The following is a 112,434-nucleotide window of genomic DNA, read 5'->3' as shown; positions in this document are numbered from 1 at the left end:
GTGCGCCGGTCGAGCCCGAGCGAGCGGAAGGCGTCCGCCTCCGCCAGGCGCATGATGACCTGCCGGCCAAGCCCGGTCCTCAGCCAGAGATCGCGAACCGAATCGTAACCCTGCCCGCGCAGGGCGATGATCGCGCCGACATCCTCTTCCCTCAGGCCCTTCACCATGCGCAGGCCGAGCCGCACGGCCTTGGTCGACCAGACCACGTCCTTCATCTCGCCATGCCTGCGGTGGAGATGACGGGCCGCCTCCATGCCCGGTTCCAGCATCGCGTTCCAGCCGGACAGGTTGACGTCGGCCTCGCGCACTTCCACCCCGTGCTCGCGGGCGTCGCGCACCAGCTGGGCCGGGGCGTAAAAACCCATGGGCTGGGAATTCAGCAGCGCGGCACAGAAGACATCCGGATAATGCGCCTTGATCCAGGCCGACGCATAGACGAGCAGGGCGAAACTGGCCGCATGGCTTTCCGGAAAGCCGTATTCGCCGAAGCCCTCGATCTGGCGGAAGCAGCGCTCGGCGAACTCCCGCTCATAGCCGTTTTGAACCATGCCCTCGATCATCTTGGTCTGGAAGGTGCCGATGGTGCCGACCCGGCGGAAGGTCGCCATCGCCCGGCGCAGACGGTCCGCCTCGCCGGGGGTGAAGCCCGCCGCGACGATGGCGATCTTCATCGCCTGCTCCTGGAAGAGCGGCACGCCCATGGTCTTGCCGAGCACCTCTTCCAGGGCCTTCGACGGATAGCTGACCTGCTCCAGCCCCTGCCGGCGGCGCAGATAGGGATGCACCATGTCCCCCTGGATCGGCCCGGGACGCACGATCGCCACTTCGATGACGAGATCGTAGAAGGAGCGCGGGCGAAGCCGCGGCAGCATGGTCATCTGTGCCCGGCTTTCCACCTGGAAGACGCCGATGGAATCGGCCCGGCACAGCATGTCGTAGACCTCCGGTTCCTCCGCCGGAATGCGGGCAATGGAGTAATCGACACCATACTCCGCGCGCAGCATCTCCAGCGCCTTGCGGATCGCCGACAGCATGCCGAGCGCCAGGATGTCGATCTTCAGGATGCCGAGGGAATCCAGATCGTCCTTGTCCCATTCGATCACCGTGCGGTCTTCCATGGCCGCATTCTGGATCGGCACCACCTCGTCGAGCCGGCCGCGGGTGATGACGAAGCCGCCCACATGCTGGGAGAGGTGCCGCGGAAACCCGATCAGGATCCTGGCGCAGGCAAGCATTTGCGTCAGCAGCGGGTCGGCCGGGTCCATGCCGGCCTCGCGCACCTGGGTGTCCTCCGTGCCCGCGGACGAGCGGCCCCAGACGGTGCCGGACAGCGCACCGATGGCATCCTCCGACAGACCGAAGACCTTGCCGACCTCCCTCAGGGCCGAGCGGGAACGATAGGTGATCACGGTGGCCGCAAGCCCGGCCCGTTCGCGACCGTATTTCTCATAGATGTACTGGATCACCTCCTCGCGCCGCTCATGCTCGAAATCGACGTCGATATCCGGCGGCTCGCGCCGTTCCGGCGAGATGAACCGCTCGAACAGGAGATCGGCCCGTTCCGGATCCACTTCCGTGATGCCGATGCAGAAACAGACGGCGGAATTCGCCGCCGAGCCGCGCCCCTGGCAGAGGATGCCTTGCGAGCGGGCAAAGCGGACGATGTCGTAGACGGTCAGGAAGTAGGGCGCATACTGCAGCTGTTCGACCAGGGCCAGTTCATGGGCGACGGCCTTTTTGACCTTCTCCGGCGCTCCGGCCGGGTAGCGCCGGCGCATGCCCTCCTCCGCCAGCCGCTCCAGCTCCGCCTGGGGCGTGGCGCTCTCGCCCGCGGGTTCTTCCGGGTATTCATAGGCAAGATCGTCGAGGGAGAAGGACACCTCGTCCAGGATCTTCAGGCTTTCGCGCAAAGCGCCGGGGACGGCCTCGAACAGGCGCGCCATCTCCTCGGCATCCTTCAGATGGCGTTCCGCATTGACCTGCAGCTTCCGCCCCGCCGTCTCCAGCCGTTCGTGCAGGCGGATGCAGGTGACCACATCCTGCAAGGGGCGCCGCCCCGGCGCATGATAGAGCACGTCGTTGGTCGTCAGGAGCGGCACGCCGCACGCCTCGGCAAGCTCGGCGGCAAGCTGCAGCCGCCGCCGGTCGGAGGGGCCGCGCGGCAGGGCACAGGCCAGCCGCACGGATGGGCCGAAGTCTTGCCTGAGCCGCGTGAGAACACGTGTCACGTCATCGGCCTCCGGCAGACCGGCCGGCAGGACCAGCGCCATGGGAAAGCCCTCTTCCAGAACCGCCAGGTCGTCCGCAACCAGATGGCACTCCCCCTTGGGCGCGCGCCGGTTTCCGGTGGTGAGCAGCCGGGTCAGGCGGCCATAGGCCTCCCGGTCCCGGGGCCAGACGATCAGGTCCGGCGTTCCGTCCAGGAAGGCGAGCCGGCAGCCCGGGACAAAGCGCAGGCCCACTTCCTTGGCCGCCATATGCGCCCGGACCACGCCGGCCATGGAATTGCGGTCGCACACGGCCAGCCCGGACAGTCCGAGCGCGCCGGCGGTCATGGCCAGTTCTTCGGGATGGGACGCGCCGCGCAGGAAGGAAAAATTGCTTGCCGTACACAGTTCGGCAAAGGCGGGAGTAGAATCTCCGATCATGCGAACACCCCGTGCAGATACCAGCGCGGGGTCGCCGTTTCGCGGGCGTAAAGCCCCTCCCGGTAAAGCCAGAACCGCCGGCCGGCGTCATCCTCGATGCGAAAATAATCCCGGGTCACGCCCTCTCTGGTCAACGGTGGCGCGTCCGGCGCCCCCACCCACCAGGGCGGGGCGATCCGCTCCGGACCTTCCGAGCGGACCACCCGGTAAAGCGTACGCCGCCAGCGAAACCGGAGCGGCGGACCTTCCGGCACCATGGCGATGGCGTCCACCTGTTCCGCCGGATCGAGCAGCCGCAAGGGACGTTCAAGAGGCATCTCGGAGCTCTGCCGGGCCTGCAGGAGCCCCACCTCGCCCGAAGCCCCGAGACCGAGATCGTCGCAGCCCAGAACCACGGAGGAAAACCCGGTCCAGGCGAGCGCGTCTTCGCGCACGGCGGCAGCCGGCACCAGCGCTGTCTGGGATTCCGGCAAATGCCGGTCCACAGGCAGAAGCCGGGTGACCCGGTCAAGCCCGAGCCGCGCGCCGAGCCGGTCGATCAGGCCTGCCAGATCGGCTTCGGCCTCCGCCACGCCCTGCCCGCCGAGATCGAGCTGGGCCGGGTCCTCGTCCTGCGCTTCCAGCACCGCAAGACGCACGAGATCGTAGCCATACCCGGCATCGAGCACGCTTTCGTCCGCTTTCAGTTTTTCGGCGAAGAGCGCCAGGATCCGTTTCGGCACCCGCAACGGCCGGCTGGTGCCGACGGCAAGCTTCTGAACCGCGCCGTCGACCCGAAACAGCGCCAGTTCGAAGGCCCGACCGCCCTGGCACCGCCGTTCCAGCGCGTCCGAGAGCTGGCCGGCCAGCGACAGGGCGACCGCGCTGACGTCCTCCAGACGGCCGATCGGTTCGAAAAACCGGCGTTCGGCCATGATCAGGGGGGCTGCGAACCGGGGCGAGATCGGTTCGCCCTCCCGGCCGAACGCCTGGTCCAGGCGCCGCACCGGCGCGGGCCCGAACCGGTTGGCCAGTGGCGCGCGCGGCCGCGTTGCGATATCGCCGATCCGGCTCAGCCCGACCCGCTCCAGCCCTTCGACCGCTTCCGCGTCGAGCCGCAGGGCGGCAAGCGGCAGGGACGCCAGCGCCTGTTCCTGCTGTCCGGAGGCAATCGACCCGCCGTCGCCATAGCGGGCGACCGCCCAGGCAGCTCCGGGCGTATCGGCAATGGCACCGCGCACGGCAAAGCCCTGCCGTTCCAGTCGGTCAAGCGCATCGGCCAGCATCGCCTCTTCGCCGCCGAAAAGATGGGCACAGCCGGTGATATCGAGGAACAGCCCGTCGTCCCCGTCAATCGCCACCAGCGGCGTGTAGCGGTCGCACCAGTCAGCCACAAAGCCGAGCAGGAGGGCATCTTCCCGGGGAGCGGCCTCTTCCGCCAGCAGCGACGGCACCCGGGCCCGGGCATCCGCCAGAGCCTCGCCGGAGCGCAGGCCCAGCGCGCGCGCCGACGCCGTCAGACAGGTGATCCGCTGTGCATTGCGGATTTTCGCGACCACCGCCAGCGGCGGCACGGCCTCAACCGGCCGCGGGGAAGTCGATCCGCTGTCCGGTGCTCTCCGGACCCGCCACGACGGTCCCATCGTCCGGCGCAGAATCCGGTCGCAGGCCAGTTCCGGAAACCAGAGCGACAGAACGCGCTGGCGCGGCAAAACGCCTTTCTGCATGTCTCCACTCCAGGTCAAGACGGCCGGACCGGCCGTCGCGGTTTCGGGTCAGGTCCACGATCCAGGCGGCCTCGCCGATCGCCTCATGCGGTCCGGCGCGCAAAAGCGCCGGAGCCTGCGAACGTCCGGGGGTGACGCACCACCGGGTCAGAGCCGCCGTCGGCTCGAACGCGGCCCCGTGGCGCACCAGGAACACCGGCACGCCGCTTGCCTGGGCCCGCAGCAGAAGCCGGCGGGTCGCCGTCAGGTCGAGCGCCTTCTGCGCGCCCTGCACCTCGCCGACCACAGCCGCCAGGACGGACGAACGCGCGCCTTCCTCCATCGCCCATAAAAGCTCTTCGGTGCGGCGCGGCCGAACGGCGATCAGGCGGGCCGGATCGACGCCGAAACGAGAGAGGCCCGGCCCGTGCAGCAGCCCGGCTTCCCGGCCGGCAAGCGGGTCCAGAACCCAGAGTACGGCCCCGGAACGGGCCGTCATTACCCGGGCAAGCAGCGCAAGGGCAAAGCCCGACAAGGCCCCCGCATCCCGGCTTTCGCCGCTCACCACCTCATGCAGGGTGCCGCAGGCAAGTCCGCCCGCGGCAAACAGCCCGTCCAGCGCGTCGAGACCGAAGGACAGGCGGACCGGTTCCGGCCCCTGCTTTACGGCGGCAAAAGCAGGGGCCGGACCAAGCTGCCCGTTGAAGGGGAGGCCTCCCTCAAGGGCCGCGATGCGGCGGCGCAGCTCGGCAAGATCAGTCCGGTTTTCCGGCCGGATTTCTGTTTTGTTCTCAGGCCGGCTTTCTCGCCGGTTTTCTGGCGATCTGGGCACAGTCCATCCAATCACTTTGGATTTTGTTCTCTCTTTGTTCTTATAGATTCCGAATCCCGGACGCAGAGTCAAGAGCCTTTGCGAAACGGACCGAAGCAATGTGCAATACCGCAAGGGAATCCTCCCGAAACCTCTCACGGAGGTTTGATCGCCCGAAGAGCGTTTCAAAGCCACGGAATCTTAAGTCCCTCGTGTCATAACAGCGCCGGATAACGATCGGGGACTCCTCTTTGCGCCAATTCGCCACGACCTGGACACAGCGACTGCAGCACATGCCGGCCCTGCGGCCGGCCGCAGACATGCTGACCCAGATCCTCGATGCCCTTCGCGACCCGGCAGACGGCAGCGGCGGTGCGAGCCGCATGGCCCTGTCCACCTTTGCGATCCGCGTCGGCGGCGCGGCCCTTGCCTATGTCTCCCAGATCATCCTCGCCCGCCTGATGGGCGCCCATGACTACGGCATCTTTTCCGTGGCCTGGACCTGGATTGTGGTTCTCGGCGTCATGGCCTGCAGCGGATTTTCCTCCTCCTCCACCCGCTTCGTGCCGGAATACAGCGAAACCGGAGACATGGACCGCCTGCGCGGCTTTCTGCTCGCCAGCCGCACCATCGCATTCCTGGGCGCAAGCCTCGTCGCAGGCGCCGCGATCGCCGTGGTCTTCCTGCTCCACTCGAGGATCGATTCCCAGTATACGCTGCCGATGGTCATCGTCCTCCTGGCCCTGCCCATGTTCGCCTTCGGCGGCGTTCTGGACGGTATTGCCCGCTCCTACGACTGGCCGTCGCTGGCCATGCTGCCGACCTATATCTGGCGGCCCGGCGCGATTCTCGCCTTCCTGCTTGTCTTCATCCTGATCGGCCAGCCCGCCACCGCCCTGACCGCGGCCTTTGCCGCCGTTGCCGCCACATGGGCCATCGCGATCTATCAGCAGATCAGGCTGGCCGGACGGCTCACCACCCGGATCCCGAAAGGCCCCCGCCGCCTGGAACTCGGTACCTGGTTCGCCATTTCCCTGCCCATGCTCATGGTGGAAGGTTTCTTCCAGCTGATCACCAGCGCGGACGTGATCATGGTCAGTTTCTGGCGCGATCCGGACGAAGTGGCGGTCTATTTCGCCGCCTCCAAGACGCTGGCGCTGGTGCATTTCGTCTATTTCGCCGTCCGCGCCGCCTCCGCGCACCGGTTCTCCCGCTTCGTCACCACGGATGACCGCGAAGGCCTTGCCGCCTATGTGCACAAGGCGACCACTTGGACCTTCTGGCCGTCGCTAGCCACCGGTCTTGCCGTCCTGATCGCGGCCCCCGTGCTGCTCAGCCTGTTCGGCAAGGACTTTACCGCAGGCCTCCCCCTGATTGCGGTCCTGCTGGTGGGCATTCTGGCGCGCGCCTCCGTCGGACCGGTCGATGCCCTTCTCAACATGAGCGGCAACCAGAAGAGCTGCGCCCTCATCTATGCCGCCACCTTTGCGGTCAACGTGGGTTTGAACTTCGCCCTCATCCCGCATCTCGGCCTGATGGGTGCAGCCCTTGGAACCAGTCTCGCGATCATCTTCGAGGCAACCTGCCTGACCGTTTCCGCCCGCAGGAACCTGGGCGTCCAGACCTTCATCCTGCCGCTCATCCTGAACCGGAAGGGAACGGAGGCTTGAGCGCACCCGATCTTCCGGCAGTTGGCAATCTCGAACCGATTGTCATCGACCCGGTGCATCCCGGCGACCGGCTCAGCGCCTGGCAGGCCCTGGCCGAAAGCGCCGCCGACCCCAATCCGTTCTTCGGCCCCGACTTCCTCATGCCCTTTCTGGAAGACATGGGACCGGCAAATGTCCGCCTGTGCGCGGTCACGGACAAACGGACCGGCCGCTGGATGATGGCCGCTCCCTTCGGTCCCCGCCGCCTCGGTCTCGGCATCCCGGCGGCAACGGCCTGGGCTACGGAATACGGCCCCCTGGGCACGCCCCTTCTGGACCGGACCGCACCCGCGGAAACCGGCGAGATCTTTCTGAAACTGGCGACACAGGCGGTCGGGCTTCCCCTGGTGGCCATCCCCTATCTGCCGCTCGATTGCGCCGCCGCTCCGCTCCTGAAGACCGCCGCCTGGCACCCGAGGGACGCCCATCCGGAAGCGCGCGCCGGCCATGACGGCGGAGCGGAAGGCGAACGGCAATTCACCAAGGCCTTCAGCGGCAAGAGGCGCAAGGAGCTGCCCCGTCTGGTCCGCCGCCTGTCCGAACAGGGCGAGGTCCGCCTGGAAAGCGTCCGAGGCGAGGACGCCGTCCGCATGTTCGAAACCTTCATGGAGCTGGAAGCCTCGGGCTGGAAGGGAAAGAAAGGTACGGCCCTCCTGAACGACCCGGCCTCAACCCAATTCGCCCGCAGGATGATTGCCGCGCGCGCCAGATCGGACGGGGTGCGGATCGACGTCTTTTCGGTCTCCGGCAAGGCGATCGCCATGCTGGTCATCCTGCTTGAGGGCAATCACGCCTTTTCCTGGAAGATCGCCTTCGACGAGGATTATGCGCATTTTTCACCCGGCAGCCAGGTGACCCTTTATGCGCTGGAGAAAAACCTGCAGGACAAACAGCTGAAGGGCGCCGATTCGCTCGCCGTTCCGGGACACCGGATGATCGAGCCCCTCTGGCGCGGCCGGGTCCGCTACGCCACCCTGCTGTGCGCCGCCTCCCCCGCCGGACGCCTCCTGCAGCTGGCCGGACACCTGGATCTTTCGCTGGAACGCGACCTGCGCCGCCTCGCCCGCAGGCTTCTCAGGCACCAGGGATAAGTCGCCCTCACCCCTCGGTACGCGCCCTTTCCCGGAGGATCCGGCGGATGACCTTGCCGGTCGTTGTCATCGGCAGGTCGGGAACGAATTCGATCTCGCGGGGATATTCATGGGCGGACAGCCGCTTTCTCACGAAGGTCCGGATCTCGTCCTCCAGGGCCTTGTCGGCCGCCACACCGTCCTTGAGCACCACATAGGCCTTGACGATTTCGGTCCGCAGCGGATCGGGCTTGCCGATGGCGGCCGACAGCTGCACCGCCGGATGCATCAGCAGGCAGTCCTCGATTTCACCGGGGCCGATCCGGTAGCTGGCCGACGTGATCACATCGTCGTCGCGGCCGACGAAATGGACGTAGCCGTCCTCGTCCTGCAGCCCCTGGTCGCCGGTGATCATCCAGTCGCCGATGAATTTCTCTTCCGTCGCCTCGGGCTTGTTCCAGTATTCCAGGAACATCACCGGATCGGGCCGCCTGACCGCGATCTGGCCGAGCGTTTCCGGCGGCAGGACGTTGCCATCGTCATCGATGATCGCCACCTCGTGGCCCGGGATCGCCTTGCCGATCGCGCCCGACCGGGACACCCCACATGCCGCGCAGGAGCCGAGCACTGCGTTGCATTCCGTCTGGCCGTAGAACTCGTTGACCTGGAACCCGAACTCCCCGGCAAACCAGTCGTAGGTCTCCCGGCCAAGAGCCTCGCCGGCAGAGCCGACGCTGCGCAGTTTCAAATCGAAGCGGCTTGCCGGACGTTCGACCGCCCTGAGCATCTTCAGCGCCGTCGGCGGGATAAAGGCATTGCGCACCCCTTCATCCGCCATCAGCCGGAAGGCGCGCTCGGGATCGAACTTGCGGAAGGCGAAGGAGACGACCGGCACGCCGAAATGCAGCGCCGGGAACAGCGCGTTCAAGAGCCCCCCGGCCCACGCCCAGTCCGCCGGCGTCCAGAACAGATCGCCCGCCTGGGGCATGAAATCCTGCGACATCTGGATGCCCGGCAGGTGACCCGGCAACACCAGGTGACCGTGCAGCACCCCCTTCGGCTGGCCGGTGGTGCCGGAGGTGTAGATCATCATCGCCGGATCGTCCGGGGTCGTTTGCAAAGTTTCGAACCGGTCGGAGGCGGCCTCTGCCAGGGCGTCGAAGCTCTCGACGCCGCTTTCCGGCCCGTCGATGGAAACCACCAGACCCAGGCCGGGAATGTCGCCCCGGATCTCCGCCAGTTTTTCCAGACCTGCCGTATCGGTCACCAGGGCCCGGGCACCGGAATCGTTCAGCCGGTATTTCAGCGCCTCCAGGCCGAACAGCGCCGCCAGCGGCACGGCGATGGCGCCGATCTTGTAGATCGCCAGATGGGCGATCGCCGTCTGCGGCGCCTGCGGCAGCAGCAGCGCGACCCGGTCGCCCCGGGCAATCCCCTTTGCGGCAAGGGAATTGGCGAAGCGGTTGGCCGCGCGCGCAAGCTCCAGATAGCTCCAGGCCTCTGCGCGTCCGTCTTCACGGAGATGGCGAATGGCGAGGCGGTCGGGATCTTCCGCGGCCCACCGGTCGCAGACGCTGGTCGCGATGTTGTAAGTCCCGGGTATCTGCCAGCGGAAATTGGCGAGGAGAGTATCGTAGTCTCCGGCCTGCTTGAACATTCCGTAGTCCGTTGCTGATTTATTGTGCAGCGGAGCCTACTCCTGCCGGTGCTGCAGTGCAATAGAGGCGGTGCGAGAGGGTAAATCCGACCGATCAGACGATATTCCGGCAAGCACGCCGTCCGCCCCCGGCCCGGTTTTTCTTTCCCTTTTCGGCCAGTCTTGTTAGAAGCCTGCCATCGCCTTCGGGCGATGACCGGTCGCAGCCTACCCGGTCCCAGCGAAAACAAGGGTCAAACATCTTGAAAACACTCGTCATCTGCTCCGGCGGACTGGATTCCGTCACGCTCGCCCATAAGGTCGCGCGCGAAAACGAGCTCGTCGGCCTCGTCTCCTTCGACTACGGCCAGCGGCATAAAAAGGAACTGGCCTTCGCCAGGGCCTGCGCCGAGGAACTCGGCACCGAACACACCCTGATCGACATCGCCAATGTCGGCCGCCAGCTCACCGGCTCGGCCCTGACCGACGACGTCGATGTGCCCGACGGCCATTACGCCGAAGACAGCATGAAGATCACGGTGGTTCCGAACCGCAACGCCATCATGATGGCGATCGCTTTCGGCATTGCCGCCTCGCGCGGCGCCGATGCGGTGGCCGCTGCTGTTCACGGCGGCGACCACTTCATCTACCCCGACTGCCGCCCCGGTTTCGTCGAGGCGTTCGAAACCATGCAGCGCCATGCGCTGGAAGGCCTGGGCGAGATCCGCTTCTATGCACCGTTCGTGCACCGGACCAAGGCCGACATTGCCGCCGAGGGCCTGAGGCTTGGCGTCGATTTCACCAAGACCTGGTCCTGCTACAAGGGCGGCGAGCACCATTGCGGGCGTTGCGGCACCTGCGTCGAACGGCGCGAGGCGTTCCATCTCGCCGGCGGCGAGGATCCGACCGTCTACGAGGATCCGGAGTTCTGGAAAGCCGCCTGCCATGTTTAGGATCCACAAGGAATTCCATTTCTCCGCCTCTCACCGGCTGGTCGGCCTGGCGGAGGACCACCCCTGCGCGCGCTTTCATGGCCACAACTATGTGGTCGAGGTCGAACTGCAGTCGGAAACCCTCGACAGCACCGGCTTCGTCCGCGACTACCGGGATCTCGGTGCTTTCAAGAGCTACATCGACGACACCCTCGACCACCGGCACCTGAACGACGTGCTCGGCGACGATCAGGTTACCGCCGAACGGATGGCAAAACACTTCTATGACTGGTGCAGGGCGCGCTGGCCGGAAGTGAGTGCGGTTCGGGTCAAGGAAACGCCGAAAACCTGTGCGGAGTACCGGCCATGACAACGCCCGAGACGATCCGCATCAGCGAGATCTTCGGCCCGACGATCCAGGGCGAAGGCGCGCTGATCGGCAAGCCCACGGTCTTCGTGCGCACCGGCGGCTGCGACTACCGCTGTTCCTGGTGTGACACGTTGCATGCCGTCAGCAGCCGATACCGCAGCGAATGGAAACCCATGACCGCGGCCGAGGTTTTCAGCCGTGTGGAGGCGCTTTCCGGCGGCTCGCCGCTGACCGTATCCCTGTCCGGCGGCAATCCGGCGATCCAGCCGCTTGGGCAACTGATCGACCTCGGCCGCGCCAAAGGCTATCATTTTGCCCTGGAAACCCAGGGAAGCGTGGCCAAAGACTGGTTCGCAAGGCTCGATGTCCTGATGCTCAGTCCCAAACCGCCGTCGAGCGGCATGGAACCCGACTGGCAGATGCTTGCGGACTGTATCGAAACGGCGGGCGACATTGAGGTCGCACTGAAAATCGTCGTCTTCGACGATGAAGACTACGCCTTTGCCCGAACCGTGGCCGAACGACTTCCCGGACTGCCCGTTTACCTGCAGCCCGGCAATCACACCCCGCCGATGATCTGGGAGGACGACACCCCTCTCGACCTGGACGGCATCATGGACCGCATGCGCTGGCTGGTCGACACGGTCACCCGGGACCGCTGGTTCGACGCCACCGTCCTGCCGCAACTTCACACACTCATCTGGGGCAACCTTCGCGGAGTATGAAATGACCGACAAAAGCATCTACGAAAACCTGACCCAGCTCGGCGGCCAGACCGAACAGCCCCAGTCCCCGGAAGAGGCGGTTCTGGAAAAGGTGCCCAATCCGCAGGAAGGCACGGACTACATGGTCCGCTTTACGGCGCCGGAATTCACCTCGCTCTGTCCGATCACCGGCCAGCCGGACTTCGCCCACCTGATGATAGACTACGTGCCGGACAAATGGCTGGTGGAGAGCAAATCGCTGAAGCTTTTCCTGGTCTCGTTCCGCAACCACGGCGCCTTCCACGAGGACTGCACAGTCTCCATCGCCAAGCGCCTGGTCGACCTCTTGGAGCCCAAGTGGCTCCGGATCGGCGGCTACTGGTATCCGCGCGGCGGCATCCCGATCGATGTCTTCTACCAGACCGGTCCGGTCCCCGATGGGGTGTGGATCCCCGAACAGGGCGTCGCGCCTTACCGCGGACGTGGGTGAGGCCTGTCCGGCGCAGCAGCCGCCACAGTTGCCGTAAAACAACACCCGGCTCCGAACCTCCCCAAACAGCCGCAGCGGCTCTTGAGGGAGACCGGCGCCGGGTGTAAAGGACGGCCTCCTTTTTGAACCATTTTGAAACGGGGTACCGGACATGCCGATCATGAGCCGCTCGCCCAAAGGGGCAGCAAACCCGCGCTAACCCGCGACGACGGGACGGCCGGTGTCAACGGGACAGGGACCAGCCTGTACCCGCACGACCCCTATTCAAAATGGAAATCTCCCATGGGCAATTCCATCCCGGATGCCGGGCCGGCCGACGCCGCGCCTGCGTCCATTCATATGTTTTATTCAGAAGCCTCCTGGATCGAAGGCGCGGCGGTCGATCAACTTCGCCACGTTGCCGGGCTGGACGGCGTCAGGGCCGTTGCCGCCTTTCCGGATCTGCATCCCGGAAAATATGGCCCGGTCGGCAGCGCCATCCTGTCGGAGCGTATCTATCCGCCGCTGATCGGCAACGACATCGGTTGCGGCATGTCGCTGTTCGCCTTAGGAATTCCCGCCCGCAAGCTGCGGCTCGACAAGGCTGCGGTCAAATTGCGCGCGCTCGAAGGTCCCTGGGACGGCGATGCATCCCAACGCCTCGTTGAGGCGGGCCTTGCGTCCGACCTTCACCCGCAAGCCCTCGGCACCATTGGCGGCGGCAACCACTTCTGCGAGTTGCAGGTCGTCGACCGTGTTTGCGACGGCACTGCGCTGGCAGACGCAGGCCTTGCCGAAGGTCAACTCGTGATGCTGGTGCATTCCGGCTCCCGCTCGCTCGGCATGGCGGTCTTCAACGATGTCGATCAGGCCCATGAAGGTCTGGCGGCAGGTTCGAGCGAAGCGGCAAACTACCTGAACCGCCATAACGACGCGGTCGCCTGGGCCGGGCTCAACCGTCAGATCATCGCCGAGCGGGCGGCAAGCGCCCTGCGTGCCGACCTGACGCTGGTCGCCGATGCGCCGCACAACCTGATCGAGGTCTTCGACGGCCTCTATCTCCACCGCAAGGGCGCGGCGAAGGCGGATGGCGGTCTGGTGCCGCTGGCCGGCTCCCGCGATGCGCTGAGCTATCTGGTCAGGCCGACCGGCACCAAACCGGAAGCGCTTGCCTCTCTCGCCCACGGATCCGGCCGCAAATACGACCGCGCCTCCATGGCCGGCCGGGCCGGTGCGACGAAGTCGGACCGCAAGCAGCTGGAGCGCACCTCCTTCGGCGGCTACGTGGTCTGCGAGGACCGCCAGCTTCTGATCGAGGAGGCTCCGGTCGCCTACAAGCCCTCCGGCCAGGTGCTGGCGGATCTGGAAGCCGCCGGCCTCGCAACCGCCGTCGCCTCGCTCAAGCCCCTGCTGACCTTCAAGAAGGCAAAGGCGGAGCGGGACACCGGCGACAAGGAAACCTGGAAACGCGTACGGAAACGGAGGGAGAAATCATGACCTCCGATAAGGACCTGCGCCTTCTGGTGACCAGCGGCGACGGTCCGCGCGAATGCCGGCGGGCCGTCCACCTGATCCTCGGCCAGATGCGGAAAGAGGCCGCCCGGCGGACCCTGACCTTTGACGAGACCCTGTCCGACCCGGATGCCCAGGATCCGCCATCGGCCATCGTCCGCCTGTCCGGCGAGGCTGCGGAGGTCTTTGCGAAACGGTGGGTCGGAACGGTGCAATGGATCGCCCAGAGCCCGTTCCGGCCCCATCACAAGCGGCGCAACTGGTTCGTCGGCGTCTTCCGGGTTTCAGCGGAAGATGCGGTTTCGACCGAACTCGATCCGAAGGAGCTGAAGTTCGAGACCTTCCGCGCCGGCGGACCGGGCGGCCAGCACCAGAACACCACGGACAGCGCCGTGCGCCTCACCCACCTGCCGAGCGGCATCGCCGTCATCTCACGGGATGAACGCTCCCAGCACCGCAACAAACAGGCGGCCCTGCGCCGCCTCGCCGACCGGCTCTACCTGCAAAAGGAGATCGCCGATGCCCGGTCAAAGGCATCGGAAAACATCCTGCACAAGCGCCTGGAACGCGGCAACGCGGTGCTCTGCTTCAAGGGGGAGAAGTTCGTGGAGAGCTGATCCGGCCGTCTCTGCTCCCCGCTGGTGGCCGGATGCCTCACCGCCGCTCAAATGGTATCCAGAACGGTATCAAGCACGACGCGCAACCGACGCAGGCGGCGGAGGTCGCTGTGATAGCCGACCCAGACATCCCGGGCAGGCGGCGGCGGTTGCGTGTCGAAGCGGACCAGTCCGGTCATGTGTTGAGCCAGCCGGTCCGGCAGCACGGCAATGCCCGCGCCGGACTGGACGGCCTTCGCCTGAACCTCGCGGTTGTTGCTGCGAAAGGCGACGATCGCCTGCGGAAAGGTGTCCCGCAGCCAGGCCGCATCGGGAAAAGTCTCGAAGGCATGATCCATCGTCACCAGCTTGGCCCCCGCACCCGATCCGGTTTCCGGCGGTTCGGTATCCGACCTGCCGTATAGCCCGTAGTCGATCCGGGTCAGCTTGCGCTGGATCACGCCGCTCTCCTTGAACGGCGTGATCCGGAAGGCGAGGTCCGCCTCGCGCCGGGCAAGGCTATAGATCCTGGCATCGGTCAGGAGTTCGATCGTCAGTTGCGGATGCTCTGCGACGAGCTGCGACAGGACCGGCGTCAGCACATAGGTGCCAAACCAGTCGGAGCTTGCGATCCGCAGCGTGCCCTCCAGCTGCCCGCCCTGGCCGTCCAGCTCGCGTTCGAAGGACAGGGCCTCTTCTTCCATCCGCTCCGCGTGGGGCAAGACGGCCGAGCCCTCGTCGGTCAGGACGAAGCCTTCGGTCGTGCGCTGGAACAGGGCGTGACCGACCGAGGCTTCCAGGGCCTTTAGCCGGCGGCCCATGGTCGGCTGGCTTTGTCCGAGCGCCCGGGCAGCCGCGCCAAGGGTTCCGTTGCGCGCTATGGCCAGGAAGATCCTGACGTCGCTCCAGTCCATTTGATGTCCCATTCAATTATGAATGAATGTAAATCAAAAACGTAAATTTCAAACAGTAGCATCTGTTCCCATCTTGGTTTCGTCAACACCTCAAACGGAGAGACCGGGATGTCACAGACCCAGGAAACCATGCGGGCGGCCCTGCTCGAAACCAACGGCGGACCTTTCCGCATCACTGATATTGCCCGGCCGCAGCCCGGACCCGGTGAAGTCCTCGTCTGCATCAAGGCCAGCGGCGTCAATCCGCTGGACACGAAGATCCGTGCCGGCATCGCCGGACATGCAAAACATCCGCTTCCCGCCATTCTCGGGATCGATCTGGCCGGCGTCGTGGAAGCGGTCGGGCCCGACGTGACCGCCTTTAGCCGCGGTGACGAGGTCTTCGGCATGACCGGCGGTGTCGGCGGCAATCAGGGCTCTCTGGCAACGTTCGCCGCCGTGGATGCCCGTCTCCTGGCCCGCAAGCCCGCCAACCTGACCATGCGCGAGGCCGCGGCCCTGCCGCTCGTCTTCATCACCGCCTGGGAAGGTCTTGTGGACCGGGCGCATGTCAGCGCCGGCCAGAAAGTCCTGATCCAGGGCGGAGCGGGCGGCGTCGGCCATGTAGCGATCCAGATTGCCCGTGCCTTCGGTGCGGAGGTCTACGCTACCGACGGCGCGGAAAAGAAGGACATGATCGCGGCGCTCGGCGCGACCCCGATCGATTATCGCACCCGAACGGTCGAGGACTACGTCGCCGAATACACCGGCGGCAACGGCTTCGACATTGTCTATGATACCGGCGGCGGTGCGATCCTCGACAGGTCGTTCCAGGCGATCCGCCGCTTCGGCCACGTGGTCAGCAGTCTCGGCTGGGGCAATCATGCGCTGGCGCCGCTGTCCTTCAAGGGCGGCACCTATTCCGGCGTTTTCACGCTTCTGCCGCTCCTGACCGGCATCGGCCGCGAACACCACGGCGAGATCATGAGTGAGGCGACCCGTCTGGCCGAGGATGGCAAGCTTGTGCCAGTCCTCGATCCCCGCCAGTTTTCGCTGGAGCAGGTGGCCGAGGCGCATGCGGCGATCGAGGATCGCAGTGCGCGGGGCAAGATCGTGGTGGATGTGACCGCATAAAAAGGCGGCCTTGCCCCTTTCCGTCCGCTGACACGGGATCTCCCCCTCAACGAGAAAGAGAGGAGCAAGGGACCAGGCTGTCACCGAAATCGCCTGGTTTAAACCCGCTGACCCCATCACTCCGGCGTCGGCAGCTTCAGGTCCGGTGCCTTTTCAATCGCCTGGGTAATCGCCATCTCGAAGTTCGGCGCCTTGGTGTCATAGGTCGCCTTGACGATGAAACCGTCATCCGGCCGGACCCAGTATTTGTAGTGGTTCTCCGTCACCATGCCCTGGGAGACGGTGAGATCCGCCTCCAGCGTGTCGTGCGCAACACCGCCGATCTCCTCCGTGCCGCAGGCGGCGTTGCGGATGGTCTTCGCGTTTTCCGCCTTTGCGGCGATGGCGCCTTCCGCATTCTGGCTCGCGTCGAGATCGCGCACTTTCGCCCAGCTCTTGCCCTCGTCCGACGACTGGTACATGACGTTCTGATAGGTCAGCACCCAGGCCTGCGGCGGGTTGATCGGCACGCTCATGTGATGATCGTGGTTGAGGTACAGGAAATCGTTGCTCATGGGCGGCGCGCCCTTGAACTCGGTCGTGACGAAGGTCTTCGTCGGCACGCCCTGATCGAGCTGCATGTAGAGCTCGACGAACCGGTCGTGGCACGGATCGGCGAGGCCGGCCTGAATGGTGCCGAGCAGAAGGCCCGCGGCCGCAACGGCTGGTTTCATCGGCTGACCCCTTTTTGAAAAGCGCTTAATTCAAATCCATCAAACCGGAGAATACCGAATTCTCACCGGCAAACATCACACAAATGTCGTATGCGCAGGCCGCAAACCGGACGGTTTCACCCCAGCACGACAACCTTGGTGCCGACATGCACCCGGTCGTACAGGTCGATCACGTCCTGCTGCCACATGCGGATGCAGCCGCTGGACGCATTGGTGCCGATGCTGCTCGGTACATTGGTGCCGTGGATGCGGTAGAGCGTGTCCTTGTTGCCCTGCCAGAGATAAAGGCCGCGGGCGCCGATCGGATTGCTCGGACCGCCCGGCTGGCCGTCCCGGAATTTCGCCAGCTTGGGATCCCGGTCGATCATTTCGTCCGGCGGGAACCACTTCGGCCATTCCCGCTTGAAACCGACCTCCGCCTCGCCGTTCCAGGCAAACCCCGCCCGTCCGACACCGATCCCGTAGCGGATCGCCCGCCCGCCGGGCTGGACCAGATAGAGGAACTTCTTGCGCGGATCGACAACGATCGTCCCCGCCGGATAGCGCGACGAATAGGAAACGGTCTGGCGCAGGTAGATCGGATCGAAGTTCTGGTACTGGATGGCGGGAAGCGAGAACCCGCCGTCCCGGATTGGCGCATAGGCCGCGGCATAATCGGGGCTCCCGTCGGCACTCAGATCAAGCCCCGCCTGACGTATACCGCTTTCCTTGCTCTGGCACGCGGCCATAAAGCAGGACAATCCCACAACGAAACTCCGGCGGCTCACCTTCAACGCCATGATCGCTTTCCTCGTTCCCGGCCCGACCGGCCGCGTCAGATCCATGATCCGACAGATGCACCGCTTTGCATTGAGAGCAACATGATTATGGTAAATGGATGGTGAATATTTGACCCAGCGTCAGCTTATTCAAAGAACGGCGCCCGGAAAATGACCCGGCCATCAACACATAACAAAAAGGGCCACCCTGACGGCACGGGCGAACGCGATGGCGAAGACCCGCCCGGCCAGACGGGCCATGCCGCGGCTGGCAGAGCTACAAGGTGAACTGCAAGTCGATGACGGCGCGCTTGCCGATGGAATTCGGCGGCCAGGCTTCGGATATCGGTTTCTTGCCCGCATCGACCGCCTCAACCTTGACCTCGTAGGGGCCGCCGACGGGAACGGCGTAGCCGCCGCTTTGCGGAAACCGGGCCTTGTTGCGGAGGAACAGGGACAGGAACCAGTTCATGCTGCCGCCGCCGGGGATCGTTCCGATGACGGCCAGCTTCCCCGGCTCGCCGAAAAGCACGTTGACGGGGCCGACGGCCTTATCACGGGTAAGCGTGACCGAAATCCAGGCCTGGTCTTCCTGTTTGGGCCCCACGATTTCCGCCGGCGGCTCGATCGGCCGGAAACCGAAGGTCCGCAGGAGCCGGTTCACCCCGGCACTGCCGCCGGCAATGATCAAGGCCGTCAGAATATATCCCGGGATGGTATTTTTCACTTGATCCACGGGCTGCGTATAGATGTTGAACAGGTTGGTGACCACATCGAGGTGAAACAGCCTGACCAGAATCAGCGAGAAGGCAAAGGCGATCAGGGCGTTCGCGGAAGCCGTATCGAATATCCGCAAATACGGCCGCCACCGGAAGATGAGCTGCAGGCCGCTCTCCACAAGCACAGCCAGAATGAACAGGATGAAGACCGCCTTGAACGATTCATTATAGATATCTTCGCTGCCGAAGGCCCCAAATTCGTCGCGGACCTCGACGGTCGCGGAGACGGATTCGTTCGGTTTGCTGCTCAGTTTGTAGGTCACGGTATCGGTGAACTGCCCGCCTTCCTTGGGCGCGAAATACATGAGCACGTTGTTTTCGCCGTCCGCCTTTTGAATGACCTTGACGGTCCCGTATTTGGCTTTCTGCTCCGTTATCTCGTCCGGCGACTTCTCGACCTCCAGCGACCCCGCCGGCTTGACCTGATACACAGCCTGCGCGACTGCGGCCGGACCGCCGAGCAACAGCAGCGGCAGCATCAATGCCAGAACCGACCCCAGGCGTCTGCCGAAATTCATGCCTTCAAAGAACAGCCTGCCCATGTTTCCCCCCACATAAAATACCGGTACCCAATTCCACGTTCTGCCCCGGAAATTTCCTTGAGATAGGGATCGGAATAATCCGTCTCGTTTCTCGTTAACACGACCAAATCACAGCTTAATCAGTTGAATAACCTTAAAATATACAACTTATTGTTGCAGCCCGAAAGCGATAAGGGAAGCGAATATTTTGCGCGTTCGGTCGCGATCGCGGCGCCTCCCCGGAAACCAAGCGGACCGTGAGGCACGCACGATTTAATGACAAACCACCGGATCGCCATCGGCCCATCCTGGCCGGATCCAGTGGACAATACCCTGCACCGCCACCTCCGGCACTGACCCGATAACGATGGGTTCGAACAAAAACGGGCCCCGAAGGGCCCGTTTCCAATTCAATACCAAGCTCCTGCGTGAAGCTTAGCTGTTGACCAGGTTCCTGAGCACGTAGTGCAGGATGCCGCCGGCCTTGATGTAGTCCAGCTCGTCCAGCGTATCGACGCGGCACAGGCACTCGATGGTCTTGGTGGTACCGTCCTCGTAGGTCACTTCCACGTCCATCATCTGGCGCGGCTGGATGTCGGCGATGCCCTTGATGGTCACGCGTTCCTTGCCGGTGATGCCGTGGCTCTGCCAGCTTTCGCCTTCCTTGAAGGTGAGCGGGATGACGCCCATGCCGACCAGGTTGGAGCGGTGGATACGCTCGAACGACTGGGCGATCACGGCGCGCACGCCGAGCAGCTTGGTGCCCTTCGCGGCCCAGTCGCGGGACGAGCCGGTGCCGTATTCCTTGCCGGCGAAGATGACCAGCGGGGTACCTTCGGCCTGGTATTCCATGCAGGCGTCGTAGATCCACTCCTGCTTGCCGTCCTTCATGGTGACGCCGCCTTCGACGCCCGGAACCATCTGGTTCTTGATGCGGATGTTGGCGAAGGTGCCGCGCATCATGACCTGGTGGTTGCCGCGGCGCGCGCCGTAGGAGTTGAAGTCCTTCGGAGCGACCTGGTGCTCGGAGAGATAGGTCCCTGCCGGGCTTTCCGCCTTGATGTTGCCGGCCGGAGAGATGTGGTCGGTGGTGATGGAATCCAGGAACAGACCCATGACGGCGGCGCCCTCGATATCCTCGAGCGGCTTCGGCTCCATGGTCATGCCCTCGAAGTAAGGCGGGTTCTGGACGTAGGTCGAGGACATCGGCCAGCCGTAGGTCATGCCGCCTTCCACCTTGATCGCCTGCCAGTGCTCGTCGCCCTTGAAGACGTCGCCGTAGCGCTCGCGGAACATGCCGTCGGTGATGGAGGAACGGATGAGATCGGTGATCTCTTCCGTCGACGGCCAGATGTCCTTCAAATAGACCGGGTTGCCGTCCTGGTCCTCACCGAGCGGATCTTCGGTGATGTTGACGTTCAGGCTGCCGGCGATGGCGTAGGCCACGACCAGCGGCGGGGACGCAAGGTAGTTGGCGCGCACGTCCGGGTTGACGCGGCCTTCGAAGTTGCGGTTACCGGACAGCACCGAGCAGGCAATCAGGTCGTTGTCGTTGATGGCCTTGGAAATGGCCGGGTCGAGCGGACCGGAGTTACCGATACAGGTGGTGCAGCCGTAGCCGGCAAGGGTGAAGCCCAACGCGTCGAGATCGTCCTGGACACCGGCCTTTTCCAGGTAGTCGGTGACGACCTGGGAGCCCGGTGCGAGCGAGGTCTTGACCCACGGCTTGACCTTCAGGCCCTTGGCGAGCGCGTTGCGGGCAACGAGGCCGGCGCCGATCAGCACGGACGGGTTGGAGGTGTTGGTGCACGAGGTGATCGCGGCGATCACCACGTCGCCGTTGCCGAGATCGTGGTCCTTGCCCTCGACGGCGACGCGCTTGGCGACTTCCGCACCCTTCTTGAACTCTTCTTCCATGGTTCGGGCGAAACCGGCAGCCGCATCGGACAGGTTGATGCGGTCCTGCGGACGCTTCGGACCGGAAACGGCCGGAACGACCGTGGAGATGTCGAGTTCGAGCGTGTCGGTGAAGACCGGCTCTTCGTCGGAGTGGCGGAACATGCCCTGCGCCTTGGCATAGGCTTCAACCAGGGCGACGCGGTCCCCATCGCGGCCGGTGGACTTCAGATAACCCAGCGTGTCGTTGTCGACGGGGAAGAAGCCGCAGGTGGCGCCATATTCCGGGGCCATGTTGGCGATGGTGGCGGCGTCTTCGAGCGACAGGTTGTCCAGGCCCGGGCCGTAGAATTCCACGAACTTGCCGACCACGCCCTTCTGGCGGAGCATTTCGACGACGCGCAGAACCAGGTCGGTCGCGGTGATGCCGTCGTTGAGCTTACCCGTAAGCTTGAAGCCGATGACTTCCGGGATCAGCATGGAGATCGGCTGGCCGAGCATGGCCGCTTCCGCCTCGATGCCGCCGACGCCCCAGCCGAGAACGGCCAGGCCGTTGACCATGGTGGTGTGGCTATCGGTGCCGACCAGCGTGTCCGGATAGGCAATGGTTTCGCCGCCTTCTTCCTTGGTCCACACGGTCTGGGCCAGGTATTCCAGGTTCACCTGGTGACAGATACCGGTTCCCGGCGGCACGGCGCGGAAGTTGTCGAAGGCCGACTGGCCCCAGCGCAGGAACTCGTAGCGTTCGCCGTTGCGCTGATACTCCAGCTCGACGTTCTTCTTGAACGCGTCCTGGGTGCCGAAATAGTCGATCATCACCGAGTGGTCGATGACGAGGTCGACCGGAACCAGCGGATTGACCTTCTTCGGGTCGCCGCCGAGCTTCACGGCGGCGTCGCGCATGGCAGCAAGATCGACAACGGCCGGAACGCCGGTGAAGTCCTGCATCAGCACGCGGGCCGGACGGTAGGAGATTTCATGGGTGGACTTGCGGGTCGTCAGCCACTTGGCGACGGCGCGGATGTCGTCGGCGGTTACCGTGCGGCCGTCTTCGAAACGCAGCAGGTTTTCCAGAACGACCTTCAGCGAGAACGGCAGCTTGGAAACGCCTTCCAGGCCGTTTTTCTCCGCATCGGGAATGGAAAAGTAGGTGTAGGTCTTGTCACCGACCTGCAGCGTCTTTTTAGACTTGAAGGTATCGAGGGACTGGGTCACGGCGGGCGATCTCCTTGCGGTCCTTGGGAGCCCCCGGGAAGACGAGGGGCAGCCTGGGTCTGAAACTCTCTGACCGATCCGGCAAGCCGGCTCGGATATTCTGCCTCTGACGGGCATGCGTTTTAAGGGCCGTTTCACCGCAGGTATCCTGCCGGCAAACCCTGGCCCGAACGCTTCGACGCCCCTATACAGAAATTTGGCTGCGACCACCAGAGACCGGTGCGAATTGCACCCGGTCCGAAGTCGATTTTTTCAAACCGCCGGCCGCCAGACCCTTCCGATGAGGAGCGTTTGGCGAGCTTTATATACAAGCGTATACAAAAGTCACCCCCCTCTTTTGGCGAGATCCGGATTTTTCGCAAGCAGCTATCGCCGATCCGCTCGAAAAGCCTCTCCGCGCCATTTTTGCCTTCGACCGGACCGCACAAGCAGCGGTAGCAGCACTGTCTATTGCGTCGTAACGGGGTTCCCATTAATAAATTTCGGTATGCACCCGTCTTTTTTACTGATTGTCCTTTTTAGCTTCCTTGGATTGTCGGCCCCGTCATACGGGCAGGAAGCTGTACGGGAATCACTGGAAATCGGGGACGCCGGCAAGGCCTATCTTCGCTCGATCCGGTTGCGCGGCATCGATTCCGATGTTGCCTATTTCGCTCCGTCCGCCCCCCCGCCTGACCTGGACATCAAACAGGAACCGGTCAAACCGAAGCCGGAGCGGGACGGATTCCAAACCGCGATCGACTGGCCGACAGGCCTCATCGCCGGCGCCGTGCTGATCGTCATCGCCTATATTTTCCTGCGTTTCGGCGGCGGCATAGCCGTTTCTCTTCGTCGCGATGCGCAGAATCCCGACCGGAAACACGGAAGATCCCCGCTCGCGACGCCTGCCTGGGCGGAAAGGCTGGGCTCCTACCAGGAAATCGTCGGCATGAAGGACCGCAGGCGTGCGCTGGTGCTTTTAACGCAAAAGGTGCTGGCCTCGGTGGTGGCCGCAAACGGCGTGCTCATGCAGCGCAGCTGGACCGGACGGGAGGCCCTGCAGCATATCCCCGCCACCTGGACACAACGCGATATCCTGCGCTCGCTCGTCCTGGCGAGCGAGCGCGTGCAGTTCGGTGGGCGCGACGTCAGCGAACACGAGTTCCGCGAGCATGTTTTCGCCTGCAGGCAAATACTGGGGCCCGAGGCCTCATGAGCGACGCCAGGGCTATGTCGGCGACCCGGGGATCGCCGTTTCAGGGATTGCGCCTGGAAACGGTCGTCATCGCCGTTGTCTGCGCGATCGTGCTTGCCGCCGGCTGGTATCTTCTGGCGCAGCGGCAACAGACCTTGCGCAGCTCCCCTGCCGGACTGGACGGATTGCAGATCTGGCTGGCATCGAACGGCGTCGGCGCCCGGAACTTTTCCGGCGGCTGGCTCATGGACCAGACATCGGTCGGGCTCCTGATCGTGCCGATCTATGACACGGCTCTCAACGAGGACCGCAAGGCCCCGACGACCAAGGATGAGCTCCTGTTTCAGCAGGACGAGTACGACCTCACCACTTCCGTGATCTCGGCCAAGGCGCAGAAGGTGCCGACGCTCCTCGTCCTGCCGAAATGGCGCAGCGGCATGCGCCTGACCGGTCTCGCCCATCCGATCCTGAACGTGGAAACGAAGCGGCTGAAGGCGACCGTCAGCAAGCTGACGCCAGACGGCAGTTTCACGCCCGTGTTTGCAAGGACGCCATTTACCCGTTTCCCGTACCGCTCGTCAGAAGGCAAAGATCTCAACGCCGAGATCTATGCCGCGCAAATGTTCCGGAGCTACCTCTGTACTCCATTGCTTGGAACCGAGGACGCCATGATCCTCGCCGAATGCCCGCTGGTTACGGCTTCGGATAAAAAAGGCGAAACGGTTCTGGTTCTTTCCGACCCGGATCTTCTGAACAATCATGGACTGCGACTCGGCGACAACGCGACGATCGCCCTGGATATTCTCCGTTCCAGGGCGGGCAAGAAGAATATCGTGATCGATTACAGCCAATCCGACTGGCTGCGCGATCCTTCAGCCGAACCGAGACGCGAACGCAGCTGGGACGATCTTCGCCGCTTTTTCGGCCCGCCCTTCCTGACGCTCTGGATCGGCGCCGCCCTGGTACTCGGGCTGTTTCTCTGGCGCTCTGCGCTCAGATACGGCCCGATCCGGTCCGATACGGCAACGCCCGGCGCGGGCAAGAACCTGGCGGTGCGCGCACGGGCGCGGCTCATGCGGCTTTCCGGTCAGGACGGGGCCTTGACCGGCGAATACGCCGCCGCGCGGCTTTCGGCCACGGCGGACGCCTTGTTCGGCCGCGCCAATGCGCATCACTACGCCAGCGAAGACGGTTTTTTGAAATTCGCGGACCGGCGGCATCCGGAAGAAGCGGCCCGCTTGCGGAACGTCCTGTCCCGGATCAGAACCGCCCCGGCGCGCCTGCCGGCCACGGACGCAATCCAGCTTATCGATGAATTGGAACAGGTTTTGGAGCAAATAACCAATGACGCTTGAAGCCCTGCGCGAACGCACGGACGCCTTGAGGGCAGAGATCGGCCGGACCGTTCTTGGCCAGGATGAGGTCGTCGAACTTCTGCTGGTCGCGCTGTTCGCGCGCGGCCACGTGCTTCTGGAAGGCCCTCCGGGCACGGCAAAGACCCTGCTTGCCCGCAGCTTTGCCGCGGCCCTTGCCCTCGATTTCGGCCGCATCCAGTTCACCCCGGACCTGATGCCGGGCGATGTGCTCGGCACCTCGATCTTCGATTTCCGGACCAACAAGTTCGTCCTGACCAAGGGGCCGGTCTTCTCCCAGGTCCTGCTCGCCGACGAGATCAACCGCGCGCCGCCCAAGACCCAGGCCGCGCTCCTGCAGGCCATGAGCGAGCGGACGGTCAGCATCGACGGCACCGACCATCCGCTCGGCCGGGAATTCATCGTCGTGGCCACGCAGAACCCGATCGAGCAGCAGGGAACCTATCCGCTTCCCGAAGCGCAGCTCGACCGCTTCCTGTTCAAGCTCGTGATCGATTTTCCGCCGGAAGACATCGAAATGGCGATCCTTCGCCAGCATGCCGCCGAACCTCTCGAAGCAGGCCTGGAGACGACCGCCCTTTCAAAGGTGCTGGATTCGGCCGCACTGGCCGAAACGCGGACGCTGGTCGACGGCATCACCTTAAAAGACGACATCCTGGCCTATATCCTCCGCCTGATCCGGGCGACGCGCGAAAGCTCCGAAATCGCCTTCGGCGCCTCGACGCGCGCCGCGGACGCCCTTGCGAGTGCGACCAGAGCCGCCGCGGCGCTGAGCGGCCGGGACTTCGCCATCCCCGACGACGTCAAGCGGCTGTTCATCCCGACCTTGCGCCACCGGATCGTGCTCGGCCCGGCGGCGGAGATCGAGGGCCGCAGCCCGGCGCAGGTTCTGGAAAACATTCTCAACCAGATCGAGGCCCCCCGCTGATCCGTCCATCGAAAAGATTGCTGGCCTTCGGCGCGGCCGCCCTCGTCCTTTCGGTGGTCGCCGTCGTGGCCGGGGGAGCGGGACGGGAAATCGCGTTCCTGCCCTGGGTGGTGTTGGCGGCCCTGACCGGCCTCGACCTGGCGCTCTCCTTCCGGCGTCCGAAATCGTTGGCGTTCGAGGCGCCGCCGGAAATCTTTGTCGGCGAAACGGCCACGCTGCACCTGACCATCGAGGGCGCGACGCGCGATCTTCTGGCAAAGCTGGACTGGCCCGCAGGGCTGAGCGGCGAAGGCGAAATCATCTTTCGAACAGGCCCTGATGGCACCGCCACGGCCGAGGTCAAGTGCCTGGCCGTGCGGCGGGGTCTCTGGCATTTCGATCATCTCTGGCTGCTTTGGGGCTCCCGTCTCGGGCTCCTGGAATTCGTCCCGCGCCTGGATCTCGGGGCGGAACTGCGCGTCGTGCCGAATATCCGCCTGGTCCAATCCGGTCAGATCACGACGACGGTGCTGTCCACGCTTTATGGCGTGAAGGAAAACCGCGCCATCGGCGAAGGCTCCGAGTTCCAGCAATTGCGCGACTTCGTTCCGGGCATGGACATCAAGACGATTGACTGGAAGCGCTCGGCCCGCCGCCGGTCGCTGGTGGCAAAGGAACTCCGCGCGGAGCGCAACCACCACGTGATCGTTGCGCTCGACAACGGTTACCTGATGCGCGAGGAGATCGGCGGACTGCCGAAGATCGATCATGCCATCACGGCGGCGCTCGCGACCGCCTGGGCCGCGGCCATCGGCGGCGATCTGGTCGGCTATTATTCCTATGACGTACGGCCGCGCACCTTTGCCGCCCCCGCCCCCGGCCGCAATGCCTTCGCGCGGCTGCGCCACTGGACGGCCGAACTCTCCTATGTCAGCCGCGAGACGAACCACACCCTGGCGCTGACGGAACTGAACGCCCGCACCCCCAAGCGCAGCCTGATCATCATCTTCACAGACTTCATCGACACCACGTCGGCCGAACTCCTGATCGAGAACATCGGCATTCTCGCCAAGCGCCATCTGCTGATCTTCGTCGCCATCCGCGACCCGGATATGGAGACGCTGTTGGAAACCGCTCCCGCAAACCTGGACGGCGCCGCGACGCTGGTGGCCGCCAATCAGTCGATCAACGAGCGCCGCCTGGTCCTGGAACGCCTCACCCGCATGGGTGTTACCATTGTCGATGCCAAGCCGAGTGCGGTGACCGCGCGGCTGATTTCGGCCTATCTGGAAATCAAGGCTCGGGAGCTGATCTGATGGACAATCAGGATCTCATGCGCTCGGCGCGGTTCCGGAAAGAGAGAGAGGCCGATTGGCGCCGCCTGGAGGGCCTTGTCATTGAGGCGGAGGGCAAGGGCCTGCAGCGGATGGACTTCGCCGACGCCCGCGACCTCGCCTCCCTCTACCGCCAGGCAACGACGTCCCTGGCGATTGCCCGCGAGATCTCCCTCGACAAGGCGCTCCTTGGCTATCTGGAGGCCCTGACCGCCCGCGCCTATCTTTGCGTCTATGCACCCCAGGAACGGGTCGGCGGACTGGTCGAGCGGTTCTTCACCTCCAGTGCGCCCCAGGCGATGCGGCGGTGCTGGCCGTTTATCCTGCTGGGTTTCGTCTGCATGGCGCTCGGCGCCCTGACCGGCTACCTGCTCTATTTCGAAAACAACGACTGGTTTTACGTCTTCACACCATCGGGCCTCGCCGGCGGCCGGGGACCGGATGCCACGACGGAAGCCCTGCGGGCAGTCATTTACGGCGGCGACAGGGAAACAACCGGACTTGGCGCTTTTGCGGCCTTTCTCTTCTCCAACAATACGCGGATTGCGATCTTCGTCTTCGGGCTCGGCGTTTTTGCCTGCGCACCGGCGATCCTTCTGACCTTTTACAACGGCCTCATGCTTGGGGCCTTCCTCGGACTTCATGTCGACCGCGGTCTGGGCGCGGATCTCGCCGGCTGGCTCTCCATCCACGGTGTCACCGAGATTTCCGCGATCTGCATCGCCTGCGGCGGCGGATTGAAACTCGGTGCCGCGGTGCTCTTTCCCGGGGAGAGATCACGGTCCGATGCGCTTCATCATGCCGGCCGCGATGCGGTGAAGCTCGCGCTTGTGGCCGCGCTCATGCTCGTGGCCGCCGCCTTTCTGGAAGGCTTCGCCCGGCAACTGGTCCAGGATCTCAACGCCCGTTTCGTGATCGGCTGGGGCGTCGGCGCGCTCTGGCTGAGCTGGTTCCTCTACGGCGGACGGAGGCGGCAATGATTCCCCGTCCGATGCTCCCCCGTCTCCGGCGCAAGCGGAAGAAGGACAGACCTTCACCCGACATCCTGATGCCGCCCGAAGGGGTTGCGCTGACCCTTCCGATTGCCGGCGTGGGCGTTCGCCTCGCCGCGCAGATCACGGATGTCATCATCACCGTGCTCGCCGCCGGCTGCCTGCTGATCCTGCTCGCGGCCTTCAACCTGACGAGCCCGCGAACCATCTTCGCCATCGGCGCGCTGCTCTTCTTCTTCATCCGCGTTCCCTATTACATCGTCGCCGAACTCGGCTGGAACGGCCAGACGCTGGGCAAGCGCTTCATGAAGATCAAGGTCGTCTCCCATGACGGCGGTCCGCTGACGGCCCATGCGCTCGTCCTGCGCAACCTGATGAAGGAGGCGGAGATCTTCCTGCCCGCAACGCTTCTCCTGACCCTGGATGTGGCGACGCCCATTGAGTCCATCGCTTCGCTGGCCTGGATAACGATGGGTCTCATGGTGCCCCTTCTCAACCGCTATCGCCGCCGTCTCGGCGACATCATGGCGGGCACCCACGTGATCCACCTGCCCGTGCCCGTGCTCTTGAAGGATCTGGCGACCGAAACACCGGTCGTGAGCGAGGACCGGAAAAAAATCGTCTTCCTCTCCCACCAGCTCGATCACTACGGCGCCTTCGAGCTGCAGACGCTGGAAACCCTCCTGCGCGCCCAAAGCATGCGCCCCGCCGCCGGCGCCGAACAGCAGCGCCAGGCGACCATCGAGGCGATCGTGGAAAAGATCCGCAACAAGATCGGCTACGCGGACCCGGTGCCGCCCGCGGACCGGCTGCGGTTCCTGCAGGCCTTCTACAACGCGCAGCGCGAACATCTGGAACAGCGGCAACTGTTCGGGGACAGGCGCGAGAACAAGCACTACGCGCAGGCCGACGAGGAAAACCGGATCGGGAACTAGAACGAACTGCACGCGCTGCTTGCAGCCTCATGAAAGCGCGTTTAACGTGAGCCTTGTCAATGAGTTGGACCTCCGCAAACGGGCTTTATCACGTTGCCAGACAATGACACTCCGCCCACCGGGGCTTTTTCTCAGAAGCACGGCAATCCGACTCCCGATGGTTCCCCACCTCACCAAGTACCGCCACTCGGAGTAGGCGCCATATTCCGCGACACTTTTTCGATACTCCTGAGGCAAATCGTTCCGATAATAACCATCGGATTTGTAGCGACCGTTATCAGCACGCAAATATACGCGCAGATGGGTCCTTTTAAGCTGCAATTGGATTTGCCGAGCGTGATCGCGGCTCGCGTAATTCTATTCGCAATTCCTCAAATCGCGATCTACGCGACGATAGCCGCATTTGTTGTGCGTCTGTCTTATGATGCGAAACTGGAGCGCCCGGTAAAAATAAAACGCTACATTCTGCCAACCATAACCTCGGCTTTCGTCCTGACGATTCTTGGCGTCATCGTCATGACGACCCTGCTGGGGTCTATGTTTCTCACTCTATATCTTGATGTATTGAGCACCTTGGAAATCATCATTCTGGCTCGAGCAGGCTTTTGGCTTCTTTTATGGCTTTGGGCTCCGATTTCCATCATTGGGGCGATCATCGTCATCGAACGGACAGGTATCCGCGGATTGAGCCGCAGCCTGACGCTGACAAGAAGCTATCGGTGGGTGACGGCCGGCGTACTGTATCTTGCTGTCGCCTGCCTGTTCCTCTTTCATGTCGCATATGGGTTCCTTGTCGCATGGATCGCGGGAATCAGCAGCCTGAGTGCGGCCAAACTGCTGGGGTCAGCATTCGACAGCCTCGGCGTGGTCATTTTCTGCATTCTCATAACGCTCATTTACGCCCGCCTGTGCGAGATCAAGGAAGGCGTCAGCCTCGACCGGATCGACGCCGTATTCGGGTAAAAACAGCGCAAGCCGGCACCCGGCAAGACCTGCGCCGCGCAAGGCTCCGCTCACCGCTTGAGCCTGCTACCTAAAATACCTATTGTGAAAAATTGCGATAAGAACGCGCAGTCTCGGACAAGACCTGCGCATACCGGAATTCAGGAAACTGCCTTTCAGATCTTTTTCTCGGAGCCAATAGAATGACTGACACGACCTTCGGCCAGCCGAAAGCCTCTCTTGGAGTTGGCGAAATCATCAGCGACAGCTTTTCGATCCTCTTCGGAAAATTCCTGCAAGTCGTCTTTATCGCCTTCGTACCGACCCTGATCGGCTACCTGATTTCCGGCCTGCTGAACGGCTTTGGCGTCGCAATCGGATTGGCAGAGCCGCAGTTCACCAATCCCGGGACTGGCATCGCATTCGCGCTGTCGCTTCTCGTGAACATGGCCATCTATTCCATCACGACCGCCCTTCTCGTTCAGCTGGCCTATGATGCCAAACTCGGCCGACCGGTGCAGATCGGCCGTTACTTCGGGCCGGCGCTGAGCACGATCCTGCCCCTGACGATCCTGAGTATCATTGCCACCATTCTTATCGGCATCGGCTTCGCCGTGCTGATCGTTCCGGGCCTTTGGGTCTATGCGGTCTTTTCGGTCGTGGCTCCTGCCATCGTGATCGAACGCGCCGGCTTCGGCGGCCTGGGCCGCAGCGCCTCCCTGACCAAGGGATATCGCTGGCCGATCGTGGGAACGCTCCTGCTCGGGCTGATCTGCATGATGATCATCAACCTGGTGACAGGGTTCGTGATCGGAATTGTCGTCGCCATCGGCGGCACCATTCTGGGCGTGATCCTGTTCGCGGCGCTCGCCGCCATCGGAGCCGGCCTTCTCAGTATCCTCGTCGCGTTGATCTACGCCCGGCTGCGCGAAATCAAGGAAGGCGTCAGCATCGACCAGATCGCGTCCGTCTTCGACTGACATTCTCTGCAGCCATCCTATTGCAGATCTGGCGGGTGCAGCAGGCGCCCGCCAGTGCATCACTCTTCGCTTGAGCCGTCCCCGGGAAACCTGTGCCGTAAGATCCAATCAGCGCGCGTGGATCGGATGACTTGCGCATCCGCATCCCCAAACGGTTCCCTGCCGTACAGAATTTTTTCCGGAGCAATATCAATGACAGACTCGACCCTGGGCCAGCCCAAAGCCGCGCTTGGCGTCGGCTCATTGATCGGCGAGAGCTTTTCGATCTACGCCAGACATTTCCTGCCAATCACGATCGTGGCTTTCGTATTTGGCGCAATCGGCCTCGTAATTTCGATCCCGATCGTTGGTTTCGATTCCGCTGTCGGCATCAAAGGCCCCTCGGTCACCGACTTCAGTGCCGCTATCGTTTCCTATTCGTCGACCGTCATAAAAATAACGACAGGCTCCTTTGCAACTGCCCTGCTCCTTCAGTTGGCGTATGACGCGAAACTTGGCCGATCCATACAGCTTGTCCGTTATTTAGGTCCAGCTCTGAGTGCCATTGTCCCGTTGGTGATTTTGAGCATTGTTCAGTCCATTTGCTTCATGGTTGGACTCGTTTTGCTGATTGTTCCCGGTCTTTGGATCCTCGCTGTTTTTTCTGTCATGGATCCCGCCGTCGTTATCGAACGCGTCGGCTTTCGCGGACTGCACCGCAGTGCTGCCCTGACCAAAAACTATCGCTGGCCGCTGGCCGGCCTGTTTGCTCTGATACTGATCCTCATTTTCTCTATCAACTTCGCGGCGACATTTCTTGCCAATATCATCGTTCCTGCGGCTGGAATGGCCACAGGCCTTATCCTCATTGCAGCAATGAACTCCCTGGGAAAAGGCTTCGCCGTCGTTCTCACCGCACTGATCTATGTCCGGTTACGGGCGATCAAGGACGGCGTCAGCGTCCACCAGATCACTTCCGTTTTTGACTGAGGCAAGGGGGCGGGAGCTGCTTAAAATGATGGACAACACCTTCAGCCGGCCCAAGACCCCGCTCGGCGTCGGTTCGCTCATAGGCGAGAGTTTTTCGGTGTTGTTCAGGAATTTCGTGCTGATCGTCGCGATTGCTTTTGTACCGATCCTGCTCGGCAACCTGATTTCGGGCCTTTTGGTTGGTTATGAAGTGGCAATCGAGGTGAAGGCGCCGAACATAACCACGACCGGCGAGGCGGTCGCCTATGTGCTGTCCTTCCTCTCGAAAACAATAGCCGATTCCCTTGGAACCATTTTACTCGTCCAACTGGTCTATGAAATCAAACTCCGCCAGTCGGTCCGGCTTGTCCGCCTTTTCGATCGGGTGCCGAGCGTGATTTTGCCAATGTTTGTCCTGAACCTCGCCTTTAGCCTCCTGGCGATCGAGGTTCTCTTGGAAAATATCACCAGGCTGTCCCTGGGGAGCGTAGGATACCTCCTGCTTTGCATTCCGCAGTTCTGGCTCTATTCGGTATTTTTCGTCATGGCTCCCGCCATCGTCATCGAATACTTGGGCGTTCGCGGCTTTGGCCGCAGCGCAGGCCTGACCAAGGGTTATCGCTGGCCAATTGTGGGATTGGTCGTGCTGATAAACATCGTTTTCTTGGCAGTAGCCATCGGCATGATTTATGTGATCGACGTTGTCACAAACCTGGGAGGCAGTGCTGCAGGCATGATCCTGTCCTCGTTGGTTGTTGCGCTCGATTCGGGTTTTGTCAGTGTCCTATTCGTGCTGACCTACGTTCGCCTGCGCGAAATCAAGGAAGGCGTCAGCGTCGACCAGATTGCAGCAGTGTTCGATTGAGACCCGTCCGGAATGAAGCGCAGGACTCCAGCAGAGGATACCCTTTGCCACACTTTAAGGGCTGGATTTTCCTTGCATGATCGCCGCCTTGCCAACTAACAAGGCGGACGTTCATTTTCCTGCGGAGTCTGTTCCCTGAAGCTGCCCCTGAAACTGATTGCCGAAAATCTTGCCGTCGACCGCGGAGACCGACGGGTTTTCTCGGATCTGACCTTTGCCCTGGAAAGCGGGTCCGCCCTGGTCGTGACCGGCGCCAACGGCGTCGGGAAATCCTCCCTTTTGAGGACCCTTGCCGGCCTGGTTCCGCTAAAGGAAGGCGGCATTTCCCTTGAGGGCGGCGAGGACGACCGGACGGCCTTCGAGCATTCCCACTATTTCGGCCATCAGGACGCGGTCAAGCCGGCGCTCACCGTTCTGGAGAACCTGACCTTCTGGCAGGCCTTCACAGCGCCGATCTCCGCCGACGTGTTTCCGACCGAAATCCACAAGCCGGCGGACGCGCTGGAGTTTTTAGGCATCGGACATACCGCCCGGCTTCCGGCCGCCTATCTGTCGGCCGGCCAGAAACGGCGCCTGTCCCTTGCCCGCCTTCTGGTTTCGTCCCGGCCGATCTGGCTGATGGACGAACCGACGTCGGCGCTCGACCGGCACTCCGAGGCCCAGCTGCTGGGCCTCATGAATGCCCATCTGGACCGGGGCGGCATGATCGTGACCGCGACCCACACGGACCTTCCCCTCAACTCCATCCGCACGCTTCACCTGGAAGCGCCGCAGGACGTCCGGATCGTGGGGGAACTCGCATGACCGGCTGGGCTCTTTCCCTTTTCCGCCGTGAGATCAGCCTGGCGGTCCGGGTCGGCGGCAGCGCCATGGTCGGCGTGCTGTTCTTCCTGGCGGTCGTCACCGTCATTCCCTTCGGCGTCGGCCCGGACCTGAACCTGCTGGCCCGCATCGGCCCGGCCGTTCTGTGGATCGGCGCGCTGCTGGCGACCCTGCTCGGCCTCGACCGGCTGTTTCAGGCCGACCGCGAAGACGGCGCGCTGGATCTCTTCTTGATGTCCGGTCGGTCGCTGGAACTGCTGGTTCTGATCAAATGCCTGGCCCACTGGATGGCGACCGGCCTGCCGCTGGTGATCGCTGCCCCCGTGCTTGCCATCTTTCTCAACCTGGAACCGGTTGCCATCGGGGCGGTCACCCTGACGCTGCTTGTCGGCACGCCGGCCCTGACCCTGATCGGCGCCGTCGGCGCCTCGCTGACCGTGTCCCTGCGCCGGGGCGGGCTGCTCCTCGCCGTCCTCGTCATTCCGCTCGCAATTCCGGTCCTGATTTTCGGCGTCAGTTCGGCGGACGCCGCCATTCACGATCCGGTGCCCTTCATGACCCCGTTTCTGATCCTGTGCGCGCTCACCCTGATCACCGCCGTGATCGGACCGCTCGCTTCTGCTGCCGCCCTCAGGTTTTCGTCGGACTGAACAGCCCGCATTTTCTTCATGCGACGGTGTTGTCCATTGAAGGTTGGGCGGCTCTACACTAGAACGGTTCCATGGCTATCTGGGATTATGCAAATCCGACCCGGTTTCTGAGGCTGGTGCAGATCATTCTGCCCTGGCTGATCGGCCTGTGCGTCATCGCATTCGCCGCCGGTCTCTACATGACCTTCTTCACCGCCCCTGACGACTACCAGCAGGGTGCCACGGTCAAGATCATGTACATTCACGTGCCGGCCGCCTGGCTTGCCATGATGTGCTACTCGATCATGGCGATTTCCTCGCTCGGCACGCTGGTGTGGAAGCATCCGCTCGCCGACGTCTCCGCCAAGGCTGCAGCCCCGATCGGCGCTGCCTTCACCTTCATGTCGCTGGTGACCGGCTCGCTCTGGGGCAAGCCCATGTGGGGCACCTACTGGGTCTGGGATGCGCGCCTGACCTCCGTCCTGGTGCTGTTCATCATGTATCTCGGGCTGATCGCCCTGTGGCGGACCATGGAAGACCCGATCAAGGCCGGCAAGGCCGCCGCGATCCTGACCCTGGTCGGCGCGCTCAACCTGCCGATCATCAAGTTTTCCGTGGAGTGGTGGAACACGCTGCACCAGCCGGCCAGCGTGATGCGCATGGGCGGCCCGACCATCGCTACGTCGATGCTGATCCCGCTGTTCGTGATGGCGATCGCCTTCACCCTTTTGTTCTTCGTGCTGCACCTGATGGCCATGCGCAATGAAATCCTGCGCCGCCGCGTGCGCGCCATGCGCCTGAAAGCAGCCGCCACGGCGCGTCCTGCCACCGTTACGGCGACAGCCCAGCCGGCGGAGTGAGTTTCATGGACCTTGGAACGCACGCAGGCTTCATCATCGCCTCCTATGCCGTCTGCCTTGCTGTCGTCATCGGCCTGATCCTGTGGGTCGTGATCGACAGGAAGCGCCAGGAAGCAGACCTTGAGGAACTGGCGGAGCAGGGGATCACCCGCGCCGGCGCCGCAAAAGGCGATACCGGGCAGACCGGACCCAAAACATCAGAGGCCGCCAAAGCATGAGTGAGCAGACACAGACGCCGCAGAAGCGCCGGATTCCGGTTCTGGTGCTGCTTCCGGTCGTGATTTTCGCAGCCCTTGCCGCTCTCTTTCTGTTCCAGCTCACCATGGGCGAGGATCCGCACACGATTCCCTCCGCCCTGATCGGCAAGAAAGCCCCCGAAACGGACCTGCCGCCGGTCACAGGCCTTGTGGACAACGGCACCCCGGTCCCCGGCGTTTCCACCGCGGATCTCATGGGCAAGGTCTCCGTGGTGAATGTCTTTGCCTCCTGGTGCGTGCCCTGCCGCCAGGAACACCCGATCCTGGAAGAACTCGCCACCGTGGACGGAATCCAGCTGATCGGCATCAACTACAAGGACAAGCCGGAAAACGCGCGCCGGTTCCTCGGCAGCCTCGGCAATCCCTATTCCCGGGTCGGCGCGGACGAAAAGGGCCGGGTCTCGATCGACTGGGGCGTCTACGGCGTTCCGGAGACCTATATCGTCGACCCTGCAGGCACCATCCGTTACAAGTTCATCGGTCCCCTGTCGCCCGAGTCCTACGTGAACACGTTCCTTCCCGAGCTTGAGAAAGTGAAAGCCGGTAACGGCTGATCCCGAACCTCGACACCTCCGAACAACCAAAATCAGCAGGTCACCGCCTCGTGACTCGCTCTTTATCCGGCTTGTGCCTATTTTGGCGGCATCGCAAGAACCAAAAGGACGAGCCCCTATGGGCAAGCTCAAAGGCCCGGCAAGCGCCCTGCTTCGCCGCACGATCATCGTTTCGTCGATTGTTACAGCTCTGACCGCCGCCGGACCGGTTTCCGCCGAACCGCAGGCCGTCGCGGAGCTCTTCACCAGCCAGGGGTGCTCCTCCTGTCCGCCGGCCGACCGGCTGGTGGAGAAGATGGTGAACACGAGAGACGACGTCCTCGCCCTGGTGCTGCCGGTCGACTACTGGGACTATCTCGGCTGGAAAGACACCCTGGCCCGGCCGGCCTACTCGGCCCGGCAGCGGGCCTATGCCGCCCGGCGCGGCGACCGGTCGGTCTATACGCCGCAAATCGTGGTCAACGGCGATGAGCATGTCGTCGGCAGCAACAAGGCGGCCGTCGGCAGCGCCCTGAAACGCGCCGCCCCCTTCACGGCGCATGTCAGCCTCAAGGCCAGCGACATGGCGATCGAGGCCACGGTGGACGGCGCCCTGCCGAAAGGCGCGCATATGGCCACGGTCCTGTTTCTCAGGGTCAAGGATCACAAGAAAGTCGCCATCGGTCGCGGGGAAAATGCCGGCGCAACGGTTAACTACGTCAATGTGGTGCGCAGCCTGCAGCCGATCGGCATGTGGGACGGCAAGACCGAGACCTTCCGCATGCCCAAGAGCGAGCTGATCCGCTCCGGCGACGAGCGCTGCGCCGTCCTGATCCAGCTTGAAGACGACGAGGGGCCCGGCCAGATTATCGGCGCCGCCATACTGGATATGCCGCCCCATTCGTAATCCCGTCTGACCTGCGGACACGCATGTCCTGAGGACTGTCGAAACTCCGGGGTTGTTTCCGGGCTAAAAACTGCTACCCCTTGCCGCGTTCACGGCGCTTATCCGGCGCATCCGGCAAGATGGGGACGGTTTATGAGTCTCAGACTGCGCATAGCTTTCGCCAGCATAGGTGTCGGCGTGGTCGTGCTCGGCCTGAAGTTCGCCGCCTACTGGCTGACCGGATCGGTCGCGCTCTATTCGGATGCGCTGGAAACGGTGATCAATGTCGCGTCCTCCATTGCGGCGGTCTTCGCCGTCTGGTTCGCGTCCAAACCGGCCGATTCCAATCATCCTTATGGCCACGACAAGGCAGAATATTTCGCCGCCGTCCTGGTCGGCGTGATGATCGTTCTGGCCGCGATCTCGATCTTCCAGTCCGCATGGCTCGGCTTTATCGCCAATGAGCCCGCCAATTATTCTCCGCTGGGTCTCGGGGTTAATGCGGCAGCCGCCCTCATCAACGGCGTCTGGGCCTGGTATCTGATCCGCTTCGGCAAGAAACACCGCTCGCCGGCGCTGGTGGCGGACGGCCGTCACCTTCGAACCGACGTCGTCACGTCCGTCGGCGTTCTTGCCGGCGTGGTCCTTGTTGCCTTGACCGGCTGGACCCGTCTCGATCCGATCCTGGCGGGCCTGGTGGGCCTGAACGTACTGTGGACCGGTTGGGACATCATGAAGGAATCCATCAGCGGCCTGATGGATGAGGCGGCCTCGGCCGATACGCTGGACAGGATCCGCAACCTCATCTCCGAACAGGGGGAAGGTGCGCTGGAGGCCCATGACCTCAGGACCCGGATCGCGGGCCGGACGACCTTCATCGAATTCCACCTGGTCGTGCCGGGTGAGATGACGGTGGATACCGCCCATGACATTTGCGACCGGATCGAACAGGCCATCGGCAAGGGCCTGCCGGGATCCCATGTCACCATTCACGTCGAACCGGAATACAAGGCCAAGCATTCCGGCATCGTCGTCTTGTAGTCAGGGGCAAAAAAGCCGGTCACATGCGCCGCTTGTCCACCCTTCCGGACCATTTGATCCTGATAATTGGCGCCGTCCTCATGTGCGGCCCTGTGCTGGCGCTTTTCCTGACGACGACCCACGGCCCCGAAGCTCTGAGGACGGACGGCATGGCCCTCTTCCCCGGCGATCGGCTAGTGCAGAATTATTCAAAGGTCCTGACGGTAAGCGGCGGCTTCCAGGACGACATTAGCGCCCTTCGCATGATCTGGAATTCTTTCCTTCTCGGCGCCGGTTTCGCCGCGGCCAAGGTCTGTCTGTCGCTTGCTGCGGCCTATGCACTTGTCTATTTCCGGCTGCGGTTTGCCGGCGTCCTTTTCTGGGTGTTGCTGTTTTCGCTGATGCTGCCGCTCGAATCCCGCTTTCTTGCGACCTATGACGTCGTTGCCGGCCTCGGGCTGGTCAATACGCAGGTCGGCCTGATCCTGCCGCTCGCCGCCTCCGGGATCGGGACCTTCTTCTTCCGGCAATATTACAGAAACATCCCCGAGACCTTGCTGGAATCGGCGCGGCTGGACGGTGCCGGACCGTTCCTGTTTTTCAAGGATATCCTGCTGCCCCTGTCCCTGCCCATGGCCGGAGCTCTGTTTCTGGTCGCCTTCGTCAACGGCTGGAACCAGTATCTGTGGCCGGTCATGGTGACCACCGACGAGAAAAGCTACACCCTTGTCCGCGGCTTGCAGTTTTTCGGGCAGACAAGCCTTAACGGCATGATTCTGGCTGTGCTGGCGGTCATCCCGCCGGCCGGGCTGTTGCTCCTGTTTCAGCGCAAGTTCGTCAAAGGCCTCTTCGACGGCATGCACTAGAGTCAGGATCCTAGTGCCTGGCAAAACACCCAGGCGGAAGGCCCGGGTGTTCTCAAGTCTGCAAACCTGGTTCCAACCGTCAGCGGCCCAGATCGTGCTCCGGGTTGGCGCTGATCTTGTGGATGGCAAGGTCGGCCCCGATATGTTCGTCCTCGGCCGACAGGCGAATCCCGACAAAGCGCTTCAGGACGCCATAGACGACGAAGCCGACGACAGCGGCATAGGCCGCTCCGGTCACCGTACCGGCAATCTGGGACAACAGCGAAACGCCACCGAGGCCGCCAAGGCTTTCCAGACCGAAGATGCCTGCGGCGATGCCGCCCCAGGCGCCGCAGATGCCGTGAAGCGGCCAGACGCCGAGCACGTCGTCGATCTTCAGCCGGTTCTGGCAGATTTCGAAGCCCTTGACGAAGACGACACCGGCAACGCCGCCGACGATCAGGCTGCCGATCGGATGCATGATGTCCGACCCGGCGCAGACGGCGACCAGACCGGCCAGAGCGCCGTTATGGACGAACCCGGGGTCGTTCCGGCCGGCAATCAGCGCCGTCAGGATACCGCCAACCATGGCCATCAGCGAATTGATGGCGACCAGTCCTGAAATGCCCTGAAGCGACTGCGCGCTCATCACGTTGAAACCGAACCATCCGACGCAAAGCATCCAGGATCCCATGGCCAGCCAGGGCAGGGACGACGGCGGGATCCCGATCGGCCTGCCGCGGCTGTCGTAACGTCCCCTGCGGGCACCAAGAAGCAGGACGGCGCCGAGCGCAATCCAGCCTCCGATTGCATGAACCACGACGGAACCGGCAAAATCGTGAAATTTAGCGCCGAAACCGGATTCCAGCCATCCCTGAATTCCGAAGTTGCCGTTCCAGACGACACCTTCGAAAAGCGGATAGGCGATGCCGACCAGGGCCGCGGTGGCCAGGCACTGCGGCAGAAACTTCATCCGTTCGGCGATCCCGCCTGAAATGATGGCCGGGATTGCTGCGGCGAATGTGGTCAGGAAGAAGAATTTCACCAGGGTCAAGCCCTGCAGTTCAAATCCGCTGCCCCCGCCGGACAATGTCGCGGCATTCACAAAGAAACTGGTTCCGTAGGCGACCCCAAATCCGACGAAGAAATAGGCGATGGTCGAGATCGCGAAATCGACCAAGATCTTCACCAGCGCGTTCACCTGGTTCTTCTGGCGGACCGTACCGACCTCCAGAAATGCGAAGCCACCATGCATCGCAAAGACGAGAATGGCTCCCAGAAGGACAAAGAAGACATCTCCGCCCACGTTCGTGTCGGTCATTTCTGGCTCCCGATTATGCAGATGCCCATTATCTGAGCGTATTTTTGGAAGCCACAGCTTTCAAGCTGCATGCCAAACAGGCAGGTTGGCGAAAACCGGATCATTTTTAGGGTCAATCGTTCGGAATTCCCGGTCCAAATCTCAAAAAAGACCAATAAATAGGCATTATTGCTAGGCAACTTGACTATTTTCTATGCATTTCTGGAAAATCGCCTGTCATCCGCTCCGGGGAAACCTGATTTGACCTGACCCGGCCGGATTGGCATGGTTCCGCCATGATCCGCGGCATTCTCATCGATCTGTCAGGCGTCGTTTACATCGGCGATGAACCCGTTGCCGGCGCGCTGGAGGCGTTGTCCCGGATACGGAGATCCGGCCTTCCCGTCCGTTTTCTGACCAACACCACTCGCACACCGAAACGGGGCCTGTTGCGGCGCCTGTCGAAGATGGGGTTCGAGATTGCGGCCGAAGAGCTCTTCACACCGGCGCAGGCGGCCCGCGAGCTTTTGATCGAGCGCGGGCTGACGCCGCATCTTCTGATCCATCCGGCCCTGGAAGAGGATTTCCGAGGCCTGCCGCCGTTGATCGGGGGTGAGCGCGCCGTGATCGTCGGGGACGCGGCCGACGGCTTCACCTATCAAGCCCTGAATGCGGCATTCCGGGAACTGGCGAATGGCGCGGTCTTTCTGGCGCTGGCGAAAAACCGGACCTTTCTCGACGCGGACGGCAGCCTCAGCCTCGATACCGGCGCCTTCGTCGCAGCGCTGGAATATGCCAGCGGCCGCACGGCCACGGTCCTTGGAAAACCGTCCAAGGATTTCTTCGCCGAGGCCGCCCGGGAAATGGGCGTTGACCTTAACGACCTGGCGATGATCGGCGACGATGTGGAAAGCGACGTGTCGGGGGCGCTTGCCGCCGGCGTGGGCCATGCGCTTCTGGTCAGGACGGGAAAATACGCCCCCGGCGCGGAAGCCGCCGCCGAACCGGAACCCACTGCCGTGGTGGATGACATCGGCGCCGCTGCCGACTGGATCCTCGCCCGTATCTGACTGGGTCGGCCCGCGACAGAAAACAAGCACTTTTCGAAAAGCCAAGAAAAAAGCCCGGGGCGAACCCCGGGCTTCAAGTTTGCGGTCTGAGCCAGTTAGACCGCTTTGGGAGATGTTAGGGTCAGACCCGCTGGGAGCCCGTACCGAATTCCGGATAGGCTTCGACACCGATCTCGGCCTTGTCGAGACCCATGGCTTCTTCCTCTTCGGACACCCGGATACCGATGGTGTACTTCAGGATGAGCCAGACGATCGTGCTGACGACCACAACGAACACGCCGTAGGCCGCGATACCGGTCAGCTGGGTGAGGTAGGAGGTGTCGCTGTTGGAGAACGGCACGATGAAGGTGCCCCAGATACCGGCCAGCAGGTGGACCGGGATGGCGCCGACAACGTCGTCGATCTTCAGCTTGTCAAGCAGCGGAACCGCGAAGACCACGATGGCTGCACCGACGCCGCCGACGATGACCGACTGCAGGACGGTCGGAGCAAGCGGTTCGGCCGTAATGGAAACCAGACCTGCAAGCGCACCGTTGAGCGCCATGGTGACGTCGACCTTCTTGTAGAGGATCTGGGTCAGGGCCATGGCGACGACAACACCGGCAGCAGCAGCCATGTTGGTGTTGGCGAAGATACGGGAGACGTCGGAAACGTCGCTGATGGAGCCCATTGCGAGCTGGGAAGCACCGTTGAAGCCGAACCAGCCGAGCCACAGGATGAACGTGCCCAGGGTTGCCAGCGGCATGGAGGAACCCGGCATTGCGTGAACGCTGCCGTCTGCACCGTACTTGCCTTTACGAGCACCCAGGATCAGGGCGCCGGTCAGAGCTGCCCAGCCACCGACGGAGTGCACCAGGGTGGAGCCTGCGAAATCGGAGAAGCCCATTCCATCGAGCCAGCCTGCGCCCCACTTCCAGGAGCCGGCGATCGGGTAAATCAAGCCGGTCAGGACAACAGTGAAGATCATGAACGGCCACAGCTTGATGCGCTCGGCCAGGGTCCCGGACACGATCGAAGCCGTGGTGGCGCAGAACACCATCTGGAAGAACCAGTCGGAGGCCGTGGAGTAACCGGCAACCGCGCCGGTGTCGTCCGTTGCAAAGCCGCCAACGGCGTCGAACGCATAAGGGCCGAACGAGCCGATGTAGCCGCCGTCAACGCCGGTGTACATCAGGTTGTAGCCGGTGAGCCAGAACAGCAGGCCGGCGACCGAATAGAGTGCGATGTTCTTCAGGCACTGCATGGACACGTTCTTGGAACGAACGAGGCCGGCTTCCAGCATGGCGAAACCGGCTGCCATCCACATGACGAGGAAGCCGCCGATCAGGAAGAGCAGCGTGTTGAAGATATACTGGGTTTCAGGCGAAACCGCCGGGGCAGCATCCTGGGCAAATGCCGGTACGGCCATCAGGCCGAAGGCGCCGAGAGAAGCCGCGCTTTTTGCGACAAGTTTGTTCATCTTGGTTTTCCTCACAACAATCAAAGAGCTTCGGCGTCGGTTTCGCCGGTACGAATGCGCACGACCTGGTCGATCGAATAGACGAAGATCTTGCCGTCGCCGATCTGACCCGTCTTTGCCGCGGAGGAGATGACTTCGACCACTTTGTCGACAGCATCGCTTGCGACAGCGACTTCGATTTTCAATTTAGGCAGGAAGCTCACTGCGTATTCAGTGCCGCGGTAAATCTCGGTGTGCCCTTTCTGGCGGCCATAGCCCTTCACCTCGGTTACCGTCAGGCCCTGGATGCCGATGCCCGTCAGCGCATCACGCACTTCATCGAGCTTGAACGGCTTGATAATGGCCATCACGATTTTCATTGCTCGTTCCCATTCCTCTTTCTTCACCCCTTCCCGGCGAAGAGGCTCGCTTGACCGTCCCGTTTGGCACCCCCCTTTAGGTTCCACCCTGCCGAGAACCATTCGGTTCAAATCAGAGCCCGCAAACGCAAGAAGCCGGGTCGGTTTCGCCCCCTCTACAAACAAGGACCGTGCCAACTTCAAAAAAAGAGTCTGGAAATGGCGGTATTCTGCGGGTTTTCGGGCTTTGAAAGACCGGTCACAGTTTCAATCCGGTTGAAACGCCTGAAATCGAGTCACTGGATGAGGCTATTTTTTGTGCAATTTTCAAAATTCGCCTAAAAAATATGCATATTTTCTGAGCGGGTCCTGCCTGCGACCAATAAAGAGGCAAAAAATCGGATGAAAACCTCTTGTTAACCCGCAGGAGTAGTGCTTCGAGGAGGCCCAGTTTCTCCGGTCTCAGCCCGCTTTCATCTCCTATCGGCCTGCAAACGCGGCGTCATGCGGAAAATCCGCCGTCATCCAGAAACGCCTGCTCCTCCGGCGTGGTCTCCCGTCCGAGCACCGCGTTGCGGTGGGGAAAGCGGCCGAAACGGCGGATCACATCCAGATGGATCAGCGCATAGAGATAAAAGTCCCGGTCGTCCGTCTTGCGGAACAGGTCGACGCCTTCCTGCTGGGCATCCATGTCCTCGGCATGTTCGAACGGAAAATAGAAAAAGGCCCGCACGTCCTTGGGGAACGCCTTGTCATATCCCCTTGCAACGGACTCTTTCGCAATGCTGAGTGCCAGGGCGTCGGCCTCGAAGGCGCGCCTGTCGTTTCGAAAGATATTTCGCGTGAACTGATCGAGCAGCAGGATCAGGGCAAGGGCCCCGTGAGCGGTGTCCGCCCAGGCGTCAAGTTCTCCTCTCTGGCCCGCCTCGATCGTGGTCAGGAACCGCTCCCGGATTTTCCGGTCGAAGTTGTCATCGCGGGCAAACCATTTTGAGGCGCCCGCCTGCCACCAGAAATCGAGAACATCGATCGGATTTGCCAAAGTCTCGGACATGGTGGACCCTTCCTGAGTTGAAGACAGATGCAGCGTATTGCATCTATATAGCAGCTAGGTCCAAAATCCCGATCAGACAAGGAACCGGTTTTCAGTGAGCGACGACATCCTGTTGGATTTGAAGGGGCTGAAGTGCCCGTTGCCGGTTCTCAAGACCCGCAAAGCCATGGCAAATCTTGAAAAGGGAACCCTGATCACGGTCCTGACGACCGACCCCATGGCCGCGATCGACATTCCCCATTACTGCCAGGAAAACGGTCATCGCCTGGTAAGCGCCGAAATGAGCGGCGAAGCCGGACGTTTCATTCTGGAAAAGGGCTGACTCCAAACTCGGGCCCCAAACTCCGCGCCGGATGTCAGGCTCCCGCGATCTGGTCCATTTTCGCGGCCAGCTTGAAGTCCAGCGCCGTCAATCCGCCGGCATCGTGGGTTGCCAGAGTGACCTCGACATGCCCGTACACGTTCGACCATTCCGGATGATGGTTCATCTTTTCGGCCACCATGGCCACGCGGGTCATGAAACCGAAAGCCTCGTTGAAGTCCCGGAACCGGAAGCTGCGGGTAATCGCCTCCCGCCCCTCTGCCGGGCGCCATAGCGGCAGCTTCTTGAGTTCCTCCGCGCGTTCTGCATCCGTCAGACGTTCAGCCATCGGCATTCCCCTCCTCAATTGCGACGTCCAATTCGTTTTTTTCGCCGGGTCGCTTTTCGCCGACAAGAAACGCCGTTTTCATGTATCCAACGCCCTTGACCTCGATCGGTTCGCGCTCCTGGAACGAAAACATGTGCTTGGTACGGCTTTGAAAAGCCTCCGTCACCTGAATGCGCCCGGCCTCGGAGTGCGATTCCATCCGGCTTGCCACGTTTACTGCATCGCCCCATACGTCATAGGAATAGCGGCGCTTGCCGATCACCCCGGCAATGGCCGTTCCTGTGTGGATGCCGATACGCAGATTGAGCCGGACGCCGTTCAACGGTTCGCAAGTCTCGATCGCATGCAACATGGCAAGCGCCAGCCGGCCGATGGCGACCGCGGCTTCATCCGTCCCGCCTTCCAGGCCGCCGACCACCATATAGGCATCGCCGATGGTCTTGATCTTCTCCGCTCCCGCCTGTTCGACCAGACGGTCGAAGGACCGGAACAGGCCGTCGAGATAGCCGACAACCTCATCGGGTGAAAGAAGCCGTGCCGCCGGCGTGAAGCCGACCAGGTCGGCGAACAGCACGCTGACGTCTTCGTGCCGGTCGGCGATGCGTTCCTGGGGATCGGCCTTGAGCCGGTCGGCGATCGGGCGCGGCATGATCGTTTCCAAGAGGGTTTCTGACCGTTCGTGCTCGGCCTGCAATGCCGTTTCCGCCCGGTGAAGGGCGGTCAGGGCATAGACGATCAGAACGGTGGAAATGATCAGCACGTTGACCATCACCTGGGCGGCGAGTTGTCTGCGGAACTCCATGTCATGCGGCATGACCGGCCCGACGTCCGGCGCGAACTGGTAGGAGACCAGCAGCAGCAGGAGGGCGACCAGAAAGACGCCCATATAAATGCGCCAATGATGGACGCCGAAGAAGATGAAGGCGGCTCCGCCGAGCGCAAAATAGGCCTGGGTTCCGCTTTCAAGGCCCAGCGCCCAGACCACGAACGCATTTCCAGCCGCGGTGACCGGAATGAAATAGAGCGCAGCCGCATTGTCGCCGAAGCGATGAAACCGCGACGTCAGCGAAAACAGAACGATCATCACCATGCCGTAGATGCTGATCGGCATCAGACCGAAAAACGCATGAAGGAGATTCTGGGCCGTGTGGAAGATATTGTCGGCCACACCGACCAGCGCGGACACATTGACCACCATCTGGCGGCGGCGGACATATCTGTCGGTTGAATGAATCCCGGCCGAGGCGAGACGGCGCAGCCAGGATGGGGCCTGAATCCCCCCGGCGATCCCGAGCAAGTCCGATGTGGACCAGTTCTTCATCAATTGCATGCCTTTGAACCGGCGGACGACCCTGCCTTTCCAGAATCCGCAATTTTCCGTTCCATACAGCAAAAGCCGACAGGACCCATTTATCAAGGCCGGTCGATGAAACCGCAACTCCCCGGCCGTGCGGCAAGCGGGAGGGATGTCCGTCATCCCGTTGACAGGGCCGGGGCGAACCGCTTTTTCTAGCCCATGACCTCAGTTCTGTTCGTCTGCCTTGGAAACATCTGCCGCTCTCCCCTTGCCGAAGGCGTATTTCGCCACACCGTGGAACAGGCAGGTCATGGGGGAAGGGTCCTGATCGATTCCGCCGGGATCGGAAACTGGCATCGCGGCAATCCGCCCGATCCCCGTTCCGTCGAGGTGGCCGCTTTGAACGGCATCGACATCTCGAACCTCCGGGCGCGGCAGGTGGAAAGGCACGATTTCGACCGGTTCGACCTGATACTGGCGATGGACCGCGACAACCTCGCCTCCCTGCGGCGAATGAGCGGGCCGGACCAGACGGCCAGGATCCGGCTGTTCCTGGAACGCCCCGCGCGCGATGTTCCCGATCCCTACTACGGCGGGGCGGACGGATTTCAGGACGTTTACGGGCTGGTAAAGAGCGGCTGCCTCGACCTGCTTGAAGAATTGCGCCTCGTCTGAGCCGCCGGACACTGGACAAGGCCTTCCTTTATCTGGAGGAACGCGCGCCTGTTCCTCTGGCACACATCCTCAAACGGACACGGCCGAGAACAAGCAACACCGGAAGCCCGAAATCTCCACCCGCTTGATCCGCCTCAAAGCAGCACCAGATAGAAACTGTTTCTCTTTGAGTAACGACAACAAACCGGACGGAAAAGGAGTTCGCTATGGCCGGGATTCAAATCGCTCATGACGCATGGGTGCTGGTTGGCGATGGTGAAAAGGCGTTGGTTTTCCGAAACGAGGGAGACGAGAAGTTTCCCAATCTCCAGGTCATCCAGATCATGGAAAATGAAAATCCGCTGACCAAGGAACAGGGCTCGGACGAACCGGGACGCCGCAATGACGGTCCGGGACCGCAGAAAAGCGCGATGGAGCCGACGGACTGGCACACGATCGAGAAACATCGCTTTGCCAAGGATATGGCAGCCGCGCTCTACAAGGCCGCCCACAAGGGCCGGTATTCCAAGCTCGTCGTCGTCGCCCCGCCGATGACGCTCGGCGATCTGCGCAAGGAATTTCACAAGGAGGTCAAGGACAGGGTCGTCGCCGAATTCGACAAGACCCTGACCGGTCATCCGCCGTCGGAAATCGAGAAGATCCTCACCAAGGCCTGAGCGGCTTCAGGCTTTCTCACCTCTGGTTGTAAAACATGCCCAGAAACCGGCGTGCGGATGTGTATATTCGCGCGCCGGTTCTTTTTGCGACGACATGAACGAGGCGGCCTTTGCGCGTGAACCATTCATCCAGGGCCCTGTCCTGCAGGAACGCGGGCGTGGCTTTGTAAAAAAGTCGGTGCACATACAGGATGACGAGCAGCGTCAGGCCCCAGGAAATCATCGTATCGGACAGGAAGTGCCCGCCGAACGCGATCCGGTTGACGGAAAGGACAAAGGCAAGCGGCAGCACGAAACACAGCATTGCGAACCGCCATGCGGCCGGAACCAGAAAGACGGCGGCAACCAGCCATATCCCGGCCGACGCCTCGCCGGACACGAACGAGCAATTGGTGTCGCACAGGTTCGTCGGCCACCAGACCGGCTGGTAGGGCAGGTCTCCGCCGAACTGGTCGATCATGACCGGCCGTGGCCGGCCCCAGTTGTTCTTCAGGATCAGATTGACCAGGACGCCCGGCCCCAGGATCAGCGTCGTCAGCAGGAAGAGCGGCGCCCGCAAAGGAACAAGCGGCCGGCGGCCCGGCACCAGGATTTTCAACAGCAGAACCGCGCCGCTTGAGATCGCAATGATCCTGACAAGGTAGGGTCCGAGATAACGAAGACGGCGCAGGAACGGATCGGACTGCGCCCAGAATCCGGTTTCATCGGAATAAAACAGGCCACTGACCCACAGATCGACGGAGGGAAAAACTAGGAAGAAAGCCGATACCAGGACGACATAGATCGCGACCGCGGCTATGGGATGCCGCTTCGCCCAATCGATGGCCTTGCGCCACACGCCATGCAGCCTATTGTGTCGAAAACCTCGGGCGCTCATGTCCTGCTGTTTATACCATTCAATTCGTGCGGCCAATGCTTCTGCCCCGGAAGCGGACGGCTTTCCGCCCGGGCCGGCTGCTGCATCACCAGAAAATCCCATGACCGACCATCCCTCAAATCAAATGCATTCTGACCCGGACCGGCCGCTGTTGCATTTCTGGTTCGAATTCGCCTCCACCTACAGCTACCTGTCCGCGATGCGTGTCGAAACGGTGGCGAGGGACCGCGGCGTGCAGCTTGTCTGGCATCCGTTTCTGCTTGGGCCGATCTTCAAGAAACAGGGCTGGGACACATCGCCGTTCAACGTATATCCGGCCAAGGGCCGATACATGTGGCAGGACATGGAACGGCAATGCGACAAGCTCGGGCTTCCCCTCGTCGTGCCGGATCCGTTTCCCCAGAACAGCCTTCTGGCCGCCCGTATCGCCCATGCCGGCCGGCAACGCCCCTGGATCGGCGCCTTCGTACGCGCGGTCTTCGACGCCGAATTCGGTCAGGGACAGGATATTTCCGATCCCGCGCTCCTTGCCGGGCTTCTTCAGGAAGCAGATGCGGATGCGAAGGCCGTTCTGGAGGAGGCTGAGTCCATCGACATCAAGATCGGTCTGCGTGCTGCCGTCTCCGAGGCGGAGGCCCTGGGCATATTCGGAGCGCCCAGTTTCGTCACCGTCAATGGCGACCTTTACTGGGGCCACGACCGGCTGGAAGACGCACTCGACGACGCCCTTTTGCTCACCCGCTAGATCGTTACGGGAGCATCCGGCTTCACGCCGTTTGCACGATAGTCTCGGGCATGGTCCAGAGCCTGGTACAGAAGGGCCGGCGACAGCGGTTTTGTCAGCACCTCGAGGAAACCCGCTTCCTTGAGCCTTTTGTCTCCAACCGATTCCATGGCGGCGGTCACGGCAATCAGCGGGATTTTCTCACCCGACCGTACCTGCAGGAGTTTTTCCGCAACCTCCAGCCCGCTCATTCCGGGCATATGCAAATCCAGCAGGACGGCGTCGAAAGTCCTGGCTGTCAGCATCTCCAGCGCCGCCGGGCCGCTGTCTGCCTCGTCACAGGTCATGCCGAAGGATTCCAGCAGAGCCGACAGGAGCCGCCGGTTGGTTTCATTGTCGTCGACAATCAGGACATGTTGTTCGGCGTGCGGAAGGTTTTCGACATCTTCCTCGTTCCGAGGCTCGGAAGCCGGTTCCAGGTCCCTTGTCGGCGGCACCGTGATCTCGAACCGGCAGCCTCCCGCTTTCGGGCTCACCAGGCGGAGCTTGCCGCCAAGGCCCCTGATCAGCTGGGTCGCCCCCCAAAGACCCAGCCCGGCGCCTTCGCCCGACGCCCGGCCGGTCTTTCCGCGAACGAAGGGCGCGAACAGCCGGTCCCGCTCCGCCGGATCGATGCCCGGTCCGGTATCCGCCACGCTGATGGTCAGACCTGAATTCTCCTGTTCCTCTGAAAGGCCGGACCGCACGGCAACGGTGATGCCGCCTTCAGCGGTATATTTGACGGCATTGTCGACAAGTGTCGTCACCGCCCTGCGCAAGGACGCCGCCTTTTCCGCTTCGATCGGCATATCGGCTGCTTCAGGCACCAGCTCGAAGCGCAGCCCTTTCTTTTCGGCCATGGGACGGAACAGGTCGAAGACATCGCGAACCAGCGACACGGCCTCCTTCGGAGCTTTCGATTTCCGCGCGTCCGGCGAATCGGAGCGGATCAGGTCTTCCGTCATGTCGGAAAGCGCATCGATGGACCGCAGGAGAATGGAAAGATATTCGCTTTGCGCCTCGCTCAATTCGCCTCTGGCGATCAGCTCCGCCGTGGTCTTCATGGCAGCCAGCGGCGTTCGCAGGTCATGCGCGAGCAAGGCGGTTTCATTGCCGTTTTCAGCCTTCATGTCGGCCAGGACCTGTCCGTTCGTTGCGATTGCACAATCCGCCCTTGCCAACATCGGGCCCGGTCGTCATGCTGCAGTCTTCATATCCCACCCTCACCGGCTTCAAGCCACCTCTCAAGACCCGCTTGAGGTGTTTGCATCGCCCGGCAAGCTTTACCCGGACGCCATCATGCCCGAAGAAGGGTTAGCAAACCTGAAAACCGCCACGAGAGCGAAGATTTAAATGACTGGCCAAGTTCTGAGCATCGTCCTCCCGGTCTTCATCCTGATCGGGGTCGGCTATCTTGTCGCCCGGGTCGGACTGATGTCGCAGACCGTCGGCGAGGCTCTCGGGGAATACGTCTATGTGATCGCCATTCCGGTTCTGGTCTTCAAGACACTGGCGGTCGTCAATCTGGACGGCCAGAGTCCGTGGGCGATCTGGGCCGCCTATTTCACCGGCATGGCGGCCACCTGGATCGCCGGCAATCTGATGATCCGCAAGGTTTTCGGGCGCGAAGCAAGGGCCGGCGTCATCGGCGGCATTTCGGCCGCCTTTGCCAATACCGTCATGGTCGGTTTGCCGCTGGTGTCCCAGGTTTACGGCGATGCCGGCCTGGTGCCGCTGCTCCTGATCATTTCCGTGCACCTTCCGGCCATGACCGCGGCAACCGCCGTCCTCATGGAACGGGCGGCGGCGCTCGACGGGGTCAGCACGCCGCCGCCGATGCCCGAACTTTTGAAGCGGATCGGCCGCAATCTGATCGTCAATCCGATCGTCGTCGCGATCACCTGTTCCCTGATCTGGCGTGGCACTGGCCTGCCGATCGAGGGGCTGTTCCAGGATATCCTGAACCGGATTTCGGCGACCGCGCTGCCGGTCGCCCTCCTGTCTCTGGGCATGAGCATGGTGACCTACGGCATCCGCGGGAACGTGCTGCCCGGATTCCTGCTGAGCGTCCTGAAGCTCGGCTTCATGCCGGCGGCCGTCTTTGTCATGTCCGCCTATGTGGTCCATCTGCCGCCGCTGTGGACGGCGGTGGCGACCTTGACGGCAACGTGCCCGACGGGCGTCAACGCCTATATCTTCGCCAACCGGTACGGCACGGGCCACGCCATGTCGACCAACGCGATCACACTGACGACGGCAGCCGCCGTTGCCACCAGCGGGCTCTGGTATGCCTTTCTGGAAACCTGGCGGGCATTCTAGGATCAAGACAGCACGTCAGTGCGACATCACGGTCGCGTCCATTGCAGGCGATGACTTGAAGCCGTCACGGACAATCGTGGCGAACTCGCCGAAAGCCACCGGCGGGCTCCACAGATACCCCTGGGCATAGGACGCGCCCCAGGCACGCAGCTGGTCGAACTGGAGCGGTGTCTCGATGCCCTCCGCGACCGTCTTCATTTTCAGCTGCCGGGCCATCATCAGGATCAGCTGCACGATCGCCCGCTGGTTTTCGTCCTCAGCCATGTCGCGGACGAAGGACCGGTCGATCTTGATCGTGTCGAACGGCATGGTGGCAAGCGTGTTCAGGCTGGAATAACCGGTGCCGAAATCGTCGATCGCCAGGTGCACCCCCTCCTCCTTGATCGGAAGGATCTGGCTCATGACACGCTGGGGATCGTCCATCACGCTGGATTCGGTGATTTCCAGCTCCAGACGGTCGAGCGGAAAGCCGCTTTCGCCGAGAATGCCGAGGGTGCGGTCGGTAAAATAGACGGACTGGAACTGGACGGGCGCCACATTCACCGCGACCTTGAGGTCGTGGCCTTCCGCCAGCAGGCGGTTCATGTCTTCCAGGGACTGGCGCAAGACGAATTCGCCGATCGGGGTCATCAACCCGCATTCTTCCGCAATCGGCACAAACTTGAAGGGCGGCACGCTGCCCAGTTCGGGGCTCGACCAGCGCAGAAGCGCCTCCGAACCGATGATCTTTCCCGAAGCCAGGTCGATCTTCGGCTGATAGAACACCCGCAGTTCATCATTATCGAGCGCATTCATCAGGTGGCGTTCTATCTTCTGCCGTTCCAGCGCCTCCTCGCGGATCCTTTCGTTGAAGATCGTGGCCTGGTCCCGCCCCTCCTCCTTGGAGCGGTACATGGCCATGTCCGCGCAGCGCAGGACGTCGTCCGATAACCTCCCGTCCTGGGGATAAAGCGCGATGCCCATGCTGGCGCGCACGATCAGGCTTAAGGGATCGACGCGGACCGGCCGGCCGATCTTCTCGATCACGATCTCCGAAAGTTCCACCAGTTTTTCGGCGTCGGTCATGCCGGGAAGGACCGCGACGAATTCATCACCCGCAAACCGGGCGACAAACGGCGCCGATGTGGTATGCGGCTCGAAATGATCGGCGACAAGAGACCTGATCCGCGCGGCGACGTGCTTGAGCAGTTCGTCACCTACCGCATGGCCACGCATGTCGTTGATCATCTTGAACCGGTCGAGATCGATGAACAGGACGGCGCCTTCCGCCCGCGGCGACAGGTCGATCAGCTGGATGGCGGTGTTTTCGAATTTCAGCCGGTTCGGAAGCCCGGTCACCCCGTCGACGTGGGCAAGATATTCGATGTGCTTGATGGTCTTGCGCAAATTGACGGCCATGGCCTTGAAAGCTTCCTGAAGCTCTCCGACCTCACCGTTCGCATCGACGACCATGTTCGGATCGAGGAACCCTTGCGCGGCCTCGTTCGCGGCCTGTGTCACCCGGCTGATCCCCCGGGTCGACCGGTACATCAGGTAGGTGCCGATGGGCACGACCGCGATAATCAGAATTCCGAACAGAACGAGCACCTGAACGAAGACTTCGCTCCTGACCGCCTGAATCTCGTCGGTCGACATTTTCACCAGAACGGCGCCGACGGCTTCGCCGTTGTGCAGAACAGGCAGATAGTAATCCGTGGATTTTGCGTTTTTGCCGGTGACCGGTTCCCCCGCACTTACGACCCTGACAGCAACCGGGTCCGACGCCGGCGAAACCCCGGTTTCACGCGATCCCGCATCGAAGGCAATCACCTGTCCCGACGCGGAAAAGATCTTCGCCGCAACCACTTCAGGTTCGGAGGCCAGTGCATTCAGGAGGGGCTGGAGCGTTGCAAAATCGTTTCGTTCGATCTTGTCGGCAGAAAGCCCTGCAATCAGTTTCGCATGCCCCATGGCGGCGCGCTCGAGCCCGTCTTCGACGGCCTGCATTTCGTCCCTGTAATTGATGAAGGCCATGATCAGCGAAAAGGAAATCATCAAAAATATCAGATAGGCCGTAGACCGGATGAAAACCCGTCCGTATGCAGTCTGCGCCCCGCGAAAAAATGCCCTGATCTTTTTCACGCAAAGTTCCCCGCAATCCCGGGAAAGCGACTTTTATTCGAATGAATGGCCTGCAATCCGTTTGCTCCCGCATTCCAATGGCAGGGAAATTCTTCTCGCGACACGCAACGGCGGATAAGCACCCGGCCCGAATGCCTGTCGCGGGCAAAGCTCAAGAAACACGAAACAAGTATATAAAGTTATAATCTTTAAAGACCATCGTGTTTCTGCGTAATTTTGAATGTCGTTTTCTTTAATAGACTTTCTTATTAAGTTTTAATAAATGGTATTTTTACCTATTCTCATGATGACTATACGTCATCTGGAATACCTATCCTCTCCCGAACGTCCTCCGCCGTATGCCCCGCCATTCGCAACTCCCTCAGACTGGTGCTCCGGTCGGATTTCGCAAGCTTGCGGCCATCGTGATCCAGTATCAGGCGGTGGTGCCGGTACCGCGGTTGCGGCAGCCCGAGCAGGATCTGCAGGAGCCGGTGCACCGACGTCGCGTGATAAAGGTCCCGCCCCCGCATGACGTCTGTCACGCCCTGCCGGGCATCGTCGACAACAACAGACAGATGATAGCTGGTCGGTGTGTCCTTGCGGGCGAGGATCACATCGCCCCAGGCATCCGGCGCGGCCGTGATCTCATCGGGCTCAAACCATTCGGGGCCGGCCGGGCTTGCGGGCAATTCCGCGCTGCATTCGCGCCACGTGAGCGGTTCCCGGACCAGTTCCAGGGCACGGCGCATATCCAGCCGCACGGCGAAAGGCGCATCGGCGTCAGCCCGCCGACGGCACTCTTCGTCGCTCAGAACGGCACGGTCGCCCGGATAATGCGGCGCGCCGTCCGGATCATGCGGCCATGAAGCCCCCGCAGCCTCCTTCTCCGCCACGAACCGCTTGATCTCGCCGCGCGTCAGATAGGCACGATAGGTAACGCCCATCTGCTCCAGTTTCTGAAGAGCGTCTTCGTAGTCGGCGAAATTCTCCGATTGCCGCAACACCGGCGTTTCCCATGTGAGACCGAGCCAGGCGAGGTCTTCCAGCATGTCCCGTTCCAGCTCCGGCGTGCACCGTACCGTATCGATATCCTCGACCCGGAGCAGGAACCGGCCCCCGGTCGCCAAAGCCGAGCGGTAATTCAGAAGCGCGGAATAGGCGTGCCCGAGATGCAGATGACCATTGGGCGACGGCGCAAAACGGAAAACCGGAACTGTCATCGGGACGGATCTTGTAGCAATGTGATCGTGTTTGGCTCGTCTGACGGACCTGAGCCATAACAGCTAACCGGTTGCAGACAAGGAATTTCCGTGAAACCGATTGAAAGTCTCGATGACATCGCAGAAGGCGTGACCGCCCTTCAGCGGCTGGACCCGCGCCTGGTTCCCGTCATCGCGGCATCGGGGGACATTCCCCTGCGCCGGCGCGCGGCCGATTTCGCCGGCCTCGCTCAGATCGTCACCGGCCAGCAGGTCTCCGTCGCCAGCGCCGCGGCCATCTTCGGCCGCCTCGAACAGCGTGTCCGGCCGCTGAACGAGCACGGACTGGCGGCCGTCAGCGACGAGGAGCTTGCAGCCGTCGGCCTCTCCCGCCCCAAGATCCGGACGTTCAGAGCAATCGAAGACGCCTGCCGTAACGGCCTCGACCTTTCACACCTCGCCGAGCGTCCCGGCCACGAAGCCCATGGTGAATTGTGCGCGATCAAGGGCATCGGCCGCTGGACCGCCGATATCTTCCTGCTCTTCTGCGCCGGCCATCCGGATGTCTTTCCGAGCGGCGACCTGGCGCTTCAGGTTGCCGTCCAGGGCGCTTTCGGGCTGGAAGACAGGCCGAAACCCGGAACCCTCGACGAAATCGCCGAGACCTGGGCCCCCTGGCGCGGCGTCGCCGCCCGCGTGTTCTGGGCCTGGTACAGGGTGCAGAAACAGGGTCGCGAAACCATGCCGCTTTAGGTCAACGCTTCATGCCGACCGCAAAGCCTCGATGGATTTCAGAAGCAGCGCAATATCCTGCGGCCGGGACAGCCGGTGGTCGCCGTCGGGAACAAGCGTCAGCGTGACATCGTCTTCCGGCAGAGCCTCCGACAGGCGTTCCGCATGGCGCCAGGGAACATCCGGGTCCTGGACCCCTTGCAGGATCGTCACCGGACAGCCGGTTGCTATTCGTTTGTCGAGGATGAGATGCCGGCGCCCGTCCTCGATCAGCCTGGCGGTGATCACGTAAGGATCCTCCGAATAGGCGGAAGGCTGCTGCCAGCGCCCCTCGGTCAGGATCGCCTCCCGGATCTCGTCGGTGAACCGCTGCTTCCACATCAGTTCTTCGGTAAAATCCGTCGCCGGCGCGATCAGCACCATGCCCCTGATGTGACCCGTGTCCCGCCGCGCCAAAGCCAGAAGCAGGGCGATCCAGCCGCCCATGGAAGACCCGATCACGATGGTCGGCCCGCTGCAGAACCGGTCGAAGACGGCGAGGGTCTCCTCCAGCCAGTCGGACACGCAGGCTTCCTCGAACGCGCCCTCGGAGATCCCGTGGCCGGAATAGTCGAACCGGGTGCAGGCAAGGCCTTCTTTCGCCGCCCATTCGTCGAGTTCCACGGCCTTCGTGCCGCTCATGTCCGACTTGAAACCGGAGAGCCAGAACAGGCCGGGGCCTTGTCCCTCACGATGACGCACGGCGATCCGGCGGGTCGCACTTGCTTTTCCGGCCGCTTTTCCAATCTCGATGAATTGCGGTTCGTCGGCGTTCATATTAAGGCTCTGCCCAGTTTCATGGTTTCAGGTCCCGTTTGGCATAGACGGAGACAAATGAGAAGTCTGACCGCCGGAGCCCTCCTTGGCCGAAAAAGCGAATGTCATCCTGCAAGTCATTCCGGACCTCGTGACCGGCGGCGCGGAACGCACCACCGTCGATGTCGCCGCGGCCGTCGTTGAGGCCGGCGGAACGGCCCTGGTGGCAAGCGAGGGCGGGCAGATGGTGGCGGAACTCGAGGCCGTCGGCGCAAGACACATTCATTTGCCGGTCAAGTCGAAGAACCCGCTCACGATCTGGAAAAACGCCGCCAGGCTGCAACAGATCATCGAAGCGCAAGACGTCGGCCTGATCCATGCCCGCAGCCGGGCGCCGGCCTGGTCCGCCCTTCTGGCGGCCCGTCGCTGCAACATTCCGTTCGTGACCACCTATCACGGCATCTACGGTCAGAAAGGACCGCTGAAGGCACTTTATAACTCTGTCATGGCCCGCGGCGACGCGGTGATCGCCAATTCCGCCTATACCGCCCGGCTGATTGCCGAGCGCCACCCCTTTGCAAGAGAGCGGATCGATGTCATTCACCGGGGATCGGACCTGTCCGCTCTCGCACCGGGCGCCGTTACCGACGACCGGAAAGCGGCACTTGCCGCCGCATGGGGTCTCGAGCCCGGACGCCCGGTCATCCTCCAGCTCGCAAGGGTCACAGGGTGGAAGGGCCAGAGGGTCGTCATCGACGCCATGGCAGCTCTCAAAGACGCAGGGCTGACAGCCCCGGTCGCCATCCTGGCCGGCGATCCCCAGGGCCGCGACGCGTACGTCGCGGAACTGAAAAGCAAGATCTCCCGTTACGGCCTGGAAAATCAGGTCAGGCTCGTCGGCCACTGCGCCGACGTGCCGGCAGCCCTGGCGCTCGCGGATCTTTCCGTCGTGGCATCGACGGCGGCCGAAGCTTTCGGCCGGGCTGCCGTGGAAGCCCAGGCGGCGGGCGTCCCCGTCATCGTCTCCGATCTCGGCGCCGTTCCCGAAACCGTGCTCGCCCCGCCGGAAGTCTCAGACGCGAACCGCACCGGCTGGCGCGTGCCGCCAAACGACCCTCAGGCGCTCGCCGAGGCCATCCGGCATGCGCTCGCCCTGTCGGCAGACGAGCGCACCGCCCTCATCGCCCGCGCAAGGGCCCATGTGACCGCAAAATTCTCCGTCGAAGCCATGTGCGCAAAAACGCTCGCCGTTTATGAGCGGCTGCTGGCCGTCAGGCGTTAGATCTACTCGGAGAATTGGAACAGAAGCTGGCCCCGGTCGCCGCGCCGGACGCCGGCGGTCAGTTTCCGCCTGTTGCGATCGCGCTCCTGCCGGGCAAGTTTGAAAAAGCTGTGGTAGGTCAGACTGCGAAGTTGGCGGCGGTCGAAAGCGAGCTGTTTTTTCTCGCATTCCTTTTTCGACTCGCGAATGAGCCTGGCGATATCCCGATTGAGAGACCCGCAGAATTCCGGTCTGAGTTTTCTGACGTCCCGTTCCAGCTGTCGGGCGCAGGACAGATAGATTTTTTTATGCACGGCCTCATGGCCCCGGACGAACCGCTGCAGACTTTTCCAGCGGCTCTTCGTCCTGCGGTCGAAGGAGCTTTCCTGCGCCGCATAGGGCAGGGTCAAGGTGAACTGAATGCGCAGCCGGAACCGGTCGGCCTTGCAGGAGGCCCCGCTTTTCTTCGTCTTGAAATCGAAGGAATATTTCGGTCGGATATTGGCGATCGCCGCTCCGGAGTCCCCGTGGAATGGCCTGTCCCGCATATAGGCTGCCACGTCGGCCGCCGTCTTGCCGTAAACCGTGTATTTGCGCTCGACCGTTTTCTGGATGATTTCCGCACGAAGAATATCACCTGCGCCCAAAAGGAGCACAGCAGCAGCCGCAATCGGAGCTGTTATACGCCACCCCATCTGAAAGCCCGAAGCCGGTAACAACGTGCGGCAGCCATCCTCGCACGGAAACCCGGTTTTCGCAAAAACCTGCCGTTACGACGCTTCAGGCCGCGAGCGGATAGGCTTCTTCCACCAGATAGGGCCCGCCGCCGACACTCGCCTTGGCGGAAAACAGCACGAACCGCCCGGCGACGAAGGGCGGCGCCTGGAAGTTGCCCCGTTCCGACAGCCACTTGGCGACATCCTCGTTGGACGAGGTCCGGCAGCGGGCAATGGTGACATGGGGCAGGTATTTGCGCCGTTCCGGCGGCAGGTTAAGCCGCTGGATGATCCGCTCCTGCTCCGCCTGAAGCTCGTTGAGCTCCGGTGTCGGCTCCACCCGGGCCCAGACCGCATGCGGCTTGCCGTTGCCGAAGGATCCGAGCCCGCTCAGCCGGATCTCCACCGGTTTGCGGCGGATACGGTCGAGCGCATCGGCAATCTCGTCGGCGGTCCGGTCGTCGATATCGCCGATAAATCTCAAGGTGATGTGATAGTTTTCAGGATCGATCCAGCGTGCGCCCCGAAGGCCGCCCCGGAGCATGGAAAGCATGAGACCAGTCTGGGACGGGATCTCAAGACCTGTAAACAATCGCGGCATGGGACACCCCTCCGCTGACGCTGATGGTTCCATCAGGAATCAACTTTGCTGCCAGTGCAAGGAGAAATCGTAAGCCCTTGGAATATAGGGACGGATCACGCGCGGGCCTCAGCAGGCAGGAAGCGGTATCGGGCGCGGACCGGCCCGAAACAGCAAAGTGATTCTATGTCGTAAAACTGTCAAAAACCTACAGAAACAAGGACTTGAGGCTGAGGTGGAAACCGGGGCCCGGCGCTCGGCCAGGCCCGTTCCGCAACCGAATGAACGGAAGTCGAAAGATCAGGGCGCGGGATTGCCGCGTACCTGGTGGATCGCGTTGATCCGCGCTTCCAGGTCTGCCGTGATCTTGACGTTCACCGCACCGAGATCGGTTTCAAGCTGATCCATGCGGGTCGCACCGATGATGACCGAGGTCACGAAGCTGCGGCTGAGCGCAAAGGCGAGCGCCATTTGCGCGACATCCAGTCCGGCGTCCTTCGCCAGGGCCAGATAATCGTCGATCGCTTCCGCGGTTCCCGGCTTTTCATAGCGCTGCAGGCGGTTGAAGAGGGTCTTGCGCGCACCGTGCGGCAGGGCCCCGTTCTGGTATTTGCCGGTCAGATACCCTTGCGCCAGCGCCGAATAGGCAAGCAGGCCCACATTCTCCCTCAGGGCGATTTCGGCCAGATTGATCTCGAAGGTCCGGTTGACGAGCGAATAGGCATTCTGGATCGAAACGACCCGCGGCAGCCCCATGGCTTCGGCAGCCTTCACGAAGGTCATTGTGCCCCAGGCGCTTTCATTCGACAGGCCGATGTGGCGCACCTTGCCCGCCTTGACGAGACCGGCCAGCGCTTCCAGCGTGGTCTCGATCGGCGTCTCGTCATCCACCGGAGCCGGATCGACCCACTGGGTCGGATTGGAACCGAAGCCCGACACTTCCCGGTCCGGCCAGTGCAGCTGGTAAAGATCGATGTAATCCGTCTGCAGGTTGCGCAGGCTCTGGTCGACCGCCTCCTCGATCTGGGCTTTGGTCAGCCGGCCTTCGGACCCGTCCTTGCGGAACCAGGTATTGGCCGTCCGGCCGACGACTTTCGACGCCAGGATGACCTTGTCGCGGTTGCCGCGGCTCTTGAGCCAAGTGCCGATAATCCGCTCGGTCCGGCCCTGGGTCTCCTTGATCGGCGCAATCGGATAAAGCTCCGCCGTATCGAGGAAATTGACGCCGCGGTCGAGGGCGAAGTCCATCTGCGCGTGGCCCTCGGCCTCGGTGTTCTGTTCACCGAAGGTCATGGTGCCCAAGCATATGGAGCTGACGTTCAAGTCGGTGCGGCCAAGACGGCGGTAATCCATCTGAGAAATCCTCAAACTGTTCGTTTGAATCCGGTTTGATTCTGTACTGGAAAAATGCCGGTGCTCAGGAGGAGCCGGCTCTTTTGATCAGGTCTTCGACCGCAGGTAACATATTCTGCACGATGATGGAAACGCCCTCGCCGGTCGGATGCATGCCGTCGGCCAGATTGAGTTCCGGCTTCATGGCGACGCCCTGCAGGAAGAACGGATAAAGCATCGCCCCGTGGATCCTGGCGATATCCGCGAAAATCGGATCGAAGCGGGACGCATAGTCTTCTCCGAGATTGCGCGGCGCCAGCATGCCGGCGACCAGAACCTTCACGTTCCGGTCCGTCAGGCGGCTGACGATCTCACTCAGGTTCTCGCGGGTCTTTTCCGGCGGCAGGCCGCGCAGGGCGTCATTGGCGCCAAGCTCGACAATCACGGCCTTCGCGTCCGGTCCGACCGACCAGTCGAGCCGCGCCAGACCGTCCGCGGTCGTGTCGCCGGACACCCCGGCATTCACCACCTCAACGTCATGACCCTGCTTTTCGAGCGCAGCCTGCAACTGTGCCGGGAAGGCGTCGTCGGCCGGAAGTTGGTAACCGGCCGACAGGCTGTCGCCGAGGACGACCAGCTTCAGCGGCGCGGCGAACGCTGCGGTAGAAAAACCGAAGACCAGAAGAACGGCGGCAAGGGTTTGATACATTTTTGTCCACATGGGAAGACTAGCCTACTCCGTACTTGAGCCCCATATGAGCGCTTGCAGTTGCAATCCGCGCGTCCACCGGGGCGGCATGAAACCAGTGTGGGCCAAGGCACGGCCCGAACCCTTATATAGGCCTGATGATGACGAACGGACCAGTGATCGCCCTGAAAGATGTTCATCTTGCCCTCGGCGAAGGCGCTGGCCGGGTTCATATCCTCAAAGGCATCGACCTTGATATTCAGCCCGGAACCTCCGTCGGGCTGGTCGGTCCGTCCGGGTCGGGAAAATCCACGCTCCTCATGGTCATGGCCGGCCTGGAGCGGGCCGATACGGGCTCAGTCAAGGTCGCCGGTTCGGACCTCGGGCCCCTGTCGGAAGACCAGCTCGCGCAATTCCGCGGCCGCAACGTCGGCATCATCTTCCAGTCGTTCCATCTCGTGCCGAACATGACGGCGCTTGAAAATGTCGCCGTTCCGCTGGAACTGGCCGGCGACGGGCAAGCCTTCGACAAGGCCCGCCAGGAACTCGATGCGGTCGGGCTCGGCCACCGACTGCATCACTATCCCGCCCAGATGTCCGGCGGCGAACAGCAAAGGGTGGCGGTCGCCCGCGCGCTTGTCGTCCGGCCGGAGATCCTGATTGCCGACGAACCGACCGGAAACCTGGACGACGAGACCGGCGCCCAGATCGTCGACCTGATGTTCTCCGCCCAGAAGGAACGGCGCACGACGCTCGTTCTCGTGACCCACGATCCGGCCCTGGCGGAACGATGCGACAGGGTCATCCGGGTCCGCTCCGGAGAAGTCGACGAAAGAACGTCCAAACCGGCCGCGGCCGGTAACAGGACCGCTCAAGAGGCCAATACCGGGGCCAGCGCATGAGCGGCTTCGTGGCAAGTCCTTCCGGAAGCGGTCTGCGTCTGGCGATCCGCTTCGCCCTGCGCGAACTGCGCGGCGGTTTGAAGGGATTTTACATCTTCATCGCCTGCATCGCGCTCGGTGTTGCCGCCATTGCCGGCGTCACCTCCGTCTCCCGCGCGCTGACGGAAGGTATTTCCGCCGAAGGCCAGTCCATTCTCGGCGGCGACCTGTCCTTCGCGCTGATCCACCGTCAGGCCGACGAAGCCGAAAAGGCCTATCTGGGTTCGCTCGGCCAGGTCTCCGGCGTTGCCACCATGCGCGCCATGACACGGCTTCCCGACGGCAGCGATCAGGCGCTGGTCGAACTCAAGGCGGTTGACGGCAATTATCCCCTCTACGGCAGTATGGTCCTGCAGAACGGTCAGGATTTCGCCGGGGCCCTGTCCCGCAAGGACGGGGTCTGGGGCGCGGTCGCCGATCTGTCCCTGCTGGCCCGCCTGAATATCTCCGTCGGCGACACCCTGGACCTGGGCCGGGCAAAAATCCGGATCAACGCCGTCATCGAAAACGAACCCGACAAGCTGGCCGGCGGCCTGGAGTTCGGACCCCGGCTGATGATTTCAGATGCCGCCATTCCCGACACCGGACTTGTGCAGCCGGGCAGTCTGGTCCGCTGGCATTACCGCGTCAGGTTGCCGGGCGACCCCACCGACGCGACCCTGCAACGGGTGATTTCCTCCGCCGAAACCGACTTTCCCAAAGCCGGCTGGCGAATCCGCTCTCGGGCCAACGCCGCACCGGGCCTCCAGCGCAACATCGACCGGTTCGCCCAGTTCCTGACCCTGGTCGGACTGACGGCGCTTGTCGTCGGCGGGGTCGGGGTCGCCAACGCCATCCGCGCTTACCTGGAAACCAAGCGCAATGTGATCGCCAGCTTCAAGTGCCTGGGCGCGACCGGCGGCTTCGCCTTCCAGGTCTATCTGGTGCAGATGCTGATCCTCGCCCTGATCGGCATTGCGATCGGACTTGTCATCGGCGCCATCATTCCCTTCGCGGCCGGCGCGGCGCTGGCCGGTGTCCTGCCGGTCAAGCTGGTGACCTCGATCTATCCCATGGAACTGGGCCTCGGCCTCGTCTACGGGCTTCTGACCGCGCTCGCCTTTGCGCTCTGGCCGCTCGGACGCGCCCATGACGTGCCGCCCACGGCGCTCTTCCGCGACATCGTCTCCGACAAGGTCCGGCTGCCCCGCAAGCGCTATCTTTTTGCCACCGCCGCGACCGTTCTGCTGCTGGCCGCCATCGCCATCGCCCTTGCCCACGACAAGCGGATCGCGACCATCTACATCGGCGCCTCCGCCGGCGCCTTCATTCTCCTGGTGCTGGTCGCCAGGGGCATCATGGCCATTGCCAGACGCCTGCCGTCGGTCCGTTCCACCGAACTCAGGCTGGCAATTGCCAATATCCACCGGCCCGGCGCCCTGACGCCGTCTGTGGTCCTGTCCCTCGGCCTGGGGCTCAGCCTGCTGGTCGCCCTTGCCCTGATCGACGGCAATCTGCGCCGGGAGCTGACCGCGACCATCGCCGACCAGGCGCCAAGTTTCTTCTTCATCGACATCCAGGGTTCCGAGCGCGACGCCTTCCAGGCGCTGCTGGAGCGGAATGCGAAAGACGCGAACCTGCAAAGCGTTCCCATGCTGCGCGGCAGGCTGGTCGCCCTGAAAGGGGTTCCCGTCGATCAGATCCAGGCTCCGCCCTCTGCCGCCTGGATCCTGCGCGGCGACCGCGGCATCACCTATGCGGCCCGCCCGCCGAAGAATTCGAAAATCGTCGAAGGCAAGTGGTGGCCGGAGAATTACGCCGGCAAGCCGCTCGTGTCCTTTGAAGCCGAAGCCGCGCGCGATCTCGGCCTGGCGATCGGCGATGATATCACCGTGAATGTGCTGGGCCGGGAGATCACGGCGGAAATCGCCAATCTGCGCCAGGTCGAATGGCAGTCGCTTGCCATCAATTTCGTCATGGAATTTTCCCCCAACACCTTTGCCGGCGCGCCGCACGCCTATCTCATGACCCTCGGCTGGGACAAGGAGGTCGGCGCGGCTGAAGAGCTCGGCCTGCTGCACTCGGTGGCAAACGCCTTTCCGACCGTCACCGCGATCCGGGTGAAGGACGCCATTGCCCAAGTCAACGACCTCGTCGCCCAGCTGGCCTGGGCCATTCGCGGCGCGTCCTCCGTCACCCTGATCGCCAGCGTTCTGGTGCTGGCAGGCGCCCTGGCCGCCGGGCACCGCAACCGGATCTACGATGCGGTGATCCTGAAAACCCTGGGTGCCACGCGCACCCGGCTGATGGTCGCCTACGGTCTGGAATATGCCCTGCTCGGCCTTGCCACCGCTGTCTTCGCGCTTGTTGCCGGCGGACTGGCCGCCTGGTTCGTGATTTCGGAGATCATGAATGCGAGTTTCACGCTTCTGCCCGTCACCGCGGTCAGCGCGGCCCTGATCGCCCTGGTTCTGACTGTCGGTTTCGGCCTGATCGGCACATGGAAGGTTCTGGGTGAAAAGCCGGCTCCGGTTCTGCGTAATCTGTAATCAGCTTGAGACAAGCTGCGAAGTACAGTTATCCTGATGCCTCGTAAAAATGACGATCACCTGGGATGGAAGCTGGACACCGATGTTTAGAAAGACCTTGAGCACAGTCGCTGCAGGGGCGGCCATTATTGTCGCAACCGCAATCGCAACACCGGTTTTCGCGGAATCGCCGTTCCATACCGGCGTCTGGCAGCTGAATACGAAGGACGGCCCGAAAGGGCTGGTCGTCAGCGACTGGCTGGTATTCGAAGACGGCCTGCCAAAACGCTGGCTTTACCGCAAGGCCGGCACCAACGATGCCAACCAGTTCGATTTCTACACCCGGACCATGGGCACGTCCGAATACGCGCCCTACGGCATCCGGGTCTATCGCACCGGCGATAACGAAATGAAATACACCATCGCGGAAACGGGCAAGGACCCGATCGAGGTCAGCGCCGTGCGCCTGTCGATCCCGAATTTCAAGAACTCCTGCCTGTCCGTGGAAAACAAGGGCGAGCGCCTGTTCGGAACCTGGAACGGCACGTCAGCCTCGCACCTGAAGAAGCTGCGCCTGACCAAGACGGGCCTCACCATTGACGGCAAGACCTCGAAGGTCAGCGTCGAGCCTGTCCGCACCGGCCGTCTGGGAATCGTGCAGGATGGTAAACCGTTGGCGTTTCTGACGGATGCGGGCGGCGATTATGCGGTCCTGCAGTGGTTCAACGACGGTGTCACCCAGGAGCACATGCGCGATCCGAAGCGGGAAATCCTCGATTTCAAGGCGGAGGAAGTCGTCCGGACCCCCGGCGGCACGTGCGACGGCGAGATCAAGTCGCGCCTCAAGGCCATGAAGAAATAATCGGGGCCAGGACGAAATAAACGGGCAGGAAACCGGAAATTAAGGCCAACATTGCCAAAATTTCAGAATTGGCGTCTTGTTCTGCCATAAGGCTTTTCCCATATTGGAAGGGTAATCCGCCGCCGGGCCGAAATCCGGGGTAAACTGCAATCGAGAGGATTTTCGAATGTCGACCTTCGACCGGAACACTCAGGCTTCTTATTCGGTGGCCGGCGCTCGTGCCGAAGCTGGCATCGACGAGGGCCTGCGCGCCTATATGCTGGGCGTTTACAACTACATGACCTTTGGCCTGGCCCTGACCGGCCTGTTCGCCCTCGGCACCGTCTATTTCGCCGTTGACCAGAGCGGCGGCGGCCTGGCTCTGACCCAGTTCGGCATGACCCTTTACGGCAGCCCGCTGAAGTATCTCGTCATGCTCGCGCCCCTCGGCTTCGTCATGTTCCTGTCCTTCCGCATCCAGTCGATGAGCGCATCGGCAGCGCGGACGACCTTCCTGGTCTATGCCGCGGTCATGGGCATTTCCCTGTCCTCGATCTTCCTGGTCTATACCGGCGGATCGATCGCCCGCGTGTTCTTCATCACGGCAGCTGCCTTCGGTGCGCTGAGCCTCTACGGCTACACCACCAAGAAGGACCTGTCCGGCTGGGGTTCGTTCCTGTTCATGGGCCTGATCGGTATCGTGATTGCGGCTTTGGTGAACATCTTCCTGGCATCCAGCGCCCTGCAGTTTGCGATCTCCGTGATCGGCGTGCTGGTCTTTGCCGGCCTGACCGCCTACGACACCCAGCAGATCAAGGAAATGTACTACGAAGGCGACGGCCACGAGGTCGCCACCAAGAAGTCGGTCATGGGCGCCCTTCGCCTCTACCTCGACTTCATCAACATGTTCCTGATGCTGCTGCAGCTGTTCGGTAACCGTAACTAGGCGGCACGCACCCAGACACACGAAAGCCCGGCCTTGAGCCGGGCTTTTTTGTATCGTTATTCATCAATGGCGGCAGGGCCGCATCTGAAAGCCCTGCCTGTCGCCGTCAGGCGTCGACGAGCTTCAGGTGCTTTTTCTTTTCCAGGACCTTCAAAACCTGCGCCAGGTCGTGGCCGCGCTTCAGGATCATGCCGCCGGTCGCGATAACGGAATAGGCGCCCTGCCGGCGGGCAAGCTTCGGATCCTTTTCGATCCGGTAAAGCGGCATTTCGGAACTGCGGCGGAAAACGGAAAAGACGGCCCGGTCTTTCAGAAGATCCATCGCATAGTCACGCCATTCGCCATCGGCGACCATGCGGCCGTAGAGCCGCAGGATTGTATCGAGTTCACGACGGTTGAAGGAAACGACCGGCTTGGCCGGGGCCTGGGAGGCCGAAGCATAAGAGGAATGCGCGGCAGCCGGCCCCTGGCCGGATCCGCGCAACGACGCGCTGTCTTCGGTTTCGTTCATTCCGCCTCCTTGTTCTCGGTCAAGAGCACCAGCATCGGCCCTGAGAGGCAGGATGAAGCCGGTGCGTCTTCGTTCCAACGTCATCCATCTGTCATGATGCACCCCCCGCCAAAGGCTTGGCAAGCCCGCTATTTCCGCAAGTTTGGCTGCGACATTCTGTCAGGGCTTTCAAATTCGGGCATAGGCAGTTCAAAAATCACGTTTTTGCCGCATTCCAGCCCTTGGCCAGCCATTTTGGCTCACCATATTCCCATCATACCCTGATGGGTCGAACGACTTGGGTCTCGGAACGCATTAGCCCCCCAGCCCCCCGATATCCGGGTTTGTTCGAACCAGAGTTTCAGTATCAAACATCAGGGCAACTGAAGGGCCGGCGATTAGCCGGCCCTTTTCATATTCGGGCCCGGAAACGGGAAGCATGGGCCCTGAACAGGGCATTTTCGGACTTCCCCAAATCGCCCGGTATAGTATCCTGTCTCCATGACAACCGCGCTCATAGACCTGCGTCCGGCGACGCCGGAAGATTGTGACGCTCTGGCCGATATACACAGCACGGCCTGGCTCGGGGCCTATCGCGGCCTGTTGAACGGTGTCGAACTCCAGAGACTTGTGTCCCGGCGCACCGCCCCCTGGTGGCGCGCGGCGCTCGCCCGCGGCGTCCAGATCAAACTGCTGCAGGTCGCCGATGAGCCGGCCGGATACGCCACCTTCGGCACCTGCCGTATCCGGGATCTTTCCAGCGAAGGCGAGATCTACGAACTCTATCTCAAGCCCGAATACCAGGGCCTCGGCTTCGGGCGAAGCCTGTTCAGCTCTGTCAGGACGGATCTTGCCGCCCGCAACCTGTCCGGCCTTGCGGTTCAGGTCCTCAGCGACAATGACCCGGCCTGCGCCTTCTACAAGGCCATGGGCGGCCGGTTTGCCGCAAAGTCATGGTACCGCAGCGCAGGCAAGCGCATGGGATTGTCGGTCTATACCTGGCCGCCGCTGACCTAGGGTACGGACCTAGTTGAACCGACCCGGCCTGCCGATGGTCATCGGCTCCTGACTGCAGTCGAAACCGTAGGCGAGCTTGTCGGCGGCCTGCCGTGCGAGGACATTGGCATTTGAATTGATCTGCGCATCAATCCGCGCGACCTGGCAGGTGGCTCCCGGCGCGATCTGGGTGACGATCAGGATATTGCCCTTTTTGCCGCCGCTGCCCTCGTCCGGAAACCAGCGCAGGATGGTGGCGAAAGGCCGGCCGTCACGCAGGCGCCATTCGAGCGTGTCGTTGATCGTGTTGAAATTGGGCAGGGTCTGATGGGCGGCCGGCTCGTTGTCCGCATCCGCTCCGAAGGAAACGAACATGCGCAAATCGCCCTCGCTGACATAGACCGGGATGCCGGCATAGCCCGGACAGTCCGCCGTGCCGCCGTCGATGCCTTCCTGTTCTTCGCCCGTCGGCTTGCGCCACTCACAGGCGTCCAGATCGAGTTTCGTGTAGGCACTGGTGATTTCGGCGGCCCCGGAAACGGCGGGCAAAACCACCGAGAGCGCTGCTGCAAGAATCAGTCTGGAAAAAATCATGTCCACCTCACCGCGGCAAATCCGCTTGAAATCGAAAGCTCCGGCGCCGCTCGGTCCCGCCGGGATTCATCATTTCGTTGCAATGCAACAAATTGGGGCTTGCGCTCGCCCGGTCTGGCTGTAATAGACCCATCAACAGCGAACAGGAGTCAAGCAGCATGCGTATCGATGCCGTACCGATCGGAAAGAACCCGCCCGAGGACATCAACGTGATCGTTGAAGTGTCCGTCGGCGGCGAACCGATCAAATACGAAATGGACAAGGAAGCCGGCGCCATGTACGTCGACCGCTTCCTTTACACGCCCATGCGCTATCCCGGAAACTACGGCTTCGTCCCGCACACCCTGTGCGGCGACGGCGATCCGATCGACGTGGTGGTGGTCAACCAGCGCCCCGTCGTGCCGGGCGCCATCATGAACTGCCGTCCGATCGGCGTCCTGATCATGGAAGACGAATCCGGCCAGGACGAAAAGATCATTGCCGTTCCGAGCCACAAGCTGACCAAGCGCTACGACAAGGTTCACAGCGTGGAGGATCTGCCGGAAATCACGATCAGCCAGGTCAAGCATTTCTTCGAGCACTACAAGGACCTGGAACCGGGCAAGTGGGTCAAGATCAAGACCGTCGAGAGCGCCGAAGTGGCTAAGCGCATGATCGTTGAATCGATCGAGCGCGCCACCAGACAGGCCGCAGAATAACGTCGCGCCGGCGTTCAATTAATCTGTCGGAATTTTCGAGGCCGTAGCGGATCTTCAACGATCGGCTGCGGCCTCGATCTGTTCCATGTCCTCGTCGGACAGGCCGAAATGATGGCCGATTTCGTGAACGAGGACATGTGAAATGATATCGCCGAGGCTGTCGTCGCCGCCGGCCCAGTAATCGAGGATCGGCCGCCGGAACAGCCAGATCCGGTTCGGCCGCTGCCCGGTATGCAATTCGCCGCCGCCCTGGGCGAGGCCGATGCCCTCGAACAATCCAAGAAGACCGTAGAAGTCGGTGACGCCGACGCTTTCCAGCATGTCTTCGCTGGCAAAGTCCTCAACGGTGATGACGAGATCCTGGCACTTGTCGCGGAATTCGTCCGGAAGCGCGTCGAAAGCGTTTGCCGCTATCTGCTTGAACACCTTCAGACCAGGCGCCGTGCGGATAAACCAGTTATCCGGGCTTTCCAGCGTCCTGGCGTTTTCCAGGCCTTCCTTCACCCAATCCTCCATGGCCGCTCCTGATGACCTCAGTTCATAACGGACCTAAAGGAGATAGGTCGTGACGAGATAAATGACGAGGCCTATGGCAAACAGAAGTCCTGCGGTCCGGCCGATCCGCCGGCCCCAGACCTCGATTCGGTCGGTCTCGTCCGCATCCGCGCCGGCCAGATGGTCCTGCGCCCGCTGCGCCATCCGGGCAAGGGTGGAGCCGGTGATCGTTTCGCTCTCGACAGTGGCGCGGTCAATGGCCCGCAGGGCTTCTTCCCGCTTCTTTTCCTGCCGATCCCGATGGCTGGTCACCTGTGTCACTCCTTGATGGCGCCTCTCAGAGAGACTGCCCCGATCAGCGCCAGCAGCGCAAGCCCGGCGGAGGCCACCGCATTCCAGCCGGCAAAGGAGAGACCCAGGACACGCAAGGCTGCCTCGGTGCAGCTGACGATCCGGTATCCTCCGAGGTTTTCCAGCATGGAGGCAGCCGACTTGGGCGCTCCGCTGCCGCCGCCGCAATCGGTCGGACCTTGCCAGAAATCCCATTCCGCCCCGGCCTGATAGACCCCGAGCCCGGAGCCGTAGGCAAAGACCGCGACAGTCAGAAGCAGAACAAGCGCGGCCGGTCCGTGCCGGCCTTTGGACGCCAGGACCAAAGCCAGCACCGTCAGCGGCAGGCCGACATAATAGGGCACCCGCTGCTCGAGGCAGAGTTCGCACGGGTCGTAGCCGCCGATGAGCTGGAAGCCCCAGGCGGTTGCGATCACAGCCAGTCCGCCCAGAAGAAGCACGGTCATGGCGGCCCTTGCGGTCGTCGCTTTCGTCATATCGAGATTGTCCCCATCCTTTGGCGGCCTGCCTGAAGCAATCGGCCTGAAGCAGCTTGCCTAAAGCAGCTTGATCGCCGCGAAACCGCCGACCAGCAACACAACAAATACGGTGAACATGAGGCCGAGGCGCTTTTCGATGAAGTCGCGGATCGGCGGCCCGAAGAAATAAAGCAGCGCGGAGACCACGAAAAAGCGGATCCCGCGCGACACGATGCTCGACAGCACGAAGATCGGCAGGTTCAGGCCGGTCACGCCGCTCGCGATCGTGATCACCTTGTAGGGAAACGGCGTCAGCCCCGCGAAGAAGACGAACCACCAGCCCCAATCGTTGAAAAGCCTTCTGAACTCCTCGAACTTGTCGAGGTAGCCGTAGAAGGACAGGATCGGTTCCGCGACTTCGTGAAACAGGACCGAGCCGATGAAATAACCGAGCAAGCCGCCGACCACCGATGTAACGGTGCACAAGAACGCCAGATACCAGGCCTTTTCCCGCTTTGCGATCACCATCGGGATCAGCAGAATGTCCGGAGGTATCGGAAAAACCGAGCTTTCGATGAAGGAAACTGTTCCAAGCGCGACATTCGCGCGTGGACCGGCTGCAAGAGACAGGGTCCAGTCGTAAAGGCGTCTTAACATTACCGCTTCCTCAGCCCGCAATTCCCGCAATCGCTACGCCCTGCATCGGATGCTGGCGGGCCGGATATGCGTGAAAAACGCCTAGTGCGAGATGCGGTCATGGTCAAGCCGCTTTCGGCCATCCGTAGAAATGCGGTCATGAGGAGGAGCCAAATCACAAAATGATCATAATCGAGTCCTAATGAAGCGGCCTATCGCACTTTCTGCGTCACGAAAATTGGCATCGCAATCGGCATGGCATCGACGAACAAACCCGGAAAGCCGGGATCGAACATGACCAAAGTCCGTTTTCGACCCGCATTCAGGTTTCCGGGCGCAGCCCTCCTGTGTTTTGTCTTTCTGGCGGCGGCCGCCCTTGCCTTGCCCGCCTCTGCGCAGGACCTGCCGGTTCACGACTCAACGGCTTCCTCGCGAGTCGATCATGCAGATGCGTCAAGTGCCGGAAACAAGGTTCCTTCCGACGACGACGGCACCATCGATTCCAGTGACAGGGGCCTGCTCGATGCCGAGGCCCGGTCTGCTGCCGATTGCAGCGACGGCCGCGACGATATCCCCGCCTCGGCTTCCGCGGAGGCGTACGGCGCGGATTTCATCCGAAGCCTGACCCTGATTGAAGACAATCGCATTCGCGCCATCTGGCTCGGCCACCGGAGCCCGGTCGCGCGGATCGATGACGGGTCCCCACGTATCTACGCCCGGCCGCCTCCGGTCATCTCTTAAGGCGTTCCGCGGACGGCGGGTTTGTAATCAATCAGGCGATCATCCCAGGTCGTCACCCGCACCAGTCGCAAGCCTGCCGCTCCCGGCGCTCTTCTTCCTCTGAAACCGAACGGCAAGCCGTCGTCCGCATCTCCGGATCCGCCGGACTGCGAGACCGGCGATGCATCAGCGTGAACGAGACCGAAGGCCGTCCCCCCCCGGGCAATCCGGTCGGGCAGATCCCGGCATTTCCGGTTGACTTAAGAGAACATCGAAACATGATCCGCATTTCTCACTCCCAGTCACGGGCCAAGTCCCCGGCCAAGTCCCTGGCCAGGGTCCTGGCCGTCATGCTGCCGATCTCGGCAGCGGTGCAGCTTGCGACGGGCGCCCCGTCCCTTGCCCAGGACATGCAGAACCAGGACCTCAAGGGTTTCTGGCTGACCACCCCTTATCCCGAACTCGCCCTGCGGCCCGGTGAAAAGGAAAACATCCAGCTCACCCTGAAGAACGCCGACATACCGCCCCAGCGTGCGGAACTTCAAGTCACCGGCATTCCGGACGGTTGGGACTGGGCGCTTGAAGGCGGCGGTCGCGAAGTAACCGCTGCCATGGTTCAGCCGAACGCCAGCGAGCGGCTGATGCTCAAGGTGACCCCGCCGGCGGCAAGCGCCGACAAGTCCTTCCCGATCAAGGTCACCGCCCATTACGGCAACGACGTCACCACGCTGCCGATGACCCTCAAGGTGTCGTCGACCGCCGCCGGCGGCGTGAAGCTCACCCCGCAGCTGCCCGCCCTGCGCGGCACCGCCAAATCGACCTTCACCTACAAGCTCAAGGTCGCCAACAACGGCGCCGAGGACGCCCTGTTCAACCTCGCCGCCCAGGTGCCGGACGGTTTCCAGACCCGCTTCAAGCAGGGCTACGGCTCCGAGGAAATCACCGGCCTGCCGGTCAAGGCCGGCGCCACCGCCGATCTGACCGTGGAAGTCGTGCCGCCGCATTCGGTCGAGGCCGGGCGCTACCCGATCAAGGTTGCCGTCGCCGACGGCGAAAACGTCGCCAACACAGACCTGAGCCTTGAGGTCACCGGCCAGCCGGAGATCAGCATGCAGGGTCCCCAGGGCCGGCTCAGCGGATCGGCGGTCGCAGGCAAGGACACCAACTTCAGCTTCACCGTCACCAACACCGGCAGCGCACCGGTCAGCGACATCGCGCTGAGGGCATCGACGCCCCAGGGCTGGAAGGTGAGTTACGAACCCAAGTCGATCCCCATGCTGGCGCCGGACGCCAAGCAGGAGGTCAATGTCTCGATCCATCCGTCGGAAAAGGCCATTGCGGGCGACTACATGCTCAACCTGACCGCCTCTTCGGGTGCGGCGTCCGACACGGAAAAATTCCGTGTGACCGTCGAAACCTCGACCATCTGGGGCCTTGCCGGGCTCGGTGTGATCGCGGCCTCGGTCATCGTGCTGGGCGTCTCCGTCACGAGGTACGGCCGGCGATGAGCGACACAGTCATTGAAGCCAGGGGACTGACCAAGCGCTACGGCAGCAACGTGGCCGTCAACGGTATCGATTTCTCGGTGGAAGCCGGGGAAGTCATCGGGCTTCTGGGGCCCAACGGCGCCGGCAAGACGACCACGATCCTGATGCTGCTCGGCCTTACCGAGGCGGACGGCGGCGATGTCGTCATTCTCGGCAAGGACCCGGTGCGCCAGCCCCTGCAGGTCAAAGCGGACGTCGGCTACCTGCCGGACTCGGTCGGGTTCTACAACAACATGACCGGCCGGGAGAACCTCGCCTATACGGCGCGGCTTTCCGGCCTGTCGCACGCCCAGGCGGCGGAGAATATCGCCGCCGCCCTGGAAAAGGTCCGGCTGACGGACGTGGCCGACAAGCGGGTCTCGACCTATTCCCACGGCATGCGCAAGCGGCTCGGCATTGCCGAACTGCTCATGCGCAAGTGCCGGATCGCGATCCTGGACGAGCCGACGTCCGGCCTCGACCCGCAGTCGACCCGGGAGCTGCTCGACCTGATCCGCAGCCTCAGCAGGGACGGCATGACCATCCTGTTGTCCTCGCACATCCTCGACGCGGTCCAGTCGGTCTGCCACCGGATCGCGTTGTTCAACAAGGGCCGGATCGGCTTCCTCGGCACCATGGAGGAACTGGCCGCCAAGCTCGGCGGCGGCGCGTTCATCGTCGATGTCGAGGCCGACGGCATCGACCTTTCCAAGGCTGTGAAATCGGCAAAGGGCGTCAAGTCGGTCACGCCGGACGGAGACGGACAGTGGCATATCGAGACGGAGCGGGACATCCGCCCCGAACTCGGCCGCCTGATCGTCCAGGCCGGCGGCGACCTGCGCAACATGGACCTGCGCCGGACGCGGCTCGACGAAGCGTATGACCGCTTTTTCAAGGAGTACGGCAATGAAGCGTGAAGGCTCTCCCTTCAAGGGAGTGATGACGGTCGCCTTGAAGGAGGCGGCCGATCACATGACCAGCGCGCGCATGCATCTGATCATGCTGCTCGTGCTGTTGACCGCGATCGGCGCCGTCTACGGCGCTATCAACCACATCCGCGACACCACGTCGGAAGATCCCTTCCTGTTCCTGAAGCTGTTCACGACGGCCCAGCAACCCCTGCCCTCCTTCGCCTCCTTCCTCGGCTTCCTGTTGCCGCTGGTGGCGATTGCGCTCGGGTTCGACGCCATCAACGGCGAATACGGGCGGCGGACGATGAGCCGGCTTCTGGCCCAGCCGATCTACCGCGACGCGCTCCTGTTCGGGAAATTCCTCGGCGCGCTTCTGGTGATTGCGATCGCGCTCTTGACGCTGTGGCTGCTGATGACCGGGCTCGGGATCCTGTTCCTCGGCCTGCCGCCGTCGGGGCCGGAACTGGTGCGCAGCATCGCCTATCTGGCGGCGACCCTGGTCTATGCCGGGGTGTGGCTGGCGCTGGCGATGGCGTTCTCGACCCTGATCCGCTCGGCGGCAACGGCGGCTCTGGCCGCCCTTGCCCTGTGGCTGATCCTGAGCGTGTTCTGGTCGATGATCGCCCCGCTGGTGGCGGGTGCGATTTCGCCGGTCGATCCGTACAACCCGATGACCCTGCTCTCCAATTTCGAGACCCAGCAGGTGATCGCGCGGATATCGCCGCAAACGCTCTACGGCGAGGTGTCCAGCATGCTGCTCGATCCGTCCAACCGCTCGGTGGGGCCGATCTTCATGAGCCAGCTCCAGGGCGCGCTGATCAACGCCCCGCTGCCGACCATGCAGAGCCTCACGATCATCTGGCCGCAGATCTCCGGCCTGTTCGCGGCGATGGTGCTTCTGTTCACCCTCGCCTACACCGTCTTCCAGCGTCAGGAAGTCCGAGCCTGACCCTGGCGGAGCGGCGCGCTTTCCGAGGGCGCGCCGCTCCACTTCGATCTGTTTCCCCCGAAAACAGATCCCTCGGCCCTTCCGCCATCTCATTTCCCCTTACGCGGGGATCCCCGGCCTCATCGAACGCCGCAGGTTCAATCGCGGATGTATCGATTTCGGCTGCCTGACATCTAAATGGTGAGCAAAGCCGACACCGGACCTTCATGGCACGTCGACTACATTTGTGTGATGCCATAGGCTGGCACGATCAGACCTACTCGTGAATGACCATCCGGCGAGCAGAAGCGGAAAGGCGTTACCGACGCGCTGGACCGTGAAGCGCCGGGAACTGCGGAAACGATGCAAGATCTAGTCGTCAACAACCTCGTCCTGCTGTCTGCGGCGGCGATTATCGTGCTCGGCATCCTGTCGAGCATTGCGGCCGTTCGTTTTGGCGCGCCCCTGCTCCTGGTCTTTCTGGGCATCGGCATGTTGCTCGGCGAGGACGGTCCGGTCGGACTGAGTTTCGACAGTTACATCATCGCCTATCTGATCGGCTCGGCCGCACTGGCGGTGATCCTGTTCGACGGCGGCATGCGCACCCGCCTTTCCACGATCAGGTCTGTTGCCGCACCCGCCCTGGCGCTTTCGACGGTGGGCGTACTCGTCACGGCCTTTCTCACCGGCGTGTTTGCCCACTATGTCATCGGGTTCGGCTGGATCGTCAGTTTCCTGCTCGGATCCATTGTCGCATCCACCGATGCCGCCGCCGTGTTCTTCCTGTTGAAGGCCGGAGGCCTCAAACTTCGGGGCAAGGTCGGACCGGTGCTGGAAACGGAATCCGCGACCAACGATCCCATGGCCCTGTTCCTCACGCTGGCCCTGCTGGAATTCGCTCTGGTGAGCGCCTCCCCCAATGCAGCCAATCCACTGGCCGGAACCCTGGTTCTGTTTTTCCAGCAGTTTGCCCTCGGGGCCCTGATCGGGACCGCCGGAGGCTTCATTCTGGTCTGGATCCTGTCCCGAATGCCCCTGTCGGGAGGACTGCTCCCCCTCTTCGTTCTTGCTGCCGCAATCGTGATCTTCACCGTCTCCGCGTTGCTCAATGCCAGCGGGTTCCTGGCCGTCTACCTGGCAGGCCTCGTCCTCGGCAACCGGCCGGTTCGGGCATTTCCTTCATTGTTGAACTTCATGGACAGCTCGACCTGGATGGCACAGCTCGTCATGTTCGTGATGCTCGGATTGCTGGTGACGCCCAGCAAAATGGCCGACTATGCCTTCACGGCGATCCTGATCGCCGTGTTTCTAATGCTGGTGGCCCGGCCGCTTGGCGTGCTGGCCTCCCTGGCCCCATTCCGCTTCACTTCGGCGGAAACCATTTACGTGTCATGGGTCGGCCTTCGAGGTGCGGTGTCCATTTTTCTGGCGACCCTGCCGGTGCTTGCGCATCTGCCGGGCGCCCAGCTGTTCTTTAACCTGGCGTTCGTCGTGGTCCTGGTTTCGCTGGTTGCGCAAGGTGCCTCTCTGGGCTGGACGGCGAGGCGCCTGAAACTGGCCTTGCCGGATACGGCGCCCGCCGTGAAGCGGTTCGAAATCGATCTGCCGGGTCAGCAGCAACTGGAACTGGTCGCCTATCCCGTCGAGGAAGGTTGCTCCTATTTGACAGCGTCCTATACGCCCGTCTGGCTCAAGCCGGTCTTCGTCGTAAGAGGCGATGAGGTTGTGTCAACGGAACAGGCAGGCCCGCTGACACCCGGCGACTACGGCTACTTCCTGGTGCCGCCCAAAAAAATCACGCGCCTCGATGCGCTGTTCGACGCATCCGCCACGCCCTTGAAAACCGCCGACTTTCAGGGCTTCGCGTTCAACAGCGACGTCGCCCTCAACGCCCTTGCGGAAGAGTACAAATTCGGCCTTCCCGACCGATACCGGGAATTGACCATAGCCCAGGCCTTCGCAGAGAGATTCGGTGATGTCCTTCGTGTCGGCGACAGGCTTGAACTGGACACCCTTGATCTGGTAGCGGTGGACCTCGACGGTGACACCGTTTCGCGGGTTATTCTGGAACTGCCGGAGGAACCGGAATGGCCGGATCGGATCAGGCCTTACGTGGCCAGAATTGTCGCTGCGCTGCGTATCGGGCTACGCAAATGGCGGACGGCGAAGAAACCGAACCAATCCCCGATTGAAACAGGGAAAGCGGCGCAGGAAGAACACACTCAAGCAGGCAAAGCCGATAGTGCAAGAAAACCCGCTCAGGCAGACAAAGCCGATAGCGCATAATTCGCGCTCAAGTAGGCGAAAGCCGGTAGCGCAAAAACAAAATGCTCATGCAGGCCAAAGGCCGATAGTGCACCCGCGCTCAAGTAGCCCAACGGGCGATAGCGCACCAAACTTGCGCTCAAGTAGCCCGAAGGGCGATAGCGCACTAAGATATGGATGGTGCCCCCCGCCGGAATCGAACCGGCACTCCCGAAGGAACGGGATTTTGAATCCCGCGCGTCTACCAGTTCCGCCAGAGGGGCAACTGACACCGAGTTGCGTCTCTATCACGCCCTTGAGGTTTTGCGCAAGAACGACGGCGCGGGTTCTCACGGGGTTTCTGGCCCGTTGAAATGCGCCCCTGTCAGGCGGCCGAAAAGCCGTACGGCGGGCGGCCGGTGAGAATCTGTTTACCGCGTCTTTCGAATGTGCGCCGCCGGACCGGAAAATCGTTTCGCCGGACGTGTCCGTAAGGAGCCTTTCAACCATTGCGTGACAGGTTGCCGCGACCGATCACGATGGGATTTTTCGGGGGTAACACGATGGGAACAGTGCATTCGGGAGGTCCCGACCTGCGGGCCGTCGCCCAGAACCTTGGCTTTCTCGCCCCGGTTCAGGAACTCGACAAGGAATTCGGCCAGAGCGACGCGCCGGGAAAATTCACCCAGTCCGTTCTCGATGTGAGCAGGATGGAACCACGCCCGATCCGGCCGGACTGGATCCTGGAAGGCGCGCCGGACGCCCGTTGCATCAATCTGTCCATGAACACCCGCGGCTGGGCCAGCACCGACCACTGGTCCTGCACGAAGGGCAAATTCCGCTGGCACTTCCATTGGGACGAGACCGTTCTCTTCCTGGAGGGCGAGGTCAGGATCACCGACGAGACCGGCAAGGTCTATCTGGGCCAGCCCGGCGTCAGCCTGTTCTTCCCGGCGGGCACATCGTCGGTCTGGGACGTGCCGGCCTATATCCGCAAAATCGCGTTCAACCACCGCCCGGTTCCCCGTTACGCCCATCTGGCGGATCGCATCGTCAACAAGCTGCGGCGCATGACCGGGCTTGTTCCCGCCGCAAAGGGCGGCCTTGGCTAAGGCCATACCCTCATAAAAAGAGGCAGAACTGGCCTCGGCTAGGCCACCTTCGACAAAGGCGCAAATTGTGCGCTTCTTCTGGACAGCGATTTTGCTCTTGGGTAAGTAGATTTCATGAGCAAGTCGCCCAAGGAAATCGAGCTGAAGCTCGAAGTGTCACCGGACGTTCTCGATGAGCTGAAACGCGGCGGAGCATTGCAGCGCTTCACCGGCGGCCGGGCCGTGACCAAACCGCTGCTGTCGATCTATTTCGACACGCCGGACCAGGCGCTGCGCAAGGCGAAAATCTCGCTGCGCGTCCGCAAGGTCGGTCGGTCCTGGATGCAGACCGCCAAGCTTGGGACCGGCGTCGCCGGCGGTCTTTCCAGTGCGGTCGAAGCGGAACACCCGGTGAGCGGTCGGGCGATCGACCTTTCGGTGATCAAGGATCCGGCCGTTCTGATGACCCTCAATGAGATCATCGGCGGCAAACCGCTCGGCGAATGCTTCGAGACAAATATCCGCCGCACCACGCGCCTTCTGACATCCAAGGAGGACGGCAGCATAATCGAGGTTGCCTTCGACACGGGCGAGGTCAAGGCCGGCGGCCAGTCCCAATCCCTGGCCGAGGTCGAATTCGAACTGAAAGCCGGTTCCAGCGCCAGCCTTCTCGAAGCTGCGCGCGAAATCGTCGGCGCTGCTCCGTTCCGGCTGTCGCCCTGGTCCAAGGCCGAGCGCGGCTTTCGTCTTGCCGACGGCATCGAGGACGCGGAAATCCGGCCGAAGCCGGCAGACGACGTCAGGTTGCCGCCGGAAGAGACCGTCGAACTGGCCTTCCGGGAAATTCTGCGCTCCTGCCTGACCCAGATCGCCGACAACCGGGTCGTCATCCTTCAGGGCGACGATCCGGAGGGCCCGCACCAGTTCCGCATCGGGCTGCGCCGACTGCGCAGCGCCTTCCGCCTGTTCAAGCCGGTGCTCAATCCGCTGACGCTGAAGGACCTCGACGCCCAGGCCCGCATTCTGGCAACGGAAGCCGGCAAGGTCCGCGACCTCGACGTGCTGACGGACGAAATCGTTTCGCCCCTTGCAAAGGTCGCACCGGAAGGCATCGGCCTCGAACCGCTTCTTGAGCATCTGCGCACCATCCGCGAGGAGGGCCGCGCCGCCCTCCAGGCCCATCTGAGAGAGCCGGACGTCAACGCCTTCCTGTTCGATCTGGCCGCCTATACGGAAGGCCGGGGCTGGCTCGACATCGACAATTTCGACCAGACGACACGGCTCGCACAGACGATCCGCGTCTATTCCCGCAAGGCGCTCGACAGGCAGTGGAAGAAGGTTTCCCGGTACGGCTCCAGGATTGACGACCTGACCATCCCCGAACGCCATGAAATGCGCAAGGCGCTGAAAAAGCTGCGCTACGGCGTCGAATTCTTCGGCAGCCTTTATCCGAAGTCGGACCTCAAGCCGTTCCTGAAGCGCATGAAGCGGCTGCAGGATATCTTCGGTTATCTGAACGATGTCGCCATGGCGGAAAAACTGGCCACCCTGCCATCCGTCGACGGCAAGTCCTCACGGCAGATCCTGTTGGCGATCGGGTTCGTCATCGGCTGGCACGAAGCCCAGTCCTCCGGCACATGGCCCCACGCCAAGGGCTACTGGCAGGACACGAAAAAGGTGCCGAAGTTCTGGCTGTAGAAGGTGTGGCCGAAACCAGGAGCCGATCGATTTCAAGTTTTGTGTTCGGCCAATGTTGCTAGTGTCTCCTCGAGAGGCTGAGGAGGCATATGTGAGCAAGCCGATAATCCAGAAAGTTTCCGCTCGAGCCCAGTCTGAACAAACAAGGACGGACCGGTCCGACATTTCGCCGAGCGCGATCTTTCCCCCATTGTCGGCAGATCAACTGGCCGAAACCGTTCGAGAAATCGGTTTCAAGCCATCCGCTCTCTATGTCGAACTTATGCAGGAAGTCGGGAACGGCGGGTTCGGGCCGGGGTATGGCCTGATGGGGCTTGCGGGCGGAGCCGCCAATGACATGGGAGATACCGCGGTCGATCTGTACAAGGTTTTCGCTCAACCTGATCCAAACGAACCGTCTTGGAAATGGCCGCAAGGCCTGCTCCCGATATGCCATTGGGGATGCGCCATTTACTCCTGCATCGACTGCACCAACGAAGAAGCGATGGTCATGACGTGGGACCCGAACGAATGGGAAGACGGCACTTCACCGACACTTGCGATTTGGTCTACGGAAATGCCCCTGGCGGAATGGCTTCGGGCTTGGTCGGACGGCGTCAATCTCTGGGAAAAAAGATCCCCGCCTTCCTGACGGAACAAATCCCGCCATTGCCAGTTCGCAGCGCCACATGCTTTTTCGTGGATCAGGTGCGAAATATGTCCGGCCATCAGCTTTCGACGACAAGCTGTATCCGGTCCGCCGCCATGCGCGTCCGCGTGTACTGCATCGGTCTCCCGTCCGCGTCGAGGTTCAGGCTTTCCACGACCAGCACCGGCTGGCCCGAGGCGACGCCCAGGACGGCGACATCCTGCGGGTCGACCAGTTCGGCCGTCACCCGGCTTTCCTTGCGCCGGTAGTCCGCAACGCCCGCCTTTGCCAGCGCCCTGGTGATCGATCCGGTTTCCGCGTAATCGGCGACGAGATTCGGAAACCGGCTCTGCTCGAACCAGCTGGTGCCGACCATGACCGGGACGCCGTCGGCGACCCGCAGGGTCTCGAGCCTGATCAGCAGCGTTCCGATCGGGACCTTCAGCCAGTTCGCCAGGAGGGCATCGGCTTCTTCCGTTCCCGCGCCGATCAGCCGCCCGCTCGGCGCCTTGTCCTGACCGGAGACAATCTCCGAAAACCGCGTGCGTGACGTGATCGGGTAGCTGATCGGCGCGGCGGCGACGAACGTGCCCCGGCCCTGGTCGGCGCGCAGGACCCCTTCCGCCGTCAGCGCGGCAATGGCGCGCCGCACCGTATGTCGATTGACCCCGAAGCGGGCGGCAATCTCCGATTCCGGCGGCAGGCGGCTGCCTTTCTCGAAAGCGCCGCTGGCGATTTCCGCCTTCAGCCATTCCATGATCTGGCGCCAGATGGCGATGCCCGCGCCCCGATCGAGTGTCGTCCGTATTGTCATCTGTCCGTCATCAAAGGTCTGTAGTCAGGAATCAACCTGAAAATTCGTCTATACAAATAGACAAATTCGTTCTAACAAACAACCCATCAGACACAGGCGCCCCACCTCCAACCAAGGCGACCCCCAATGACCGACACATCCGCTACATCGCCCCATTCACCCGGACCGGACCGGAAGGCCATCATGTCCGTCCTTGCCGCAGCAAGCCCCGAAGATCTCGCAACCGCTTACGACCGGCTCGGCACTCCGCCGGCCTATGAAATGGTGCGCCAGCCGGAAACCGGCCTCGTCATGGTCCGCGGCCGCATGGGCGGTACCGGCAGCCCGTTCAATCTCGGTGAGGTGACGGTGACGCGCTGCGTGGTCCGCCTTGAGAGCGGTGAGGCCGGCAGTTCCTATTGCCTCGGCCGGCACAAACAGAAAGCGCTTCAGGCAGCCGTGATCGACGCCCTGTGGCAGCGGGCCGACGACCGGGAGCGAATCGAGACGGAAGTCGTCGCCCCGCTGGCCGAGATCCGCACAAAGGCCGATGAGGATCTGAAGGCGGAGACCGCGGCCACCAAGGTCGATTTCTTCACAATGGTGCGGGGAGACAACTGATGACCGCCCTCAACCAGACCTCCGGGCAGAACCAGACGTCGGCACCCCTGGCCGCCGGCTTTGCCGACCCGGTCCAGGACGCCCAGCGCGGCTTCCGCACGATCATGAACGCCATGGCCCGCCCGGGCAGCCTGCAGGCACTCGCAACTGGCGGCCTGAAGCCACCGGCGCCGCTCACGCCCGTTGTCGCAGCCATCGCCCTGACCCTGTTCGACTACGACACCCCGGTCTGGCTGGATGTGCCCTTTGCCCGTTCCGAAGCGGTGAAGACCTTTCTGCGCTTCCACACCGGCGCGCCCATCGTCAGCGAACCGGTCGAGGCCGGTTTCGCCCTGATCGCGGACCCGGCCCATTTGAGCAGCCTGGGCAAGTTCCATCAGGGCACACTGGAGTATCCGGACCGCTCGGCCACCGTCATCCTGACTGGCCAGACGCTCTCCAATGAAGGTCCGGTCCATCTCTCCGGCCCGGGCATTGAGACGGAAACGGCGTTTTCTACAGGTCCCGTTTCGCTAGCCTTCTGGGACCAGGTGAAGGCGAACAACGCGCAGTTTCCGCGCGGGGTCGACCTGATCTTTGCCGGATCGGCCGAAATCGCGGCCCTGCCCCGCTCCACAATGATCACCGTTCGGGAGGCCTGAGCCATGTATGTTGCAGTCAAGGGCGGCGAGAAGGCGATCCGCAACGCGCATCAGCTTCTGACCAAGCGCCGCCGGGGCGACACGGGCGTTCCCGCCCTCACCCTGGACCAGATTGCCGAACAGCTGGCGATTTCCGTTGCCCGGGTCATGGGCGAAGGCTCGCTTTATGACGAGCAGCTCGCGGCACTCGCGATCAAGCAGGCGCGCGGCGATCTGATCGAGGCTGCCTTCCTGATCCGCGCCTACCGCACCACCCTGCCGCGCTTCGGCTACAGCCAGCCGATCGACACCGGCAAAATGCTCGTCGAACGCCGTATCTCGGCAACCTACAAGGACTTACCCGGCGGCCAGCTTCTGGGCCCCACCTTCGATTACAGCCACCGTCTGCTGGACTTCGCCCTTGCCGCGGAAGCCGACGGCGAGATCGAAGCACCCGTTCGCCGGACGCCCATCGACGAGCCCATGCCGCGCGTGACCGACCTTCTGGACGACGAAGGCCTGATGGAGGCCGATCCCGTGTCGGCCGAGGATGCTCCGGTCGGCGACTTGACCCGCGAACCCCTGTCCTTTCCGGCGGACCGGGACCTGCGCCTGCAGAACCTTGCCCGCGGCGACGAAGGCTTTCTTCTCAGCCTCGCCTATTCCTCCCAGCGCGGCTATGGCCGCACCCACCCCTTTACCGGCGAAATCCGCTACGGCGCGGTCGAGGTGGAATTCTTTGCCGAAGAACTCGGCTTTGCCGTCAGTCTCGGCACCATCAAGGTGACCGAGTGCCAGATGGTCAACCAGTTCCAGGGAACCGCCAAGTCCTCGCCCAAGTTCACCCGCGGCTACGGCCTCGTCTTCGGCCAGGTGGAACGCAAGGCCATGGCCATGTCGATGGTCGACCGGGCGCTCCGCTGGGAAGAACTCGGCGAGGAACAGGTCGCCCCCGTCCAGGACACGGAATTCGTCATGTCCCATTCCGACAACATCCAGGCGACCGGTTTCGTGGAGCACCTGAAGCTTCCCCACTATGTCGATTTCCAGGCCGAACTCGAGCTCGTCCGCCGGATGCGGGGCGAGTGGTTCGCCGCACGCGAGGCGGAGGAAAAGGCCTCCCGGAACCAGAAGGAGGCCGCGGAATGACCGCACAGCAAAAACCCCTCGACGAAGGCGAGTACAACTTCGCCTATCTCGACGAACAGACCAAGCGCATGATCCGCCGGGCGATCCTGAAGGGCATTGCCGTACCCGGCTACCAGGTGCCTTTCGCCTCCCGTGAAATGCCCATGCCCTACGGCTGGGGCACCGGCGGCGTTCAGGTCACGGCTTCCATTCTCGGCGCCGACGACTGCCTGAAGGTGATCGACCAGGGCTCCGATGACACCACCAACGCGGTCGCCATCCGCGGCTTCTTCGAAAAGACGGCAGGCGTGGAGACAACCTTCGAGACCTCGAAGGCGTCGATCATCCAGACCCGCCACCGGATCCCGGAAAAGGACCTGCGCGAAGACCAGATCATCGTCTTCCAGGTACCGATCCCGGAACCCTTGCGCTTCCTGGAGCCCCGGGAAACGGAAACGCGGAAGATGCATGCGCTGGAGGAATACGGCCTCATGCATGTGAAGCTCTATGAGGACATCGCAAAGAACGGCCATATCGCCACCACCTATGCCTATCCGGTGCTGGTGAATAACCGCTACGTAATGGACCCCTCGCCGACACCGAAATTCGACAATCCGAAGATCGATAAAATGGCCGCGCTTCAGCTTTACGGCGCCGGCCGCGAGAAGCGGATCTATGCAATCCCGCCCTACACCGAGGTCAAGAGCCTTGATTTCGAAGACTACCCCTTCGAAGTCCAGAAATTCGACAAGCCCTGCGGGTTGTGCGGCGCGGAGAACGTCTATCTCGACGAGGTCATTCTCGACGACAAGGGCGGGCGCATGTTCGTCTGCTCAGATAGTGACTATTGCGAGGAACGCCGGGAGGCCGGACATCTCGGCCCCATGGCCGCCGACCCGAACGCCATGACCCTTGCCGGCGGCACATCTGACCAACACTCCGAGGAGCCGGCCCGATGACCGATTTTTTCTCTGACGACCCGCTGCTTCAGGTCAATGGCGTGACCCGCTACTACGGCGACCGCATCGGTTGCCGGAACGTGTCCTTCCAGCTCTGGCCGGGCGAGGTTCTCGCCATCGTCGGCGAGAGCGGCTCGGGCAAGACCACCCTGCTCAACTGCCTGTCGACCCGCCTGGCCCCGACGGCGGGCGCCATCGAATACCGCATGCGCGACGGCGCCATGCGCAATCTCTATCAGCTCGGCGAGGCCGAGCGCCGCCTGCTGATGCGCACCGACTGGGGCTTCGTTCATCAGAACGCCGCCGACGGCCTGCGCATGACCGTCTCCGCCGGCGCCAATGTCGGCGAACGGCTGATGGCGGTCGGCGACCGTCACTACGGCCACATCCGCGAAACGGCGACCGACTGGCTCGGCCGGGTGGAAATCGAAGCCGATCGGATCGACGACGATCCGAGGTCTTTCTCCGGCGGCATGCGCCAGAGGCTGCAGATCGCCCGCAACCTGGTGACCCACCCGCGCCTGGTGTTCATGGACGAACCAACTGGTGGTCTCGACGTCTCGGTCCAGGCCCGACTTCTGGACCTGCTCCGGCGCCTTGTGGCGGATCTGGGCCTGTCAGTAGTGATCGTCACCCATGACCTTGCCGTCGCCCGGCTGCTGTCGCACCGGATCATGGTCATGCGCCATGGCGAAGTCATCGAAACCGGGCTGACCGACCAGGTGCTCGACGATCCGCGCGAGCCCTACACCCAGCTTCTCGTTTCCTCCATCCTCCAGGTCTGAGGCCGAACAATGCCAGTGCGTCTTTATCTCAGCCATGTCGGCAAGTCCTTCACCATGCACCTGCAGGGCGGCACGACCATTCCCGTCGTCTCCGGCGTCGACTTCTCCGTCGGTGAGGGCGAGTGTGTAGTTCTCGGCGGCCCGTCGGGAGCCGGCAAAAGTTCGATCCTGAAGATGATTTACGGCAATTACCGCTGCGACCAGGGCCAGATCCTGGTGACCGTGGGCGACGAGATCGTCAACGTGGCGGATTCCGAACCGCGCAAGATCCTGCAATTGCGCAAGGATGTGATCGGCTATGTCAGCCAGTTCCTGCGGGTAATCCCGCGCGTGCCGGCTGTGGAAGTCGTCGCCGAGCCGCTGATCCTGCAGGGCGCGGACGAAGGAAAAGCGCTTGCCAGGGCCCGAGATCTCCTGACCCGGCTCAACGTGCCCGAACGACTCTGGGGCCTGCCGCCGGCAACCTTTTCCGGCGGCGAACAGCAGCGCGTCAACATCGCCCGCGGTTTCATCGCCCACTATCCGCTGCTGCTGCTCGATGAGCCGACCGCCTCGCTCGATGCGGCCAACCGGGCGGTGGTCGTCGAGCTGGTGGCGGAGAAAAAGCAGGACGGCGTTGCCATGGTCGGGATCCTGCACGACCAGGACGTGCGCGACAGAATTTCCGACCGGATCGTCGACGTCACCGCCTTCCGGGCGGAGGCGGCCTGATCCGATGAACAATCTCAGGGGATAGCGTCACAGGATCGACATGGAATAAGACTACCCGAACATTTCGCTCTTGTTCCTGCGACCCATCCCCACCCGGTGACTTTGAAGATCTGACATGCGCTATGCGGTTTACTATGCGGCTCCGGCCGATGAGCTCCTGATGGAGCTGGGAGGCAGCTGGCTCGGGCGCGACCCGTTTTCGGGCCACGACCTGACCCAGCCGACCGTTGCCGGCCTCAACGCAGAAACGGTCCGCACGCTGACGACGGACCCGCGCCGCTACGGATTTCACGGTACGCTGAAGGCGCCGTTTTCCCTGAAAGCCGGGGCGAGCGAAACCGATCTCGTTGGGGCCTGCGAAAATTTCGCAGCGCAGGTGGCGCCCTTCTTCGTGAGCGAACTATCGGTCAATCGCCTCGGCAAGTTCCTGGCGCTGACGCCCACCGTGCCGGAAGCGGACCTTTCCGCCTTTGCCGGCCTGTGCGTGCGCGCCTTCGAGCCTTTGCGCGCGCCTCTGTCCGATGCCGACATCGAACGCCGCCGCAAGAGCGGCCTGACGCCGAAGCAGGACGGCTACCTGACCGGCTGGGGCTATCCTTACATCTTCGACGAATTCCGCTTCCACATGACCTTGAGCAACAAGCTTGAGGACGAATCGCAGGCGGCAACTCTGAAAGCCGCCGCCGAAGCCTTTTTCGCGCCCGTGACCGGCCCGCCCCGGCAGATCGCCACCTTCGGTCTCTTCACCGAGGCCGAGCGCGGCGCGCCCTTCACCATCAAGAAAATCTTTCATCTGACCGGCGACGTGCTGCCCTCGGCAGCGTCCGCCCTTGAGGAAATCCAATGAGCGCCGAACCGACCGTTTTCAAGAACGCCCGCCTGATCCTTCCGGACAGCGTGATCGACGGCAGCCTGACCTGCGACAGCGGCAGGATCGCCGATATCGGCGGCGCAACCTCCGTCGCCGGCCACGACTGCGAGGGTGACTACCTTCTGCCCGGCCTGATCGAACTGCACACCGATCACCTGGAAGTCCATTACGCGCCGCGCCCGAAGGTACGGTGGAACCCGGTCTCCGCGGTCCAGGCCCATGACGCCCAGATCGCCTGTGCCGGCATCACCACCGTGTTCGATGCGCTCCGCGTCGGCATGGACGAGGATGCGGACCTGCGCGCACCGGACATGCGCCAGCTCGCCGACGCCATCGAGCAGGGCCAGGACGAAAACCGGTTTCGCGCGGACCACTTCATCCACCTGCGCTGCGAGGTCTCTGCCCCCGACGTCCTGGAAGCCTACAAGTTCTTCGAAACCGACAGCCGCGTGCGCCTGATGTCGCTGATGGATCACACCCCGGGCCAGCGCCAGTTCGTGTCTCTGGACGCCTACAAGATCTACTACCAGGGCAAGAAGGGCTTTTCCGACGCGGAGATGGAGGCCTTCATCAAGGACCGCCAGTCCCGCGCCGGCGACATCGCGCCGAACAACCGCAAGGCGCTTGCAGCCGACGCCCATGCGCGCGGTATCGCGATCGCAAGCCACGACGACGCAACTGTCGAGCATGTCGAAGAGGCCGTGGATCTCGGCACCCGTATTGCCGAATTCCCGACGACGATCGAAGCGGCCCGGGCGTCGCGGCAGGCCGGCATGAGCGTCCTGATGGGCGCTCCCAATGTGGTGCGCGGCGGCTCGCACTCGGGCAATATCTCTGCCCGGGAATTGGCCGAAGCCGGCTGCCTCGACGTGCTCTCGTCCGATTACGTGCCCGTCTCCCTGGTGCAGGCCGCCTTCCAGCTGGCCGAGGAAGTTGACAGCATCAGCCTGCCGCAGGCGATTGCGACCGTAACCTCGACACCGGCCAGGGCGATCGGCCTCGATGATCGGGGAACCCTGGAAACGGACAAGCGCGCCGACATGGTGCAAGTCAGGCTCGTCGGCAACATACCGATCGTGCGCGGCGTCTGGCGCGAAGGCCGCAGGGTCGCCTGAACAAGGAACACGGGAAATCAAAGCGGTGATGACCGGAACAGCCATGCAGGCGGACAGCAACACGAAACCCGGACCGGGAAAAATGGTCCTCGTTGTCGGCCCGAGCGGCGCCGGCAAGGACACGCTGCTGAATGCACTCAGGGACCGCCTGGCGGATGATCCCCGCTTCCGGTTCGCGACCCGCCAGATCACCCGTCCGGCGGATGGCGCGACCGAGACCCATGTTCCGATCACCGAGGCCGACTATGACGCCGCCATTGCGGCCGGCCGTTATGCGCTCGCATGGCGCGCCCACGGCCTCGGCTACATTCTGCCGCCGGACCTGGACGATTTCATCAAGGCGGGCGGCACTGTCATCGCCAATGGCTCCCGCCATGCCCTTCCCGACGCACTGGAAAAATATGAAAATCTTCTGGTCCTGCTGATCACCGCACCGAAGGCCGTTCTGGCGGAACGGCTCGCGGCCCGGGGCCGCGAAAGCCGCGAAGAGATTGAACGGCGGCTCGACCGCTCCCGGTTTGACATGCCCGATGTCCCGAACATGGCCTGCATCGAAAACACGGGAACGGTCGAAGAGGCTCTGGACAGAATAATGGAAAAATTGACGTAAATTTTTAAGGTTTTACAAACCTAGTCGCTTAATCGGAAATTGAACAGGCTGTGCCATTCTCCCCCGGTATACGTATGTATTTGGGGGCGCTTACAATGTTTCAGGCAGCCGATACTGTACTTTCGAATTATTTCACATTCTCAGGCCGTGCGAACCGGGCCGAATACTGGTGGTGGATGCTCTTCGCATTCCTCGTCGCCGTCTCCATGGTCCTGGTGGACATTTATTTCATCGCACCGTCCTTCGGACAGAGTGCCATGGCCCTGGACGGCAAAAGTCCCGCAAGCCTCGTCACCAATCTTCTGCTGTTCTTCCCGAGCCTCACCGTCAGCGTGCGCCGGCTGCATGACATCGACAGGTCCGGCCTGTGGCTTTTCATCGTCTTCGTGCCGCTGATCGGCGCGCTGCTCCTGTTCATCTGGTCCCTGCAGGGCGGAACTCGTGGCTCGAACTCCTACGGCCCGTCGCCCTATTGAGGCTGTGGACTATTCGTCCTTCTTTTTCTTGCCGAAGGACCCCAGCAGACCGGAGGGCAGTCCGAAGCCTTCCTCGACCGCCTTCAGCACGTCCTGATCGTTGACGTCGCCCTCAATGACTTTCTGAATGTCGATCTGCGTCTTGCCGCCGGTCGCCCGCTTGATCGCCTCGTTCGCGACATCGGCCAGCGCATCGTCGGGTTTCTTGTCCTTGAGGGACTTCACCAGATCGCCGCCGATGCTTTGCAGCTGCTTGTAGGCGGCTTCCGGGTTCTCCAGGATCCCGGCGATATCGGGATAGATCCTTGGATTGTCCCACGGGCCCTTGGCGATGACGGGCACGCCCAGGCCGGCCAGTTTCTTGTCCTCGCCCTTGGCACGTGGCGCCGGTGCCTGGCCTTCGAGCGTCGGAACGATTTTCGGCTCCACGCGCCAGTCGAGCGTGCGCTCCGGCATGTTCGTCGATCCGCCGCCGCTCACCCGGACCAGCGGGCCGATGAGCGAGAAATCGTCCGTGACGGCAATGCCGTTTGCAATCTTGAAATTCGCCGACATGGAACTGAAATCGGTCTTTTCTTCAGAGCTTTCCGCCCAGCCGAGCAGCGTCTTCACCGAAAGACCGCGCACGATCTGGGGAATGTTGATGCCCCGAAGAGAGCCGTCGGCGAATTCGACCCGCGCCGTGCCGTTGAGGTTTTCCACCAGTTGGCGCTCGGAGCCGCCGACCGCCGCCAGGTCCATATCCATGAACGCCCGTCCGTGCAGCCAGCGGGTATCCGCCGCATCGCGCAGGAACGGATGGGCATCAAGATTTTCAAGATGGAACGAAGCCTTGACGCCCGCCGCCGTGCCCGCGCCGTTCAGGGTCACCTTGCCGGTCGCCTTTCCTTCGTAAAGGCTGAGCTTCTGGAGATCCGCGATCAGGACACCGTTCTTGATCGTGGTCTTCAGAACGCTGTTGCCGATGCGGAGCTGGTCCCAGACGATCTCCTTGCTCGTCACCGAAAAATCGGCGTTGACGGCCTTCAGGCCGGAAAAATCGATCGGCGCCGTGCTCCAGCCGCCGCCGGAACCGGATGAACCGCCATTACCGCCGCCACCGGATGTCTTGCCGCCGTTCGATCCTGAAGACGCAGCCTCACCGCCCAGATAAGGATCGAGAACAAGCGTGCCCAAATCAAGATTGGCGGTCACCGTGGGTACCTGGCCGAACGTGACCCGCCCTTTTGCCCGGCCGGAGGTCTTGTCCAGAACGAAACTCGTTTCCTCGAACCCGATGCCGTTGTCCTGGGCCGAAAAAAGGCCCGACACCTTGAAGGTCTTCAGACCGCTTCCGGCCGAGACCGGCTGGCCGACCCAGGCGAGCAGGGAGCGCAGATCCGCGGTCTCGAGCGACAAGGCCCCTTCCAGGTCGCCCCTGCTCTGGATCCGGCCGTCGAAGCCGGCCGAAAAACGCTGCCCCTTGATCTGCGCGGAAACCGGTGCGGCGATGCCGGCAAGAAGCGGCGCGGGCGTTGCCTTGCCGGTCACCGTAAAGCCTTCGCCGCGCCAGGACATGCCGCCGTTCAGGGCAAGCGGACCGTCGAGCCCGTCCACATTGAGGGAAAGGGAGATGTCCTTGATCGTATCGGCTGCCGGATCGCCGCCGGCGACCGAGGCGAGACCCAGTCCCGAAACTTCGCCGCCATCAAGATGCGCATCCCCCTTCAGGTTCAGGCTGGCGAGCAATTCGGGCGCATCCACCCCGCTGGCGGTGAATGCCAGATCCGCCTTCAGGTTGCCGGAAGCGGCAAGATCCTGTCCGGCAAGCGCAAGCAGATCGGCAAGCGACCCCTTGTCGAGCACCATCCGCCCGGAAAGGGCAGGAAACTGTCCGGCGAGATCGGCATCGAAGGATCCGCCGAGATCGAAACTTCCCACCGTCGCCTGAAGATCGCTCAGGGAAAACGCCGCCTCGTTGCCCGCGAGCTTGCCTTCCATGGAGAAACTGCCGGGATCCCGCGGAAGCGGTTTTCCGAACAGGGCGGCCAACTGGCTGACCGACGGCCCCGATGCGGAGATCGTCACATCGGCCTGCGCGGGATTGAGGCCCGCCTTTCCCGAAACGGCGAACGACGCATCGCCGCTTGAAACCTTCAGCGAAACAGGTACGTCCTCGCCGCCGACGAACGACAGGGGTGCGGTAATGGAACCGGCAACGGCAACCGGATTGTCCTGCCAGACGAACTTGCCATCCAGGTCGACGTCCCCTTCCAGGTCGGGAGCAGAAACGGTCAGGTCGAGCGCCTTGAGTTCCAGCTTTTCACCGGTTTGGCGGTTCGAATAGACCACATTGCCCTGGGAGATCTCGAACCGGTCGACGCCGATCTTCTTAATGAAACCGGCTTCGCGGGTCGCAGGGGGTTCATCGCTTTCCGGAGCTGACGGCGCGGGCGTTTCGGCAGTCTGTGCCGAGGAAGTGTCCGGACTTTCCGTTTCATCGAACCGTCGGCGCGGCTGCCAGCTGGTCGTACCGGAGGGGCCGATTTCGAGGAAGATATCAGGTTTCCTGAGCTCGATCCCGGTGAGCCGGATTTCGCCGCCGAACAGGCCTTCCCAGGCCAGGCCGAAATTGACGGCTTCCGCCTTGGCGAACTCGATCCCGTCGGCGCCCGCCTCGCCGGACAGGCCGACGTTTTCCGCCGTCAGCGAAAACCCGGGCAACAGCGACAGGCTGACCGGTCCGTCGAGGCGGAGCCGCCAGCCGAGCTGGTTCTCCACCACGGAGACGACCTGCTGCTTGATGGCGTCCTTGGGCAAAAAGAAGGGGACTGCCAGCACGAATGTTACCAGCAGGAAGAAAAACGCTCCAAGTCCGATCAGTAGCCGCCGCATGCCGCCTTTCCCCATCACGATTCGGGGCCAGTTTATGACAAGCCCGCAATAAGTGTGAGGCCTCATTTTGGCAAGAACGCGACGTGAAGCTTGTCCGGGACTGTTCGGGCCTAGAGACCGGCCCTTACAAAGTCACCATGTGGTTGTCCCAGGAAATCCCCGGCGGGCGGGCCAGGATCTCCGGCAGGGACTGCGGATCTTCCGCATAGCGCAGCCCGCCGGTGCCGTCGGAAATAAGGAAGCCGGAGGCGTCGAGCGGCGCCAGGCCGCAACCGTCGACGACCTGATCGGCCCCGAGAAAGGCGCCGGTCTCCGCCGCCCAGAACAGGACCTGCCCGCCGCGCGGAGCGGATGTGGCAATCACATCGCCGGATGCATTGACGACGACCGAACCGATGTAGCTCTGCAGGCCGGACGCCAGCGCCGACGGGACCTCCGTGAGCGTCGGACCGCTATCGCGGGTCATGTGCGCCACCAGTGGTGGTGAAAGGCTCTTGTCGCCTTCGAACTGCCCGCCGACCCAGACTTTACCCTGCCCGTCCAGCGCCATGTGGCGCAGGGAAAGCTGATGCAGGTTTTGACTCAGACTGTGCTGCGCCAGCAGGTCGCCGCGTTCCCGGTCCAGAAAGACGACTGACGGCTGCATTGTGTCGAGATTGAGCTTTTCGCGCGGCCGCGACGGATGGGTCTCGATCCCGCCGTTGGCGACGACCAGAACCTTGCCGCCTTCGGCAAGGAGAATGTCGTGGGGGCCGATTCCGCCGGTCTCGATCTCGCCGATCCGCCGGATCTGCCGTCCGCTGACGTCATAAACGCCGAGAACGCCGCGCACGGCGTCATAGTCATTCTCCACCGCATAGACCAGCCGGCCATCGGGAGAAAAACAGCCATGACCGTAGAAATGCCGACCTTCGATGGAGGTCAGCACCTGCGGCTCGGTCCGTTCGAACGGGTCGATCAGCAGCGCAAACGTGCCCGGACGCCGGGCAAAGGCCATGAACCGCCGCCCGTCCGGAGAGACCGCGATGCCGTGGCCGCGGCCTGGCAGCGCAACACGGGCAAGTTCCTGGCCGGCATCATCGATGATGGCGATCCCGTAGCTGCCGTCAGCCTCCCGGCGCGCGCTGGCAAAGAGCGGATAATCGAGCGCGCTTTCTTCCAGAAGCGCCGCACCGCCGGCAAAGGCGGAAAAATGGCCGGCACTCAGGGCCGCAATTCCGCCAAGACCTGCCAGCAGTGCACGCCGGCTAATTGCTACACGGTCAGTCGCCATCCAGCGCATTGAAGCCTCCTGATAGGGAAAGAGCGCCCGCCAGTTCGCCCGCCATCGTGTCGCGCAGACTGTTGATGGTCAGGGTCAGAACCTTGAGCTTGTTATAGGTGTCGCCATCCTCGATGGATTGGCGGATCGGCGGGGCGATGCCCGCCAGAAGGTTCTGGGCGTTTCCGAATTCGAAATAGATCGAATCCGGTATCCAGGCATATTCCTCGTCCAGCACGGGTTCGAACCCGGCAACGCGCAGAGCGTCTTCGATGCCTTTGAGTTCGGCACCCACATAGGCGATCCCGTTTCCGGAGCGGGAAAAGGGAACCCGGTTCGGTTTCGCACTATCCGGCCCCTTGCCCAGCGCCGGCAGAACGTCCTGGTCCTTGGCGATGACCAACCCGGTGACAAGGGCATTGAAGATCACCTCCATGGCATCCTTGCTGGTGCGCACGTGATCGTTCTTCGACCCCGGCGAAAGCAGCACCGAACTGTAGCCGTCCGGATCATCCCAGGCGGCTGCCACGTCGTCCGCCACCTGGGCCACATTGACGGCGATCGCCTTTGCATAGCCGCAGATGAAATCCCGCGTCTTGCCCGGATCGCCGAGCGCGACCTCGCCGTCCTTGTCGAAGGCGATGAGCTGCAGGGCCGTCAGGCCCTGAACCGCAACGCTCTTGTCCTTGAGGGCCGCGGCATCGGTGGCCGTTTCGTCCTTCGTGGCGAGGATTTTGCGGATCTGCCTTTGGGCGATTCCGCGCGGATCGGGCATGAACGCCAGGCGGTTCAGGCGATCGTCTTCCAGCAGCGGGCCGTAGCGGAGGAAGGAAATCTTCGCGAAGGCGGTGACGGCATCACCGTATTTCTTTGCAAACACCGCTTTCGTTTCCGCGGTGGTTTCCGCGCAAACCGCATCGATGGCAGGCGGCAGGTCGTCAGCCGCGCTGGCAAATCCGTCCGCAGCCGGCCGGATATAGCCCTCAATGCTCGATGTGATATTGGCGGAAAAGTCCTGTGCCCCCGCCGGTCCGGCGATGGTCCAGATACAGGCGGCGAAGATCAGAAAACGCATCAAAGCGACTCCAGGAAACGGATGAGGGCGGCCCGGTCGGCCGGACTAAGCTCGACGACCTGATCGCGAGCCGGCTGGGCTTCGCCTCCATGCCATAACACGGCTTCGAGCAAATTGCGCGCGCGCCCGTCATGCAGGAAGCGGGTGTGGTCGTTGACGGTTTCCGTCAGGCCGATCCCCCAAAGGGGCGGTGTCCGCCATTCGCTGCCCGATGCATCGCCGACGGGACGGTGGTCGGCAAGCCCTTCCCCCATGTCGTGCAGGAGCATGTCCGTATAGGGCCAGATCAGCTGGAACCGGTGTGCCTTGTTCTCCGCCTTGCGGCTGGTCACGAATTTCGGATTGTGGCAACCGATGCAGCCGATCTCGTGAAACAGCTCCTTGCCGCGCAGAACCACCGGATCGTCGAAGGCGCGACGGGCGGGTACTGCAAGATTTTCCGAATAGAAGGTGACCAGATCCATGACCGGATCGGGGGCTTCCGTATCGCCGAGCTGCGTCTGTTCGCCGGTCGGCCTCTTTCGGCAATCCGTCTGCGCATCGGTGCAGTCTCCGTAAGGATCCGGCCGGTCCGGCGTGCCGATGCCGATATCGCCGGAAAAGGCGTCCGCCGCCTGGTCGCGCACGGTCGGGTTGGACGCCTTCCAGCCGAAACGGCCGATCGTCAATTCACCGCTCCGGGGGTCCCGTACCCGACTGACCTTGCCGGAAATGCCGTCGCCATCCTGGTCCTCCGGATCGGCCAGAGCCTCGATGTCACCCGGATGGATTGCCTGCAGGAGACCCATGCCGATCATCGGCGGCGCCACCCGCGGCGAAATCATCGTATCGGCATGCATCGGACCGAAGCCGAGATCGCGGACCTTGTAGGTTGGCTTTTGCAAAACCGCCACCTCGCCGCCGTTAAGCGGCACCTCGATTTCTTCCAGCTCGATATCGAACCGGCCTTCGCCGGACAGGCCGGTCACCGCAAAGGTCTGGAACTGACCGCCGTAGGTCGGCTCGGGAATGCGCAACGCGGCCTTCGAAGCAAGGGCTGCTTCCTGTTCGCTATTCTGCGGCGGGATCGACAGGCGCAGGAACAGCGACACCGCGTCCTCGCCGGCAAGCGGCGGACGGCCACGGCCGTCCTTCAGATGGCAGCCCTGGCAGGAACGGGCGTTATAGAGCGGGCCCAACCCGTCCGACGCCTGCGTGGAGGAGGGCGACGAGGCCCACATCTTCCGGAACAGGCCGTTGCCGATCTTGAAGGTCTGCTCTTCCTCGAATGTGATGTTCGCGGAAAAATGGGAATAGGCATCCCGGTTGATCAGCTTGGTGGACGTGGCCGCGCCGCCGGACATGGGTTCGAACATTTCCGGCTTTGAAAAATCCGTCCCCGGGGCGACGACACGCGCGACGCGCTTGCGGTCCTTGGGCGTCAGGTCGTCACGATATTTCAGGGCATCGGCGGCAAAAACGGAACTCGCGCCAACGCAAGAAGAGCCGAAGACGGCCAGCGCGACCGCACTCCGCACGGCCGATTTCATAGACTTGATCACTTTACTCGCATCCGGATCACATGCCGCGGCCCCTCTTTCCGCGGCAATTGCACCCGGGCCGGCGGAGGCAAACCCCGCCGGCCCGTCGTGACGACTTACTGGAAGACAGACGACGGGTTGTCGAGACTGTCGGAGCCTTCGAAAGCGACTTCTTCAAGCTCCAGCGCCTTGACGACCCGCTCGATCGACTTTGTCTGGTCGATCAGTGCATCGACCGCAGCCTGGACGACCGCATTGCCCTCGTCATTGCCTTCGCCGATCATCTGGTCATAGGCTTCGCCGCCCTCGGCCCGCGCCTTCATGGCCTCGAAGGCTGCCAGCGAAGCATCGAGCTTGGCCTTCATTTCCTCGGCCAGGGCCGGATCCTTTTCGGCAACCAGTTCGGCAAGCGAAGCGCCGGCGACGTCGTTCTTGCCGTCGAGGCTCTTGTAGGTGCCGAAGTAAACGTTCCGCATACCGACGACGTCGTTGTAGTGCGACATGTGGGTATTGTCGGAGAAGCAGTCGTGCTCCTCTTCCGGGTCATGCAGCATCAGGCCCAGCTTGATGCGCTCGCCGGCCAGTTCGCCGTAGGACAGCGAGCCCATGCCGGTCAGGATGGTCGCCAGCCCGCCGGCTTCGCCCTTGCCCACCAGATCCGCGCGGGCCGCCCCGCCCGGTGCCCAGGCATCGACCATTTCCTGCAGATCGGAAATCAGAAGGGCCGTTGCGGCCTTCAGGTACTGGACCCGGCGCTCGCAGTTGCCGCCGGTGCAGTTCGCCGGGTCGAAATCGGTTGCCGGACGGTTGCCCGCGCCCGCGTCCGTGCCGTTCAGATCCTGACCCCACAGAAGGAATTCAATGGCATGGTAGCCGGTGGCGACATTGGTTTCGACTTCGCCGGCTTCCTGGAGCTTGTCGGCGAGAAGCTCAGGCGTGATCTCGGTCGCATCGATCGTCTCGCCGCCGACCTTCAGGATCGGATTGGCAATCACGTTGGCTGTATAAAAGACATTTGCTTCCGAGCTGTCGCCATAGGAAACATCCACGTAGTCGATCAGGCCTTCATCGAGCGGCCAGGCATTCACCTTGCCTTCCCAGTCGTCGACAAGGGCGTTGCCGAACCGGAACGCTTCGGTCTGCTGATAGGGGTTGCGCGCCTTGCGCCAGGCGGCGCGGGCTGCGGCAAGCGTCTCTTCGCTCGGGTTGGCGGCCAGCGCTTCGACCGCCGTCTGCAGGTCCTGCGCGGATTTCAGTGAATCGGTATAGGCCGCTTCGGCGACATCGCCATAGGTTTTCAGGACGTCCTCAGGGGTCGCCGCCAGCGCCGGCAGCGCAATGAAGGCGGCCGCAGCCATCAGGCCGTACTTCAAGGATTTCATCAGGTGTTTCCTCTCGGTCTTCAACAACAGTGGTTCGGTTCCCGGTTCCGCTCACTCCGGCGCATGATAATTCAGCGCACCCCCGATCCGGCTCAACCGTTTCAAGAGGCATTCCGACCGTTCCCGGTACGCGGGTATGAATTCGATGCCTGCAGGAATCAATTTATGAAGATAAAAGTCAAGTATAAAAATAAGCAATTTCAATAGTTTAGAATGATTCAAAACTGGAGGATCAGGTGCAGGTTTAGATTTGATCGGTTTTTTTCCGACACATGAATAAAAGATCAAGTGTTTGATGATACGAGAGGATTGTCGCCGGACGGTCGAGCCATTAGGCTTGGGGCGAAGAACAAATCCGGACTTCACACATGCTGAAATCATTCAAGCAGTTCATTCGCGAAATCACCTTCGGTGACAGCGGCAAGAAAACCTTTGCCGAAGACGACCACAGGCTCGCGGCAGCCGCCCTTCTGTTTCACCTCACCGACGTGGATGGCGTCATCGAGGACAGCGAAATTCGGAAACTGCGGGAAATCCTGCAGAGCCACTATCAGCTGACGGATGACGAGACCAAAGAACTGATCGACATCGCCAAGCTCCGGGACAGCGAGGCCGTTGACCTTTATGGCTTCACTTCGGTGCTGAAGCGAAGGACGGATGAAGCGGAACGTCTCGCGATCGTCGAGATGATGTGGGAAGTGGTCTATGCCGACGGCCATGTCCATGAATTCGAGGACAACACCATCTGGCGCGTTGCCGAACTGCTGGGTATTTCCACCCGCGACCGGATGAACCTGCGGCGCAAGGTGGCCAAATCCGCCCCGGAACCGGACGAAGACTGACGGGTCTTTCCGGTTATTGCACTGCAAAAGGGCTCGACCGCGTGCGCGAAGTGCTCCATATTTAATGTCATGAGATTGGAAACCTTCGCTGACTCGCCCCGTCCGAAAGTTCTGGTGATCCTCCATCAGGAGCATTCGTCACCCGGCCGCGTCGGGCAGGAACTGATCAGGCGCGGCTTTGCTCTCGATATCCGCAAGCCGCGTTTTGGCGACACGCTTCCCGAAACCATGGCCGGCCATGCCGGGGCTGTGATTTTCGGCGGGCCGATGAGCGCCAACGACCCGGATGGCTATGTCCATCGCGAGATCGACTGGATCAAGGTCCCCCTGCGCGAGGGAGTCCCGTTTCTCGGGATCTGTCTCGGCGCGCAGATGATGGTCAAACAGCTCGGCGGCACGGTAGCGGGCCACCGCGACGAACTGGTCGAAATCGGCTACTACCCGCTGATCCCCACCGAGCAGGGCAAGGCCCTGATGAAGTGGCCGGAAAAGGCCTACCAGTGGCACCGGGAAGGCTTCGACAGGCCCGCCGGCTGCGAGTTGCTGGCAACCGGCCCCACCTATCCGAACCAGGCGATCCGCTACGGCCAGAATGCCTATGGCATCCAGTTCCATCCGGAACTGACCCATTCCATGCTGGTCCGCTGGACCACCCGCGGCGCCCCGCGCATGGCACTGCCAGGCGCCCAGCAGCGCCGGGACCACTTCGCCGGCCGCTATGTCTATGACCAGGCGGTCCGCCGCTGGCTCGATGCGTTTCTCGATCTGTGGATCGGACGGGCTGACGGAAGTCATGTCCACGGCATCGCGACAGCCGCCGAATAGCGCCTGCCGCGACCCGATTTCGGATCAGCCCGAATAGACGACCAGAAGATCCTTGGCGTCGATCTGCGTTCCGGGCGATACCAGCACTTCACCGATGGTCCCGTCGCGCTCCGCATGGAGGGCGGTTTCCATTTTCATGGCCTCGATCGACAAGAGCACGTCGCCGGCGGACACGGTCTGCCCCGGCTTGACGGCGACCGTGGAGATGACCCCCGGCATCGGTGCACCGACATGGGCTTCGTTGCCGTCTTCCGCCTTGCGCATGGCAGCAGACCCCGCCGCACCATGGGCCCGATCCGGAACCTTGATGATCCGAGGCTGACCGTTGAGCTCGAAAAAGACCTTCTGCTCGCCTTTCTCATCCGTCTCGCCGAATGCCTGACACCGGACGACCAGCGTCTTGCCCGGCTCCAGGTCGACCAGGATCTCGTCGCCCGCTTCCAGCCCGTAGAAATAGACCGGGGTCGGCAGGACCGAGGTCGGACCGTATTGCTGCTGCGCCTTTTCGAAGTCGGTGAAAACCTTGGGATACATGAGATAGGCGGCAAGATCCGCGTCATCCATGTCACGCCCGGTGGCTTTCGCCGCCTTCTCCCGCTCCGCTTCCAGGTCAGCCTCATCCAGCAGGGAGCCCGGACGCACCGTGATCGGTTTTTCGCCCTTCAGCACCTTGTCCTGGATCTTCTTCGGCCATCCGCCCGGCGGCTGGCCGAGATCGCCGTGCAGCATCTTTACCGCCGAATCCGGGAAGGCCACGTCCTTGGCCGGATCCTCGACATCAGCCACGGTCAGTCCCTGGCTGACCATCATCAGCGCCATATCGCCGACGACCTTGGACGATGGCGTCACCTTGACGATATCGCCGAACATCATGTTTGCATCCGCATAGGCCTGGGCGACTTCGTGCCAGCGGGTTTCCAGCCCCAGCGAGCGTGCCTGTTCCTTCAGGTTGGTGAACTGGCCGCCGGGCATTTCATGGAGGTAGACCTCAGAGGCGCCGGAGCGCAGATCGCTTTCGAACGCCCGATACTGGCTACGCACCGCTTCCCAGTAGAAGGAAATCTCGCGAATGGTCTGCGGATCCAGCCCCGTATCGCGCGGACCGCCGCGCAGGGCCTCCACGATCGAGCCGAGGCAGGGCTGCGAGGTCAGGCCGGAGAGCGCGTCCATCGCCGCATCCACCGCATCGACGCCGGCCCCGACGGCGGCCAGAACGCTCGCAGCCGAAATTCCCGACGTATCATGGGTGTGGAAATGGATCGGCAGGCTGGTCTCGTCCTTCAGCGCCGTGACCAGCATCCGTGCCGCTTCCGGCTTCAAGAGCCCGGCCATGTCCTTGATGCCGAGGATATGCGCGCCGGCCGCCTCGAGCTCCTTGGCCAGGCTGACGTAGTACTTCAGATCGTATTTCGGCCGGGCGCTGTCGAGCATGTCGCCGGTGTAGCAGAGCACGCCCTCGCACAGCTTGTTCGCTTCAATGACTGCGTCCATGGAAACCCGCATGTTCTCCACCCAGTTCAGGCAGTCGAACACGCGGAACAGATCCACGCCGTTTTCCGCCGCCTGGGCGACGAAGAACTTCACCACATTGTCCGGATAATTGGTGTAGCCGACGCCGTTGGAGCCGCGCAGAAGCATCTGTAACAAGATGTTCGGCGCCTTTTCCCGGATCAGCCGCAGCCGCTCCCAGGGGCTTTCGGTCAGGAAGCGCATGGCGACGTCGAAGGTCGCCCCGCCCCAGCATTCAAGCGAAAACAGCTGCGGCAGGCCGGATGCATAGGCATCGGCGATCCGCACGATGTCATGGGTGCGCATGCGGGTCGCAAGCAAGGACTGGTGGCCGTCGCGCATGGTGGTGTCGGTCACCAGTGTCCGGGTCTCGGCCTTCATCCAGTCGGCAAAACCCTTCGGGCCGAGCCGGTCGAGAAGCTGCCGGGTGCCCTCCGGCTTGTCGTCGCCGTAGACCGGCACGACCGGCAGGGCCGTGTCCTTCGGAGGGCGGGCCCTTGAGCGGGTCTCCGGATGACCGTTCACCGAGACATCGGCGATATAGGTCAGGAGTTTGGTCGCGCGGTCCTTGCGGCGGGTCTGTTCGAAAAGCTCCGGCGTGTCGTCGATGAACCGGGTCGTATAGGAATTTGCCCGGAAATCCGGGTGGTCGATGATATTTTCCAGGAACACCAGGTTGGTCGCGACACCGCGGATACGGAATTCGCGCAGCGCCCGGTCCATGCGCTTGCAGGCTTCCTCCGCCGTCGGCGCCCAGGCCGTCACCTTTTCCAGAAGCGGATCGTAATAACGGGTGATCACCGCCCCGGAATAGGCGGTGCCGCCGTCGAGCCGGATGCCGAACCCGGTCGCGCCCCGATAGGCGGTGATCCGGCCGTAATCGGGAATGAAGTTCTGCTCCGGATCTTCCGTCGTGATCCGGCACTGCAGCGCATGGCCGTTCAGGCGGATGTTGTCCTGGACCGGCACGCCGCTTTCAGCCGTTCCGATCTTCGCCCCGCCCGCGATCTGGATCTGCGCCTTGACGATGTCGATGCCGGTGACTTCCTCCGTCACCGTGTGTTCCACCTGGACCCGCGGATTGACCTCGATGAAGTAGACGGAACCCGTATCGGCATCCATCAGGAACTCGATGGTGCCGGCGCCGCGATAGTTCACCTCGCGGCCGATTTTCAGGCCGTAGCCGCACAGTTCCTGGCGCTTGGCTTCGTCCAGATAGGGTGCGGGCGCCCGTTCGACGACCTTCTGGTGCCGGCGCTGGATGGAACAATCGCGTTCGAACAGATGCACCAGTCCGCCCTGGCCGTCGCCGAGGATCTGGACTTCCACGTGACGGGCCCGCTGGACCAGCTTTTCCAGGTAGATCTCGTCCTTGCCGAAGGCGGCCCGCGCCTCGCGCTTGGCAGCCACCACGTCGCGCATCAGCGTGGCTTCATCGGGAATGACGCGCATGCCGCGGCCGCCGCCGCCCCAGGACGCCTTCAGCATCACCGGATAGCCGATCTCGGCCGCAAGCCGCTTCACCTCGTCCATGTCGTCCGGCAGCGGGTCGGTCGCCGGCATGACCGGAACACCGGCGTCGATCGCAAGATTACGCGCGGCCACCTTGTTGCCGAGGCGGCGCATGGTCTCCGGCTTAGGCCCGATGAAGATGATGCCCGCTTCCTCGCAGGCTTCGGCGAATTCCGGGCTTTCCGACAGAAAGCCGTAGCCCGGGTGGATCGCGTCGACCTTCGCGGTTTTGGCAACGCGGATAATCTCGTCTATCGCCAGGTAGGCTTCGATAGGTCCCAGACCCTGTCCGACCTGATAGGCCTCGTCCGCCTTGAAGCGGTGCAGGGCCAGCTTGTCCTGCTCGGCAAAGATGGCGACGGTCTTCAGACCGAGTTCGTTTGCGGCCCGGAACACGCGGATTGCGATTTCGGAGCGGTTCGCGACGAGAATCTTGCTGATTGCCAAAAACTGTCCTCCCACGGCAGGTTACGTTGCAGTGCGGCAAGAAGCCGGACCTGCTTTCTACTGCGATTTATATCGATTTAGAAGTGCGCATCCCGCCGCGCCGGTTTCCGTGATGCCGCAACCGGAACGAAAGGCCATATAAGTCAGAGCCTTACCCTATAAGTCCGCACCGGAAAGCCAGGGCGACCGCATGGGTGCGGTTGGCCGCGCCGAGCTTGCGCGACGCCTCTTTCAGGTACCAGTCCGCCGTATGCCTTGAAATCCCGAGCCTGTCGGCGATGTCTCCGCTGGTCAGGCCCGCGGCACACCATTTCAGGCATTCCGTTTCCCGGGCGGTGAGCCCGGCGCCGGCACTGCCTTGAGGAAATTGCGGTTTCGCAAGCTCCAGGACATGGGAATAGGCGCACATTCCGGCCAGATGAAGCGCCCGGAAATCGTCAGGAGCCAGATCCACCCTGTCCCCGCCGAAAGTCAGGGACCCGATCATGCCGCGCGGTCCGTGCACCGGGATCAGGACACCGTCATTCATCTTGAAGGCTCGCGCCTCGTCGAGGATCCGAAGGCCCTTTGGCGTCACATCGTGATCGTTGCGGGTGTCGGCCCACACGAACGGTCTCGCACTCCGCCTCGCTCTCGCGATAACCGGGTCATGCAGAACATAGTTCTTTCCGAGGTACCGGTTTTCCCACTCCGGATCCCATCCGGATGACAGGATATAGGGCGCAGTCATCGAACCCGGCCCGCTAAAGGTCGCCAGCGCAAAGGATGAAAGCCCGTAATCTCCCGCCAGGTCGGACAGGTCCGCCGTTGCGGACTCCACATTACTGCGGCCGGACACCTTTTCCGCGAACGCAAACGCCTTGTATAAAGATTCGTTTTGCATTCAACGCTCCGAAAATTCCGCGGATTTCTTCATGCCGCGATCGGAGGCGCATCCCGCTGCCCCATAAAGATACAATTGCCTTAACCGGCCAATTTCAACGTCCAATACCGGGGTCTTTCCAGATCAAAATGTTGATAGCAACTATTCGAAATCACCAGATTTGGTAAGAACAAATATGAAACACCGGAAATTAGGTGATTCGTCTCGGTTCTGTTCCCAGTTCGTCCAGTCGTTAAGCGCCAATGTATTTATTATTGTATTTCCATTTACGGAATATCCATGATTGACAGAATTTTCAAGCCGAACCGGAAACCACCTCCGATTCGCCTAACTCCTTGGCCAGATTCAGCATTTTGTATCGTCCGGTCACCCGCAAACCAGATGTCGTAGAGAACGAATCCTGAATCCGCGCGAGTCGCCGATTCGGTCGAGTTTTGTTCTGGAGTCGTTCTTTTTGGCCTGCTCCGAGCGGCCTCAAGGGCCGATATCCGGGATTCACGGTCATGAAAAAAGACACGGGACAGGCGGCGGACGCTTGTGCTAGACCGCGCAGGTTATTCCGGTCGGGCCATGGCGGCCCGCGATACAGACAAAACCTCATCTCTCGCCAAATGCCCCGTCCTCACAACATGCCGCTCCCGCCAGCAGCCCGTTCGAAAACCGTTACCGCGGTTCTCGGGCCGACCAATACGGGCAAGACCCATCTGGCCATCGAGCGCATGCTGGCACAGAAGTCCGGTCTGATCGGCCTGCCGCTGCGCCTGCTGGCGCGGGAAGTCTATGGCCGGATCGCGGAGCGTGCCGGCACCGACGCCGTCGCTCTGATCACCGGCGAAGAGAAGATCCTGCCGAAGTCCGCCCGGTTCTTCGTGTCCACCGTCGAAGCCATGCCGCTCGATCTGGACACGGAGTTTGTCGCCATCGACGAAGTCCAGCTTGCCGGCGATCTGGACCGGGGGCACGTGTTCACCGATCGCATCCTGAACCTGCGCGGACGCTCCGAGACGCTTCTTCTGGGGGCGGCGACGGTCCGCCCGCTTCTGGAAAAGCTGATCCCGGGGCTGAACGTGGTCACCCGGCCGCGCATGTCCGTCCTGGCCTATGCCGGTTCCAAGAAAGTGTCGCGCCTTCCGCCCCGGTCCGCCATCGTCGCCTTTTCCTCCGACGAGGTTTACGGCATCGCCGAGCTGATCCGCCGCCAGAGAGGCGGCGCGGCGGTCGTTCTCGGCTCCCTCAGCCCCCGGACCCGCAATGCCCAGGTCGAGCTGTTCCAGAACGGCGATGTCGAGCACCTGGTGGCGACCGACGCCATCGGCATGGGGCTCAATCTGGATGTCGACCACATCGCCTTTGCCGGCAACCGCAAATACGACGGCTATCAGTACCGTCAGCTGACCGCCGCGGAGATGGGCCAGATCGCGGGCCGCGCGGGCCGGCACACCCGCGACGGCACCTTCGGCGTCACCGGCCGGGTCGATCCGCTGGACGACGATCTGATCGAACAGATCGAAAATCACCATTTCGGCGCCCTGAAAGTGCTGCAATGGCGCAACAGTCATCTGGATTTTTCATCCACGGCAGCCTTGCGCCGGACGCTCGACAGGCCGCCGAACGAGGAGGGTCTGGCACGCGCGCCCATCAGTGAGGACATCACCGCACTTGAAAACCTTTTGCGCGATTCCCTCATTCAGGACATGGCAAAGGGCCCAAAAGCGATCGAATTGCTCTGGGATGTGTGCCAGGTGCCGGATTATCGCAAGATTGCGCCGGCCAATCATGCGGAATTGCTGAACACGATTTACACCCATCTGATGCAGGACGGAGCGATCGCGGACGACTGGTTCTCGCGTCAATTGGCCTTCGCAGATCGCACCGATGGTGATATCGACACATTGGCAAACCGGATTGCTCACATCCGGACCTGGACGTTTGTCGCGAACCGTCCCGACTGGCTGGCCGATCCGGCCCATTGGCAGGGCGTGACGCGCGATATAGAAGACAGGCTGTCCGACGCCCTTCACGAACGGCTGACACAAAGGTTCGTGGACCGGCGCACAAGTGTATTGATGCGACGTTTGAGAGAGAACGCCATGCTGGAAGCGGAAATTACATCGAGCGGTGATGTGCTCGTGGAAGGTCAGCACATCGGAAATCTGCTTGGCTTCCGGTTTGCACCCGATTCATCGGCCGAGGGCCAGGACGAGAAGGCCGTGCGCGCCGCCGCGCAAAAGGCCCTGACGACGGAAATCGAGAACCGCGCCGATAGGCTGTCCCGGTCCGAAAACGCCGATTTCATCCTGACCGCAGACGGATCGATCCGCTGGCGCGGCGAGGCGGTCGCCAAGCTGACCGCCGGCGAGGACGTCCTTACCCCGACCGTACTCCTGCTCGCGGACGAACACCTGACCGGCCCTGCCCGGGACAAGGTCCAGGAACGGATCGACCTTTGGGTCAAGGCCCAGGTCGAGACCCTGTTGAAGCCGCTGACCGACCTGAAGGCCGCCGAAGGTCTGGAAGGCCTCGCCCGCGGCATCGCCTTCCGCATCGTCGAGGGTCTCGGCGTTCTGGAACGCCAGGAAGCAGCCGATGAAATCCGGCAGCTCGATCAGGACATGCGCGCCTCCCTGCGCAAGCTCGGCGTCCGTTTCGGCGCGTATAACATCTATGTCCCGGCTCTCCTGAAACCCGCGCCGAGCCAGCTTCTGGCCCAGCTGTGGGCGCTCAAGCACGGCTCGCTCGACATGAACGGCCTGTCGGAACTGCCGCAGCTTTCGGCGTCCGGGCGAACCTCCATTCCTGTCGATGAAACCATCGACAAGGCGCTTTACAAGGTTGTCGGTTTCCGCGTCTGCGGACCGCGGGCCGTACGCATCGACATTCTGGAACGGCTCGCCGACCTGATCCGGCCGCTGATTGCCTGGAAACCGCTCGATGCGGAAGTGGCGCCGCCCGACGGCGCCATCGCCGAAGGCGGCGGCTTCACCGTGACCGTGGCGATGACATCCCTGCTCGGCTGTGCCGGCGAGGATTTCTCCGCCGTGCTGAAATCCCTCGGCTATCGTCTAGAGACCCGCGAAGTCCAGCGCCCGGCGGCGCCGAAGCCGGCCGAAACGGAACAGCCGGCGGAAACCGCAGCTGAAACCGCCGAAGCGTCGGAAGCCGCGATCGAAAGCAGCGAAACTCCTGCCGAGGAAGCCGCAGCTTCTGAAAATGCTGCCGAACCGGCTCTGGCTGTTGCTGAGGCTCCGGCGGAAGCGGTGGCCGAAGCCGAAACCGTGACTGAGCCGGAAGCCGCGCCCGCGGAACCGGCGGCAGAAGGCGAAACCGCCCAGGCAGAAGAAACATCGGCCGCGGAAGTGCCGGCCGAAGCCGGCGAGATGGAAACCGTCACGATCGAGATCTGGCGTCCGGGCCGGGCCGACCGCCGCCCGCGCGGCCGTGGCCAGGACAACCGGCGCGGCGCCGAAGGCCGAAAGGGCGCCGGACAGAAACGTCCCGGCGGGCCCAAGGCCAAGAGCGGCAAGCCGCAGCGCGGCGGAAAACCGTTCGAAGGCGGACAGGGCCGGCGCGACAAGGCTCCGCAGCGCGACAAGCCGATCGATCCGAATTCCCCGTTCGCAGCCCTCATGGCGCTGAAAGCCGATATGGACAACAAGGGAAAGAAGTAGATTCCGGGTGACGAAGCCATTCCGGCCGGCCCTTCCGCCGGCCTGAGAGTCGACAAGTGGCTCTGGTATGCCAGGGTCGCGAAATCCCGCACGCTTGCCCAGAAACTGGCGACCTCCGGGCATATCCGGATCAACAAGGACAAGATCTCGTCCGCCAGCAAGACGGTACGGATCGGCGATGTGCTGACCATCGCGCTGGAACGCCGGGTGCTCGTCTTGAAGGTCGCGGCGCTGGGGACGCGGCGCGGACCGTTTGCCGAAGCGCAGAAACTTTACGAGGATCTGTCGCCGCCGCCGCCACCGCGCGAGGCGCCGCCACCGCCGCCCCCGGGCCAGCGCGAAGCAGGCGCCGGCCGGCCGACAAAACGGGATCGCAGGCGAATCGACACTCTGCGGGAGACCGATTGAAACAAAAATCCCGCCATTACGGGATATGCGGGTAAGGGTTTTCGCTCCGTGACTTTTTGCGCAGCGCGCAACGCTTGCGCTCAATTCATAAAAGAGCTACCCAAACCCTCGACATCGTTGCGGCACCCGGTGCCGCCGCAGCAGGCCGGAACGGCATGGTCCCGGACCGGCGAAGCCGAGCTTTATAGAGGATTGAGATGACATACGTCGTCACTGACAATTGCATCAAGTGCAAGTACACCGATTGCGTGGAAGTCTGCCCCGTTGATTGTTTCTACGAGGGTGAAAACATGCTGGTGATCAATCCGGACGAATGTATCGATTGCGGCGTCTGCGAGCCGGAATGCCCCGCCGAAGCCATTCTTCCCGACACGGAGCCGGGTCTGGAGAAATGGATCGAGTTGAACGCCGAATATTCGGAAAAATGGCCGAATATCACGGAAAAGAAGGATCCGCTCCCCGAGGCGGAAGAATTCGACGGCAAACAAAACAAGCTGGAAGAATATTTCTCGCCCAATCCTCCGGCCTGAGGCGGGATCGGGAAATTTCCGGAGGCCGGATGCGGCCGATTGTCCGGCCGAACAGGTCTCGTCAGGGCGCGGATGATTTGATCCGGTTTAAGTTTTATTGAATCGGGCGGTAAAACTGCCGGGAAACAGGTGTTTTTTGCTGATCTGCATTTTGTGCATGGCAGCGCAGCGCTCTTGCGCACCGCGATAAGACTTTAATTTTTCGTCCGACTGTGTTATATATGCCAAACTGTCGTTCAAAGACCCGTTAACTCCCCCCAGCGGAGATAACCAGTCGCGCATTCCGGGCAGGAATGCGAATAGGATCATTCGCTTCGTATGACTGAGCAGACTTCTATAGTGGAATTGAACGACTGACTACCCAGACACGCCACTCATCAACAGGCGTTCCATCAAAGGATCGCCAGTTCGGTCTGCGTGTCGAAACCAAATCAGGGAGCCGGGCATCCGGCTCATCTTCGGTCGAAACGACCGGCAACTGCGCAGGAGAATATACGGGAATGGCAACAAGCACGAAAAAGGCCGCGCAGCGTCAGGGATTCAAAACGGGCGAACATATTGTCTATCCGGCACATGGCGTTGGTCAGATCACTGCCATTGAAGAACAGAACGTCGCAGGACATGCCCTGGAACTTCTGGTCATCGTCTTCGAAAAAGACAAGATGACCCTGCGGGTACCGGTCGCCAAGATCGCGTCCGTCGGCATGCGCAAGCTCGGCGACCCCGCGGTCGTCAAGAAGGCCATGGAAACCGTTCGCGGCCGGCCGCGCATCAAGCGCACCATGTGGAGCCGCCGCGCCCAGGAATACGAAGCCAAGATCAATTCCGGCGACCTGATCGCCATCTCGGAAGTGGTGCGCGATCTGTTCCGCTCGGAAAACCAGCCGGAACAGTCTTATTCCGAACGCCAGCTCTACGAAGCTGCGATCGATCGCATGGCCCGCGAAATCGCAGCCGTCAACAAGTGCTCCGAAACCGAAGCGACCAAGCAGATCGAGCAGAATCTTGCGAAATCGCCGAGCCGTCTCAAGGCAGCTGCCGCCGCCGAGGCATCGGATGACGACGACGAAGATCAGGAAGCAGCCGCCTGACAGGCGCGCATAACGCTTCCCCTTCGAGGGACCTATCGAGACCCGGCTTCGGCCGGGTCTTTTTTTGTCCGGCGCCCGGCTCCGATCATCCGGGACCTCATGGGAAGTCCCCTGTCATCACATCTTTGTGCACGCTACGGCACTGCTTAATTGCGCCAAACTGATCTAATATACGTGTTTAGACGTAAAAGCTCCCATGCGTAACCTTGGAGCAGCAGGCCAATGTCCAACTCATTGAGCGAAAGACGTCAAATGGTCCGGGCGGCCATGAAAGCGCCCTATCTCTCCCGCGAGGAAGAACATGAACTTGCCGTGCGCTGGCGGGATAATCGCGACGAGAAGGCCCTGGAAAGGCTCTCGATCTCCCATATGCGGCTGGTCATTGCCGTCGCATCCCGGTTCCGGAACTTCGGATTGCCCCTCGGCGACCTGATCCAGGAAGGTCATGTCGGCCTGCTGGAGGCCGCGGCCCGGTTCGAACCGGAACGGGAAGTGCGGTTTTCGACCTATGCCACATGGTGGATCCGCGCCTCGATCCAGGATTACATCCTGAGAAACTGGTCGATCGTCCGCGGCGGCACATCGTCCTCGCAGAAGGCGCTGTTTTTCAACCTGCGCCGCCTGCGGGCGAAACTGAACGGCAGCCGGCAGACGATGTCCGATTCCGAACTGCATCAGAAGATTGCCGACGCCATCGGCGTCAAGCAGTCCGACGTGGCCCTGATGAACGCCCGGCTGTCCGGACCGGACACCTCCTTGAACCAGCCGATGCTCGACAATGACGGCGCCAGCGCGGACCGCCAGGATTTCCTGGTTTCCGACGCGCCGCTGCCCGACGAGATCGTCACCGACACCATCGATACGGAGCGCAGGCGCCGCTGGCTGTTTTCCGCGCTCGGCGTCCTGTCGGAACGGGAGTTGAAAATCGTCCGGGAACGCCGGCTATCCGAGGACGGGGCAACCCTGGAATCGCTGGGCGAGAAACTCGGTATTTCCAAGGAACGCGTTCGCCAGATCGAAAGCCGCGCCATGGAAAAGCTGAAGGCAGCGCTTCTGAAGTCCCAGCCGGACCGGATGGCTTATTCCGGCTGAAAACGGCCCGGGCCTTCATCTTCGATGATCGCGGTCGCTAATCGGTCACCAGCTTGATCGAGGTGCCCGCCGGTATTGTCTTGTCCTGATCCAATCCGTTCAGGATGGAGAAGAAATCCAGGCGGCGGGAGGCCTCGATCCCGCTCATGCCGATCGCCAGCCTGCGCGGCGTGTCGCCCGGCTTCGATTTGATCACCTTGATCCTGAGCGACCGCAAACGGGCGCGCTCCGTCGGCGTCAGCTGGCGGAAACTCTCAATGGTTTCGTGGAACTGGGCGCCAAAGCTGTCGGTCGGGTTGCGGCTGGCAAAGATAAAGCGGTAGCCGGTCTTGCCGATCCTGAGAACCGCGATCCGGAACGACCAGCCCTGGGTGATCGCGGCCCCCGTCACGCCCGGAATGCCGCCGATCGTCGTCTCCCGCACGCTTTGCGGCAGGAGGCCATTGATCCAGCCGGCATTCATGTAGTCCCTCAGGGAATCGTACCCGCTCAGATCCGCCCCGTCGAAGCGCATGGCGGTGCCGTCGCCGTTGCTGGCAAGCACGGCTTCCGGCGAATTTTCCATGATATAGCCCTTGGGCACGGTAAAGCCGATGCCAAGCGCCTTGTGCAGGAAGGAGCGGCCGCGCACGAAGCCTTCCAGCGGATCGTCGCCGTAAAGCATGCCGTCGATGCGGGCCAGATAGGCATCCCGGTCCCGCTCGCCGATGCCCGGCGCCCCGATCTGCCGGGCGGCCCGGATCGCCAGCGAAACCCGCTGCGGCGTGGACGGGTGAGACGACAGGAAGTCCGGCGCATTCGACTTGGCCTCGTTCGCCGTCTGGTAGTCCGCATAAAGTTTCATGGACTCCAGGAACCGCGCCGCGGCGTAAGGGTCGAAACCGGCTTTCGCCAGGGTTTTCACGCCGATCGCATCGGCCTGCAGCTCCTGCGTCTGGGAAAACCGGGCGAAGGAAAGTTGAGAGGAAATGATCGCCTGGCGCGCCTTCTCGCTGTCCTGGACCACATTGGACAGGATCTTGTCGGCAAGTTCGCGCGCCTCGGCCCGCTGCTGGCGCTGAATGGCGTGGTTGGAGGTCACATGGGCCATTTCATGGGCAATCACCGCGGCCATCTCCGACGTGTCGTTGGCAAGGGCCAGCAGGCCGCGGGTCACGTAAAGATAGCCGCCGGGCAGGGCAAAAGCGTTGATGGCCGGAGAATTCAGAATTGTGATCTTGTAGGACTGGGCAGGATCCTCCGACGCCTCGACCAGGCGCCCGACAACGCTTGCGACCGCCCGTTCCGCGCCCGGGTCCTTGTAGACGCCGCCATAGGTGGCGACCACGTGCGGGTGCTCCCGGGCGCCGATATCGGCGGCCAGGTTCGGCCTCAGCGTCCCCGGCGCGATGGTGCCGATCGTCGAACCGTCGCCGAGAAGCTGGCAGCCCGCGACCGCAAGCATGAGCGCACCCGCAAAACCGAAGCGGAGAATGCCCTGCCTTTTGTTCCTGTCCTGCCTTGCTCGGAAGATGCCCGTCACTCTTCACCCTTCTTGAAATCGATCACATCGAGCTGACCCGGATGCGCCAGCTCCATATAGGGCCCGTCCCGGACCTGAACCACACCGCGCACCAGGACTGCCGCGCCTTCAAGATCGGCAACGCGCGCGCCCTTTTTTGCAAGAACAGCATCGAAAGCCTCTTCTTCCGACACTTTCAAGGTAACGGTAAAATCACTTTTCCAGCGGAACCCGAAATTGAGATAACGAGTACGCGCCGTTATTCCAAGGGAAACAATGCGGCCCGCCGCCACGACATAATGCCCCGCCTGGTCCAGAAGGGCTGCCGGATAGCGCGTGCTCAGCACCTTCTCATCTTGCCACAGACCCTTATCGGCGCGCCGGGCGAGGGCCTCCGACCATTTCAGGGCCGCGGTACAGTCCGGTAAGCCAAGCTCCGGAGCAACCAGCGCCCTGCCGGAACTTAACAGCGCCTGCTGGACGAGGACCCGGTCAGTCCCGCGCTCGGCAACCACCCACGCGGGCGACAGCCCCCACCGGTTCTCCGGCCCGGCGGGATAGGCGAGATACCGGGTGCCCGCTGCCTCCGACGGACCTTGGGCAGCTGCATCGCGGTCCGGAACGATGATATCGGCCAGAAGAAAGCCTTCGCCGGCCGCACTCCGGTAGATGGTCGCGTCTTCCCCGGCCGTTACCGGCACGGGTTCAAGGCTCTCGGCCGCATCGGCAACGCAAAGGCTCACCGCACGACCGGGATCTTCCTGCGCCTGGCTTTGGGCAGACAGAAAGATAAAACACAGGACAAGGGAAACGCGACGGCCGCATCCGGCCGGCTTATCCGTCCTCGTCATCTTCCTTCCCCAAGGAAGGCCCCGTCGCCCTGCCGCCGGGGTCTTTCTGTACAGATCCCTCAAACTTTTCCCGCCGCCCGCATCACCGATCGATAGAATCCGGTTACCTGTCAAATAAGGCAAGGCGAAGATGAAGGCGATCGGACCTGAAAAAAGCTTCCTTGGAAAGCAGCCGGAGTTTTCCATCGGGGCTCGCAACCGCGGGGATTTCATGGTAATCGGACCTTCACTGGCCCCGTAGCTCAGCAGGATAGAGCATCAGATTCCTAATCTGAGGGTCACGCGTTCGAATCGCGTCGGGGTCACCAATTTTTCAAATCTTTCTCTCGGGTCGGACATTTTGCGTTTTCTCTAAGCAGGTGATCTGTGCCGAAAGCCATCTGCACCAGGCTCGTTAAAAAACTCAAATTTGACCCCGTCCGCATGCCGTGATTATGGGATGGCCCGCCCCTCTCCGGAGCGATCCGATAGGATTGCTCTGTATTTGAGGTAGAGAGGAACGGACCGATGTCGATTTTTGTACTTGGAATTGATCTTGGCAAGAACGTGTGCAGCCTG

At 62.4% G+C, this 112,434-nt stretch carries 107 protein-coding genes and 2 tRNA genes (1 of these 109 only partly in view); 67 read left to right on the top strand and 42 right to left on the bottom strand.

Annotation, left to right across the window (positions count from 1 at the left end; all coding sequences use genetic code 11):
• The 3 genes in view from HK439_RS11420 to HK439_RS27240 are tightly spaced (each overlapping or abutting the next) and all read right to left on the bottom strand, a layout consistent with a single transcriptional unit that may run on beyond the window.
• Positions 1-2,648: the 5' portion of an error-prone DNA polymerase gene (locus HK439_RS11420; RefSeq protein WP_190291630.1), read on the bottom strand. It extends 712 nt beyond the left edge of the window; the window shows 2,648 of its 3,360 coding nt (coding positions 1-2,648); it begins with the start codon at positions 2,646-2,648; its stop codon lies off the left edge, out of view.
• Positions 2,645-4,270: a DNA polymerase Y family protein gene (locus HK439_RS11415; RefSeq protein WP_328804142.1), complete on the bottom strand. Its 1,626-nt coding sequence runs from the start codon at positions 4,268-4,270 to the stop codon at positions 2,645-2,647. Before HK439_RS11415 ends, HK439_RS11420 begins: the two co-directional genes overlap by 4 nt.
• A complete protein-coding gene (locus HK439_RS27240; protein WP_328804139.1) occupies positions 4,206-5,165 on the bottom strand; it encodes an inducible mutagenesis protein A in 960 nt (319 codons plus the stop codon). The genes HK439_RS11415 and HK439_RS27240 overlap by 65 nt, the downstream gene beginning before the upstream one ends.
• 230 nt (positions 5,166-5,395) lie before the next feature.
• Here HK439_RS27240 and HK439_RS11410 point away from each other — a divergent pair, with 230 nt between their 5' ends.
• Entirely contained in the window at positions 5,396-6,814 is a 1,419-nt protein-coding gene (locus tag HK439_RS11410; protein WP_209011731.1) for a lipopolysaccharide biosynthesis protein, read from the top strand.
• Positions 6,811-7,944 (top strand): GNAT family N-acetyltransferase, encoded by a 1,134-nt coding sequence (locus HK439_RS11405; RefSeq protein ID WP_190291628.1) that lies wholly within the window; start codon positions 6,811-6,813, stop codon positions 7,942-7,944. Before HK439_RS11410 ends, HK439_RS11405 begins: the two co-directional genes overlap by 4 nt.
• Positions 7,945-7,951: 7 nt before the next feature.
• Here HK439_RS11405 and HK439_RS11400 read toward each other — a convergent pair whose 3' ends face one another.
• Positions 7,952-9,580, bottom strand: a complete 1,629-nt coding sequence (locus tag HK439_RS11400) for an acyl-CoA synthetase (protein ID WP_190291627.1) — start codon at positions 9,578-9,580, stop codon at positions 7,952-7,954.
• Positions 9,581-9,822: 242 nt separating this feature from the next.
• On the opposite strand from HK439_RS11400, the gene queC reads away from it, so the two are divergent.
• The 6 genes from queC to prfH all read left to right on the top strand — a co-directional run bounded on the left by queC (position 9,823) and on the right by prfH (position 14,163).
• Positions 9,823-10,512 (top strand): 7-cyano-7-deazaguanine synthase QueC, encoded by a 690-nt coding sequence (queC, locus tag HK439_RS11395; RefSeq protein ID WP_190291626.1) that lies wholly within the window; start codon positions 9,823-9,825, stop codon positions 10,510-10,512.
• On the top strand, positions 10,505-10,861 hold the full coding sequence (gene queD, locus HK439_RS11390; protein WP_190291625.1) for a 6-carboxytetrahydropterin synthase QueD: 357 nt from the start codon (positions 10,505-10,507) through the stop codon (positions 10,859-10,861). Before queC ends, queD begins: the two co-directional genes overlap by 8 nt.
• A complete protein-coding gene (gene queE / locus HK439_RS11385) occupies positions 10,858-11,586 on the top strand; it encodes a 7-carboxy-7-deazaguanine synthase QueE (RefSeq protein ID WP_190291624.1) in 729 nt (242 codons plus the stop codon). The genes queD and queE overlap by 4 nt, the downstream gene beginning before the upstream one ends.
• Before the next feature lies 1 nt (position 11,587).
• Positions 11,588-12,055: a preQ(1) synthase gene (gene queF, locus HK439_RS11380; protein ID WP_190291623.1), complete on the top strand. Its 468-nt coding sequence runs from the start codon at positions 11,588-11,590 to the stop codon at positions 12,053-12,055.
• A 282-nt stretch (positions 12,056-12,337) separates the two neighbouring features.
• Positions 12,338-13,531 carry an RNA ligase RtcB family protein gene (locus HK439_RS11375; RefSeq protein ID WP_190291622.1) on the top strand — a complete coding sequence of 398 codons (1,194 nt, stop codon included), beginning with the start codon at positions 12,338-12,340 and terminating at the stop codon, positions 13,529-13,531.
• Positions 13,528-14,163 carry a peptide chain release factor H gene (gene prfH / locus HK439_RS11370; protein ID WP_190291621.1) on the top strand — a complete coding sequence of 212 codons (636 nt, stop codon included), beginning with the start codon at positions 13,528-13,530 and terminating at the stop codon, positions 14,161-14,163. Before HK439_RS11375 ends, prfH begins: the two co-directional genes overlap by 4 nt.
• A 47-nt stretch (positions 14,164-14,210) precedes the next feature.
• Here prfH and HK439_RS11365 read toward each other — a convergent pair whose 3' ends face one another.
• Positions 14,211-15,056 carry a LysR family transcriptional regulator gene (locus HK439_RS11365; protein WP_190291620.1) on the bottom strand — a complete coding sequence of 282 codons (846 nt, stop codon included), beginning with the start codon at positions 15,054-15,056 and terminating at the stop codon, positions 14,211-14,213.
• Between the two features lie 108 nt (positions 15,057-15,164).
• On the opposite strand from HK439_RS11365, the gene HK439_RS11360 reads away from it, so the two are divergent.
• The gene (locus HK439_RS11360; RefSeq protein WP_190291619.1) at positions 15,165-16,169 is read left to right on the top strand and encodes a zinc-dependent alcohol dehydrogenase family protein; all 1,005 of its coding nucleotides are present in this window, start codon (positions 15,165-15,167) and stop codon (positions 16,167-16,169) included.
• Positions 16,170-16,285: 116 nt separating this feature from the next.
• On the opposite strand, the gene HK439_RS11355 is transcribed toward HK439_RS11360, so the two are convergent.
• The 4 genes from HK439_RS11355 to acnA form a co-directional block, all read right to left on the bottom strand.
• Positions 16,286-16,882: a hypothetical protein gene (locus HK439_RS11355; RefSeq protein ID WP_190291618.1), complete on the bottom strand. Its 597-nt coding sequence runs from the start codon at positions 16,880-16,882 to the stop codon at positions 16,286-16,288.
• Between the two features lie 116 nt (positions 16,883-16,998).
• Positions 16,999-17,661 carry a L,D-transpeptidase gene (locus tag HK439_RS11350; protein WP_190291617.1) on the bottom strand — a complete coding sequence of 221 codons (663 nt, stop codon included), beginning with the start codon at positions 17,659-17,661 and terminating at the stop codon, positions 16,999-17,001.
• A 256-nt stretch (positions 17,662-17,917) separates the two neighbouring features.
• Positions 17,918-18,961 (bottom strand): hypothetical protein, encoded by a 1,044-nt coding sequence (locus tag HK439_RS11345; protein ID WP_190291616.1) that lies wholly within the window; start codon positions 18,959-18,961, stop codon positions 17,918-17,920.
• Positions 18,962-19,375: 414 nt separating this feature from the next.
• Positions 19,376-22,051 (bottom strand): aconitate hydratase AcnA, encoded by a 2,676-nt coding sequence (gene acnA / locus HK439_RS11340; RefSeq protein ID WP_190291615.1) that lies wholly within the window; start codon positions 22,049-22,051, stop codon positions 19,376-19,378.
• A 487-nt stretch (positions 22,052-22,538) separates the two neighbouring features.
• Here acnA and HK439_RS11335 point away from each other — a divergent pair, with 487 nt between their 5' ends.
• From HK439_RS11335 to HK439_RS11250, 18 genes are all read left to right on the top strand, one after another.
• Complete coding sequence (locus tag HK439_RS11335) at positions 22,539-23,246, top strand: DUF4129 domain-containing protein (RefSeq protein ID WP_190291614.1); 708 nt, start codon at positions 22,539-22,541, stop codon at positions 23,244-23,246.
• On the top strand, positions 23,243-24,580 hold the full coding sequence (locus HK439_RS11330; RefSeq protein WP_209011730.1) for a hypothetical protein: 1,338 nt from the start codon (positions 23,243-23,245) through the stop codon (positions 24,578-24,580). The genes HK439_RS11335 and HK439_RS11330 overlap by 4 nt, the downstream gene beginning before the upstream one ends.
• Complete coding sequence (locus HK439_RS11325; RefSeq protein ID WP_190291613.1) at positions 24,570-25,526, top strand: AAA family ATPase; 957 nt, start codon at positions 24,570-24,572, stop codon at positions 25,524-25,526. Before HK439_RS11330 ends, HK439_RS11325 begins: the two co-directional genes overlap by 11 nt.
• Before the next feature lie 17 nt (positions 25,527-25,543).
• Positions 25,544-26,821, top strand: a complete 1,278-nt coding sequence (locus tag HK439_RS11320) for a DUF58 domain-containing protein (protein WP_190291612.1) — start codon at positions 25,544-25,546, stop codon at positions 26,819-26,821.
• Complete coding sequence (locus HK439_RS11315; RefSeq protein ID WP_190291611.1) at positions 26,821-27,819, top strand: stage II sporulation protein M; 999 nt, start codon at positions 26,821-26,823, stop codon at positions 27,817-27,819. Before HK439_RS11320 ends, HK439_RS11315 begins: the two co-directional genes overlap by 1 nt.
• Positions 27,816-28,766 carry an RDD family protein gene (locus HK439_RS11310; protein WP_209011729.1) on the top strand — a complete coding sequence of 317 codons (951 nt, stop codon included), beginning with the start codon at positions 27,816-27,818 and terminating at the stop codon, positions 28,764-28,766. The genes HK439_RS11315 and HK439_RS11310 overlap by 4 nt, the downstream gene beginning before the upstream one ends.
• 300 nt (positions 28,767-29,066) lie before the next feature.
• Positions 29,067-29,729 (top strand): hypothetical protein, encoded by a 663-nt coding sequence (locus HK439_RS11305; protein WP_190291610.1) that lies wholly within the window; start codon positions 29,067-29,069, stop codon positions 29,727-29,729.
• A gap of 182 nt (positions 29,730-29,911) precedes the next feature.
• Entirely contained in the window at positions 29,912-30,688 is a 777-nt protein-coding gene (locus HK439_RS11300) for a hypothetical protein (RefSeq protein WP_190291609.1), read from the top strand.
• 192 nt (positions 30,689-30,880) lie between these two features.
• On the top strand, positions 30,881-31,657 hold the full coding sequence (locus HK439_RS11295; protein WP_190291608.1) for a hypothetical protein: 777 nt from the start codon (positions 30,881-30,883) through the stop codon (positions 31,655-31,657).
• Between the two features lie 25 nt (positions 31,658-31,682).
• The gene (locus tag HK439_RS11290; RefSeq protein ID WP_190291607.1) at positions 31,683-32,501 is read left to right on the top strand and encodes a hypothetical protein; all 819 of its coding nucleotides are present in this window, start codon (positions 31,683-31,685) and stop codon (positions 32,499-32,501) included.
• A gap of 147 nt (positions 32,502-32,648) precedes the next feature.
• Positions 32,649-33,305: a heme ABC exporter ATP-binding protein CcmA gene (ccmA, locus tag HK439_RS11285; protein WP_190291695.1), complete on the top strand. Its 657-nt coding sequence runs from the start codon at positions 32,649-32,651 to the stop codon at positions 33,303-33,305.
• On the top strand, positions 33,302-33,973 hold the full coding sequence (gene ccmB / locus HK439_RS11280) for a heme exporter protein CcmB (RefSeq protein ID WP_190291606.1): 672 nt from the start codon (positions 33,302-33,304) through the stop codon (positions 33,971-33,973). Before ccmA ends, ccmB begins: the two co-directional genes overlap by 4 nt.
• A 71-nt stretch (positions 33,974-34,044) precedes the next feature.
• On the top strand, positions 34,045-34,812 hold the full coding sequence (locus HK439_RS11275) for a heme ABC transporter permease (protein WP_190291605.1): 768 nt from the start codon (positions 34,045-34,047) through the stop codon (positions 34,810-34,812).
• A gap of 5 nt (positions 34,813-34,817) precedes the next feature.
• Positions 34,818-35,030, top strand: coding sequence for a heme exporter protein CcmD (ccmD, locus tag HK439_RS11270; RefSeq protein ID WP_190291604.1), 213 nt, complete (start codon positions 34,818-34,820; stop codon positions 35,028-35,030).
• Positions 35,027-35,623, top strand: coding sequence for a DsbE family thiol:disulfide interchange protein (locus tag HK439_RS11265; RefSeq protein WP_190291603.1), 597 nt, complete (start codon positions 35,027-35,029; stop codon positions 35,621-35,623). Before ccmD ends, HK439_RS11265 begins: the two co-directional genes overlap by 4 nt.
• 118 nt (positions 35,624-35,741) lie before the next feature.
• A complete protein-coding gene (locus tag HK439_RS11260; protein WP_190291602.1) occupies positions 35,742-36,509 on the top strand; it encodes a DUF1223 domain-containing protein in 768 nt (255 codons plus the stop codon).
• Between the two features lie 132 nt (positions 36,510-36,641).
• Positions 36,642-37,529, top strand: coding sequence for a cation diffusion facilitator family transporter (locus HK439_RS11255; protein WP_190291601.1), 888 nt, complete (start codon positions 36,642-36,644; stop codon positions 37,527-37,529).
• Positions 37,530-37,609: 80 nt separating this feature from the next.
• Positions 37,610-38,374, top strand: coding sequence for a carbohydrate ABC transporter permease (locus HK439_RS11250; protein ID WP_235987806.1), 765 nt, complete (start codon positions 37,610-37,612; stop codon positions 38,372-38,374).
• Positions 38,375-38,453: 79 nt separating this feature from the next.
• On the opposite strand, the gene HK439_RS11245 is transcribed toward HK439_RS11250, so the two are convergent.
• A complete protein-coding gene (locus HK439_RS11245) occupies positions 38,454-39,674 on the bottom strand; it encodes an ammonium transporter (protein ID WP_190291599.1) in 1,221 nt (406 codons plus the stop codon).
• A gap of 275 nt (positions 39,675-39,949) precedes the next feature.
• Here HK439_RS11245 and HK439_RS11240 point away from each other — a divergent pair, with 275 nt between their 5' ends.
• Positions 39,950-40,723, top strand: a complete 774-nt coding sequence (locus HK439_RS11240; protein WP_190291597.1) for a TIGR01458 family HAD-type hydrolase — start codon at positions 39,950-39,952, stop codon at positions 40,721-40,723.
• Between the two features lie 121 nt (positions 40,724-40,844).
• Here HK439_RS11240 and HK439_RS11235 read toward each other — a convergent pair whose 3' ends face one another.
• The 3 genes from HK439_RS11235 to HK439_RS11225 form a co-directional block, all read right to left on the bottom strand.
• Positions 40,845-42,182, bottom strand: coding sequence for an ammonium transporter (locus HK439_RS11235; RefSeq protein WP_190291596.1), 1,338 nt, complete (start codon positions 42,180-42,182; stop codon positions 40,845-40,847).
• A gap of 20 nt (positions 42,183-42,202) precedes the next feature.
• Positions 42,203-42,541 carry a P-II family nitrogen regulator gene (locus tag HK439_RS11230; protein WP_190291594.1) on the bottom strand — a complete coding sequence of 113 codons (339 nt, stop codon included), beginning with the start codon at positions 42,539-42,541 and terminating at the stop codon, positions 42,203-42,205.
• A 481-nt stretch (positions 42,542-43,022) separates the two neighbouring features.
• Entirely contained in the window at positions 43,023-43,574 is a 552-nt protein-coding gene (locus tag HK439_RS11225) for a DUF924 family protein (protein ID WP_190291593.1), read from the bottom strand.
• A gap of 94 nt (positions 43,575-43,668) precedes the next feature.
• On the opposite strand from HK439_RS11225, the gene HK439_RS11220 reads away from it, so the two are divergent.
• Positions 43,669-43,896, top strand: a complete 228-nt coding sequence (locus HK439_RS11220; protein WP_190291591.1) for a sulfurtransferase TusA family protein — start codon at positions 43,669-43,671, stop codon at positions 43,894-43,896.
• A 34-nt stretch (positions 43,897-43,930) separates the two neighbouring features.
• Here the strand turns inward: HK439_RS11220 and HK439_RS11215 are convergent, their stop codons facing one another.
• Together HK439_RS11215 and HK439_RS11210 are read right to left on the bottom strand one after the other, a co-directional pair.
• Positions 43,931-44,224, bottom strand: coding sequence for a 4a-hydroxytetrahydrobiopterin dehydratase (locus tag HK439_RS11215; RefSeq protein ID WP_190291589.1), 294 nt, complete (start codon positions 44,222-44,224; stop codon positions 43,931-43,933).
• Positions 44,217-45,545: an adenylate/guanylate cyclase domain-containing protein gene (locus tag HK439_RS11210; protein ID WP_190291587.1), complete on the bottom strand. Its 1,329-nt coding sequence runs from the start codon at positions 45,543-45,545 to the stop codon at positions 44,217-44,219. The genes HK439_RS11215 and HK439_RS11210 overlap by 8 nt, the downstream gene beginning before the upstream one ends.
• Before the next feature lie 195 nt (positions 45,546-45,740).
• On the opposite strand from HK439_RS11210, the gene HK439_RS11205 reads away from it, so the two are divergent.
• Positions 45,741-46,196: a low molecular weight protein-tyrosine-phosphatase gene (locus HK439_RS11205; protein WP_190291586.1), complete on the top strand. Its 456-nt coding sequence runs from the start codon at positions 45,741-45,743 to the stop codon at positions 46,194-46,196.
• 206 nt (positions 46,197-46,402) lie between these two features.
• On the top strand, positions 46,403-46,852 hold the full coding sequence (locus HK439_RS11200) for a host attachment protein (protein ID WP_190291584.1): 450 nt from the start codon (positions 46,403-46,405) through the stop codon (positions 46,850-46,852).
• Between the two features lie 16 nt (positions 46,853-46,868).
• On the opposite strand, the gene HK439_RS11195 is transcribed toward HK439_RS11200, so the two are convergent.
• The gene (locus HK439_RS11195; RefSeq protein ID WP_190291578.1) at positions 46,869-47,729 is read right to left on the bottom strand and encodes a phosphatase PAP2 family protein; all 861 of its coding nucleotides are present in this window, start codon (positions 47,727-47,729) and stop codon (positions 46,869-46,871) included.
• Positions 47,730-47,853: 124 nt separating this feature from the next.
• Here HK439_RS11195 and HK439_RS11190 point away from each other — a divergent pair, with 124 nt between their 5' ends.
• Positions 47,854-48,474: a 2-hydroxychromene-2-carboxylate isomerase gene (locus HK439_RS11190; RefSeq protein WP_190291577.1), complete on the top strand. Its 621-nt coding sequence runs from the start codon at positions 47,854-47,856 to the stop codon at positions 48,472-48,474.
• Here HK439_RS11190 and HK439_RS11185 read toward each other — a convergent pair.
• A complete protein-coding gene (locus tag HK439_RS11185; protein ID WP_209011728.1) occupies positions 48,471-49,622 on the bottom strand; it encodes a hybrid sensor histidine kinase/response regulator in 1,152 nt (383 codons plus the stop codon). The two genes, HK439_RS11190 and HK439_RS11185, sit on opposite strands and share 4 nt — an antisense overlap.
• A gap of 223 nt (positions 49,623-49,845) precedes the next feature.
• On the opposite strand from HK439_RS11185, the gene HK439_RS11180 reads away from it, so the two are divergent.
• Positions 49,846-50,811: an AEC family transporter gene (locus HK439_RS11180; RefSeq protein WP_190291575.1), complete on the top strand. Its 966-nt coding sequence runs from the start codon at positions 49,846-49,848 to the stop codon at positions 50,809-50,811.
• A gap of 15 nt (positions 50,812-50,826) precedes the next feature.
• Here HK439_RS11180 and HK439_RS11175 read toward each other — a convergent pair whose 3' ends face one another.
• Together HK439_RS11175 and gluQRS are read right to left on the bottom strand one after the other, a co-directional pair.
• Positions 50,827-52,845, bottom strand: coding sequence for an EAL domain-containing protein (locus tag HK439_RS11175; protein WP_190291573.1), 2,019 nt, complete (start codon positions 52,843-52,845; stop codon positions 50,827-50,829).
• Positions 52,846-53,222: 377 nt separating this feature from the next.
• A complete protein-coding gene (gene gluQRS / locus HK439_RS11170; RefSeq protein ID WP_190291571.1) occupies positions 53,223-54,134 on the bottom strand; it encodes a tRNA glutamyl-Q(34) synthetase GluQRS in 912 nt (303 codons plus the stop codon).
• A 90-nt stretch (positions 54,135-54,224) separates the two neighbouring features.
• Between gluQRS and HK439_RS11165 the strand changes: the two genes are divergently transcribed.
• Positions 54,225-54,866: a DNA-3-methyladenine glycosylase family protein gene (locus HK439_RS11165; protein WP_190291569.1), complete on the top strand. Its 642-nt coding sequence runs from the start codon at positions 54,225-54,227 to the stop codon at positions 54,864-54,866.
• A gap of 9 nt (positions 54,867-54,875) precedes the next feature.
• Here the strand turns inward: HK439_RS11165 and HK439_RS11160 are convergent, their stop codons facing one another.
• The gene (locus HK439_RS11160) at positions 54,876-55,661 is read right to left on the bottom strand and encodes an alpha/beta hydrolase (RefSeq protein ID WP_190291568.1); all 786 of its coding nucleotides are present in this window, start codon (positions 55,659-55,661) and stop codon (positions 54,876-54,878) included.
• Positions 55,662-55,746: 85 nt separating this feature from the next.
• Here HK439_RS11160 and HK439_RS11155 point away from each other — a divergent pair, with 85 nt between their 5' ends.
• Complete coding sequence (locus HK439_RS11155; protein WP_190291566.1) at positions 55,747-56,922, top strand: glycosyltransferase family 4 protein; 1,176 nt, start codon at positions 55,747-55,749, stop codon at positions 56,920-56,922.
• A 2-nt stretch (positions 56,923-56,924) separates the two neighbouring features.
• Here the strand turns inward: HK439_RS11155 and HK439_RS11150 are convergent, their stop codons facing one another.
• The 4 genes from HK439_RS11150 to HK439_RS11135 all read right to left on the bottom strand — a co-directional run bounded on the left by HK439_RS11150 (position 56,925) and on the right by HK439_RS11135 (position 60,238).
• Positions 56,925-57,596: a DUF922 domain-containing protein gene (locus HK439_RS11150; protein WP_190291564.1), complete on the bottom strand. Its 672-nt coding sequence runs from the start codon at positions 57,594-57,596 to the stop codon at positions 56,925-56,927.
• Positions 57,597-57,681: 85 nt separating this feature from the next.
• A complete protein-coding gene (gene thpR, locus HK439_RS11145; protein ID WP_190291562.1) occupies positions 57,682-58,218 on the bottom strand; it encodes an RNA 2',3'-cyclic phosphodiesterase in 537 nt (178 codons plus the stop codon).
• A 279-nt stretch (positions 58,219-58,497) separates the two neighbouring features.
• Positions 58,498-59,550, bottom strand: a complete 1,053-nt coding sequence (locus tag HK439_RS11140) for an aldo/keto reductase (protein ID WP_190291561.1) — start codon at positions 59,548-59,550, stop codon at positions 58,498-58,500.
• A gap of 64 nt (positions 59,551-59,614) precedes the next feature.
• Positions 59,615-60,238, bottom strand: coding sequence for an arylesterase (locus HK439_RS11135; RefSeq protein WP_190291559.1), 624 nt, complete (start codon positions 60,236-60,238; stop codon positions 59,615-59,617).
• A 140-nt stretch (positions 60,239-60,378) separates the two neighbouring features.
• Between HK439_RS11135 and HK439_RS11130 the strand changes: the two genes are divergently transcribed.
• The 4 genes from HK439_RS11130 (at position 60,379) to HK439_RS11115 (ending at position 65,452) form a co-directional block, all read left to right on the top strand.
• A complete protein-coding gene (locus HK439_RS11130) occupies positions 60,379-61,119 on the top strand; it encodes an ABC transporter ATP-binding protein (protein ID WP_190291557.1) in 741 nt (246 codons plus the stop codon).
• The gene (locus HK439_RS11125) at positions 61,116-63,686 is read left to right on the top strand and encodes an ABC transporter permease (RefSeq protein WP_190291555.1); all 2,571 of its coding nucleotides are present in this window, start codon (positions 61,116-61,118) and stop codon (positions 63,684-63,686) included. Before HK439_RS11130 ends, HK439_RS11125 begins: the two co-directional genes overlap by 4 nt.
• Positions 63,687-63,783: 97 nt before the next feature.
• Positions 63,784-64,527, top strand: coding sequence for a hypothetical protein (locus tag HK439_RS11120; RefSeq protein WP_209011726.1), 744 nt, complete (start codon positions 63,784-63,786; stop codon positions 64,525-64,527).
• A gap of 166 nt (positions 64,528-64,693) precedes the next feature.
• Positions 64,694-65,452, top strand: coding sequence for a Bax inhibitor-1/YccA family protein (locus HK439_RS11115; protein WP_190291551.1), 759 nt, complete (start codon positions 64,694-64,696; stop codon positions 65,450-65,452).
• 106 nt (positions 65,453-65,558) lie between these two features.
• Here the strand turns inward: HK439_RS11115 and HK439_RS11110 are convergent, their stop codons facing one another.
• Entirely contained in the window at positions 65,559-65,963 is a 405-nt protein-coding gene (locus HK439_RS11110; protein ID WP_190291550.1) for a DUF2794 domain-containing protein, read from the bottom strand.
• Between the two features lie 480 nt (positions 65,964-66,443).
• Here HK439_RS11110 and HK439_RS11105 point away from each other — a divergent pair, with 480 nt between their 5' ends.
• A complete protein-coding gene (locus HK439_RS11105) occupies positions 66,444-66,959 on the top strand; it encodes a GNAT family N-acetyltransferase (RefSeq protein ID WP_190291548.1) in 516 nt (171 codons plus the stop codon).
• A gap of 9 nt (positions 66,960-66,968) precedes the next feature.
• Here the strand turns inward: HK439_RS11105 and HK439_RS11100 are convergent, their stop codons facing one another.
• A complete protein-coding gene (locus HK439_RS11100) occupies positions 66,969-67,532 on the bottom strand; it encodes a hypothetical protein (protein ID WP_190291547.1) in 564 nt (187 codons plus the stop codon).
• A 158-nt stretch (positions 67,533-67,690) separates the two neighbouring features.
• Here HK439_RS11100 and ppa point away from each other — a divergent pair, with 158 nt between their 5' ends.
• A complete protein-coding gene (ppa, locus tag HK439_RS11095) occupies positions 67,691-68,230 on the top strand; it encodes an inorganic diphosphatase (RefSeq protein WP_190291545.1) in 540 nt (179 codons plus the stop codon).
• A gap of 54 nt (positions 68,231-68,284) precedes the next feature.
• Here the strand turns inward: ppa and HK439_RS11090 are convergent, their stop codons facing one another.
• From HK439_RS11090 to HK439_RS11075, 4 genes are read right to left on the bottom strand one after another with little or no spacing between them, the layout of a single operon-like run.
• Positions 68,285-68,746 (bottom strand): metallopeptidase family protein, encoded by a 462-nt coding sequence (locus tag HK439_RS11090; protein WP_190291544.1) that lies wholly within the window; start codon positions 68,744-68,746, stop codon positions 68,285-68,287.
• Positions 68,747-68,779: 33 nt separating this feature from the next.
• The gene (locus tag HK439_RS11085; RefSeq protein WP_190291542.1) at positions 68,780-69,037 is read right to left on the bottom strand and encodes a hypothetical protein; all 258 of its coding nucleotides are present in this window, start codon (positions 69,035-69,037) and stop codon (positions 68,780-68,782) included.
• A 5-nt stretch (positions 69,038-69,042) separates the two neighbouring features.
• Complete coding sequence (locus HK439_RS11080) at positions 69,043-69,552, bottom strand: disulfide bond formation protein B (protein ID WP_209011725.1); 510 nt, start codon at positions 69,550-69,552, stop codon at positions 69,043-69,045.
• 60 nt (positions 69,553-69,612) lie between these two features.
• On the bottom strand, positions 69,613-70,191 hold the full coding sequence (locus HK439_RS11075; protein WP_190291541.1) for a YqaA family protein: 579 nt from the start codon (positions 70,189-70,191) through the stop codon (positions 69,613-69,615).
• Positions 70,192-70,464: 273 nt separating this feature from the next.
• Between HK439_RS11075 and HK439_RS11070 the strand changes: the two genes are divergently transcribed.
• From HK439_RS11070 to HK439_RS11050, 5 genes are all read left to right on the top strand, one after another.
• Complete coding sequence (locus HK439_RS11070) at positions 70,465-70,911, top strand: hypothetical protein (protein WP_190291539.1); 447 nt, start codon at positions 70,465-70,467, stop codon at positions 70,909-70,911.
• A gap of 257 nt (positions 70,912-71,168) precedes the next feature.
• A complete protein-coding gene (locus HK439_RS11065; RefSeq protein ID WP_190291537.1) occupies positions 71,169-72,398 on the top strand; it encodes an NEW3 domain-containing protein in 1,230 nt (409 codons plus the stop codon).
• Positions 72,395-73,333, top strand: coding sequence for an ABC transporter ATP-binding protein (locus HK439_RS11060; RefSeq protein WP_190291536.1), 939 nt, complete (start codon positions 72,395-72,397; stop codon positions 73,331-73,333). The genes HK439_RS11065 and HK439_RS11060 overlap by 4 nt, the downstream gene beginning before the upstream one ends.
• Positions 73,323-74,276 carry an ABC transporter permease gene (locus HK439_RS11055; RefSeq protein WP_190291534.1) on the top strand — a complete coding sequence of 318 codons (954 nt, stop codon included), beginning with the start codon at positions 73,323-73,325 and terminating at the stop codon, positions 74,274-74,276. Before HK439_RS11060 ends, HK439_RS11055 begins: the two co-directional genes overlap by 11 nt.
• 342 nt (positions 74,277-74,618) lie before the next feature.
• Positions 74,619-76,541: a potassium/proton antiporter gene (locus HK439_RS11050; RefSeq protein WP_190291533.1), complete on the top strand. Its 1,923-nt coding sequence runs from the start codon at positions 74,619-74,621 to the stop codon at positions 76,539-76,541.
• A gap of 157 nt (positions 76,542-76,698) precedes the next feature.
• Here the strand turns inward: HK439_RS11050 and HK439_RS11045 are convergent.
• Positions 76,699-76,783, bottom strand: a tRNA-Leu gene (locus tag HK439_RS11045).
• Between the two features lie 279 nt (positions 76,784-77,062).
• Between HK439_RS11045 and HK439_RS11040 the strand changes: the two genes are divergently transcribed.
• The 3 genes from HK439_RS11040 to HK439_RS11030 all read left to right on the top strand — a co-directional run bounded on the left by HK439_RS11040 (position 77,063) and on the right by HK439_RS11030 (position 79,919).
• Entirely contained in the window at positions 77,063-77,611 is a 549-nt protein-coding gene (locus tag HK439_RS11040) for a cupin domain-containing protein (protein WP_190291531.1), read from the top strand.
• 114 nt (positions 77,612-77,725) lie between these two features.
• Entirely contained in the window at positions 77,726-79,288 is a 1,563-nt protein-coding gene (locus tag HK439_RS11035; protein WP_190291530.1) for a CYTH and CHAD domain-containing protein, read from the top strand.
• Positions 79,289-79,379: 91 nt separating this feature from the next.
• On the top strand, positions 79,380-79,919 hold the full coding sequence (locus HK439_RS11030; protein ID WP_190291528.1) for an SMI1/KNR4 family protein: 540 nt from the start codon (positions 79,380-79,382) through the stop codon (positions 79,917-79,919).
• Positions 79,920-79,995: 76 nt separating this feature from the next.
• Here HK439_RS11030 and phnF read toward each other — a convergent pair whose 3' ends face one another.
• The gene (gene phnF, locus HK439_RS11025; protein ID WP_190291526.1) at positions 79,996-80,730 is read right to left on the bottom strand and encodes a phosphonate metabolism transcriptional regulator PhnF; all 735 of its coding nucleotides are present in this window, start codon (positions 80,728-80,730) and stop codon (positions 79,996-79,998) included.
• Between the two features lie 126 nt (positions 80,731-80,856).
• Between phnF and phnG the strand changes: the two genes are divergently transcribed.
• From phnG to HK439_RS10975, 10 genes are all read left to right on the top strand, one after another.
• Entirely contained in the window at positions 80,857-81,330 is a 474-nt protein-coding gene (gene phnG, locus HK439_RS11020; RefSeq protein WP_190291524.1) for a phosphonate C-P lyase system protein PhnG, read from the top strand.
• Entirely contained in the window at positions 81,330-81,971 is a 642-nt protein-coding gene (phnH, locus tag HK439_RS11015) for a phosphonate C-P lyase system protein PhnH (protein WP_190291522.1), read from the top strand. The genes phnG and phnH overlap by 1 nt, the downstream gene beginning before the upstream one ends.
• Positions 81,972-81,974: 3 nt before the next feature.
• Positions 81,975-83,099: a carbon-phosphorus lyase complex subunit PhnI gene (locus HK439_RS11010; RefSeq protein ID WP_190291521.1), complete on the top strand. Its 1,125-nt coding sequence runs from the start codon at positions 81,975-81,977 to the stop codon at positions 83,097-83,099.
• Complete coding sequence (locus HK439_RS11005; protein ID WP_190291519.1) at positions 83,096-84,037, top strand: alpha-D-ribose 1-methylphosphonate 5-phosphate C-P-lyase PhnJ; 942 nt, start codon at positions 83,096-83,098, stop codon at positions 84,035-84,037. Before HK439_RS11010 ends, HK439_RS11005 begins: the two co-directional genes overlap by 4 nt.
• On the top strand, positions 84,034-84,822 hold the full coding sequence (phnK, locus tag HK439_RS11000; protein WP_190291517.1) for a phosphonate C-P lyase system protein PhnK: 789 nt from the start codon (positions 84,034-84,036) through the stop codon (positions 84,820-84,822). The genes HK439_RS11005 and phnK overlap by 4 nt, the downstream gene beginning before the upstream one ends.
• 9 nt (positions 84,823-84,831) lie before the next feature.
• On the top strand, positions 84,832-85,533 hold the full coding sequence (gene phnL / locus HK439_RS10995) for a phosphonate C-P lyase system protein PhnL (RefSeq protein WP_190291515.1): 702 nt from the start codon (positions 84,832-84,834) through the stop codon (positions 85,531-85,533).
• Between the two features lie 115 nt (positions 85,534-85,648).
• Positions 85,649-86,380, top strand: coding sequence for a DUF1045 domain-containing protein (locus tag HK439_RS10990; RefSeq protein WP_190291513.1), 732 nt, complete (start codon positions 85,649-85,651; stop codon positions 86,378-86,380).
• A complete protein-coding gene (locus HK439_RS10985; RefSeq protein ID WP_190291512.1) occupies positions 86,377-87,519 on the top strand; it encodes an alpha-D-ribose 1-methylphosphonate 5-triphosphate diphosphatase in 1,143 nt (380 codons plus the stop codon). The genes HK439_RS10990 and HK439_RS10985 overlap by 4 nt, the downstream gene beginning before the upstream one ends.
• A 28-nt stretch (positions 87,520-87,547) precedes the next feature.
• Positions 87,548-88,129, top strand: coding sequence for a phosphonate metabolism protein/1,5-bisphosphokinase (PRPP-forming) PhnN (gene phnN, locus HK439_RS10980; protein ID WP_190291510.1), 582 nt, complete (start codon positions 87,548-87,550; stop codon positions 88,127-88,129).
• 95 nt (positions 88,130-88,224) lie between these two features.
• Positions 88,225-88,605, top strand: a complete 381-nt coding sequence (locus HK439_RS10975; RefSeq protein WP_190291508.1) for a DUF805 domain-containing protein — start codon at positions 88,225-88,227, stop codon at positions 88,603-88,605.
• 9 nt (positions 88,606-88,614) lie between these two features.
• Here the strand turns inward: HK439_RS10975 and HK439_RS10970 are convergent, their stop codons facing one another.
• The 5 genes from HK439_RS10970 to HK439_RS10950 all read right to left on the bottom strand — a co-directional run bounded on the left by HK439_RS10970 (position 88,615) and on the right by HK439_RS10950 (position 96,717).
• Positions 88,615-91,479, bottom strand: coding sequence for an AsmA family protein (locus tag HK439_RS10970; protein WP_190291507.1), 2,865 nt, complete (start codon positions 91,477-91,479; stop codon positions 88,615-88,617).
• 124 nt (positions 91,480-91,603) lie between these two features.
• Positions 91,604-92,752, bottom strand: a complete 1,149-nt coding sequence (locus HK439_RS10965) for a DUF1513 domain-containing protein (protein WP_209011724.1) — start codon at positions 92,750-92,752, stop codon at positions 91,604-91,606.
• Entirely contained in the window at positions 92,742-93,815 is a 1,074-nt protein-coding gene (locus HK439_RS10960; RefSeq protein ID WP_190291503.1) for an imelysin family protein, read from the bottom strand. The genes HK439_RS10965 and HK439_RS10960 overlap by 11 nt, the downstream gene beginning before the upstream one ends.
• Entirely contained in the window at positions 93,815-95,344 is a 1,530-nt protein-coding gene (locus HK439_RS10955; RefSeq protein ID WP_190291692.1) for a di-heme oxidoredictase family protein, read from the bottom strand. The genes HK439_RS10960 and HK439_RS10955 overlap by 1 nt, the downstream gene beginning before the upstream one ends.
• A 107-nt stretch (positions 95,345-95,451) precedes the next feature.
• Positions 95,452-96,717 carry an imelysin family protein gene (locus HK439_RS10950; RefSeq protein ID WP_190291501.1) on the bottom strand — a complete coding sequence of 422 codons (1,266 nt, stop codon included), beginning with the start codon at positions 96,715-96,717 and terminating at the stop codon, positions 95,452-95,454.
• A gap of 368 nt (positions 96,718-97,085) precedes the next feature.
• Between HK439_RS10950 and HK439_RS10945 the strand changes: the two genes are divergently transcribed.
• Together HK439_RS10945 and HK439_RS10940 are read left to right on the top strand one after the other, a co-directional pair.
• The gene (locus HK439_RS10945) at positions 97,086-97,559 is read left to right on the top strand and encodes a TerB family tellurite resistance protein (protein WP_190291500.1); all 474 of its coding nucleotides are present in this window, start codon (positions 97,086-97,088) and stop codon (positions 97,557-97,559) included.
• A 69-nt stretch (positions 97,560-97,628) separates the two neighbouring features.
• Positions 97,629-98,384, top strand: a complete 756-nt coding sequence (locus tag HK439_RS10940) for a glutamine amidotransferase (RefSeq protein ID WP_190291498.1) — start codon at positions 97,629-97,631, stop codon at positions 98,382-98,384.
• Positions 98,385-98,408: 24 nt separating this feature from the next.
• Here HK439_RS10940 and pyc read toward each other — a convergent pair whose 3' ends face one another.
• Together pyc and HK439_RS10930 are read right to left on the bottom strand one after the other, a co-directional pair.
• Positions 98,409-101,852: a pyruvate carboxylase gene (pyc, locus tag HK439_RS10935; protein ID WP_190291497.1), complete on the bottom strand. Its 3,444-nt coding sequence runs from the start codon at positions 101,850-101,852 to the stop codon at positions 98,409-98,411.
• Between the two features lie 151 nt (positions 101,853-102,003).
• Positions 102,004-102,735, bottom strand: a complete 732-nt coding sequence (locus tag HK439_RS10930; RefSeq protein ID WP_190291496.1) for a LuxR family transcriptional regulator — start codon at positions 102,733-102,735, stop codon at positions 102,004-102,006.
• A 629-nt stretch (positions 102,736-103,364) separates the two neighbouring features.
• On the opposite strand from HK439_RS10930, the gene HK439_RS10925 reads away from it, so the two are divergent.
• The 5 genes from HK439_RS10925 (at position 103,365) to HK439_RS10905 (ending at position 109,524) form a co-directional block, all read left to right on the top strand.
• On the top strand, positions 103,365-106,403 hold the full coding sequence (locus tag HK439_RS10925) for a helicase-related protein (RefSeq protein WP_209011723.1): 3,039 nt from the start codon (positions 103,365-103,367) through the stop codon (positions 106,401-106,403).
• Positions 106,404-106,811: an RNA-binding S4 domain-containing protein gene (locus HK439_RS10920; RefSeq protein WP_419247585.1), complete on the top strand. Its 408-nt coding sequence runs from the start codon at positions 106,404-106,406 to the stop codon at positions 106,809-106,811.
• A gap of 197 nt (positions 106,812-107,008) precedes the next feature.
• Entirely contained in the window at positions 107,009-107,341 is a 333-nt protein-coding gene (gene fdxA, locus HK439_RS10915; protein WP_190291493.1) for a ferredoxin FdxA, read from the top strand.
• Positions 107,342-107,841: 500 nt separating this feature from the next.
• Complete coding sequence (locus HK439_RS10910) at positions 107,842-108,432, top strand: CarD family transcriptional regulator (RefSeq protein ID WP_190291491.1); 591 nt, start codon at positions 107,842-107,844, stop codon at positions 108,430-108,432.
• A 222-nt stretch (positions 108,433-108,654) separates the two neighbouring features.
• The gene (locus HK439_RS10905) at positions 108,655-109,524 is read left to right on the top strand and encodes an RNA polymerase factor sigma-32 (protein ID WP_190291490.1); all 870 of its coding nucleotides are present in this window, start codon (positions 108,655-108,657) and stop codon (positions 109,522-109,524) included.
• Between the two features lie 37 nt (positions 109,525-109,561).
• On the opposite strand, the gene HK439_RS10900 is transcribed toward HK439_RS10905, so the two are convergent.
• Together HK439_RS10900 and HK439_RS10895 are read right to left on the bottom strand one after the other, a co-directional pair.
• Positions 109,562-110,968: a M48 family metalloprotease gene (locus HK439_RS10900; protein ID WP_190291485.1), complete on the bottom strand. Its 1,407-nt coding sequence runs from the start codon at positions 110,966-110,968 to the stop codon at positions 109,562-109,564.
• 74 nt (positions 110,969-111,042) lie between these two features.
• Positions 111,043-112,062 (bottom strand): hypothetical protein, encoded by a 1,020-nt coding sequence (locus tag HK439_RS10895; RefSeq protein ID WP_190291481.1) that lies wholly within the window; start codon positions 112,060-112,062, stop codon positions 111,043-111,045.
• Between the two features lie 45 nt (positions 112,063-112,107).
• On the opposite strand from HK439_RS10895, the gene HK439_RS10890 reads away from it, so the two are divergent.
• Positions 112,108-112,184 (top strand) — tRNA-Arg (locus HK439_RS10890).
• Here HK439_RS10890 and HK439_RS26690 read toward each other — a convergent pair.
• Positions 112,179-112,434, bottom strand: a 256-nt coding sequence (locus tag HK439_RS26690) for a hypothetical protein (protein WP_209011722.1), incomplete at its 5' end; no start/stop codon positions are given. The genes HK439_RS10890 and HK439_RS26690 overlap by 6 nt on opposite strands.

This window comes from Roseibium aggregatum (assembly GCF_014692675.1).
GTDB lineage: Bacteria > Pseudomonadota > Alphaproteobacteria > Rhizobiales > Stappiaceae > Roseibium > Roseibium aggregatum_C.
The sequence above is the reverse complement of the archived record's forward strand: the minus strand, read 5'-3'. Positions and strand labels throughout refer to the sequence as shown.

Excerpts from the sequence above, each read along its gene's own strand:
- HK439_RS11415 (WP_328804142.1), bottom strand. The coding sequence starts at position 4,270 with ATGGGACCGTCGTGGCGGGTCCGGAGAGCACCGGACAGCGGATCGACT.
- HK439_RS11400 (WP_190291627.1), bottom strand. The coding sequence starts at position 9,580 with ATGTTCAAGCAGGCCGGAGACTACGATACTCTCCTCGCCAATTTCCGC.
- queD (WP_190291625.1), top strand. The coding sequence starts at position 10,505 with ATGTTTAGGATCCACAAGGAATTCCATTTCTCCGCCTCTCACCGGCTG.
- queE (WP_190291624.1), top strand. The coding sequence starts at position 10,858 with ATGACAACGCCCGAGACGATCCGCATCAGCGAGATCTTCGGCCCGACG.
- queF (WP_190291623.1), top strand. The coding sequence starts at position 11,588 with ATGACCGACAAAAGCATCTACGAAAACCTGACCCAGCTCGGCGGCCAG.
- HK439_RS11375 (WP_190291622.1), top strand. The coding sequence starts at position 12,338 with ATGGGCAATTCCATCCCGGATGCCGGGCCGGCCGACGCCGCGCCTGCG.
- prfH (WP_190291621.1), top strand. The coding sequence starts at position 13,528 with ATGACCTCCGATAAGGACCTGCGCCTTCTGGTGACCAGCGGCGACGGT.
- HK439_RS11365 (WP_190291620.1), bottom strand. The coding sequence starts at position 15,056 with ATGGACTGGAGCGACGTCAGGATCTTCCTGGCCATAGCGCGCAACGGA.
- HK439_RS11360 (WP_190291619.1), top strand. The coding sequence starts at position 15,165 with ATGTCACAGACCCAGGAAACCATGCGGGCGGCCCTGCTCGAAACCAAC.
- HK439_RS11355 (WP_190291618.1), bottom strand. The coding sequence starts at position 16,882 with ATGAAACCAGCCGTTGCGGCCGCGGGCCTTCTGCTCGGCACCATTCAG.
- HK439_RS11350 (WP_190291617.1), bottom strand. The coding sequence starts at position 17,661 with ATGGCGTTGAAGGTGAGCCGCCGGAGTTTCGTTGTGGGATTGTCCTGC.
- HK439_RS11345 (WP_190291616.1), bottom strand. The coding sequence starts at position 18,961 with ATGGGCAGGCTGTTCTTTGAAGGCATGAATTTCGGCAGACGCCTGGGG.
- HK439_RS11335 (WP_190291614.1), top strand. The coding sequence starts at position 22,539 with ATGCACCCGTCTTTTTTACTGATTGTCCTTTTTAGCTTCCTTGGATTG.
- HK439_RS11330 (WP_209011730.1), top strand. The coding sequence starts at position 23,243 with ATGAGCGACGCCAGGGCTATGTCGGCGACCCGGGGATCGCCGTTTCAG.
- HK439_RS11325 (WP_190291613.1), top strand. The coding sequence starts at position 24,570 with ATGACGCTTGAAGCCCTGCGCGAACGCACGGACGCCTTGAGGGCAGAG.
- HK439_RS11315 (WP_190291611.1), top strand. The coding sequence starts at position 26,821 with ATGGACAATCAGGATCTCATGCGCTCGGCGCGGTTCCGGAAAGAGAGA.
- HK439_RS11310 (WP_209011729.1), top strand. The coding sequence starts at position 27,816 with ATGATTCCCCGTCCGATGCTCCCCCGTCTCCGGCGCAAGCGGAAGAAG.
- HK439_RS11305 (WP_190291610.1), top strand. The coding sequence starts at position 29,067 with ATGGGTCCTTTTAAGCTGCAATTGGATTTGCCGAGCGTGATCGCGGCT.
- HK439_RS11300 (WP_190291609.1), top strand. The coding sequence starts at position 29,912 with ATGACTGACACGACCTTCGGCCAGCCGAAAGCCTCTCTTGGAGTTGGC.
- HK439_RS11295 (WP_190291608.1), top strand. The coding sequence starts at position 30,881 with ATGACAGACTCGACCCTGGGCCAGCCCAAAGCCGCGCTTGGCGTCGGC.
- HK439_RS11290 (WP_190291607.1), top strand. The coding sequence starts at position 31,683 with ATGATGGACAACACCTTCAGCCGGCCCAAGACCCCGCTCGGCGTCGGT.
- ccmB (WP_190291606.1), top strand. The coding sequence starts at position 33,302 with ATGACCGGCTGGGCTCTTTCCCTTTTCCGCCGTGAGATCAGCCTGGCG.
- HK439_RS11275 (WP_190291605.1), top strand. The coding sequence starts at position 34,045 with ATGGCTATCTGGGATTATGCAAATCCGACCCGGTTTCTGAGGCTGGTG.
- ccmD (WP_190291604.1), top strand. The coding sequence starts at position 34,818 with ATGGACCTTGGAACGCACGCAGGCTTCATCATCGCCTCCTATGCCGTC.
- HK439_RS11265 (WP_190291603.1), top strand. The coding sequence starts at position 35,027 with ATGAGTGAGCAGACACAGACGCCGCAGAAGCGCCGGATTCCGGTTCTG.
- HK439_RS11260 (WP_190291602.1), top strand. The coding sequence starts at position 35,742 with ATGGGCAAGCTCAAAGGCCCGGCAAGCGCCCTGCTTCGCCGCACGATC.
- HK439_RS11255 (WP_190291601.1), top strand. The coding sequence starts at position 36,642 with ATGAGTCTCAGACTGCGCATAGCTTTCGCCAGCATAGGTGTCGGCGTG.
- HK439_RS11250 (WP_235987806.1), top strand. The coding sequence starts at position 37,610 with ATGTGCGGCCCTGTGCTGGCGCTTTTCCTGACGACGACCCACGGCCCC.
- HK439_RS11245 (WP_190291599.1), bottom strand. The coding sequence starts at position 39,674 with ATGACCGACACGAACGTGGGCGGAGATGTCTTCTTTGTCCTTCTGGGA.
- HK439_RS11240 (WP_190291597.1), top strand. The coding sequence starts at position 39,950 with ATGATCCGCGGCATTCTCATCGATCTGTCAGGCGTCGTTTACATCGGC.
- HK439_RS11235 (WP_190291596.1), bottom strand. The coding sequence starts at position 42,182 with ATGAACAAACTTGTCGCAAAAAGCGCGGCTTCTCTCGGCGCCTTCGGC.
- HK439_RS11230 (WP_190291594.1), bottom strand. The coding sequence starts at position 42,541 with ATGAAAATCGTGATGGCCATTATCAAGCCGTTCAAGCTCGATGAAGTG.
- HK439_RS11225 (WP_190291593.1), bottom strand. The coding sequence starts at position 43,574 with ATGTCCGAGACTTTGGCAAATCCGATCGATGTTCTCGATTTCTGGTGG.
- HK439_RS11215 (WP_190291589.1), bottom strand. The coding sequence starts at position 44,224 with ATGGCTGAACGTCTGACGGATGCAGAACGCGCGGAGGAACTCAAGAAG.
- HK439_RS11210 (WP_190291587.1), bottom strand. The coding sequence starts at position 45,545 with ATGAAGAACTGGTCCACATCGGACTTGCTCGGGATCGCCGGGGGGATT.
- HK439_RS11205 (WP_190291586.1), top strand. The coding sequence starts at position 45,741 with ATGACCTCAGTTCTGTTCGTCTGCCTTGGAAACATCTGCCGCTCTCCC.
- HK439_RS11200 (WP_190291584.1), top strand. The coding sequence starts at position 46,403 with ATGGCCGGGATTCAAATCGCTCATGACGCATGGGTGCTGGTTGGCGAT.
- HK439_RS11195 (WP_190291578.1), bottom strand. The coding sequence starts at position 47,729 with ATGAGCGCCCGAGGTTTTCGACACAATAGGCTGCATGGCGTGTGGCGC.
- HK439_RS11190 (WP_190291577.1), top strand. The coding sequence starts at position 47,854 with ATGCATTCTGACCCGGACCGGCCGCTGTTGCATTTCTGGTTCGAATTC.
- HK439_RS11185 (WP_209011728.1), bottom strand. The coding sequence starts at position 49,622 with ATGAAGGCTGAAAACGGCAATGAAACCGCCTTGCTCGCGCATGACCTG.
- HK439_RS11180 (WP_190291575.1), top strand. The coding sequence starts at position 49,846 with ATGACTGGCCAAGTTCTGAGCATCGTCCTCCCGGTCTTCATCCTGATC.
- HK439_RS11175 (WP_190291573.1), bottom strand. The coding sequence starts at position 52,845 with ATGATTTCCTTTTCGCTGATCATGGCCTTCATCAATTACAGGGACGAA.
- gluQRS (WP_190291571.1), bottom strand. The coding sequence starts at position 54,134 with ATGACAGTTCCGGTTTTCCGTTTTGCGCCGTCGCCCAATGGTCATCTG.
- HK439_RS11160 (WP_190291568.1), bottom strand. The coding sequence starts at position 55,661 with ATGAACGCCGACGAACCGCAATTCATCGAGATTGGAAAAGCGGCCGGA.
- HK439_RS11150 (WP_190291564.1), bottom strand. The coding sequence starts at position 57,596 with ATGGGGTGGCGTATAACAGCTCCGATTGCGGCTGCTGCTGTGCTCCTT.
- thpR (WP_190291562.1), bottom strand. The coding sequence starts at position 58,218 with ATGCCGCGATTGTTTACAGGTCTTGAGATCCCGTCCCAGACTGGTCTC.
- HK439_RS11140 (WP_190291561.1), bottom strand. The coding sequence starts at position 59,550 with ATGGATTACCGCCGTCTTGGCCGCACCGACTTGAACGTCAGCTCCATA.
- HK439_RS11135 (WP_190291559.1), bottom strand. The coding sequence starts at position 60,238 with ATGTATCAAACCCTTGCCGCCGTTCTTCTGGTCTTCGGTTTTTCTACC.
- HK439_RS11130 (WP_190291557.1), top strand. The coding sequence starts at position 60,379 with ATGACGAACGGACCAGTGATCGCCCTGAAAGATGTTCATCTTGCCCTC.
- HK439_RS11125 (WP_190291555.1), top strand. The coding sequence starts at position 61,116 with ATGAGCGGCTTCGTGGCAAGTCCTTCCGGAAGCGGTCTGCGTCTGGCG.
- HK439_RS11115 (WP_190291551.1), top strand. The coding sequence starts at position 64,694 with ATGTCGACCTTCGACCGGAACACTCAGGCTTCTTATTCGGTGGCCGGC.
- HK439_RS11110 (WP_190291550.1), bottom strand. The coding sequence starts at position 65,963 with ATGAACGAAACCGAAGACAGCGCGTCGTTGCGCGGATCCGGCCAGGGG.
- HK439_RS11105 (WP_190291548.1), top strand. The coding sequence starts at position 66,444 with ATGACAACCGCGCTCATAGACCTGCGTCCGGCGACGCCGGAAGATTGT.
- HK439_RS11100 (WP_190291547.1), bottom strand. The coding sequence starts at position 67,532 with ATGATTTTTTCCAGACTGATTCTTGCAGCAGCGCTCTCGGTGGTTTTG.
- ppa (WP_190291545.1), top strand. The coding sequence starts at position 67,691 with ATGCGTATCGATGCCGTACCGATCGGAAAGAACCCGCCCGAGGACATC.
- HK439_RS11090 (WP_190291544.1), bottom strand. The coding sequence starts at position 68,746 with ATGGAGGATTGGGTGAAGGAAGGCCTGGAAAACGCCAGGACGCTGGAA.
- HK439_RS11080 (WP_209011725.1), bottom strand. The coding sequence starts at position 69,552 with ATGACGAAAGCGACGACCGCAAGGGCCGCCATGACCGTGCTTCTTCTG.
- HK439_RS11075 (WP_190291541.1), bottom strand. The coding sequence starts at position 70,191 with ATGTTAAGACGCCTTTACGACTGGACCCTGTCTCTTGCAGCCGGTCCA.
- HK439_RS11070 (WP_190291539.1), top strand. The coding sequence starts at position 70,465 with ATGACCAAAGTCCGTTTTCGACCCGCATTCAGGTTTCCGGGCGCAGCC.
- HK439_RS11065 (WP_190291537.1), top strand. The coding sequence starts at position 71,169 with ATGATCCGCATTTCTCACTCCCAGTCACGGGCCAAGTCCCCGGCCAAG.
- HK439_RS11060 (WP_190291536.1), top strand. The coding sequence starts at position 72,395 with ATGAGCGACACAGTCATTGAAGCCAGGGGACTGACCAAGCGCTACGGC.
- HK439_RS11055 (WP_190291534.1), top strand. The coding sequence starts at position 73,323 with ATGAAGCGTGAAGGCTCTCCCTTCAAGGGAGTGATGACGGTCGCCTTG.
- HK439_RS11050 (WP_190291533.1), top strand. The coding sequence starts at position 74,619 with ATGCAAGATCTAGTCGTCAACAACCTCGTCCTGCTGTCTGCGGCGGCG.
- HK439_RS11040 (WP_190291531.1), top strand. The coding sequence starts at position 77,063 with ATGGGAACAGTGCATTCGGGAGGTCCCGACCTGCGGGCCGTCGCCCAG.
- HK439_RS11035 (WP_190291530.1), top strand. The coding sequence starts at position 77,726 with ATGAGCAAGTCGCCCAAGGAAATCGAGCTGAAGCTCGAAGTGTCACCG.
- phnF (WP_190291526.1), bottom strand. The coding sequence starts at position 80,730 with ATGACAATACGGACGACACTCGATCGGGGCGCGGGCATCGCCATCTGG.
- phnG (WP_190291524.1), top strand. The coding sequence starts at position 80,857 with ATGACCGACACATCCGCTACATCGCCCCATTCACCCGGACCGGACCGG.
- phnH (WP_190291522.1), top strand. The coding sequence starts at position 81,330 with ATGACCGCCCTCAACCAGACCTCCGGGCAGAACCAGACGTCGGCACCC.
- HK439_RS11010 (WP_190291521.1), top strand. The coding sequence starts at position 81,975 with ATGTATGTTGCAGTCAAGGGCGGCGAGAAGGCGATCCGCAACGCGCAT.
- HK439_RS11005 (WP_190291519.1), top strand. The coding sequence starts at position 83,096 with ATGACCGCACAGCAAAAACCCCTCGACGAAGGCGAGTACAACTTCGCC.
- phnK (WP_190291517.1), top strand. The coding sequence starts at position 84,034 with ATGACCGATTTTTTCTCTGACGACCCGCTGCTTCAGGTCAATGGCGTG.
- phnL (WP_190291515.1), top strand. The coding sequence starts at position 84,832 with ATGCCAGTGCGTCTTTATCTCAGCCATGTCGGCAAGTCCTTCACCATG.
- HK439_RS10990 (WP_190291513.1), top strand. The coding sequence starts at position 85,649 with ATGCGCTATGCGGTTTACTATGCGGCTCCGGCCGATGAGCTCCTGATG.
- HK439_RS10985 (WP_190291512.1), top strand. The coding sequence starts at position 86,377 with ATGAGCGCCGAACCGACCGTTTTCAAGAACGCCCGCCTGATCCTTCCG.
- phnN (WP_190291510.1), top strand. The coding sequence starts at position 87,548 with ATGACCGGAACAGCCATGCAGGCGGACAGCAACACGAAACCCGGACCG.
- HK439_RS10975 (WP_190291508.1), top strand. The coding sequence starts at position 88,225 with ATGTTTCAGGCAGCCGATACTGTACTTTCGAATTATTTCACATTCTCA.
- HK439_RS10970 (WP_190291507.1), bottom strand. The coding sequence starts at position 91,479 with ATGCGGCGGCTACTGATCGGACTTGGAGCGTTTTTCTTCCTGCTGGTA.
- HK439_RS10965 (WP_209011724.1), bottom strand. The coding sequence starts at position 92,752 with ATGGCGACTGACCGTGTAGCAATTAGCCGGCGTGCACTGCTGGCAGGT.
- HK439_RS10960 (WP_190291503.1), bottom strand. The coding sequence starts at position 93,815 with ATGCGTTTTCTGATCTTCGCCGCCTGTATCTGGACCATCGCCGGACCG.
- HK439_RS10955 (WP_190291692.1), bottom strand. The coding sequence starts at position 95,344 with ATGAAATCGGCCGTGCGGAGTGCGGTCGCGCTGGCCGTCTTCGGCTCT.
- HK439_RS10950 (WP_190291501.1), bottom strand. The coding sequence starts at position 96,717 with ATGAAATCCTTGAAGTACGGCCTGATGGCTGCGGCCGCCTTCATTGCG.
- HK439_RS10945 (WP_190291500.1), top strand. The coding sequence starts at position 97,086 with ATGCTGAAATCATTCAAGCAGTTCATTCGCGAAATCACCTTCGGTGAC.
- HK439_RS10940 (WP_190291498.1), top strand. The coding sequence starts at position 97,629 with ATGAGATTGGAAACCTTCGCTGACTCGCCCCGTCCGAAAGTTCTGGTG.
- HK439_RS10930 (WP_190291496.1), bottom strand. The coding sequence starts at position 102,735 with ATGCAAAACGAATCTTTATACAAGGCGTTTGCGTTCGCGGAAAAGGTG.
- HK439_RS10925 (WP_209011723.1), top strand. The coding sequence starts at position 103,365 with ATGCCGCTCCCGCCAGCAGCCCGTTCGAAAACCGTTACCGCGGTTCTC.
- fdxA (WP_190291493.1), top strand. The coding sequence starts at position 107,009 with ATGACATACGTCGTCACTGACAATTGCATCAAGTGCAAGTACACCGAT.
- HK439_RS10910 (WP_190291491.1), top strand. The coding sequence starts at position 107,842 with ATGGCAACAAGCACGAAAAAGGCCGCGCAGCGTCAGGGATTCAAAACG.
- HK439_RS10905 (WP_190291490.1), top strand. The coding sequence starts at position 108,655 with ATGTCCAACTCATTGAGCGAAAGACGTCAAATGGTCCGGGCGGCCATG.
- HK439_RS10900 (WP_190291485.1), bottom strand. The coding sequence starts at position 110,968 with ATGCTTGCGGTCGCGGGCTGCCAGCTTCTCGGCGACGGTTCGACGATC.
- HK439_RS10895 (WP_190291481.1), bottom strand. The coding sequence starts at position 112,062 with ATGGAAAACTCCGGCTGCTTTCCAAGGAAGCTTTTTTCAGGTCCGATC.